Raw genomic sequence first — 112,954 nt, forward strand, 5'->3', positions numbered from 1 at the left:
GCGCCTGGCGCCCGCGCGCCCGGCCAGCCGCGCCCCGCGCAGGCCGGCGAGGGCCGCGCGCCGCGTCCGCCGCGCACGGAGTCCGACGGCGCCGAGCGTGGCGAACGTGGCGAACGTGGCGGCCGTGGCCAGCGCGCGCGCCTGACGCCGGAGGAGGCTGCCGCGCGCGAGGCGGAGGCGGCGTTCCGCAATCCCATCCCGCCGATCACCTTCCCCGAGGACCTGCCTGTCTCCGGCCGCCGCGCGGAAATCGCCGAGGCGCTGATGAAGCACCAGGTCATCATCGTGTCCGGCGAAACCGGTTCGGGCAAGACCACCCAGCTGCCGAAGATCTGCCTGGAGCTGGGGCGCGGGCGCAAGGGCCTGATCGGCCACACGCAGCCGCGCCGTATCGCCGCTTCGTCCACCGCCAAGCGCATTGCGCAGGAGCTGGGTACGCCGCTGGGCGAGAACGTCGGCTTCAAGGTGCGCTTTGCCGACACCCTGATGCGCGGCGCCTGCGTCAAGCTGATGACGGACGGTATCCTGCTGGCCGAAACCCAGACCGACCCGCTGCTCAAGGGCTACGACACCATCATCATCGATGAGGCCCACGAGCGCAGCCTGAACATCGACTTCCTGCTTGGCTACCTGAAGCAGCTGCTGCCGCGCCGTCCGGACCTTAAGATCATCATCACCTCGGCGACCATCGACGCGGACCGCTTCTCGCGCCACTTCGGCACGCCGGAGCAGCCCGCGCCGGTGATCGAAGTGTCCGGCCGCCTGTACGCGGTGGAAGTGCGCTACCGCCCGGTGGAGCGCGACCAGGTGCCTATGGGGGGCGCGAATGCCGCCAACCCTTCGCCGCAGCAGGGCAAGGCCGCCGCCGCGCGCGAAAAGCGCGACCTGATGGACGCCGTGGTCGATGGTGTGGACGAAGTGTGCCGCATCGGCTCCGGCGACGTGCTGGTGTTCCTGCCCGGCGAACGCGAAATCCGCGACGCCGCCGAGGCCCTGCGCAAGCACCATCCGCCGCACGTGGAGATCCTGCCGCTGTTCGCCCGCCTGTCGGTGGAGGAGCAGGAGCGCGTGTTCCGCACGTCGAACGCGCGCCGCATCGTGCTGGCCACCAACGTGGCCGAGACCTCGCTGACCGTGCCCGGCATCCGCTACGTGGTGGACGCCGGCCTGGCGCGCGTGAAGCGCTACAGCTACCGCAACAAGGTGGAGCAGCTGCAGGTCGAGCCGATTGCGCAGTCGGCCGCCAACCAGCGCGCCGGCCGCTGCGGCCGCGTGGCCGACGGCGTCTGCGTGCGCCTGTACGACGAGCAGGACTACCTGCAGCGCCCCAAGTTCACCGAACCCGAGATCCTGCGTTCCTCGCTGGCCGCCGTCATCCTGCGCATGAAGTCCCTGCACCTGGCGGACGTGGAAACCTTCCCCTTCATCGAGCCGCCGCTGGCGCGCGCGATCGCGGACGGCTACCAGCTGCTGCAGGAGCTGGGCGCGGTGGACGAGTACAATCAACTGACGCCGCTGGGCCGCAAGCTGGCCAAGCTGCCGCTGGACCCGCGCGTGGGCCGCATGATTTTGGCGGCGCACGACAACGCTTCGCTGACCGAGGTGTTGATCGTGGCGTCCGCGCTGTCGGTGCAGGACCCGCGCGACCGCCCGGTGGAGCACCAGCAGGCGGCCGACGAGGCGCACAAGAAGTTCGCCGACGAGAAGTCCGAATTCCTCAGCTACATCAAGATCTGGCGCTGGTTCGAGGGCGCCATCGAGCACAAGAAGACCAACCGCCAGCTGCAGGAAAACTGCCGCAGCAACTTCCTGTCGCAAGTGCGCCTGCGCGAATGGCGCGACGTGCACTCGCAGCTGCTCACCATCGTGAAAGAGCAGGGCTGGCGCATGAACGAGGCGCCCGCCACCTACGAGAACCTGCACCTGGCGCTGTTGACCGGCTTGCTGGGCAACGTGGGCTTCAAGGGAGAGGACGAGCCGGGCGCCGGCTTCCTGGGCGCGCGCGGCATCAAGTTCCATATCTGGCCGGGCTCCAATCTGCTGAAGAAGCCGGGCAAGTGGATCATGGCGGCGGAGCTGGTGGAAACCACGCGCCTGTACGCGCGCTGCGTGGCCAAGATCGAGCCGGAATGGCTGGAGAAGGTGGGCGGCCACCTGCTGAAGAAATCGTGGGGCGAGCCGCGCTGGGAAAAGCGCAGCGCGCAAGTGACCGCGTCCGAGCGCGCCACCTTGTACGGCCTGGTGGTGTACAGCCAGCGCCGCATCAACTACGGCGCTTTCAATCCGCAGGAAGCGCGCGAGATCTTCATCCGCGACGCGCTGGTTGGGGGCGACTATGACACGCGCGCACCGTTCTTCGCCCACAACCACAAGCTGGTGAAGGAGATCGAGAACCTCGAGCACAAGTCGCGCCGCCTGGACGTGCTGGTGGACGATGAACTGATCGCCGCCTTCTACGACAAGCTGGTCCCGGCCGATGTGGTGAACGGCGCCGGGTTCGAGAAGTGGCACAAGGAGGCCACCGCCGCCGAACCCAAGCTGCTGTTCCTGAACCGCGATGAGCTGATGCGCCACGAGGCGGCCGGCGTGACCACCGACCTGTTCCCGAAAACGATGATGGCGGCGGGCCTGGAAATGGCGCTGACCTATCACTTCGAGCCGGGCAGCGTGCGCGACGGCGTGACCCTGGCGGTGCCGCTGTATGCGCTGAACCAGCTCTCGCGCGAGCGCTGCGAATGGCTGGTGCCGGGCATGCTGAAGGAGAAGGTGCATCTGCTGCTGAAGTCCCTGCCGCAGAAGCTGCGCCGCCATTGCGTGCCGCTGCCGGACTACGCGGCCAAGTTCTGCGAGCGCGTGCACGCGGCGCTGGCTTTCGGGCGGGGCGACCTGATCGACGCCATCATTGCCGACATCCGCAAGGAAATCACCATCGGCGTGCTGACCACGGACTTCAAGCCGGAAACGCTGCCCGCGCACCACTTCATGAATTTCAAGGTGATCGACGAGCACGGCCGCCAGCTGGACATGGGCCGCAACCTGGCCACCTTGCAGGCTGAATACGGCACGCAGGCGCGCCAGAGCTTCCAGAAGATGGCCGAAGCGACGGCGCCGTCGGGCACGCAAGTGCGCGCGGGCACGCCGGCATCCGCGTCCGCCGCAGCGCCCAAAGCGGGGCACGGCGGCATCGCGGCCGAACGCGTTACCGCCAAGGGCAAGGCGCCAGCCGCTTCCACCGCTCCCGCCGCCCCGGCCGCGCCATCGGCCACCACCGGCATCACCGGCTGGACCTTCGGCGAGCTGCCGGAGATCCTGGAGATCGTGCAGGGCAAGCTGAATCTGATCGGCTTCCCCGCACTTGTGGACAAGGGCACGCACTGCGACCTGGAGGTGTTCGACGACCCCACCGTGGCGGCGCGCACCCACCGCGTCGGCCTGCGCCGCCTGTTCGCGCTGCAGATGAAGGACCAGATCAAGTTCGTGGAAAAGAGCATCCCCAACCTGCAGCAGATGGGCATGCAGTTCATGTCCATGGGCACGCAGGAGGAGCTGCGCGACCAGATCATCAACAAGGCGCTGGACATCGCCTGCCTGCAGGACCCGCTGCCGGCCGACGCCGCCAGCTTCGCCAAGCGCAAGGATGAAGGCAAGTCGCGCCTGGTGCTGCTGGTGAACGAGGTGGCGCGCCTGCTGTCGCAGGTGCTGACCGAATTCCACGGCCTGCCCAAGCGCCTGCAAGGCATCAACGCGCAGGTGGCGGCGGACATGCAGGCGCAGCTGCAAGGCCTGGTGCACAAGCGCTTCCTGCTGGAGAGCGACTACGCGCAGCTGGCGCATTTCCCGCGCTACCTGAAGGCGATGAATGTGCGGCTGGAGAAGCTGCGCGCCGATCCGGCGCGCGACGCCAAGCTGATGGCTGAGTGGCAGAGCGCCGCCGCGCCGTATCAGCGCCTGATGCGCGACAAGGCCGCCGGCCGCAACACCGACCCCAAGCTGGTGGAATTCCGCTGGATGCTGGAGGAGCTGCGCGTGTCGCTGTTCGCGCAGGAGCTGCGCACGCCGATGCCGGTGTCGGCCAAGCGCTTGCAGAAGGTGTGGGAATCCATGCAGCGCTAAGGCGCCGGCATGGTGTAGGGTGCGCGGCAGGGCGGCCAACGCAGTCCCACCTGCCGGCCACCCTGTTTTCCCCGCGCATGGCGGTTACTGCTGCATTCGGTACGAAAGTTTAATCGGCGATCCCGTGCGCTGGCGCACCGATGGGACCTTGCTGCCCCGGTATATTGCACTGCAACATACTGAACAGGAGTGTCGCATGACCAAGCCCATCTTTGGCGCACGATTGCTGCGCAGCATTACCCGTGCAGGCAAGTCGCAGCAGAAGTTGATGACACAGTTGTTCGGTGTGCCCGCCGTGAAGGCCAAGCCGAAAGCCAAGCCGAAAGCGAAGGCGGTAAAGGCCGTCAAGCCCGTCAAGGCCGCAGCCAAGCCATCCATCCGGCCCGTCGCCAAGCCCGTCCGCGCGGTGGCGCGCCCCATCTCCGCGCCGGACGGCATGCCGATCCGCCAGCACGCGCGGCCGGATGTGTCGGTGCTGCCGGGCCGCTGGCTGGCATCGCACTACGCCGCCATGCCGCAGCCCGGCCAGGCGCCTGGCCAGGCCATGAGCTACTGGCTCTACCTCCCCCAGCACGTGCCCGACGCCGCCGTGCGCCACGGCCTGCCGCTGATCGTCATGCTGCACGGCTGCCATCAGAGCGCAACCCAGTTCGCGCAAGGCACGCGCATGAACCGCCTGGCCGAGCAGAAGGGCTACGCCGTGCTGTATCCGCAGCAGGCGGCCAGCACGCAGGCGCACCGTTGCTGGCGCTGGTATGACAAGAGTACGCAGGAGGGCGGCGGCGACACGGCGCTGATCGCCGCGGTGATCGGCAAGGTGTGCAGCGACTACGCCATCGACCGCAAGCGCATTTATGTCTGCGGCATTTCCGCCGGCGCCGGCATGGCCAATATCCTGGCGCTGAACCATCCGGAGCTGGTGGCTGCTGTCGGCCTGCATTCGGGACCGGCTTACGGCGGCGGACACAGCACCGTCGGCGCGCTGACCGTGATGCAGCACGGCGCCGGCCTGCAAGCGTCCGCCGCCATCCGGCAGGTGCTGCTGCGGCGTCCCGGTTTCCCGGCCATGCCCACTATCCTGATCCACGGCGAGGGCGACAAGGTGGTGCGGCCCGTCAACCAGGCGCAGCTGGTGCAGCAAAGCCTGCTGTTGAACCGCCTGCCTGCGGGGACCGAAGTGACGGTGGTGGAGCGCGCGCGGCGCGGGCTGACGCGCAACGCGCACGAGATACGCGACTACAGCGCCAGGGGCAAGGTGCTGCTGCGCGTGGCGCGCATCGCGGACCTGGAGCACGCCTGGAGCGGAGGCGACCCGGCGCTGTCCTTCAACGCCAAGGCCGGCCCGGACGCCAGCAAGATGATGCTGGACTTCTTCGCCAAGCACCGGCGCCTGGTGGCGTGACCGCGCCGGCGCGGCTTACTCCGGCGCGGCCTCCGGGCTGTCGCCGGCCTGGCTGTCCGTGCCGCCGCTTTCGCCCTTGAGCTTCACGCCGCGCCGCGCCAGCCCCTCGCGCAGCAGGAACTCGATTTCCGCGTTCACGCTGCGCAGGTCGCGCGCAGCCAGGCGCTGGATTTCTTCCCACAGCGCGGGGTCTATCCTGAGCGGATAGGCTTTTTTACCTGGGCTTGCCATGCTGTTCCGCCGCTAGTTATACAGCGTGCCCGTGTTGATAATCGGCTGGGTCTCTTTGTCCGAGCACAGCACCACGAGCAGATTGCTGACCATGGCCGCCTTGCGTTCGGTATCCAGTTCCACGATGTCGCGCTCCGCCAGGCCTTTCAGCGCCGCCTCCACCATGGTCACCGCGCCGTGCACGATCTTGGAACGGGCGCTGATGATGGCGTCGGCTTGCTGGCGGCGCAGCATCACTTGCGCGATTTCGGCGGCGTAGGCCAGGTGGGTCAGCTTGGCGTCCAGCGTTTCCACGCCGGCCGCGTCGAAGCGCGCCTGCAGTTCCACCTTGAGCGCATTGGCCACCACGTCCATGCCGGCGCGCAGCGTGGTTTCGCCTTCGGCCAGGTCTTCGCCTTCATCGTAGGCGTATTGCGAGGCCAGGTGGCGCAGCGCCGCTTCCGCCTGCACCGATACATAGCGCTCGAAGTCGTCCACTTCAAACACGGCCTGGGCGGTGTCGCGCACGCGCCAGACGATGGCGGCGCTGATCTCCACCGGGTTGCCGCGCTTGTCGTTGACCTTCAGGGTGGGGCAGTTGAAATTGCGCGCGCGGACCGACAGCTTGCGCTTGCCGTAAAACGGCAGCGCCCAGCGCAGGCCCTCGTTGCGGTCGGTGCCCAGGTATTTGCCGAACAGCGTGATGATGGCGCTCTCGTTCGGCTGCAGCATGTACAGCCCGGCGAAGGCGGCGATGCCCAGCACGGCGGCCAGGATGCAAAGCAGCGGATGCATGCCGCCGCGTATGCCCAGCCCCGCCAAAGCGAGCAGCGCAATGGCGCCGACCGCCGCCGTATAGCCGCTGACCGATGAATACGCCGCTTCGCGGCGAATATGTGCTGCATTCATGCTGGACTCCCTCTTGGTTGTGACATCAAAGTGATATCACTTTAGGATCACTTTGAGTTGGAGTCAAGAAATTTATCAAAAAAATATCAAGGCGGGAAGCGGCCGCCCGCTCGCGCTTGCTGCGTTCCGTCTAGGGAACGCATGGTGTTACAGGAAAAAGGCTGCCGCGGCCACGGCGGTGGGCGGCAGCGCGCCCAGCAGCAGGCTGATGGCGCCGATGGATTCGTCCTGGAAGCCGCGCCGCAGCAGCGACACGCCGGCCGGGTTGGGGGCGTTGGCGATCACCGTCAGGCCGCCGCCGGCCACCGCGCCGGCCACCAGCATGTACTGCGCTTGCGGCGCCATGCCTTCGATCAGCGAACCGAGGTAGGTGAGGGCGGCGTTGTCGGTGATGGCGGTCAGGCCCAGCGCGCCGAAGAACAGCGCCACCGGCGCCAGGCTGGAGACGATGGGCTGCAGCCACCATTGCTGCATGCCGCCCAGCACCACCAGCCCGGCCAGGAAGAAGCCCACCAGCAGGCCTTCCTTCAGGATCAGCGGCTGCTGGTAGCGCTGGTAGGCTTGCGTAAAGCCGAGGAACAGCAGGAACAGGCCGAGGAACATCACCGGATGGTGCGCCAGCATCACCACGGCCGCCAGGAATGCCAGGTGTATCAGCGACACCAGCAGCGGCACCTGCGCGGGGCCGCCTGCGGCCGGTGCGTGGTCCGCAGGCTGCAAATGGCGCTTGAGCACGAAGCAGATGGCGGTGGCGTTGAGCAGCACCGCCAGCGTGGCTTTCCAGCCGAACTGGCTGGCCATGAAGGCGCTGTCCCAGCCCCAGGTGGCGGCCACCATCAGCACCGGCGGCGCGGCGTAGGAGGTGAGCGTGCCGCCGATGGAGACATTGACGAACAGCACGCCCAGCGCCGCGTACTTCAAGCGTTCGGGCATCCCTTCGCGGAACACCAGCGGCGCCAGCGTGAGCGCGGCCAGCGTCATGGCGGCCGGTTCGGTGATCAGCGAGCCGGCCAGCGGCACCAGCGCCATGCCCAGCCAGGCCAGCGCCAGTTCCTTGCGCATCGGCGCCAGCTGCGCCAGCGCCTGCAAGGCGCGCTGCACCGCGTTCAGTACCGGCCACGAGGCGGCCACCACCATCACCACGAACACGAACAGCGGCTCGGTGTACTGGCGCGACTCGGCGTAGGCGATGGCGTTCTGGCCGCCCGCCGCGAGGGCGATGGCCACGATCAGGATGGCGGCCCAGAAGCCGAACACCACTTCCACTTCGCCCAGCAAATGCAGCAGCCCCGCGTGGCGCGGGTGGCGGTGGGCCAGTTTTTCGAAGGATTTGGCGGCGAAAGTGTGCACCAGCGCCAGTCCGAACAGGATGGCGCCGATGAGTTCAATGGTGGTCATAAATATCCATGAAGAATGGTGGCAATGGCCATCTTACAGCATGTGCAAGCTTTCCCAGGGGCACAGACCGCAAGTAGTCCTTGCTAAAACCGGGAGTAAATAGTACTGTGTATATGTACAGTATTTTGCATTGAGCGCCATGTCCAACTCCACCGCAGCCGCCGTTATCGCCGCGCCCGAAAGCCTGCATCCGTCCCTGTGGCTGGCTTCGCAGCTGGCGCATGCGGCCACGCGCTGCATGGACACAGGCTACGCGGCGCTGTCGGCGCAATTGCCGGGCGGCGGCTGGCCGCAGGGCACGCTGACCGAACTGATGCTGCAGCAAGCGGGCATAGGCGAAATCCGCCTGCTGCGGCCGGCACTGGCGGCGGCCGCGCAACGGCCGGTGGTGCTGCTGGCGCCGCCGCAAATTCCGCAGGGGCTGGCGCTGGCCGCGCTGGGCCTGCCCCCAGAACAGATGGTGTGGATACGCGGCACCGGCAAAAGCGGGGACGCGCTGTGGGCGGCCGAACAGGTGCTGCGCAGCGGCTGCTGCGGTGCGCTGCTGCTGTGGCAGCAGCAAATGCGCAGCGAAAGCCTGCGCCGGCTGCATCTGGCGGCGCAAAGCGGCGACACGCTGTTTTTCCTGATGCGCCCGCTGGCGGCGGCGCAGGACGCCTCGCCCGCGCCGCTGCGGCTGGCGCTGCGCCCGGCGCCGGGCGGCATCAGCATCGATTTTGTAAAACGCCGGGGACCGCAGCGCGACGCGCCGCTGTTCCTGCCCTTGCCCCCTTCTTTGTTGCAACGTCATGCGTTTATGGATAGGCCTCTACCTGCCACGGTTACCGCTCGAAGTCTTCTGCCCCAGCTGGTCGGAGGATAAGGGCAGCGTGGTGCTGGAGCAGGACGGCGTGCTGGCGGTGTCGCCGCAGGCCCATGCGGCCGGCGTGCGGGTGGGCATGCGGCGCGGCGGCGCGCTGCTGATGGCGCCGGAGGCGCAGTTGCACGAGCGCGCGCCGCTGCGCGAGCGGGAGGCGGCGCACGCGGTGGCCATGGCGCTGCTGCGCTACACGCCGCAGGTGGCGGAGGCCGAGGAGGCCGTGCTGCTGATGGATGTGGGCGCCAGCCTGCGCCTGTTCGGCGGCGTGCGCAAGCTGTGCGCGCTGGTGCGCGCCAGCATGCGGGCGCTGGGTTTCACCGCCGTGCTGGGCTGCGCGCCCACCGCGCGCGGCGCCTGGCTGCTGGCGCGCAGCGGGGGCGGACGTTCTTTGACAATCGAGAGCATGACGCGGCGGCTGGCGCCGCTGCCCAGCAGCCTGCCGCCGCCGGCGCGGCCCTTCCTGAACTGGTTCGAGGGCATGGGCTGCCTCACGCTGGCGGACCTGCGGCGCCTGCCCCGTCCCGGCTTGCAGCGCCGCTGCGGGCGCGCCTTGCTGGACCTGCTGGACGAGGCGCACGGCGAGGCGCCCGAGCTGCATGTGTGGATAGAGGCGCCACCCACCTTCAGCGCGAAGCTGGAGCTGTTCGACCGCGTCGAGCACGCGGACGCGCTGCTGCACGGGGCGCAGCGCCTGCTGCAGCAAATGGTGGGCTGGCTGTGCGCGCGCCAGTTCGCGGTCGAGCGCGTGAGGCTGCTGCTCGAGCATGAGCGGGGCAAGGTGGCGCGCGCGCCGACGGCCATCGACATCGCGCTGGGCGAGCCGGTGTGGCGCGACGACCATTTGCTGCGCCTGCTCAAGGAGCGCCTGGCCAAGACCGAGCTGGCGGCGCCGGTCATCGGCCTGTGCCTGGAAGCGGCGCAGGTGCGCCCCATGCTGCCGCCGACCGATACGCTGTTCCCGGAGCCGGGCGGCAGCAAGGAGGACCGCGAGCGCCTGTTCGAGCTGCTGGTGGCGCGGCTGGGGGCGGACAATGTGCTGAAGGCGTCGCCGCAGGCGGACTACCGGCCGGAACTGGCCAACGCCTGGGTGCCGGTGCGCGACAAGCTGCGCGCGGCCGAGGCGGCCGGGCGCCTGCCGCCGCAAAGCCTGCCGCGCCCGGCCTGGCTGCTGCCCAAGCCGATCGCGCTGCTGATGCGCGACCACCGGCCGTTCTATATGTCGCCGCTGCGCATGGTGTCGAATGCGGAGCGCATCGAGGCGGGCTGGTGGAGCGAAGGGCAGACGCGCGACTACTTCATCGCCGAGGGCGCCGACCATGCGCATTACTGGGTGTTCCGCGAACGGCTGGGGGCCAGGGAGGGCGAGGCTGAAGCGCGCTGGTATCTGCATGGCTTGTTCGGCTAGACTGCGGGTATTGCCATCTTCGCGGAATCCATCATGCGTGCGGAACGACACGAATTCACCAGCGCCAGCGGCCACCGCCTGGCGGCGCGCCTGGACGCCCCGGACGGCGCGGTCCAGGCTTATGCGCTGTTTGCGCATTGCTTTACCTGCGGCAAGGACGTGATCGCGGCCAGCCGCATCGCGCAGGCGCTCACCGCGCACGGCATCGCCGTGCTGCGTTTCGACTTCACCGGCCTGGGCGCCAGCGAGGGCGAATTCGAAAACACCAATTTCTCGTCCAATGTGGCGGACCTGGTGGCGGCGGCCGATTTCCTGCGCGCCCAGTTCGCCGCGCCCCGCCTGCTGATCGGCCACAGCCTGGGCGGCGCGGCGGTGCTGGCGGCGGCCGTCAGCGTGCCCGAAGCCAAGGCGGTGGTGACCATCGCCGCCCCGGGCGAGCCGGCCTACGTGACCAATATGTTCAGCGCCCACCTGGAGCAGATCGCCGCCGAGGGCGAGGCGCAGGTGCAGCTGGCGGGGCGGCCGTTCCGCATCAAGCAGCAGTTCGTGGAGGACGTGGGCGGACACAGCCTGCGCGAGCATATCGCGGGACTGCGCAAGGCTTTGCTGGTGATGCACGCGCCGGGGGACGATACGGTGGCGGTGCGCAATGCGATGGATATTTTCATGGCGGCGCGCCATCCGAAAAGCTTTGTTTCGCTGGACGACGCCGACCATCTGCTGACGCGGCGCGAGGACGCCGCCTATGTGGCCAATCTGATCGCGGCCTGGGCCAGCCGCTATCTATAACGAACTACTCGTCGAACTCGGACGTCAGGTCTTTAAAGCCCTTGCGCACGGCGAAGGGCAGGAATTCGTCCGGCGTGTCGAGCACGATCAGTTTCTTTTCCTGGATCACCGGATCGCCCGGTGTCATGTCCGGACCGGCGTAGCCCAGGCTGCGCAGGCGGGCGCTGATCTCGGCGATCAGTTTCTTGTCCTTGTGCAAGCCGTCGGACGCCGGCGCGGCCAGGTCCACATACAGGTCGATGACGCCATAGCCCTCGTCGAAAATGCGGATGGCTTTGATGTCGATAGCGCGGCCGGCGCCGTCGGTGGCCTTGAACGGGCCGCTGAGCTGGATATCGGTGTCTTGGTTCATGCCCGCAGCATACACCAAATCAGGTCGCGATGCGGTCGCGGCCCAGGTGTTTGGCGCGGTACAGGGCCTGGTCGGCCAGCGAGTAGAGCTGGTCCAGCCCCAGTTCGGCGCCGGCCGCCAGGAAGGCCGCGCCCATCGACAGCGTGACCGCCAGGCCGGGCGGATTGTCGCGGTGCGGGATGGCGTGCGCCGCCATTTCGGCACGGATCTCGGCGGCCAGCGCCAGGCTTTCGGCGGTGCCGCTGCTGGTGTACAGGCAGGCGAACTCGTCGCCGCCGATGCGGAAGCACAGGTCGCCCGCGCGGTGCAGCGCCGCGCGCATGCTGTGCGCCACGGCCTGCAGCACCGCGTCGCCGGCCGGGTGGCCGTAGTGGTCGTTGTATTGCTTGAAGCGGTCCACGTCCAGCAGCAGCAGGGTCAGCAGGCGGCCGTCGCGGCGCGCGCGCTTTTGCTCCTCGCTGAAGCGCATATTGAAGTAGCGCCGGTTCTTCAGCCCGGTCAGCTCGTCGGTCACGCTGCTGTCTTCGGCGGCGCGCGCCTGCGTGATGTCGGTCGAGACGGCGCAGGTGGCGTTGACCTGGCCGTGCTCGTCGTACAGCGGGAATTTCACCGTCATATAGGTGTGCAGTGTCTTGTCGCGGTGGTGCACCGCTTCCTCTTCCAGCACGGCGCGCTGCTCGAGCGCGGCGCGGCGGTCGTTGCGCCACAGCTGCTCGGCAATCTCGGGCGGGAACAGCTCGAACACGCTGCGGCCGACGAAATTGGCCGCGTCATAGCCGTCGAGCACGTCGAAATGCCGGTTGGCCATCGTGATGCGGCCCTCCAGATCCTTGGTGGAAATGAGCAGCGGCGCGTTGTCGAGCAGGGAGTTGAAGACGCGGTTGTGGCCGTGCAATACGGCCAGCTCCCGGCGCAGGCGGGCGATTTCTTCCAGCAGGGCAGGGACGTTGGCGGCTTCGTCCATGAAAGCTTTCCAGGCTATCGAGAGATGGCCAGTATAACCGCAGTCCGGGACCGCGCGTGCTGTCCCGGACAAACTTCCGGCGCGCTTATTTCAGCGGCGAGAGGATGGTCTGCAGGCGGTCCGGGGTGCCGGGGATGCGCTCCAGGCGCGGGTACTTCAGGCCGTCATGGTAGTCGAGCAGGATGGTGCGGTATTTCGCGCCCTTCTTGACCAGCAGTTCGATCGGCTTGGCGTCCGCCTTGCCGCCGGTCTTGGCGGCGGTGACGGCGGCGCGCAGCACGTCGGCCTTGTAGGCGGTGCCGTTGACGGCCAGCACCGTGGTGCCGCCGCCGATGCCGGCCTTGAAGCCCAGGCCTTCCCATTGCAGCGCTTCCACCTTGCCTTCGCTGTTCAGCGAGAAGCCCAGCGAATACTGGAAGTCGGCCGACTTGCTGCGCTCCTCCACCGCCTTCAGGTAGGGCGTGGGGGTGTCGGTGTAGACCAGCTTCCAGCCGGCGCGCGCGTAGCCGTCCAGCGGCGCGGCGCCGGTGCCGTCCAGGCGGGTGCGCAGGAAGGCGGCCCAGTCGTGCGGCTGGATGGCGTTGAGCGCCTTGACCACGTCCTCGAAGGTGTAGTGGTTGGCCACGTAGGCGCCGTTGTCGATGCCGAAGAAGTTGCGCGCGAAGTTGTCCAGCGACTTGGTGTCGTTCGACATTTCGCGGATCTTGGTGTCCACATCCAGCCAGATCAGTGCGCCTTCGTTGTAGTAGTCCTCGCTGCGCTGCCAGTTGGTCCACCCCAGCGGGCGGCGGCCGTTGATGATGGGGTCGTTGGTGGTGTCCTGCACCGGGCGCCAGCTGCGGCCCTGCATGTGGTCGTAGCGGGCCGCGTTGGCGGCCATGATGTCGCGCACGCTTTCCATCTTCTGGATGCCCGAGCGCGCCGACAGCACCTGGCCCCAGTACTGGGTCTGGCCCTCGTACACCCACAGCAGGCTGTTCTGCAGCGGGGTGTTGAAGTTGGGCACGTTCTGGTCGGCCGGACGGCGGAACTTGCCGTTCCACGAGTGCGTGAATTCATGCGGCAGCAGGCCGCGCACGGACTCGGCCTTGTTCCATTCGGTGAAGTAGTCGAGCTTCACGCCGTTCTCGCTGGACTGGTGGTGCTCGCGTCCCACGCCGCCGAATTCCTCGCTCAGGGCCAGCAGGAAATCGTAGTGCTGGTAGTGCTGCGAGTTGAACAGCTTGTAGGCCTGCTGCACCATGGCGCGGTGCAGTTCGATCTGCTCCGGCTTGGCTTCCACCGCCTCGGCGGTGTCGGCCACCACGTTCAGGTGCACCGGGAGTTTCGCGCCAGGGTCGAGGTCGTAGCGCTTGAAGTAGCGGCCCGCGAACAGCGGCGAGTCAACCATGGTTTCCAGGTCCAGCGCCTTGAACTGCACGGTGTCGCCCTGGCGCTCGGCGGTTTCGAGCGCGCTGCCGTACTGCCAGCCTTCCGGCAGCGTCAGGCTGGGCTGCACGGTGATGCGGCGCGTGGTGTGGCCGGCCGGGTACAGCACCATGGAGTGCCACTGGATGCCCAGGATTTCGCTGGTGATGGTGGTGCGGCCCTGGTTGGCTTCGGTGGGCGACAAATACTGGTATTCCACCTCCACCGCCTTGGCGTCGCGCGGCACTTCCAGGTGGAAGGCGTGCACGTTGACGGTGTCGCGCTTCCAGGCCAGCGGCTTGCCGTTGGCGCTGAACTTCAGGCCGGCCAGCTGGTTGAGCGGGCCGCTGGGGCCGTGGTTGGCGGGCACCCATTGCGGATACAGCAGGGTCAGCTTGCCGGGCTTGGCCGGGATGGTTTCGCTGATGCGGAAAATCTGCTGGGCGGTATTGGACGCGTCCACCTTCAGCACGATGGTGCCGGGGTAGGGCTGGTCGACCGGGGCAGGGATGGTGTCGGCCTGGGCGGCCAGGGCGGTGCTGAGCAGCAGGGCCAGCAGGGTTTTGCGCAGTGCGGTCATGGAGCGGAAAGGAGAGGACTAAAGGAGCCGAGTGTAGCACGCAGGAAACACCGCTTTATTTCAAACTGTTTCCCGCCGTTTTCACGCAATGCGTGCAAAAATTTTTCAAACCAGGCCCTTGAAAGCGCTGGCAAGCAGCCGTATATCGGATGCACCGGTTGCCCAGAAGGGGACCGGAAGACCATATCGCTTAACTTGAAAAGGATATCATCATGCGTACTTTTGACCTGGCACCACTGTATCGTTCCGCTATCGGTTTTGACCGCCTGGCCCAGCTGCTGAACGACGCCCAGCGCGGCGACGCCCAGCCCAGCTACCCGCCGTACAACATCGAACTGGTCTCCGAAGACCAGTACCGGATTGTGATGGCGCTGGCCGGCTTCAACCGCAGCGAGATCGACATCACCAGCGAGCGCGACAGCCTGCACATCGTGGGCCGCAAGCAGCGCGACGGCGTCGAGCGCACCTATCTGCACCGCGGCATTGCGGCGCGTGATTTCGAGCAGCGCTTCCAGCTGGCCAACCACGTGAAAGTGACCGGCGCCGCCTTTGACAACGGCATGCTCACCATCGAACTGGTGCGCGAAGTGCCGGAAGCGCTGAAGCCGCGCAAAATCGTCATCGACGGCACGGAAAACGTGACCGCGCTGGAGCAGCGCCAAGCCGCTTAAGCTGCATGCGCTAAAGCAGTAACGAGGTAGTACACACTGGCCGGGCAATCCGGCCAGTTGCACGTCCGGCGTGCAGCTGTAACCGGAAGTAACGGTTTGGAATATTAAGCGGCGCCTAAGTCTCATCCCCCATATTGGCTACATCGGTAAGCCCCGCGATCAACCATTTATCAGGAGTGCAGACATGCAAAACCAACCTGTTTCCGTCACCATGAAACGTGGCGTAGCTGCCCTGGCCGTACTTGGCGCGCTCGGTGCCGGCGGTGCCGTGGTGGTGCAGCAAAATAGCGCCGGCGCCGCTGCCACGCAGCCCGCCGCGCCCGCGCCCGCTCAGGCCGCCGCGCCGGTGGCCGCGCCCATGATCTCCATGCCGGACTTCAGCGTCATCGCTGAACGCAACGGCCCGGCCGTGGTCAATATCAGCGTCACCGGCAGCACCAAGACCGCCTTCGACGGCGCCCAGGGCCGTGGCCGCGATCCTTTCGGCGACGACCCCTTCTTCGAATTCTTCCGCCGCTTCCAGCAGCAGCCCGGCCAGCAGCGCGGTGAACGTTCCGTGCCCACCCACGGCGTCGGCTCCGGCTTCATCATCAGCCCCGACGGCCTGATCCTGACCAATGCCCACGTGGTGCGCGACGCCAGCGAGGTGACGGTGAAAATGACCGACCGCCGCGAATACCGCGCCAAGGTGCTGGGCTCGGACCCGAAAACCGACGTGGCGGTGCTGAAAATTGAAGGCAAGAACCTGCCGGTGGTGCCGCTGGGCCGCACCAAGGACCTGAAAGTGGGCGAGTGGGTGCTGGCCATCGGCTCGCCATACGGCCTGGAAAGCACGGTCACGGCCGGCGTGGTCAGCGCCAAGGGCCGCTCGCTCGGTCCCGAGGACAGCTATGTGCCCTTCATCCAGACCGACGTGGCGGTCAATCCCGGCAACTCGGGCGGCCCGCTGTTCAACACGCGCGGCGAGGTGATCGGCATTAACTCGCAGATCTACAGCCAGACCGGCGGCTACCAGGGCCTGTCGTTCGCGATTCCGATCGACGTGGCCACCAAGATCAAGGACCAGATCGTATCGACCGGCAAGGTGGCGCACGCCAAGCTGGGCGTGACGGTGCAGGAGGTGGACCAGGCCTTCGCCGATTCCTTCAAGCTCGATACGCCGGAAGGCGCGCTGGTGGCCAATGTGGAACCGGGCGGCCCCGCCGACAAGGCCGGCCTGAAGTCCGGCGACGTGATCCGCAAGATCAACGGCCAGAAGATTATCGCCTCGGGCGACCTGCCGGCCGTGGTGGGCGTGGCCCTGCCGGGTGATAAAGTGGTGCTGGAAGTGTGGCGCCAGGGCAAGGCCATCGAGCTGAGCGGCAAGCTGGGCAATGCGGCCGACAAGGTGGCCGACGTGGCCCGCGCCGACGACGGCGCCAGCAGCAAGGTCAAGCTGGGCTTGCAGCTGCGTCCGCTGGACCCGGTCGAGAAGCGCCAGTCCGGCATCAACTCCGGCCTGCTGATCGAGGGCGCGGGCGGCGCGGCGGCCTACGCCGGCGTGCAGCCGGGCGACGTGCTGCTGTCGGTGAACGGGCGCGCGGTCAACACCATCGAGCAGGTGCGCGACGTGATGGCCAAGTCCGAGAAGTCGGTGGCCTTGCTGATCCAGCGCGGGGATGAGAAGATCTTCATTCCGGTGCGGATCGGTTAACAATCAATAAAAGGAATAGCCATGCGCCTGCTGCTGGTGGAAGACGATACGATGATAGGCGAGGTGGTGCTGGACTTGCTGCGCGCCGAGCACTACGCGGTGGACTGGGTCAAGGACGGCGACATGGCCGATACCGCCCTGCAGACCCAGACCTACGACCTGGTGCTGCTGGACCTGGGCCTGCCGCGCAAGGACGGCCTGGAAGTGCTGCGCTCCATGCGCGCGCGCAAGGAAATCACGCCGGTGCTGGTGGCCACGGCGCGCGACGCGGTGGACCAGCGCATCGCCGGCCTGGACGCGGGCGCGGACGACTACGTGCTCAAGCCCTACGACCTGGACGAGCTGCTGGCGCGCATCCGCGCGCTGCTGCGCCGTTCGGCCGGGCGCGCCGATCCGGTGTTCGAGCACAAGGACGTGATGATCAACCCGCAAACGCGGGAGGTGATCGCCAACGGCCAGAACGTCAGCCTGTCGGCGCGCGAATGGGCGGTGCTGGAGGCGCTGATCGCGCGCCCCGGCATCGTGCTGTCGCGCGCCCAGCTGGAGGAAAAGCTGTACAGCTGGAAGGATGAAGTCAACAGCAACGCGGTGGAAGTGTATATCCACGGCCTGCGCAAGAAGCTGGGCAGCGAGCTGATCCAGAACGTGCGCGGCCTGGGCTACATGGTGCCCAAGGCATGAAGGTCTCCGTCGCGTCGATGTCGCAGTCGGTCAGCAAGTCCGTGTCGCGTTCGGTCTCGCACTCGCTGCGCGCCCGCCTGCTGTGGTTCCTGCTGGCCGCCATCGTGCTGGCCGCCATGGCCCAGGCCCTGATCGCCTACCGCAGCGCGCGCAGCGACGCCGACGAGATCTTCGACTACCACATGCAGCAAATGGCGCTGTCGCTGCGCTCCGGCGCGCCGCTGGCCAACCACGCCAACGACCCGGCGGCCGACCCCGGCAACGACGACATGGTGGTGCAGGTGTGGACCCCGGACGGCGTGCAGGTGTTCCGTTCGCTGTCCCGCGCCGAGCTGCCGCAGCGCGCCGTGCTGGGCTTTTCCAATGTGCGCGTGCGCGGCGCCACCTACCGCATCTTCTCGGTGCAGACCAGCAACCAGACCGTGCAGATCGCGCAGGACATGGCGGTGCGCCAGCGCATGGCCGGCGCGCTGGCGCTGCGCACGGTGGCGCCCATCGCCCTGATGGCGCCGCTGCTGATGCTGGTGGTGTGGTGGGTGGTCAGCGGTTCGCTGGCGCCGGTGGCGCGCGTGCGCAAGCAGGTGGCGGCGCGCCAGGCGGACGATTTGTCGCCGGTGTCCGAGAACGATTTGCCGGACGAGGTGCGGCCGCTGGTGCACGAACTGAACCTGCTGTTCGGCCGCGTGCGCACCGCCTTCGACGCGCAGCAGCATTTCGTGGCCGACGCCGCGCACGAGCTGCGCTCGCCGCTGGCCGCGCTCAAGCTGCAGGTGCTGAGCCTGGACCGCGCCGAGGACGCGTCCGCGCGCGCGGTGGCGGTGGGCCGCCTGACGGCCGGCATCGAGCGCGCCACGCGGCTGGTGGAGCAATTGCTGGTGCTGGCGCGCCAGGAGTCCGGCGGCGCCGAGCAGAAATTCGACCAGGTCAATCTGGCCGACCTGGCCAAGCGCACCCTGGGCGACATGGCCGGCGCCGCGCAGGCGCGCGAGATCGACCTGGGCCTGCCGCGCGCCGACGAGCTGAGCGTGGCGGGCCAGGGCGACGCGCTGCTGATACTGCTGCGCAACCTGATCGACAACGCCATCAAGTACACGCCGGCCGGCGGCACGGTGGACGTGGAAGTGCTTCAGGGCGAACGCGGGCCGGTGCTGTGCGTCGAGGACAGCGGTCCCGGCATTTCGCCGGAAGAGCGCGAGCGCGTGTTCAGCCGCTTCTACCGCGTGCCCGGCAGCGCGGCCGGCGGCAGCGGGCTGGGGCTGGCCATCATCAAGGCCATCGCCGAGCGCCACGGGGCCGCGCTGGTGCTGGGGCATTCCGAGCGCCTGGGCGGCTTGCAGGTAAGAGTCGAGTTTCCTAAAAGTTGAGTTTCCTGGAATTTAAGTTTCCTGTAACCGGAAAGGCCGCGCCCGGCTAGAATGTCGTTTTACCTCGGCAGTGGAGCGGCGCATGAAGAAAATCGGCTTTTCGGGCACCCTGGACCCCATCACCAACGGCCATATGTGGGTGATAGGCGAGGCGCGTTCCATTGCGGACGAGGTGGTGGTGTTCCTGTCCGAGAACTCCACCAAGCAGCCCAAGTTCTCGGCCGAGCAGCGCAAGGCCATCATCGCCGAGAGCTGCGCCGAGCGCGGCTGGGACAATGTGCAGGTGCAGATCGTCAAGAGCGACTACACGGCGCGCGTGGCCAAGAAGCACGGCATCGACTACCTGGTGCGCGGCATCCGCACCACCGCCGACTTCGACTATGAAAACCTGATCCAGCAAACCAATGTGGACGTGATCGGCGGCGCCAAGACGCTGTTCGTGATGCCGCCGCGCGACCTCGGCTCGGTCAGCTCCAGCTTCGTCAAGGCGCTGGAAGGGCCGGTGGGCTGGAACTGGACCATGAAGAATTTCGTGCCGGCGCCGGCCTACAAGGCCTGGATCATCGGCTGGCTGCGCAAGGAATGGGACGCGCTGTGGCAGGGCGCGGCGGCCGACCCGGCGGCGGCGGCCAACGCCGACGCCTGGTTCGAGCGCCTGACCGGCCCCGGCGCCTACGGCGGCCCCGGGCGCCACTACCACAACCTGGACCACCTGGTGCACGGCCTGGCCGAGATCCGCACCTGGAGCGCCAACGTCGGCCCGGCGCGGCGCGACGCCGACATCGTGCGGGCCGCGTTCTGGTTCCACGACGCGGTGTACGACCATGGCGCAGGCAGCGGTCTGTCGAACGAGGAAGCCAGCGCGCGGCAATGGCTGGCCAGCGGCCTGGGGCCGGACATCGCGGACGACGTGGCCGCGCTGATACGGGCCACCGACCACTTCCAGAGCGCCGGCGTGGCGCACCCGCTGAAGGAAACCATGCTCAGCGTGGACCTGGCCATCCTGGGGCAGGCGGAGGATGTGTACCGCCACTACACGCAAGGCATCCGCGCCGAATACCGCCACATCTCCGACGACCGCTACGCCCTGCAGCGCGGCCAGGTGCTGACCTATCTGCGCCACAAGGCCGAAGCCGGCACCCTGTTCGGCGACCCCTTCTTCGCCGAACAATACAACGCCCAGGCCATCCTCAACATGAGCGACGAGATTTCAGCGCTGTAAGTGCATGAGAGAGGGCGCCAAGGAGATGAATTAGCGCGCTGCCTGTCGCCGGCTGCGGATTGCGCTGACGAACACGGTGTCTTTTGGTTGATCGTATTGATACTCTACAGCGTAGATATTGCGGCGCTTGCCGATCAATAGTTCGCGCCGGTTTTTTGCCAGTGGCTTGCCGAGCAAAGGCGCTTGTGCAAGTATGCGCAGATGGGCAGTAATTTCTGCAATTCTGCCTGCGGAATTTATGACGGAAGAGTGAGCGAAGTATTCAAATATCTGGTCAAGATCAGCTTTTGCCTGCGGCATAAGCACAATTCTGGTCATTGCAAAACGACACTGGTCAGCCTGCCTGTTTTTCTTGGGCACAAAGCCCGGCTATCCGCTTTTCGAATTCTTCTTTGACCTCTTCCAACGAGTAGGCAAGGCCAGTGCGAACATACTCCGCGTAACGGTGTTCGGCTTCCTGCCGGTTTTTCTCGCGGTCGATTTCCTCGCCTATCGCGGTCAGCAGGAAGTCGCGCAGCGGAATATCGCGTTCCCGCGCTGCGTCGAGCAGTTCTGCGTGCATATCGTCTGGAATCTCGAAGGTAAGGGTAGCCATAGAGCCTCCTGCGTGAGCTTTGATTTTAGCACTGGGGCAGGGGGCGATGCTGCGCTGGATCAAAGCGCGGCGGCTTGAAAAAACGCCCGGCGCATGGCTGCGGCGGGCGTTTCGGGCTAGGCGGGGAGGCTTAGAACTTGACCCACAGGCGGCCGAAGTAGGAGGTGCCGTTCAGGCCGAACTGCACGCTTTCGTACTTGAAGCCGTTGTCGGTTTCGTTCGGGTCCTGCACGCTAGGATGGACGTTGAAGATGTTGCTCGCGCCGAAGGTCAGCTTGGTGTTCTTGCTGAAGCTGTAGGTGAAGCCCAGGTCGGCCGAGGTCTTGGGCGCGTAATGCTGGTTGGCCACGCCGGACGCGGTGCCGCTCCAGGTGCCCAAGGTCTGCGGGCCGAAGTGGATGATCTTGAAGTCGGTCTCCAGCGCGCCGGTGGTCAGGTCGAAGCCCAGCGTGGCCTTGCGGCGCGGGCCGCCTTGCTCCAGGAACAGGCGCTCGCGCTCGGACAGCAGCACGTCCTCGTAGCCTTTCAGCGCGGCCGGGGCGTGGATGGCGTCCACTTCGGTCTTGCCGAAGTTCATCGCCAGGAAGGTGGTCAGCTTGTTGCCGGCGATGGCGCCGCGGTGCGAGGCGGTCAGGTCCAGGCCGCGCGTCTTGGTGTCGACCGAGTTGACGAAGAACTGCGCGCCGCCCACGCCCAGCGTGGCCAGCTTGGCCGCCAGGGTAGGGTAGTTGCTGTCGTCAAACAGGCCGGACAGCACGATGCGGTCCTTGATCTTGATCTGGTACAGGTCGGCCGTGACCGACAGCGCGCCGCTCGGGGTCCAGGTTGCGCCCAAGGTGAAGCTGCGCGACTTTTCTTCCTTCAGCGGCGGCAGGCCGGCCAGCTGGCCCACCGCGCCCACGGCCGGGGTGATCGAGATGTCGGTCGGCTTGCCGCCCACGAAGTCGGTGTAGGTCGACGAGAAGTGCGCCTGCTGCAGCGACGGCGCGCGGAAGCCGGTGCTGGCCGAGCCGCGCAGCAGCACGGCGTCGTTCACGCTGTAGGAGCCGGCCAGCTTGCCGGTCACGGTGGAGCCGAAGTCGCTGAATTTCTCGTAGCGCAGCGCGCCCTGCAGCTTGGTTTTCTTGTTCAGGTCCGCTTCCAGGTCCAGGTACAGCGCGGTGCTGTGGCGGCTGGCATTGGTCACGTCGCCCGGCTGGAAGCCGGGGAAGCCCTGGCTGCCGGCATTGCCGCCGCCGGGGCCGTCCGCGTCGATATAGGAGCCCGGCTCGCCGGCGAAAATCTTGTAGGTCTCGCGGCGGTACTCGGCGCCGAAGGCCACGTTCATGCCGTCGCCCACCAGGCCCTCGAAGTAGCGGCTGGCGTCGGCGTTGGTGGTGGTCTGCTGGAAGGAGAAGCCGCCCGCGTTGAAGCTGCTCGGGCTGATGCCCTTGTTGGCCGGCAGGTGGGCGATGGAGGCGTTCAGCGTGTTGCTGATGTTGTACTTCAGGCGGTTGTAGCCGTAGGTCTGCGAGAGGTCGGTGTTCCACTCGCCGAGCTTGCTGCGGTAGCCGATGATGCCGTAGCGGTCGTCCAGCTCGCCGTTGATGAAGGGCACGAAGCCGTTCGGGTACATGGCGGCGGAATTGCGGGTCGGCACGTCGTCGACGCCGTCGCGCGCCCAGGCGCCGCTGGAGGCGTCGCGCTGCTGCAGGCCGGCCGTGAAGTAGAACTTGCCGCCCGCGCCGGCCGGGATTTCGCCGTTCACGTAGACGGTCTGGTTCTCGGACTTGGAGTCGCCTATGGTGCGCGGGTTGCCCGGCTCGGCGCGGTTGGAGCGGCCGCGGTCCAGGTATTCGCCGGTCACGCCCACCGTGCCGCCGGCCATGGCGAAGCCGCAGTAGGCCGAGGCCATGTAGTTCTTGCCGTCGCCGGCCGAGTACTGGCTGTAGCCCACCGACGACTCGCAGCCGATGTTTTTCTTCAGGCCGATGTCCATCACGCCGGCGATGGCGTCCGAACCGTACTGGGCGGCGGCGCCGTCGCGCAGGATCTGCACGTCCTTGATGGCCATGGTCGGAATGGTGTTCATGTCGGTGCCGGTGCTGCCGCGGTTGCGCGCGCCGAAGATGTTCACCAGCGCGGCGGTGTGGCGGCGCTTGCCGTTGATCAGCACCAGGGTCTGGTCCGAGCTCAGGCCGCGCAGCGCGGCCGAGTCCACCAGGTCGGCGCCGTCGGCGCCGGTCTGGCGGGTGGAGTTAAAGGACGGCGAAATATAGGTCAGCGTCTGCGACAGGTCGAACTGGGCGCCTTGCTCGGCCGCCTTGTTCATCGGAATCACGTCGACCGGCACCACGGTGTCGGTGGCGGAGCTGGTGGCGCGGCGCGAGCCCACCACGTTGACGGACTGCATGGGGCTGGCGCTGGCGTCGGCGCTCTGGGCCTGGGCGGACGGGGCCATGGTCGCCAGGGCGGCGCTGCCGTATAAACTGAGCAGAACGGCGCGGCGAAGGGCGGAAATTGTAGGCACGTGTTTCTCCAGATGAAAGATTTCGCTGATTTTATAGCCCAGCGGACTCAACTGAAAGTTACGCACCGTATCTTGCTGCATCTTTGTTTCAATTTCAGCACACATACACTATTTTCATTGTGCTTCAGAAAAAATGGTGTATGCGGCGGGCTTGCCGCTCACAAGGCCGGCAGGAATGCGGCCGCGCCGCCGATTAATATGTGTTCCCCGTCCGCGTGGCTCCTGTCCAATTCGGTGCGCAGCACGCAGGGCTGGCCCAGGTTCGCGCCCTGGTGCAGGGTGATGGCGCGGCCCAGGTGCACGGTCAGCGCGCCGGCCGCCACGCCGGTGGCGCTGTCCTCCAGCGCCGGGTCCAGATGGTTGAAGTTGCGTCCTTCAAAGCTGCCGTCGCCGCGCCGCGCGTAGGCGTAGCAACCACTCACTCCGTGCTCCTTGCCCCAGGCGGTGATGCGCGCCAGATCCGGTTGCAAGGCCAGCAAGGCCGCCACGCTGTCCAGTTCCAGCAGCAGCTTGGGGCTGCCGACCGAAGCGATGGCCGGCGCGGACGCCAGCTTCAGCGCTCCCGCCCCAGCTTCCGCAGCGGGCTGGCCGAGCAGGGCGCCCGGCAAGCCGGGCGGGATGGCCATGTCCGGCGCAGGCTGGCGCTGCAGGCGCACAAACACGTCCGTGCCGCGCTCGGACAGCTGCAGCAGCTGGCCGCGCAGGGCGGTGCGCACCGCCAGCGGCGCGCCAAGCTGGCGCAGCAGCACGCGCGCCGCCGCCAGCGTGGCGTGCAGGCATAGCGGGCTGCGCATGTGCGGATAGTAGTAGTCCAGCACAAACAGCGCCTCCTGGGCAGCATTGTCCCCGTCCGCAGGGGCTACTGCATCCACAAACACGCAGGCGCTGCGGTTCTGCTCGCGCGCGAACGCCTGCCGCTGGGCCTCGCTGGATGCGTCCCCCAGCACCACCAGCGCTGCATTGCCCTCGCCGGGGCGGCTGCCGAAGCATTTCAGTTCATGGACGGTGCGTTGCATGGTTGTACCTTAAATTGCCGGGCCGAATAGCATAGCGCAGACTGTCCAGGGCCGCACGATGCGCGTACAATGCTGTATCTATATACAGTATTTTTGAGCCATGCCGTCCCCCTCGCCGTCGCCAGCCAGCAGCCTGCCAGCCTATGCGGAACTGTTTTGCCTGACGAACTTTTCATTTTTGCAAGGCGCTTCCCATGCCGAGGAGTTGGCTGAGCGCGCCGTGCAGCTGGACTACGCGGCGCTGGCCATCACCGACGAGTGCTCGCTGGCGGGCGTGGTGCGGGCGCATGGGGCGGCCAAGCGTGCCACGCCGGAGGGGGCGCCGCCATTTCCGCTGCTGATAGGCTGCCATTTTCATTTGAGCAAGCCGGATGGCTCGCCGGGGCTGTCGCTGCTGGCCCTGGCGGAAAACCGCGAAGGCTATGGCAACCTGTCCGAGCTCATCACGCTGGCGCGCATGCGCGAAGGCGTGGTCAAGGGCAGTTACAAGCTTTATCTCGACGACATCGCCGCGCCGCAGCCGGCCCAGGCCCACCTGAAGGGCTTGCCGGACTGCCTGCTGATACTGCTGCCGCGCTACCCGTCCGACCAGCCGGAACACGTGGACACGCTGCACCTGCAGGCGGCCTGGATGGCGGCGCACTTCCCCGGCCGCGCCTGGATAGGCCTGAACCTGCTGCAGCACGCCTTCGACGAGGCGCACCGCATGAGTGTGGACGAGGTGGCGTGGCAGCACGGCTTGCCGGTGACGGCGGTGGGCAATGTGCGCATGCATGTGCGCTCGCGCAAGCCGCTGCTGGACACCTTGACGGCCGTGCGCGTGGGCCGCCCGGTGTCCGAGTGCGGCTACGAACTGGCGCAGAACGCCGAGCAGCACCTGCGTTCGCGGCTGCGGCTGGCCAATCTCTATCCGCGCGCCGCGCTGGACGAAACCGTGCGCATCGCCGCGCTGTGCAAGTTCTCGCTGGACGAACTGAAGTACGAATACCCGCACGAGCTGGTGCCGCAGGGCCACACGCCGGCCAGCTATCTGCGCCAGGAGACGTACCGCTGCGCCGAGCAGCGGCGCTATCCGCAAGGCATTCCGGACAAGGTGCGCGCCCAGGTGGAGCAGGAGCTGGCCTTGATCGCGGAGCTGAAATACGAGTTTTATTTCCTGACGGTGTACGACATCGTGCGCTACGCCCGCTCGCAGAATATCCTGTGCCAGGGACGCGGCTCGGCGGCCAATTCGGCGGTGTGCTACTGCCTGGGTGTGACGGAGGTGGATCCCGCGCGCAGCAATTTGCTGGTAGGGCGCTTTATTTCGCGCGAGCGCGCCGAGCCGCCGGACATCGACGTGGACTTCGAGCACCAGCGGCGGGAGGAGGTGATTCAGTACATCTACGGGAAGTACGGCCGCCACCGCGCCGCGCTGGCCGCCACGGTCATCTGCTACCGGCCCAAAAGCGCGCTGCGCGATGCCGGCAAGGCGCTGGGCGTGGACCTGGCCATCGTGGAAAAGGTGGCCAAGTCGCACCGCTGGTTCGACAGCAAGCAGGACTTGCTGGGGCGCTTGGGTGAAAGCGGGCTCGATCCGGAATCCAGGCTGGCGCACCAGTGGGCCACGCTGGCCTTCCAGTTCCTCGGCATGCCGCGCCACCTGTCACAGCACGTGGGTGGCTTCGTCATCGCGCAGGACAAGCTGTCGCGCCTGGTGCCCATCGAGAACGCCAGCATGGAGGACCGCAGCGTGATCCAGTGGGACAAGGACGATCTGGAGGAGCTGGGCCTGCTGAAGGTGGACGTGCTGGCGCTGGGCATGCTGTCGGCCTTGCGCCGCGCGCTGGAACTGATAGGCCAGCGGCGCGGCCGACCGTTCGACTTGCAGGATATCCCGCCCAAAGATGAGCAGACCTACGACATGATGTGCGAGGCCGACACCATAGGCGTATTCCAGATCGAGTCGCGCGCGCAGATGAGCATGCTGCCGCGCCTGCGGCCGAGGGAATTCTACGATCTGGTGGTCGAGGTGGCGTTGGTGCGGCCCGGCCCTATCCAGGGCGGCATGGTCCATCCTTACCTGCAGCGCCGCATGAATCCCAAACTGATCGATTCCCCGCCGGGCTTGGACGAAGCGCTCAAGCGGACATTGGGCGTGCCCATTTTCCAGGAGCAGGTGATGCAAGTGGCCATGATTGCAGCAGGTTTTTCGGAAGGAAAGGCGGACCAGCTGCGGCGCGACATGGCGGCGTGGAAGCGCAAGGGCGGTGTGGACAAATACCGGGATGACATTATCAGTGGTATGACCGAGCGCGGCTATGAGCTTGAATTCGCGGAGGCCATTTGCAAGCAAATCCAGGGCTTCGGCGAATACGGCTTCCCGGAATCGCACGCGGCCAGCTTCGCGCTGCTGACCTACGCCAGCTCCTGGGTCAAATGCCACGAGCCGGCCGCCTTCCTGTGCGCCTTGCTCAACAGCCAGCCGCTGGGCTTCTACGGCCCCTCGCAGCTGGTGCAGGACGCCAGGCGCCACGGCGTGATCGTGCGGCCGGTGGACGTGGCCATCAGCGGCTGGGACTCGGCGCTGGAGGAAGAGGCCGGCGCGCGCCGCCAGCCCGCGGTGCGGCTGGGCTTTTCCGTGCTGCGCGGCATGCGTGCGGACAGCGCCGGGCGCATCGAACAGGCGCGCGCCGTGCGCGCCTACGCCAGCGTGGCCGACCTGGCCCGGCGCGCCGACCTGGACCGGCATGACCTGCAAGTGCTGGCCGCCGCCAACGCGCTGGAAGGCCTGTCCGGCAACCGCCGCCAGGCCTTGTGGGAAGCGGCCGGCGCCGTGCCGGACAAGGACTTGCTGCGGCCCACCGAGCCGGACGAGGAAACGCCGCAACTGCGCCCGCCCGGCGAGGGCGACGACATCGTCAGCGACTACCGCGCGCAGGGGCTGACCTTGCGCCGCCACCCGCTGGCGCTGCTGCGCGCCACGCTGCTGGACCACCGCTTCATGCCCGCGTCCACGCTGAACAGCTACCGCAACGGCCAGCTCGCGCGCGGCTGCGGCATCGTCACCGTGCGGCAGCGGCCGGGCACGGCCAAGGGCGTACTGTTCATCACGATAGAGGACGAGACCGGGAACGTGAACGTGATCATCTGGCCGGCGCTGGTGGAGCAGCAGCGCAAGGAAGTGCTGGGCGCCCAGTTGTTGGGCGTGTACGGCGTGTGGCAGCAGGAAGGCATCGTGCGCCACCTGGTGGCCAAGCGGCTGGTGGACATGAGCCACCTGCTCGGCAGCCTGCCCACCGCCAGCCGCGATTTTTGCTAGCCGCGAACGGTTAGCGCGAAGGCTGATATCAAATAGAATGGCGGCATGGAAAAAATGTTAATGCGGAAGGCGGAGCGTGGGGATGCGGGGGCGATCAGCGCGCTGATCCATGACTTGATGCCGTTTATGACGCTGGCGCCGGACGGCGCCGGTGCGGAGCAATTCATGCTGAGCATGGCGGCCGGGGCGATTGAACGCTATGTGACGGGCGAAGAGTATCAATACTGGACCGGCTGGCTCGATGGCGGCCTGGCCGGCGTCGTCGCGCTGCGCCACGGCACGCATCTGTTCCACCTGTACGTGGCGCGCCGCCATCATGGCCAGGGCCATGCGCGCCAGCTGTGGGACACCGCGCGCGCGGCGGTGCCGGCGGGGCAGGCGATCACGGTCAATGCTTCCGTCTACGCGGTGCCGATGTACCGGCACTTCGGCTTTGCCGCCACCGGCCCGCGCGTTGAACAGCACGGCATTGCCTACGTGCCGATGCGGCTGGAACAATAGAAAACGCGCCCGGAGAGGGCGCGTACAGGCAGGCTTACTTGATGCAGCGGCCAGGAGCTAGCGCGCGCTGGTGCCGTAGTAGTTGTGGATCTCGGCAGCCCAGGCCTGGTTGGCCATATTAGGCCAGTGCTCGGTGTCGAAGCCGGGCGCGTTGTCGATGCGGTCCTTGTCGATGTTCAGCGTGAAGCGTTTGTTCACCGTGTCCAGCGTCAGCGCCTCCCAAGGCACCGCGAACAGCCGCTCGCCCAGCGTGAACACGCCGCCGCTGGCCATGACCGCGTAGGCGATTTTGCCCGAGCGCATGTCCAGCATGATCTCCTTGATCTCGCCCAGGTGCTCGTTTTGCAGATTGTGCACGTGGTCGCCGATCAGCGTGTCGGCGCCCATCAGTTCAGGACCTGGGCCCTTGTGGCCCCGGTCTACATACATGCCGTAGGCATCGCGTTCTTCGTAGCTCATGTCGTCCTCCGTTGTGGAAATGTCATTGAAAACCCATTCTGCGGCAAGCGCGCAGGCGGCTCTGTACGCTGTCCAACACAGCATGCAATCTTGCCGTTTTTATCAGCCGAGCCGGGGGAATAGCGCTGGCGTTCGGGCTATTTGCAGCCGTACTGATGAAGAATCGCGCAATTTGCGCTATAATTTCAATTTCCCGCACGTGCCGTTCGGCACCGACCCGCAATGACCAAATATGTCTTCGTCACCGGTGGCGTTGTGTCTTCCCTTGGTAAAGGGATAGCCGCCGCCTCCCTCGCCGCGATCCTCGAATCGCGCGGCCTCAAAGTCACCATGCTCAAGCTCGATCCGTACATCAACGTCGATCCAGGCACCATGAGCCCCATGCAGCACGGTGAAGTCTTCGTTACCGACGACGGGGCGGAAACCGACCTCGACCTCGGCCACTACGAGCGTTTCATCTCCACCCGCATGAAAAAGGTGAACAACTTCACCACCGGCCAGATCTACGAATCCGTGATCCGCAAGGAACGCCGCGGCGAGTACCTGGGCAAGACCGTGCAGGTGATTCCGCACATCACCAATGAAATCCAGGACTACATCCGCCGCGGCGCGGAAGGCTACGACGTGGCCCTGTGCGAAATCGGCGGCACCGTGGGCGACATCGAGTCGCTGCCCTTCCTGGAAGCGGCGCGCCAGCTGAGCCTGCGCGCAGGCCGCAAGAACACCGCCTTCGTCCACCTGACCCTGGTGCCGTTCATCGCCTCGGCCGGCGAACTGAAGACCAAGCCGACCCAGCACTCGGTGCAGAAGCTGCGCGAAATCGGCATTTCGCCGAACGCGCTGCTGTGCCGCGCCGACCGCGCCATTCCGGAAGACGAACGCGCCAAGATCTCGCTGTTCTCCAACATCGAAGAGCAGGCCGTGATCTCGGTGTGGGACGTGGACACCATCTACAAAGTGCCGCAGATGCTGCACGACCAGGGCCTGGACGCCATCATCTGCGAAGCGCTGGACCTGAACCCGGCCCCGGCCGACCTGTCCGTGTGGAGCAAGCTGATCTACACGCTGGAGCACCCGAAAGCGGAAGTGTCGATCGGCATGGTCGGCAAATACGTGGAGCTGACCGAGTCGTACAAGTCGCTGACCGAAGCGCTGCGTCACGCCGGCATCCACAACGAGTCCAAGGTCAACATCGAGTACATCGACTCGGAAGAGATCGAGACCACCGGCTGCGCCGAGCTGGCCAAGTACGACGCCATCCTGGTGCCGGGCGGCTTCGGCAAGCGCGGCGTGGAAGGCAAGATCATGGCGGCCCAGTTCGCCCGTGAAAACAAGATCCCTTACCTGGGCATCTGCCTGGGCATGCAGGTAGCACTGATTGAATACGCGCGCCACAAGGCCGGCCTGACGAACGCCAATTCCACCGAGTTCGAGCCGCAGACCGACCAGCCTGTGGTGGCCCTGATCGACGAATGGCAAGGCCTGGACGGCAAGGTTGAAAAGCGCGACGAGAAGTCGGACCTGGGCGGCACCATGCGCCTGGGCGCGCAAGCCTGCGCCGTCAAGCCGGGCACGCTGGCATCGGAAATCTACGGCAGCGTGGTGACCGAGCGCCACCGCCACCGCTACGAGGCCAACAACCACTACCTGGGCCGCGTGGAAGCCGCCGGCCTGGTGGTTGCCGCGCGCACCCCGACCGAAGACCTGTGCGAAATCATGGAACTGCCGCGCACCGGCGAGAACGCGCACCCATGGTATATGGGCGTGCAGTACCACCCTGAATTCAAATCGACCCCGCGCGACGGCCACCCGCTGTTCACGTCCTACATCAAGGCAGCGCTGGCGCAAAAAGCGTCCAAGGGTCTGCATGCGGTTGAAAACCAGCTCCAAGGAGATGCAGCATGAAACTGTGCGGATTTGACGTAGGCCTCGACCAGCCCTTCTTCCTGATCGCCGGCACTTGCGTGATCGAGTCGCGCCAGATGGCGTTCGACGTGGCCGGCGCGCTGAAGGAAATGACCACCGAGCTGGGCATTCCCTTCATCTACAAGTCGTCCTTCGACAAGGCGAACCGTTCGTCGGGCACGTCCTACCGTGGTCCGGGCATGGAAAAAGGCCTGGAGATCCTGGGCGACGTCAAGCGCGAACTGGGCGTGCCGGTGCTGACCGACGTGCACACCATCGAGGAAATCGAAGTGGTGTCGTCCGTGGTGGACGTGCTGCAAACCCCGGCCTTCCTGTGCCGCCAGACCGACTTCATCAACGCGTGCGCCGAGTCGGGCAAGCCGGTGAACATCAAGAAGGGCCAGTTCCTGGCCCCGGGCGACATGAAGCACGTGATCGCCAAGGCGCGCGCCGCGGCGGCCGCCAAGAACCTGCCTGAAGACAACTTCATGGCCTGCGAACGCGGCGCCTCCTTCGGCTACAACAACCTGGTGTCCGATATGCGCTCGCTGTCCATCATGCGCGAAACCGGCGCCCCGGTGGTGTTCGATGCCACCCACTCGGTGCAGCTGCCGGGCGGCAATGGTTCCTCCTCGGGCGGCATGCGCGAGATGGTGCCGGTGCTGTCGCGCGCGGCCGTGGCCGTGGGCGTGGCCGGCCTGTTCATGGAAACCCACCCGACCCCGGCCACCGCGCTGTCGGACGGCCCGAACGCGGTGCCGCTGGGCCGCATGAAGGAGCTGCTGTCGGTGCTGATCGAGCTGGACCGTGTGACCAAGAAGGCGGGCTTCCTGGAAACCAGTTTTAACTAAGTTACCACTGCGCAGACAGAATCATGAGTTACCGGGCGGGTCCGGCGTATAGAACACATACGCCGGACCCGCTTCCACATCCGGCTGCCGTCTGTTACCCTTGCTGCACCTTGCGCGGGGTCAAGCCAGACTGGCCCCGCGAGCAACAGTTTTGCTTAAACTTTTGGAGTATGACATGAGTGCTATCGTAGACATTATCGGCCGTGAAGTAATCGATTCGCGCGGCAATCCTACCGTCGAATGCGACGTGCTGCTGGAGTCGGGCGTGATGGGCCGCGCGGCTGTGCCGTCAGGCGCATCGACCGGTTCGCGCGAAGCCATCGAGCTGCGCGACGGCGATCCGAAGCGCTACTTCGGCAAGGGCGTGCTGCAAGCCTGCGAAAACATCAACACCGAAATCTCGGAAGCCATCATGGGCCTGGACGCCAATGAACAGGCCTTCCTGGACCGCACCCTGATCGACCTGGACGGCACCGAGAACAAGTCGCGCCTGGGCGCCAACGCCATGCTGGCCGTGTCGATGGCCGTGGCCAAGGCCGCCGCCGAAGAAGCCGGCCTGCCGCTGTACCGCTACTTCGGCGGTTCGGGCGCCATGCAGATGCCGGTGCCGATGATGAACGTCATCAACGGCGGCGCGCACGCCGACAACAACCTGGACATCCAGGAATTCATGATCATCCCGGTGGGCGCGCCTTCCTTCAAGGAAGCCATCCGCTACGGCGCGGAAGTGTTCCACACGCTGAAAAAGATCCTGCACAAGAAGGGCCTGAGCACCGCCGTGGGCGACGAAGGCGGCTTCGCCCCATCGCTGGCCAACCATGAAGAAGCGATCAAGCTCATCATCCAGGCCATCGAGGAAGCCGGCTACGAGCCGGGCACCCAGATCGCGCTGGGCCTGGACTGCGCCGCCTCCGAGTTCTACAAGGACGGCAAATACCAGCTGGACGGCGAAGGCATGAGCCTGACCGCCGTCGAGTTCACCAACCTGCTGGCCACCTGGTGCGACAAGTACCCGATCATCTCGATCGAGGACGCCATGCACGAAGGCGACTGGGAAGGCTGGGCGACGCTGACCGCCGCGCTGGGCAAGCGCGTGCAGCTGGTGGGCGACGACCTGTTCGTCACCAACACCAAGATCCTGAAAGAAGGCATCCAGAAGGGCATCGCCAACTCCATCCTGATCAAGATCAACCAGATCGGCACCCTGACCGAGACCTTCGCCGCCATCGAAATGGCCAAGCGCGCCGGCTACACCGCCGTGATCTCGCACCGCTCGGGCGAAACCGAAGACTCGACCATCGCCGACATCGCCGTGGGCACCAACGCGCTGCAGATCAAGACCGGTTCCATGTCCCGTTCGGACCGCATGGCCAAGTACAACCAGCTGCTGCGCATTGAAGAAGACCTGGGCGACATCGCTTCCTACCCTGGCCGCGACGCGTTCTACAACCTGAAGTAAGCACCACGCCGGCCGGGCGCTTGCCTGGCCGGCTTTTCCCTATGCGTTTGATTACCCTCGCACTGGCAGCGCTGCTGCTGCTGATACAGTACCCGCTCTGGCTGGGGAAAGGCGGCTGGCTGCGCGTCGCCGACCTGGAAAGCCAGGTGGCGGTGGCCCAGAAGAAGAACGACGAGCTAAAAAGCCGCAACGCCAAGCTCGATTCCGAAGTGCGCGACCTCAAGGACGGCACCGGCGCCGTCGAAGAACGGGCCCGCTTCGAGCTGAGCATGATCAAGCAGAACGAAATCTACATCCAGATCGTCGGCAAGGGCCAGGACCAGCCGCAACCGCAAGCCGCCGCAGCCGCTGCGCCCCACCCCTGAACACCATGCGCACTTGTAAATAAGAATCATTCTTGTTAATATGCGCCGTTGCCAGCGATATCCACAAGGAGAGCCAGCCTTAAACCTCTCCCCATCTGGAATTCTATGGCTGCCAACCCCCCGCGCCGGCGGCGCCTTGCCGCGCTGCTGCTGACCGCATTCGCCGTGCCCGCCGCACCGGCTATCGCCCAAACCACCCAACTGAACGAAATCCTGGTCACCGCCCAGCGCGAGGACGCGCCCTCCAGGGCCGGCACCACCACCGTCATAGGCAGCGCCGAACTCGCCAGGCGCAACGCCACCGACATGGCCAATATGGCGCGCTACGAGCCGCTCATCAGCGTGCCGGCGGCCGGCATCGGCTCCGGCAATATCTGGGACGGCGCGGGCAACACCGGCTTCAACATCCGTGGCGTGGAAGGCAACCGCGTGAGCCTGGACCTGGACGGCATCTCGCTGCCGGACGCCGCGCCCAAGCCGGACGGCAACACCCTGAACAGCTTCGGCGTGGGCCGCGACTACTTTGACCCGGAAACCTTCCGCGAAGTGCGCATCGGCTCCGGCACCTCGGCGGCGGGGGCGGGCACGCCCGGCCTGGGCGGCAGCGTGTCCTTCGTCACCAAGTCGCCGGAAGACTATCTGGGCGCCACCCGCGACAGCTACGCTGAATACAAATTCGGCTACACCTCGGGCGACAAGGCCAGGATGCACGCGCTGACCGGCGCCGCAGGCCTGGGCGCGCTGAAAGCCCTGGCCGTACTGGTGCACCGCGACGGCCAGCAGTTGGGCAGCAAGGGCAATGCCGTGCTCAATCCGGACGACTGGTCGTCGGACGCCTTGCTGGGCAAATTCAGCTGGGCGCCGCTGGCCGGCCACAAGCTGGGCTTCACCGTGGACGCCTTCAAGTCCGAACACGACCGCGAGATCAAGAACAAGCAGCTCTCGCTCTATCCCGAAGGCTCGCAGCAGGCGTCCGCCACGCGCCGCACGCGCGTCAGCCTGGACCACGGCTACGCCGCCGCCGGCGGCCTGCTGTTCGACAGCATCGACACCCGCCTCTACGTGCAGGACGCGAAAGTGGAAGACAACACCCACGCGCCCTACATCACCGGCGGCCGTCCCTACACGCGCGACATTTCCACCGGCCTGTACAACAAGAGCGTGGGCATCGCCAGCGACGCGGGCAAGCAGCTCAACGCGGCCACGCTGCTGAACTACGGCTTCACCCTGGAAGACCTGGAAACCCGCCGTCCGTGGAAGGAGGACAGGCTGGTGGTGGGCACTACCACTCACCAGCTCACGCAAAAGAACCGCATGGCGGACATGGACACGCTCAAGTTCGCGGCCTATGCGCGCGGCGACGTCGCCTTCGCGCTGGCCGGCCACAGCGCCACGCTGACGCCGGGCCTGCGCTTCGAGCACCGCAAGCTGAGCCCCAAAAACCTGGAGAACTACCTCGTCGCCGTGCCGTCCGCCGCCAAGGAGCTCAAGGACGACAGCGACAGCTACCTGGCGCCCAGCCTGGGCCTGTCGGTCGAACTGGCGCCCAGCTTCAACGCCTACGCCAGCTTCAAGCGCGGTGCGCGCATGCCGAGCGGCGCCGACCGCACCAGCACCTACGACTCCTTCAGCTACACCGGCGCAGGGCAGGGCTATGGCGTGTTGGGCAACGCCAGGCTGGAGAAGGAAACCAGCAACGCGGTCGAACTGGGCGTGAAAGGCGAGCCGCGCAAGGGCGTCCAGTTCAGCGCATCGGCCTTCCACACCGCCTACCGCAACTTTATCGAATACGTGGCCCAGCCGGCCGACCCGGTCAACTACCCGACCCTGAGCCAGGGCCTGTTCCGTCCCGAGAACGTGGCGCGTGCAGGCATCTGGGGCGTGGAAATGAGCAGCCGCATCGACCTGGGACTGTGGTCCGCACCCATGCAAGGCGCCAGCGTGGCATTGGCGGCGGGCGGTTCGCGCGGCACCACCACCAACGACAAGACCGGCAAGAAGGGCGACCTCGCCACCGTGCTGCCCTACAAAGGCAGCGCCACCCTGGCCTGGGACGATCCCGGCCAGCGCGGCGGCGTGTCCCTGACCACCGTGCATGTGCGCGCCAAGCAGGCCAAGCCGGATGTGGTGAGCGGCGCCACCACGGTGCTGTTCGCCGTGCCCGCGTCCACCGTGGTGGACCTGGCCGCCTACTTCAACGTCGGCAAGAACGCCGTGATTACCGCCGGCGCCTACAACCTGGGCGACAAGAAGTATTGGGACTACGCCTCCGCGCGCACGCTGGCGGCGGGCGCCACCGCCACCGCATTGGCCGACATCGAACGCCAGGTGAAAACCGGACGCAATTACGCCGTTACCTTTAAACTGATGTACTGATACTGGAGACCATATGAAGCATCATCACCGTTATGCCCTGGCGCTTGCGAGCGCCCTCGTGTTCGGCGCCATGCCCGCCATGGCGGCGGACGCCGCCCTGGCCCAGCGCTGGGAGAAGCTGCGCACCGAACAGCCCAAGCTGCAGATACGCGACGCCGCGCGCGCCCTCAACGTGTCCGAGGCAGAACTGCTGGCCACCAGCATCGGCAAGACCGCCACGCTGCTCAAGAACGACGGCAACGCCCCGCGCGAAATCATGCGCCGCGCGCTCGACCTGGGCAAAGTGCTGGCCCTGACGCGCAATGAAAACGGCGTGCTGGAACGCACCGGCATCGCCACCCGCATCGAGCAGGACGCGGCGGCGGCGCAGACTGCGGCCGGTGCGCCCGGCGATCCCGAACGCGAAGCGCGCATGCGCAACATCGCCGGCGGCTACCTGGGCGGCGAGATCGACCTGCGCTTCAACTTCGCCAACTGGAAGCACGCTTTCGCCGTGGAGCAGCCGGGCCGCGATGGCCAGACCTCGCGTAGCCTGCAGTTCTTCGACGAGAACGGCAACGCGGTGCACAAGCTGTACCTGAAGAACGAAGCGGCGGTCGGCATCTTCGACAAGCTGGTGGCGGACTTCCGCGCAGCGGACCAGAACGCCGCGCTGAAGGTGCTGGCGGCGGCGCCGAAGCCGGTGGAGAAAGCCGACAGCGCGGTGGACGTGAAAGAGTTCCAGCTGGCCTGGAAGGAGATGACGGACGTGCACCAGTTTAACCGCCTGCTGGGCGAGTTCGGCATCTCGCGCGAACAGGCCATGCGCCTGGCGCCCGAAGGCGCCGTGCAGCGCGTGTCGCCGAAAGCGGTGCGCAATCTGCTGGACGAATCGGCCAGGCAGAAGCTGCCCATCATGGCTTTCCTGGGCAATGGTTCGGTTACGCAGATTTTCAGCGGCGTGATTGAGAAGACCGCAGCCAGCGGCGACTGGTACAACGTGCTGGACCCGGACTTCAACCTGCACCTGCGCGAAACCGCCTTCAACAGCGGCTACGTGGTGCAGCGCGCGGGCGTGACGTCGGTGGAGTTCTTCGACAAGAACGGCGAACTGGTGGTGACCTTCTTCGGCGTGCGCGAGCGCGCCAAGCCGCAGCCGCAGACCTGGGTGGATTTGACGCGCAATCTGCCGCAGGCCTAAGCCTGCGGCGTTGCTCAGCCGTCGACAGCGGCTCGGCCCAGTGCAGGATCGTCGGTGAAGAACCCATCCAGCTCCAGCTTCAGATAGCGCTTGATCTCGGCCACCGAACCGGCCGGATTGCGCGCATGCTCGCCTGCGCTGCTGCGGAAATCCGCAGCCAGGAAGCGGTTCTCCGGCCGGAAGGTCCACGTCTCCACGCGCAAGCCCGCTGCGCGGCCATCGGCCGCCAGCGAAGTTGGCTCGGCCAGGAAGCCGTCCTGCTTCAGCGGTATCAGCATGCGCGTCGGCGGCGCCACCACGTCCGCGTAAGCGGCGATCGCCTTCAGCCCGGCGGGCGTGCACATCTGCCCGTAGGTAAGGGCGCCGTTGGCCGCCTCCACGTCCGCCGGACGCTGCGTGGGCGCGCCCACCAACTGCATCAAACGGATGTTGGCGCGGCGTCCCAGCTTGTCGCGCACATACTTCAGATTGGCCACTTCGAAAGACTGGATCTCCACCGGGTGGCGGCGCGTATAGTCGTGCGCGGCCAGCGTGGCGAAGAAGCGGTCTTCCAGCGGTAGTCCCGCGCCGGCAAAGTAGGCCGAGCTTTTCAGCTCTGGCACCAGGCCGATCACGCGGCCCGTTGCGGCCGATTGCGCCGCCACGAAGTCGATGATTTCCTCGAACGTCACCACCTGGAACATGCCGTCGAACTGCGCGCTGCCGGGGCGCGATTCAGGAATGCGCTCGACGGCGCGCAGCGTCTTGATTTCGGCCAGCGTGAAGTCGTCCACGAACCAGCCTTCATGCGTTTGGCCGTCTATGGTCTTGCGCGCGCGGCGGCTGGCGAATTCTGGACGCTTGGCCACGTCGGTGGTCTCGTTCAGGAAGGCGTCGTGGCGTGCCACCAGGATGCCGTCCCTGGTGCAGACCAGGTCCGGCTCCACGTAGTCCGCGCCGTCGGCAATGGCTTTGGCGTAGGACGCCAGCGTGTGCTCGGGCCGCAGCGCGCTGGCGCCGCGGTGGGCGAACACCAGCGGCTTCGTGCTGCTGCCCGCGCCGCCCGCGCCGCCAGCGCCAATTCCGGCGGCGGCAAAGGCGGCCGGCGCCAGCAGCGCGCCGCCGCCGGCGGCGGCCACGCTGCCGATGAAGCCGCGCCGCGACAGCAGGCGGCGCGCGGTGAGGATGGTGTCCATCAGAAGTCCGCCATCACGGTCACGAAGGCCTGGCGCGGGGCGATCGGGAAGGTGTTGTAGGTCTTGTCCGCCGCGCCCACCACCACGTTCAGGCTGCCCATGCGGTCCGCCAGGTTGCTCACGTTGACGCGGTAGCGCGCGTTCTTCACCAGGCCGCCGTTCAGGAATGGCAGCTGGCCGGACACGCCCAGGCCCAGCAGGAAGTAGCTCGGCACCGAAAGGTCATTGGTGTAGGTGGCGTAGCGCTTGCCCACGTACTCGCCGCTGAGCTGGAACTCGGTGTCGGCCATGGTCATGGTGGCGACGAATTTGTTCATCCATTGCGGATTGCCCGGCACGGTCTTGCCTGCGGTCGGCACCACGGTGGCGCCGTTGCTGTAGTTGTCCTCGTAGGTGGAGCGGTTATAGGACAGCGCGTTGTACAGCGAGAAGCCGCGTCCGAAGTGCAGCGTGCCCGACAAGTCGATGCCGTCGATCTTCACGCTGCCCACGTTGGCCAGTACCGGATTGCCGCCGATGATGGCCGAGATCACCGGAGTGGGGCTGATTTGCAGCAGGCGGTCCTTGAAGTCCACGTGGTAGACGTTGACCTGGCCGTCGAAGGCCTTGAGCATGCCCCAGTCCAACTGGTGGCTGCTGCGCAGGCCGGCCTCGTAGGTGACCGAGGTTTCAGGCTTGGCGGTGGACTTGAACAGGTCGAAAGCCTGCTGGCTGGCCAGCGACCATGGCGACGCGCCGCCGCCGCCGTAGGTGACGAACTGGCGCATGTTTTTCTGCACGTTGAAGAAGGCCTGGTCATGCGCGGTGAGGTCCCAGCGCCCGCCGATCTGCGGCAGGAACCATTTTTTGGTTTCGATCTGGCCCACCGGCAGCGCCTTGGAGCCGCCCGAGATGGCGCCCAGCTTGGGCTGCACCGGGAACTGGCCGTCCGCGTCCTGCAGGCTCGATTTGAAGCCGGCCTGCAGCACCACGTCGTCGCGCATGCGCCATTCGTCCTGCAGGTGCAGCTGGATGACTTTGTTGTCTATGGTGCTGCCGTACTGCGTGATCAGCGGATTCGAAGGGCGGTCGTATGGCGAGCTTGGGTTGTTCACGTCCAGCGCGTACCAGCGGCGGTAGGCCGAGGACTTGTTGTGCTCATACCAAAGGCCGCCCTGCACCGTGTGGCTGCCGAATTCGCTGCGCAGCGTGGACAGGAAACCGCTGCGGTTAATGTCGTATTCGGTGGTGCGGGTGGCGTAGCCGGAGCCGCCGAAGACCTGCTTCAGGTTCTGGTTCGGGTAGTACACCGCGAACAGCGCAGGCAGGCCCGCCACGCCGATGGGGCCGGCCACCACGCCCACGCCGTCGTCGTCGTGGTGGTAGACCTGGTTGCTCCAGGTGGTGGATTCGCCCAGGCGCCAGTCGAACTTGGCGTAGCCCAGGTAGTCCTTGCGCTGCGCGTCGCTGTAGTAGTTGCGGTAGTTGTTGCCCTCCGCCGCAGGCGTGGCGCCGGTGGGCGACAGGTAGCTCAGCGCGTAGGCGAAGTCTGGATAGGTGAAGGGACGGGTATAGGGGGCGCTGGTTTCGCCGGCCACGTGCACGGTGCTGTCCTCGTTCGGCTCGATCTTGTCCGAGTACGCGAAGTACAGGGTCAGCTTGCCGGCTTCGCTCTGGTTGACGAATTTGGCGTTGACCTGGTCGCCGCCTTGCTTGCCGTTGAAGTCCCAGGCGCGCTGCTTCTGGTGCGCGGCCGAGATGTAGGCGCTGTTGCCGTCGCCGAAGGTGCCGGTGTCGAAGCGCGCGTAGGTGCGCGAGGTGCGGTAGCTGCCCAGGGTCTGCTGCACGGTGGCGCCGCGCGCGGCCAGCGGGTCGCTGGAGAAGGTCTCGATGGTGCCGCCCAGGTTGCTGGTGGAGGCGGTGGCCAGGTCGCCCGCGCCGGACGACAGGATCACGCTGCGCACGTTCTCGCTGATGACGGCGCGCTGCGGCGACAGGCCGTTGTAGTTGCCGTACTGCTGGTCGCCCAGCGGCACGCCGTCCATGGTGTAGCCCAGTTGCTGGCCGCTGAAGCCGTGCACGAACAGCGACAGGTTCTGTTCGTTGTTGCCCCATGGGTCGGCGGTCTGGAAGCTCACGCCGGGCAGGGCCTGCAAGGCCTTCAGCGGATTAATACCGGGCAGGATTTTCTGGATGTCGTTCTTGGTCATCGCCACCGAGGAGCGGGTTTTGCGCGAGGCCACTTCCACCGTGGCGACAGGGCCGGCCACGGCTGCGGCCATTTCGCTGCCGCTGTCGGGCGCCGCCGGCGCCTCCGGTTCGGCTGCCATGGCGGGGAAGGAGAATGCCATGCAGATGGCGGAAGCGAGGAGAGTCTTGTTCATCATGAGCCTGTCGTTGGAAACATTGGGAGAAATGCAAACGACGCGCAGCGTAACCAGCCGGTATGACGGCGGCATGACGGGAGGATGACGATTTGATGAATCAGGCGGGGAGGGGGGAGGGGGGGCGGCCAAGCGCCCCGTAGGGCGGGCTAGCCGGCGCAAGCCGGCGTAACCCGCCAAGGCAGCTTAGTGCTTGGCTTCGCTGGCGTGCATCAGCACTTCGGCGGGGGCGCTGGTGACGAACAGTTGGGCGCAGTCGACCTTGTCGTACTCGTAGTGCTGGCCGCAGAAATCGCAGTTGATGGCGACGGTGCCTTGCTCATCGAGCACGCCTTCCACTTCCTCCTGGCCCAGCATCTTCAGCATATTGCCCACTTTTTCGCGGGTGCAGCTGCAATGGAAGGACGGATGCACCGGATCGAAGACGCGGATGGTCTCTTCCCAGAACAGGCGCTGCAGCAGCACGTCGATGGTGGTGCCGAGGATTTCCTCCTGCTTCAGCGTCGAGCCCAGGATGACCGCGCGGTTCCAGGTCTCCAGCGCTTCTTCCTGCGACAGCTGGGCCGCCTCGGCGTTGCCGCCGTGGTGGGGCAGCTTCTGCAGCAGCATGCCGCGCGACACCTGGTCGTCGGCCGCCAGCCACAGCTTGGTGTCCAGCTGTTCCGAGCGCTGCATATAGTTCTCGATGACGGTGGCCACGTCGTCGCCGTCCAGCGGCACGATGCCCTGGTAGGGCTGCTGGCCCGGCATCTTGTCGGCCGGGTCGAGCGTGATGATGAAGCGGCCCTTGCCGTGCGCGTTCAGCAGCTGCATCACGCCCGCGTCGGCGGGCACTTCCAGGTCCGGGTTCAGCTTGGCCGTGGCGCGCACGCGCAGGTCGGCGTCGCATTCCACCACCAGCAGGCGCACCGGGCCGTCGCCGTGGATCTGCATGATGATGGAGCCGTTGAACTTCAGGTTGGCCGACAGCAGCGCGGCGGCGGCCACCATCTCGCCCAGCACGCGCTTGACCGGCGCCGGGTACTCGTGGCGCGCCTGCACTTCGCGCCAGGTGGCGGAAATGTCGATCAGTTCGCCGCGCACGGAAGCGTTGTCGAAGATGAATTTCTGCAGCGTGTCCTGGCCAGCGGCCAGATCGGGGGTAATGCTCATTATTTATCCTATTTTCTTGAGTTGCGTCTTGTACTGCAGGCCGCGCTTCACATAGCCGTCGGCGGCGAGCAGCAGCTTGGCCACGTCTTCTTCCGTCAGCGTGCGCACGGCCTTGGCCGGAGCGCCGATGATGAGCTGGTTGTCCGGGAATTCCTTGCCCTCGGTCACCAGCGCGCCGGCGCCGACCAGGCAGCCCTTGCCGATCTTGGCGCCGTTCAGTATCACCGCGCCGATGCCGACCAGCGAGCCGTCGCCCACGGTGCAGCCGTGCAGCATGGCGGTGTGGCCCACGGTGACGTTCTTGCCCAAGGTGAGCGGGTAGCCCATGTCGGTGTGCATGACGGAGTTTTCCTGCACATTGCTGTTCTCGCCGATGGTGATGCGCTCGTTGTCGCCGCGTATGGTGGTGCCGTACCATACCGAGGCGTTGGCGTGCAGCGTGACCTTGCCGATCAGGGTTGCGGTGTCGGCGACGAAGGCGGATGCATCAATCTCGGGCGCGTGTTCGCCCAGCTGGTAGATGGTCATGGAAAGCCCAAAGTGTATATTTGTGGAAACGGTGGAATGGCGCTATTTTACGCCTGCCGGGGCCCGGCTCGCTGCCGGCTTTGCGAACGATCGTGCTATTATCAGGGCTTGCGCCCGTCCAAGGCACCCATATTGCGCTCGCCGCGTTACTTTCAAGGCTGCATTTACCATGAAACCTTCCCGATCCGAATTCATCAATGTGCGCGGCAACCGCACCCATATCCGCCACTGGGGCAGGGAAGGGGCGCCCAAGATCTTCATGGTGCATGGCTGGATGGACGTGTCCGCCTCGTTCCAGTTCGTGGTGGACGCGCTGCAGGGCGACTGGCACGTGATCGCGCCGGACTGGCGCGGCTTCGGCCTGACCGAGCGCCCGCGCGTGGATACCTACTGGTTCGTCGACTACCTGGGCGACCTGGACGCCATTCTGCGCCACTACCAGCCGGACAGCCCGGTCAACCTGCTGGGCCACAGCATGGGCGGCAATGTGGTGGGCCTGTACGCGGGCGCGCGCCCCGAGCGCATCCGCCGTTTGATTAACCTGGAGGGCTTCGGCATGAAGACCACCACGCCGGACCAGGCGCCGGGCCGCTACGCCAAGTGGATGGACGAGCTGCTGGAGCCGCAGGAAATGCGTGGCTACGCCGATCTGGCGGAAGTGGCCAAGCGGCTGCAGAAGACCAATCCGCGCCTGTCCGACGCACGCGCCGCCTTCCTGGCCGGCCATTGGGCTGGGCAGAACGACAAGGGCGAGTGGGAAATCCTGGGCGACCCGGCGCACAAGCGCATCAACCCGCTGCTGTACCACGTGGAGGAGGTGATGGCATGCTGGCGCGCCATTACCGCGCCGGTGCTGTGGGTGGAGGCCGAGCACACCAATATGTGGCTGTGGATGGGGCCGAAGGAGGAGGCACGCGTGGAAATCGACCGCCGCCTGGGCCACCTGGCCAACGTCACCACCCGCATGATGGACAACGCCGGCCACATGCTGCACCACGACCAGCCGGAACAGCTTGCAGCCATGCTGGAGGAGTTTCTCGCGTAGCGTACAATAAGGTTTCAAATATTGTGAAAATCCTGCCCGTATGAATGTAGATTTACATTGCCATTCCAATGTTTCCGACGGCGTGCTGCCGCCGGCCAAGGTCGCCAAGGTGGCGCGCGAGGCCGGGGTGGACGTGTGGGCGCTGACCGATCACGATGAAGTGGGCGGCATTCCGGCCGCCCGCGCCGCCGCCGCCGAGCAGGGCATGCGCTTTGTGACCGGCGTGGAGATCTCCATCACCTGGGCCAACGAGACGGTGCACATCGTCGGCCTGCAGATCGACGAGAACAACGCCGCTCTGGTGCAGGGCCTGGAGGCGACCCGCTCTGGCCGCGACAACCGCGGCCGTGAAATCGCCGCCCAGCTGGCCAAGGCCGGCATTCCGGACGCCTACGAAGGCGCGCTGAAATACGTGTCCAACCCGAACCTGATGTCGCGCACCCACTTTGCGCGCTACATCGTGGAAATCGGCGCCTGCCGCAATACCTCGGAAGTGTTCAAGAAATACCTGTGCGAAGGCAAGCCCGGCTACGTGGAGCACCGCTGGGCCAGCCTGGAGCAGTCGGTGCAGTGGATACGCGGCGCCGGCGGCATTGCCGTCATTGCCCACCCGGGCCGCTACAAGTTCAGCGACACCGCGCAGGGCGTGCTGTTCGACCAGTTCAAACAGCTGGGCGGCGCGGCCATCGAGGTGGTCACCGGCAGCCATACGCCGGACCAGTATCCGGAATACGCGCGCCTGGCCAATGGCTACGGCTTCCTGGCCTCGCGCGGCACCGATTTCCATGCGCCCGGCGAGGCACGGGTGGACTTCAAGCTGCTGCCGCCGCTGCCGGGCAATGTGACCCCGGTCTGGCACGACTGGTTCTGATGCCAGTTGTAAGCGGACTTGTAATTCCGGCTATCCGGCCATATCTTATGCTCGGATAACTCTGCGGAGCAAAGCAATATGAAACGTATCGTCCTCTTTATCGCCACCAATCTGGCCGTGATGCTGGTGTTGTCGCTGGTGCTGTCGCTGCTGGGCATAGGCCGTCCGACGGCGGGCGGCCAGCTGCAAATGGGCAGCCTGCTGGCGTTTTCGCTGGTGGTGGGCTTCACCGGCTCCATTATTTCGCTGCTGATCAGCAAGCCCATGGCCAAGTGGAGCACCGGCGCGCGCGTGATCGACGCGCCCGCCAACTCCACCGAGCAATGGCTGGTGGCCACCGTGCGCCAGCTGGCCGAGCGTGCCGGCATCGGCATGCCGGAAGTGGCCGTGTATGACGGCGAGCCGAACGCCTTCGCCACCGGCGCGTTCAAGAATTCGGCCTTGGTGGCGGTGTCCACCGGCCTGCTGCAGTCGATGAACCGCGACGAGGTGGAAGCCGTGCTGGGCCATGAAGTGGCCCACATTGCCAACGGCGACATGGTGACCATGACCCTGATCCAGGGCGTGGTGAATACTTTCGTGGTGTTCCTGGCGCGCATAGTCGGCTTCTTTGTCGACAATATGCTGCGCAGCAAGGACGACCAGCGCAGCAGCGGCAACGGCATCGGCTATATGGTCACCGTGTTCGTGTGCGAAATCGTGTTCGGCCTGCTGGCTTCCATCATCGTGGCCTGGTTCTCGCGCCAGCGCGAATTCCGCGCCGACGCCGGCTCGGCCAAGCTGCTGGGCAGCAGCGTGCCGATGCAGCACGCGCTGGCCCGCCTGGGCGGCCTGGAGCCGGGCGCGCTGCCGCAGAACATGGCGGCCTCCGGCATTACCGGCGGCGGCGGCTGGTCGGCGCTGTTTTCTACCCACCCGCCGATGGAACAGCGCATCGCGGCCCTGCAGCAGTTGCCGCGCTGAGCCTAGCCCATGAGCCAATATTTCCAGATCCATCCGGTCAACCCGCAGCTGCGCCTGATCAAGCAGGCCGCGCAGATCATCCACGGCGGCGGCATCGTCGCGCTGCCGACGGATTCCTGCTACGCCCTGGTGTGCCATCTGGACGATAAAAGCGCGGTCGAGCGCCTGCGCCGCATCCGCGGCATCGACGAGAAGCACCACCTGACCTTGCTGTGCCGCGACCTGAGCGAGATCGGCGTCTACGCCCGCGTGGACAACAAGCAGTTCCGCCTGCTCAAGGGAGCCACGCCGGGGCCGTTCACCTTTATCCTGGAGGCGACCCGCTGCGTGCCGCGCCGCCTCAGCCATCCCTCGCGCAAGACCATAGGCCTGCGCGTGCCGGAGAACTGCATCGTCGAGATGCTGCTGGCCGAGCTGCAGCAGCCGCTGCTGGGCACCACGCTGATACTGCCGGGCGACGACCAGCCGCTGACCGATCCGGACACCGTGCGCGAGCGCCTGGAAAAGCAGGTCGACCTGATTATCGACGGCGGCGCCTGCAGCTTCGAGCCGACCACGGTGATCGACCTGAGCGGCCCGGAACCGGAGCTGGTGCGCCAGGGCCGGGGCGACCCCGCCGTGCTGGGCCTGTAGGCGCGGCCATCCCCCAACCCCCTCACTCGCCAGGCCGGCCATCCCGCTCTGGTAGAATTTACCCATGACCGATTTCAACCAAACGATACAAACCATCGCCGTCTTCGCGATCCCTGTGCTTTTCGCCATCTCCCTGCATGAAGCCGCCCACGGCTACGTGGCCCGATATTTCGGCGACACCACCGCCGAGCAGCAGGGCAGGCTGACCGCTAATCCCATCGCCCATATCGACTGGTTCGGCACAGTGCTGCTGCCTGTGATGTTGGCGCTGAGCCCGCTCGGTATTGCTTTTGGCTACGCCAAACCTGTGCCGGTGGACTACAGCCGCTTGCGCAATCCGAAGAAGCAGATGGGTTTCGTTGCCGCTGCCGGTCCGGCCGCCAATTTCGCTATGGGGGTGGGCTGGGCCATTGCGCTGGTGCTGATGGCCCGCGTGGGCGTAACCGAGCCCTTTTTGATCGAAATGGGCAAGGCCGGCATGCTGACCAATGCCATGATGTGCGTGTTCAACCTGATCCCGGTGCCGCCGCTGGATGGCGGCCGCATCGTCACCGCTATCCTGCCAGCCCAATTGGCGTATAAATTTGCCAAGATCGAGCGCTACGGCCCATACGTGTTCATTGGCCTGCTGGTGCTGATGTACACCGGCATCCTGAGTCCGTTCCTTGCGGTAATGGTGCACGCGTGCCGTTCGCTGTTCATCTTGCTGGTGTTGCCACTTCAAGCGCTTCTTTACTAACTGCCATGTACCCCGACCGCGTCGTCTCCGGCATGCGCCCAACTGGCGCCATGCATCTGGGCCATTACCATGGCGCCCTCGCCAACTGGATCAAGATGCAGGCCCAGCAGCCTTGCCTGTTCTTCGTGGCCGACTGGCACGCGCTCACCACCCATTACGACGACCCGGAGCTGATCGAGCGCAGCACCTGGGACATGCTGGTGGACTGGCTGGCGGCCGGCGTGAATCCCTCGCAGGCCACGCTGTTCATCCAGTCGCGCGTGCCGGAACACGCCGAGCTGCATCTGCTGCTGTCCATGGCCACGCCGCTGGGCTGGCTGGAGCGGGTGCCCACGTATAAGGACCAGATCGAGAATCTGGCCAATAAAGACCTGGCAACTTACGGCTTCCTCGGCTATCCGCTGCTGCAGGCGGCCGACGTGCTGATCTACCGCGCGTCGGAAGTGCCGGTGGGCGAGGACCAGGTGCCCCACATTGAAATGATGCGCGAAATTGCGCGCCGTTTTAACCATTTGTACGGTAAAGAGAAGGGTTTCGAGCAGAAGGCGCAGGACGCGGTGAAAAAGCTGGGCAGCAAGCGCGCCAAGCTGTACAACGAGCTGCGCACGCAATTCCAGCAGGACGGCGACGACGAGGCGCTGGAGCAGGCCAAGGCCATGCTGGACGACGCCCACAGCCTGTCGATGATAGACCGCGAGCGCCTGTTCGGCTACCTGGAAGGCAGCCGCAAGCTGATCCTGGTGGAGCCGCAAGCCAGACTGACCGCCTCGTCCCGCCTGCCGGGACTGGACGGGCGCAAGATGTCCAAGAGCTACGGCAACACCATCGCACTGCGCGAGGACAAGGACGTAGTGACCAAGAAAGTGCGCACCATGCCGACCGATCCGGCCCGCGTGCGCCGCAGCGACGCGGGCGACCCGGCGCGCTGCCCGGTCTGGCAGTTCCACCAGGTCTATTCGGACAACGCCACCCAGGAATGGGTGGTGAAGGGCTGCCGCTCGGCCGGCATCGGCTGCATCGAGTGCAAGCAGCCGGTGATCGACGCCATCATCAAGGAACAGGAGCCGATGCACGAGCGCGCCCAGGCCTATCTGGACGACCCCACGCTGGTGCGCGCCATTGTGGCGGACGGCAACGACGTGGCCCGCAAGCTGGCTCAGGAAACGATGCGCGATGTGCGCGAAGCAATGGGACTGTCATATACATGAACGATGAAATTTCACCCTGGATCAAACGATTCGCCCCCCTGGTGCCGGGCGGCGAAGTGCTGGACCTGGCCTGCGGCACCGGCCGCCACGCGCGCCATATGGTGGCCCTGGGCCACTCGGTGGTGGCGGTGGACCAGAATGCCGATGCGCTGGCGGCCGTCAACGGCGACGGCATCGTCACCTCCCAGATCGACCTGGAAGCGGACGGCGCGGTGTGGCCTTTCGGCCCTGGCCGTTTTGCCGGCATCGTGGTCACAAACTACTTGCATCGGCCGCTAATTGCGGACATGCTGGCCAGCTTGGCGCCGAATGGCGTGCTGCTGTACGAGACTTTTTCTGAGGGCAATGCGCAGTTCGGCAAGCCGTCCAACCCGGATTTCCTGCTGGCGCCGGGGGAGTTGCTGGCGTGGGCGGCCAAGCACGAATTGCGCGTGATCGCCTTTGAAGATGGCTTGGTGGAAACACCAAAACCGGCGCTGGTGCAGCGCATCTGCGCGGTGAAAGCGGAATTCCCGCGCGTTGCGGCCCTCTTGCCGCCGTTTTAATCGTATTTTTAATATGCGATACTGCGCCGGGAAGCACCACAGACCCGGCCTATCGTCTACAATCGTTGTTTTAATATCTTACTGTTTTGGTTAACTATGATTAAGGGCAGCATAGTAGCAATTGTCACCCCGATGCACGCAGACGGCAGTCTGGACTATCCGGGTTTGAACAAGCTGATCGATTGGCACATTGCCGAAGGTACGGATGGCATAGTCATCGTGGGCACCACTGGCGAATCGGCCACCGTCAACGTTGATGAGCACTGCGCCCTGGTCAAGGCCACCGTGGAGCACGCCAAGGGCCGTATTCCCATCATCGCCGGCGCCGGCGGCAACTCGACCGCCGAGGCGATCGAACTGACCCGCTACGCCAAGGAAGCGGGCGCGGACGCCGTGCTGCAAGTCGTGCCGTACTACAACCGTCCTACCCAGGAAGGCATGTACCAGCACTTCAAGGCCATCGCCGAAGCAGTGGATATCCCTGTGATCCTGTACAACGTACCGGGCCGCACCGTGGCCGACATGTCGAACGAGACCATCGTGCGCCTGGCCGCCATCAAGAACATCATTGGCGTCAAAGATGCGACCGGCAATATCGGCCGCGGCCTGGACCTGCTGCGCCTGGCGCCCAAGGACTTCGCCGTTTTCTCCGGCGACGATCCCACCGCCGTGGCCCTGATGCTGGCCGGCGGCAAGGGCAATATCTCGGTGACCGCCAACGTGGCCCCGCGCGCCATGCATGAAATGTGCAAGGCCGCCATGGCCGGCGACATCGCCAAGGCCATCGAAATCAATAACAAGGTCTTCCCGCTGCACCAGAAACTGTTCGTCGAGCCCAATCCGGTGCCTGTGAAGTGGGCGCTGGCCGAGATGGGCATGATGCCTGCCGGCATACGCCTGCCGCTGGTGCCGCTGGCACCCGAGTACCATGAGACCGTGCGCGGCGCGCTGCGCGAAGCCGGCCTGATCAACTAAGCACCGCTCCCGGCGGGACTTTCCTTTCCAGTAAAACATGACTATTCGCAAGACAGCATCCCTTACCGCCATCGCCGCCGTGGCCGTCAGCCTGACCGGCTGCGGCATGATCAGTTCGGTTATCGGCAATGACAAGGTTGATTACAAGTCCGCCAAGAAAGCCAGCACGCTGGACGTGCCGCCTGATTTGACGCAGTTGCAGACCGATAACCGCTATTCTTTGCCAGATAGCAACCGCGGCGTGGCCACGGCGTCCGGCTACCAGGCCCAGCGCGCCGCCGGCGGCACGGGCGTGGCCGCTCCGGCGGGCGGCAGCAACCAGGTGGCCTCGACCGGCACCGACAGCGTGAAAGTCATGCGTGCGGGCAACCAGCGCTGGCTGGTGGTCAAGCAGACCCCTGAGCAGCTGTGGCCGCAGCTGAAGAATTTCTGGGAAGAGTCGGGCTTCACGCTGTCGCTGAACGAGCCTAAGGCCGGCATCCTGGAAACGGAATGGAATGAAAACCGCGCCAAGATCCCGCAGGACTTCGTGCGCAACACCATCGGCAAGGTATTCGATTCGCTGTATTCGAGCGGCGAGCGCGATAAATACCGCACCCGCCTGGAACGCCTGCCGGACGGCAGCACCGAGATCTACATCAGCCATCGCGGCGCGGAAGAAGTCATTACCGGCGCCCAGAAGGAAAGCACGATGTGGACCGCGCGTCCTAACGATCCCAACCTGGAAGCCCTGTTCGTTGCCAAGCTGATGACCAAGCTGGGCGGCGGCAAGGACGAAGCCGAGGCGCGCACCGCCGTGGACAACGCCATTGTCCAGCCGCAGCACGCCACGCTCAAAGGCGCAGGCGAAACCCGCCTGGTGGAAGTGGACGAGGGCTTCGACCGCGCCTGGCGCCGCGTGGGCCTGGCGCTGGACCGCGCCGGCTTCACCGTGGAAGACCGCGACCGCGTGAACGGCATCTACTTCGTCCGCTATGTGGACCAGGATGCCGGCGCAACCAAGGGCTTCTTCTCCAGGCTGTTCAGCTGGGGCTCGTCCGAGAAGGACAAGGAAGCGCAGCGCTACCGCGTGACCGTCAAGGCCGGCGCAGGCACCACCAGCGACGTGGCCGTGCTGACCAACGACGGCAAGCCGGAAACCACCGCCACCGGCGAGAAGATCCTGGTACTGCTGCACGAACAGCTGAAGTAAGCTGGGCAGCCATGAAAAAACCGGCCTCGGCCGGTTTTTTTACGTCCCGGCATTTGCGGCCGGGCGGCGCCGGCAAAAACGCAGGCGAAAAAAAACCGGCCGAGGCCGGTTTTTCTTTTCCAACTGACTGATTACTTCGCTGGAGCAGCAGCAGCGGAAGCAGCCGAAGCAGCAGCCGAAGCGGCAACAGCAGCAGCGGAAGCGGCCGAAGCGGCAGCAGCAGCGGCTTCAGCAGCAGGAGCAACAGCAGCTGGAGCAGCAGCGTCAGCGGCTGGAGCAGCTGGAGCAGCAGCAGGAGCTGCTACTTCTGGGGTTGCTACTGGAGCAGCAGGAGCTTCTTCTTTTTTCGAGCAAGCAGCCAGAGCAACGGCCAGCAGGGAGGCGATCAGCAGGGATTTTTTCATGGGTTTTCCTTAATTAATTCAAAAAATAAACAACAATGTTGCGATGAATAATTACCGGTAATTATCGCTCATTAGGGCGTCTTCGTAGGCCTTTCGTACCAAATGGTGCCTGCCAGACAACGGAAACTTCCTAACCGAATATTATAGCGATTTTTGGTGCGTCGCAATAGCATAGAAGGCCGAAATCGCAACTATTTTGCGATAACGCAATAAATTGCTTCCTCAGCCATTTGCCTGCATCGCCTGCCATTACCGGCATACCTGTCGAACAGCAGCATTCTACATTGAACGGGGCTAGAGTCCAGTAGTGTCCGCACTCAAACCGGGCAAGGACTCGGCCCACATTTCCGCGTAACGTTCGCCGCAGACCTGGGTGTCGGTTGCTGAATCATACACGGCTTCGCCGCGGAAGTGGTCTGAATGATAACGGCGCACCACGTGCAGCTGGTCGGCGATGCAGAAGGAGTCGGTCAGCAGGCGCAGCGCCGGGCTGGAGCGGCGGCACTCAATGGCGTGGCTGTAGTCGCGCAGCAGGCGCTGGAAGCGCGGCGCGTTGCGCTCCAGTTCCGCATTGCTGTGCGCCAGCAGCGTCAGCCTGCCGTGTTTGGACAGGAAATGGCGCAGCAAGGCGTCCATTTCGCTGCTGCCGAGCTGCCAGGCGGCGAAATCCGGGTCGAACAGCTGCAGCGTCAGGTGGGCGCGGGAAATGCAGACCCGCAATTGCTCCTGGAAGCCCGCGCGGGTATCGAAGGGCTGGATCTGCTTTTCCATGCGCGCTCTCCTGTTTAAGCCAATTCGAGCCAGCCGTCCGTGTACCAGGCGTACAGCGCGTCCGTTACGTCGTCCGACGCGTCGGCCAGGGCTGCGGCGTCCAGCGCGCGGTTGTTGGCCAGGGCCACCAGCGCGGCCTTGTCGGCGCGGCCGGCGGCGAAGGACTCGCCGTTGATGAAGACATGGCTGCCACGGTACAGCATTTGCGACTTGGCCGACAGCACCACGCCGCCTTTCTTGGCGGCGGCCTGCAGGAAGCGCTCGAACGTGAGCGGCTTGGCGGGGCCGGTGAAGAACACATTGTGCTTGGGCTCGGACAGGTACTCGCCCAGGAAGATGGTGATGTCGTCCTCGGTGAAGCGCACCTTGTTCAGTTCCTCGATCACCGTATCGAGCATGTGGCGCGGGATTTCGGCCGGCTTGCCGGTCGCTTCCAGGTCCGGATCGGCGTAGCGGCCGGGCAGGTCGATGGAGTCCGCCATCCATTGCAGGAAGTTCTCGCCCAGCTCCTGGAAGGCCGGCGAACGGAAACCGATGGAATAGGTCTGGCAGTCGCCGATGGCGGTGCCGTCGTGCGCGTAGTGCGGCGGCAGGTAGAGCATGTCGCCCGGCTCCAGCACGAATTCCTCTTCCGACTGGAAGTTGGACAGGATTTTCAGCGGTATGCCTTCGATCAGGCTCAGGTCCTTCTGCGCGCTGATGCGCCAGCGGCGCTGGCCCTGCGCTTGCAGCAGGAACACGTCGTAGGAATCGAAGTGCGGGCCTACGCCGCCGCCGTCGGTGGCAAAGCTCACCATCAGGTCGTCCAGGCGGGCGTCGGGGATAAAGCGGAACTGGCGCAGCAGCGCGTCGGCGCGGGCGTCGAACAGGTTCACGCCTTGCACCAGCATGGTCCATTCCTTCTCGTCGCGCGGGGGTATCGCTTCGATCGGACCGTGCTGCATGTCCCATTCGCCGTCACGCTTGGTGATCAGACGGGATTCGACGAAATTCTTGGTGGCCAGTTCGGCCAGCGCGTCCACCGTCAGCAGCGGCTTGAAGCCGGGCACCGCTTGGCGGATCAGCAATGGTTTTTTGTGCCAGTAGTCGCGCAGGAATTGCGCGGGCGTGATGTCGCCCAGGAGAGGTAATTTTTTCATACGCCATTATAACAAGCACACGGATGGGGGAATTCGCGGCAAGGTATAATTCGGGCAGCTTAAATATGAAAGGAAGCCATAATGAAGATCGCCAAGAACTCCGTCGTGACCGTGAACTACAAACTGTCCGACGCACAGAATAACCTGATCGAAGACGGTCGCCAGCCTATGGTCTACCTGCACGGCGGTTACGAGAACACGCTGCCGAAAATCGAAGAAGAGCTGGACGGCAAAGAGACCGGCTACGCCACCACCCTGCAGATCGAACCGGAAGATGCGTTCGGCGACTACGACGCCAGCCTGGTGAAAGTGGAGCCGCGCAACCGCCTGCCTGAGCCGCTGGAAGTGGGCATGCAGTTCGAAGGCATGCCGGATGGCGAAGACGGCGACGAAGAAGCGCTGATCTTCACCGTGACCGAAATCGCAGACGACAAAGTGGTCCTGGACGGCAACCATCCGCTGGCCGGCATGGCGCTGCGCTTTGAACTGGAAGTGGTGGATGTCCGCGCTGCGACCGACGAAGAAATCGCGCACGAACACGTGCACGGCGCCCATGGCCACCATCACGGCGACGAAGATGACGGCGATGAAGGCGACGAGTTCCGCTCGCACCCGATTCACTAAGCAGTTTGGCGGGTTAGCGCAGCGCGCGTAACCCGCCAGTATTACGGCGCCGTTTCCTCGCCCAGCGAGAACAGGTTGGCGCTGCCAGGCTGTACCCGCACCGTTTCCCATTCCACGCCCAGTCCCAGATGTCCCAGGTTGCCGCGCCACGTCATGGCCGGAGGGGTTTTCGCATCGCCCTGGTTATCGACCAGCAGCACCTTGCCTTTGAATTTTTCCGCCAGCGCGCGCAGCTGCTTGCGCACTTGCGTGTAGCCGTCCTGTTTTTCCGAGAAGCCGCCCAGCAGCGAGAAGCCTTCCTCCACGTGCGCGCCCGGATCGCCGTCCGAGAACAGCACAATGCCTTCCACGCCGCGCCGCTGTGCCAGCGCGAACAGGCGGTGCAGCCAGGCGCGGTTGGCCACCAGCCGGTCTTCGAACTCGCTGTTGCGGCCCGCTTCCAGCAGGAAGTGGTTGTTCTGCGCGGGCAGGTTCAGCGTGGCGAACAGCACCGGGCCATGTTCCCAATAGGCGTTCTCGGCGTAGCTGCGGAACTTGGCCGTGGCCGAGAGGCGCGTCAGCAGCAGCGGCTGCAAGCCCAGCGACTCATTGCCCGGATAGAAAACTTCGCGGATGCGGTTCAGGCGTTCGATGGCGTTCGAGCGTCCCGCCGAATTGCGGCACGCGGTCCAGTCGGTGCCGGCGGGGGAAACGATGATGGGGCGCGGCGATTCGTCCAGCACCTCCTTGCGCTGCGCGTACAGCTTGTCGCTGCAAGGCTCGCTGGCCGCCTTGATGCCGGTGGCGACGATGAACACCGGCTTGTCCTGGCTGGCTTCCGTGATGGCGCGCTTGAGCAGCGCCTCGTCCGCGCCGGCTTTGAATGCATGGCCGATGGCGCTGAACACAAAGGCGCGCGGGGCTTTCGCTGCCGCGCTCTTGCCCGCTGCGGCGCCGCCCGTCTTTGCCGCCGCGCCGAAGGCGGGCGACGCGGCCAGGCAGGCCGTCAGCAGCAGGGCGGCGCGGCGCTTCATGCCAGCGCGGGCTCCGCCAGGCGCTTGAGCTGGTACAGGCGTTCCAGCGCTTCGCGCGGGGTCAGCGCGTCCGGGTCCAGGCCGTCCAGCGCGTCGAGCAGCTCGCGCATGGCGGGCGACTCGGCCGGCTGCGCCGCCTGCATCGCTGCCGCATGCGGCTGCGGCGCTTCCTCGTCGTTGGCGTCCGCCGTTGGCGCGGCGAACAGGTCCAGTTGCGGCGTGGCGTCCAGCGCTTGCGCTTCCAGGCGCGCCAGGTGCTTGCGCGCGGCCTTGATCACGGGCTGCGGCACGCCGGCCAGCTGCGCCACCTGCAAGCCGTAGCTCTGCGAGGCCGGGCCGCTCTGCACCGCGTGCAGGAACACGATGGTGTCCTTGTGCTCCACGGCGGACAGGTGCACATTGGCGGCGGTGGGATGGCTCTCCGGCAGCTGCGTCAGTTCGAAGTAGTGGGTGGCGAACAGCGTGAAGCTGCGGCTGGTGTCGATCAGGTGGCGCGCGATCGCCCAGGCCAGCGCCAGGCCGTCGAAGGTGGACGTGCCACGGCCGATTTCATCCATCAGCACCAGCGAATTGTCGGTGGCGCCGTTCAGGATGGCCGCCGCTTCCGTCATCTCCACCATGAAGGTGGAACGGCCGCCGGCCAGGTCGTCGGTGGCGCCGATGCGGGTGAACACGCGGTCGATCGGGCCGATCACGGCGCTGGTGGCGGGCACGTAGCTGCCTACGTAGGCCAGCAGCGTAATCAGCGCCACCTGGCGCATGAAGGTCGATTTACCGCCCATGTTGGGGCCGGTGATCAGCAGCAGGCGGCGGTCGTTGACGAAGCGGCAGTCGTTGGCGATGAAGCGCTCGATCTGGCCTTCCACCACGGGGTGGCGGCCTTCCACGATATTGATGCAGGGTTCGGCCACCAGCTCCGGCGCGCACCAATTATGGCGCAGCGCGTGGCTGGTGAGCGCGGTCAGCGTATCGGCCTGGGCCAGCGCCTGCGCGATGGTCTGCAGGGAGCCGATGAAGGGCGCCAGGTCGGCCAGCAGCTGGTCGTACAGGACCTTCTCGCGCGCCAGCGCGCGGTCCTGCGCCGACAGCGCCTTGTCCTCGAAGGCCTTCAGCTCAGGCGTGATGTAGCGCTCGCAGTTCTTCAGCGTCTGGCGGCGGCGGTAGTCGTCCGGCACCTTGTTGGCCTGGCCGTTGGTCACTTCGATGTAGAAGCCGTGCACCTTGTTGTATTCCACGCGCAGGTTGGCGATGCCGGTGCGCGCGCGTTCGCGCGTTTCCAGGTCCATCAGGTACTGGCCCGCGTTTTCGGACAGGCCGCGCAGCTCGTCCAGGTCCGCGTCGAAGCCGCGCGCGATCACGCCGCCGTCGCGCACCATGGTGGCCGGTTCTTCCATCACCGCGCGGGTCAGCAGGTCCAGGCAATCGTCCGGCGTGGCCAGCGCGTGGTGGATGGAGGCCAGCAAAGTGCCGCTGTCCTGGCCTATGCTGCGTTCCATCGCCTGGCGCAGCATGGGCAGCTGCTTCAAACCGTCGCGCAGGCTGGCCAGGTCGCGCGGGCGCGCCGACAGCAGCGCGATGCGCGTGGTGATGCGTTCTATGTCCGGCACCTGCGCCAGCGTTTGCGACAGCACGCCGGTGGTGTCGCTGTGCGCCAGCGCCGCGATGGCCTGGTGGCGCGAGCGCGCCACGCCCTGGTCGCGCTTGGCGTGGTGCAGCCAGTAGCGCAGCAGGCGCGAACCCATGGCGGTGCGGCAGTGGTCCAGCAGCGAGAACAGGGTGGGCGATTCCTGGCCGCGTATGGTTTCGGTCAGCTCCAGGTTGCGGCGCGTGGCCGCGTCCAGGCCGATGAATTCGGACTCGGTCTCGGTCGACAGGCTGCGCACGTGCTGCAGGCCGCGTCCCTGCGTCGACTGGGCGTAGCGCAGCAGCGCGCCGGCCGCGCCGAAGGCAGCGCCCAGGTTGTCCGCGCCGAAGCCGGTCAGCGTGGCCACGCTCAGCTGGTCCAGCAGCGCCTTGTGGCCGCTCACCACGTCGAAGTGCCATTCGGGCACGCGGTTCACATGGCAGGTGAAGGCTTCCTCGAACAGCTCGGCGTCGTCGCCGCGCAGGATCTCGGCCGGCGAGATGCGTTCCAGTTCCTGCTGCATGCGGATCGCCACGGTGCGGCTGTCGCCCGAGAACTCCATCAGCTTCAGCGCGCCGCTGGCCAGCGACAGCCAGGCCAGGCCGGCCGTCACCACCTTGCGCTGGCTGATCATGCACAGCGCCAGCAGCGGACGCTCGGCCTTCTCCGGCAGCAGGTCCGAATCGGTCAGCGTGCCGGGCGTCACCACCCGCATCACCTTGCGCTCGACCGGCCCCTTGCTGGTGGCCGGATCGCCGATCTGCTCGCAGATGGCGCACGATTCGCCGATCTTGACCAGCTTGGCCAGGTAGCCTTCCAGCGAATGGAAGGGCACGCCCGCCATCTTGATCGGCACGCCGTTGGACGAACCGCGCGCCGTCAGCGTAATGCCCAGCACGCGCGAGGCCTTCTCGGCATCCTCGTGGAACAGCTCGTAGAAGTCGCCCATGCGGTAGAACACCAGCATGGACGGGTATTCCGCCTTGATGCGCAGGTATTGCTGCATCATGGGCGTGACTTTTTCAGCAGGGCTGTTCTTGACGGCGGCGGCGTTGATTTCGCTAGGAATGGTGGTCATTGTTTCGTGGTTCGATGTGGCTGCGCGCACGGGCGCGCAATGGAGCAATAGGCCGACATTTTACCGCTTTCACAACAATGCGCTGAGTTTCCTGAGTCTTCAGGGCAGAAAATCCTCATCCAGCAGTTGTTCTATGGTGTACGGGGAGCGGGACGGGAATTGCGTGGCCGGCAGTCTTGTTTCGCGCGCAGCCTGGCGCAGCGCGTGGGGGTAGTGGGCTTCCAGTCTTTCCCGGAGCGTATTTCGTAAGCTGGGGCTGTCTTCAATGATCAGCCGGATCTGACTGCGTTGCTCATAAATGGTGTGTTCCCAGCTGTGGGACTTGTGGTCTGGCTGGAACTGGCATTTGAGTAGATGGACGATCAGTAACTCCATCCTGTGGTTCAGTTCGCGGCGGTCTCGATTGGCCATGGAGATAAGCTCGTCGATGAGGTTTTCGCTGTCCAGCAGCTCCAGGCGGCCAGCGCGCAGGAATGCGGCTTGCGATTCCAGCCAGCGGATGAAGTCGTCTCCGTAGGCGGGAACAGGGTCATCTTTGAAGTCCAGCATGGCGCACCTCCTTTACTTCACGGTAGCAAAGTCCCGCTGAAAGTCCAGGCTACGCCTTTTTGCGGAAGCGTCAGCGGGCCGCGTCGTATTTCTTGAGCAGGACGTGCAGGCGCTTGCTGCCGTTGTCGCCCAGCCAGGTCCACATATTCTCCACTGCTGCCTTGTGCGTGCCGTAGTAGCGCTTGTTGACCATCAGCCACAGGGCGCGGGTGCGGAAGGGGCGCTCCAGGCGGGCCAGCTGGCCGCCGAATTCCCGGGCCAGCAACTCGTCCATGTCGGCGGGCGTGTTCAGCGATACGGCCACCGCGTCTATCCGGTTCAGCCGCAGCTTGTCGAAGTTGCGGCGGGCGTTGGCGGCGCCGTCGTCGATTTCCATGCCGGCTTCCCGCAGCTCGGCGGCGAACGATACGCCGTGTGTGACGCCCACGCGGCGCCCGCGCAGGTAGGCCGCCGTATCCCGGCTGGCGGCGGCGCGGTCGGCGGCGCGCACGTAGATCATGGTGAACTGCGGCAGGCCGCGGCTGGCGTCGGGCTGGCCACGGCTGTCGAGGGGCAGGGCGATCTGCCGCAGGTCGGCCGGCGGCGTGGTCATGACGACGGCGTCGATCTGGCCTCCGTTCACGGCGCCCAGCAGGCGCGCGGTCGGCAGCCGCAGGGGCTCGACGGTGCAGCCGCTTCTGGCCGCCATCTCCTGCAGCAGCTCCACCATGGCGCCCGGCGCCTTGGGCACCGTGTCCGAGCCGATGTAGTAGGGCGGCGCATTCTGCGTGGTATAGCCGAGCCGCATGCTGCAGGCTTCGGCGCCTGCGGCCAGCATGAGCAGCAGCGGCAGGGCGGTGGTGCGCAGCAGGTCGGGGATTGATGAGGGCATCCCGCATGATAACTGTACCTGTCCGGTTCGCAAGCGACTGTACCTCCGCCGCCACAGCGCCCGCGCTTACCATGTGTGCATGTTTTGAGACCCAGGAGCTGGTGCCATGATAGTCCGTCCCCCCGTCAACTGGCTGCGCCTGCTGTTCGTGTGGCGCGGCTCGGTGCTGCCGGCCATTTTGCCGCAGCTGCTGCTGATGCTGTTCGTCAGCACGGTGGCGCTGGAGACGGACGGCCGCATCGCCGGCGCCAAGCTGCCGCTGGACACGGCGGCCTTCCCGCTGCTGGGCGTGAGCCTGGCCATCTTCCTGGCCTTCCGCAACAACGCCAGCTACCAGCGCTTCACCGAGGCGCGGCTGTGCTGGGGCCAGCTGCTGATCGCCGCGCGCGCGCTGGCTTCGCAGGCGATCAGCTGCTTCCCGGCGCAGCAGGCGGCGTTCAACCAGGCGCTGTTCCGGCGCCGGCTGATCGCGGTTATGTACGCGCTCAAGCACCAGCTGCGCGGCACCGATCCCATGCCGGAACTGGCCGGCCTGCTCGATGCGCAGGAGCTGGCGCTGCTGCGCGGACGCAGCTTCCTGCCGGTGGCGCTGCTGGACGCGCTGCGCCAGATGCTGGTGCAGGCCGCGCTGCGCCCGCCGGCCCGGGGCGAGGTGCTGATGGTGCTGGACCGGCAGGTCAACGCGCTGGGCGCGGCGGTGGGCGCTTGCGAACGCATCCGCTCCACGCCCATCCCTTACGGCTACGGCGTGCTGTTGCACCGCACCGTCTACCTGTACTGTTTTTTGCTGCCGTTCGGCCTGGTCGATGCGATAGGCGCGGCCACGCCGCTGATTACCGTGTTCGTGGCCTACACTTTCTTTGCGCTGGAGGCGATTGCCGAGCAGGTGGCGGAACCCTTCGGCACGGCGCCGAATTGCCTTGCGCTGAATGCGCTCACGCGACAGATCGAGCGCTCCGTGTGCGAGCAGTACGGCGCGCCCATGCCGGCGGCGCTGCAACCCGATGCGGGCTACCGCATCGACTGACAACAGGAGACGCACCATGCTGACAGAAATTTCCCCTGCTGCTGCGATGGCGGACAGCGGCTGCGAGGCGCGGCCTGTGCTGCGCCGGCGTGCCGCCAGCAGCGGCCACGGCACGGACAAGGTGGCGCAGGAGGCGCCGGTGGCGCTGGTGATCAACGGCATTTCATACGCCGTGATGATGGCCACGCCGGTGGGCCTGGAGGAATTCGCCGCCGGCTTTGTGCTGACCGAGGGCGTGGTCGCCGCGCGCGCGGACATCTACGAGATCGAGGTGCAGCGGCATGGCGCGGGCTACGAGGTGGCGCTGACGGTGGCGCAGCAGTGCTTTATGCAGATGAAGGAGAAGCGCCGCGCCATGGCGGGGCGCAGCGGCTGCGGCGTGTGCGGCATCGAGAGCCTGGCCATGCTGGACTTGGCGCCCGAGCGGGTGGCGGCGCCGTGGCGGGAACGCGATGTGGCGCCGGCCGTGGCGGTCGCCGCGCGCGAACTGGGGCGGCACCAGGCGCTGATGCGCGCCACCGGCGGCGTGCATGCCGCCGCCTGGTGCACGCCGGACGGCGGCATTGTGCACGTGTGCGAGGACGTGGGCCGGCACAACGCGCTGGACAAGCTGATCGGCCGGCTGGCCCTGCAGGGGACGGACATGCGCGAGGGCTTTGTGTTCATGTCCAGCCGCGCCAGCTACGAGCTGGCACGCAAGGCCGCGCGCATGGGCATTCCCATGCTGGCCACCATTTCCGCGCCCAGCTCGCTGGCCATCGACATCGCCGAGCAGGCCGGGCTCAAGCTGGTCAGTTTCTGCCGCCAGGATGGCTGTGTGGAGTACACGCTGCTGGATTAGGGTTCCATTCTGCTCTGATTGCTGGCTCAATGCCGTGGCATTGTATTTTTCGTCGCGCAAATCTCATCGGCGTGCGCATCGACGAACGCAAGCCGCTCTTCCTCGGAGAGACCGAATTCGTCTATCCAGTCGCGCACAGCGGCGTGCTCGTAATACGCGGTGCCGAGCACGAAGAGGCGCCGCACGAATCCGCGGATACCGGCCGGTGTGCGGAATCCGCGGGCGATGGCGGCTGCCATCCCTGCGACGACGACAGACCGAGCGGAGTCGCCGGCCAGCGTGGTCGGCGCCTCGCCAATCAACTCGTCGACGAAGGCATTGGCTCGTTTCGTCGCGAATGCCTCAAGCTGCTGTGAGCGGATGACGATCATATCTTGGGAATGTAGCACCCGTGAAGGTCAGTTAACCACTGCAGATATACGCCTTTCAGCAAGTCCTCCGTTTTACATGTACGATGAAAACTGAAACGCGCCCGCACGTCGTCAACCAACAAAACCATCTCTTTCTTGAGGATGATGTTATCTCGACAGCGAGGCTGCATGTTGAGCATCGTCGTCATGATCTTGGCCTCGCTCCAGCCAGGCTCCATGTCGGTTGCCTTCCCCGAGATGCATCGGCGCTTGCCGTAGAGGTTGGAGCGCTCGGACGATGCCAAGGGGAAGAGTCCGAGGGTTCCAGCGAGGTTGCATTCGTTGCTTGAGTCGACCTGATAGAAAGCCTCACCGACCGTATAGCGTCCCATTTCGATACCGAGCAAAAGCAGGATGGCGGTCAAATAAGTCGAATTGTCCTTGTTCGCCTCCACTCCGAATATCGTTACGAGAAGCGCAGCGAGTGCCTGGCGAAGCGCGGGATCCTGTGTGGGACAAACGCCAGTCCGCAGGAACGACAATACATCTTTCGCGAATTTCACGGGATTTTGAGCGCCAAACTCTTTGCCGATCCTGGGGTAACTCCAGTCATTTTTTTTCTTGCTCTGGTCAATGTCTTCGTCCTGCACGTCGACGTCATCATCGTCCTCGATGTCGACAAGGATCTGGACCTTCGCCTTGCTTCTTCCGGCAAAGAGTATGCGCGGATGCTTGCGGGCAGCAAGTTCATTTTTGATCGAACAGAGTTCCCGTTCGACCTGGATACCACTTTCACCAATTAGGATGTTGGAGTTGGACCTGAAGTACTCGGTGCCATGCGCTATCGCGAATGCACTGCTGCGCCGCTTTACGTAGAGCAGATGGCCGGCCATAGCCGTCCAGTGCTGGCCGCCGACAATCTGCAGTGTCTGCCTGCGGACCAATGCGAGGCCCGTATTGCGGTGTAGGGCGATGAATTTCTGGCAGACCTTTGCGGCAAGACGCACGAGTTGATAGCCGGTGAGACACCCGTCCGCGGTCTTCAACGACGTTCGCTCGTCGCAAGTGCCGCAACAATTCTTGAGATTCTGACAAGGACCAAGGCGGCGGCTCATATTGGGGCAACCCATGATGGGCGAAGAGTGCGGCAGGTCAAAGAGCGAGGGGAAGCGGAGCGGCACCGGCGTCACCGGCAAGCGCAGTGTCGGCTCGACGATTTCGATTTCGACGATGACGGGAAGGTGGTCGCTCAGCACGTTCGCGAGTGCGAGGTAGACGTTGATCGAGAACAGCCGCAATCTTTGCTGCTCGGGGACGTACTTGACCGCATTTCTCTTGGCTTGATTGTTCCAGAGGTTGGCCTTGTTAAAGAAATCCACAATTGGATCCGGCTCTGAGGCTGACGCAGCCGCCTCGCGACGAACGAGATCGATGTGCGGATGGCTGTTGTTCATTGCCACGAAGCGTTTGAAGGCGCTGACGAGCGCCGACGCGAACACCTCCGGTTCGGCGAGAAAGGCATTGAGGACCGTTGCCTTAATCGGCTCATAGTCGTGCTCCACAGGGTCATCATCGCCTTCGTCGATGACGCCGTCGAGGGGGGCATCGAGGACAATGCTGTTGGATTCGATACCGCTTGGGTCCTCGCCGAACGCGTCCGTTAGCTCCTTGTGTAGCGCGCTATTGCTTTCGGCAGCCTCGAGTAAATGGTCCCATAGTCCTGCAGTCATCGGTGGCATTGATGTACTGCCGATCACCAGCCTGTTTCTTACGTCATCAGGCATCACCGCGCCCAGGATATTGATGACTTTCGCCCTGAGGTCGCCCCAAGCGTAGCCGTCATCCGTCCGCACCAGAACCTGGTCGAAGTTCGAGCAGACGAAATGCTCAAACGTGAGTTCCTCATCATAGTGTTTAGCTCGAGGCTGCCTCGTACACGCGGCATGGACCGACATGCGCAGGGTGGTACGAAAGTCGTCTGAATAGCTGAGATTCGAGCACATGCCGGTGTCCGTGAGCGGCTCAAATGCCACTTCCGCCAAGTTGAGCACTTCCTCCTCGCTGGTGGGAAGATGGGGATCGGCACGCTCCTCAGCTAGTTCTAGCCTCTCATCAGCCTCCATCACAGCCCGCTCAAGCTCCTTGCGTTCATTCAGTATCTCCTGGGCCTTGTTTTTTAGTTCCAGGGTACTACTCTCCAACAACTGACTGATCTCCTGTTGTTGCAATTTCGCCTTCGCAAACCTTATGTCGCGCTTCTTACCCTTGCTGTTCGTCGCCGCCAATTCCTCCGCGGCCCAGAACTCCAGGTCCAGGACGTTTTGCGCGCATTGTGCAACCGGATCCTGCTCATCCAGTTTCTGCGCGAGCAGCTGCCGGTGCTCCGTCAAGGCATTCAGTGCGTCCATGTAATTTTGGTAAGCAAGGTTGTAGTTTTCGATGTGCTTAGCGGCTTGCTCCTTCGGTTTCACCACCATGTCGTCGTAAGCCTGCGCCTCGCGACGCTGCACGTGGTTGGCGGCCTCCTCGTCCAAGTTAAGGTCTGCGCAAAGTATCGTGTATGGAAATTTTTTGGGATTTGCGAAGACAGGCAGCTTCTTAAGCTCGCTGATCGCATGGCATGCGAGGAAGTAATCCTTAGGCGCGACCGACGGCGCGTGGAAGATGATCACGCGGAACTCCGGATAGCAGCTGAAGTGCCTGTTGGTGGGCAGGGGCCTGAACACGGCCTCCGCTGGCCGGCGAGTCACAACGTTGGAGAACCCAACAGGCCTGCGCTTACCCGACTCGTCTTTGGAATAGGGAATCTCCGCGCCAACGAGCTTGAAGCTCACCAGTTCGAATAGGTCCGGATTGTAGACGACGGCGTAGGTCTCGAGCCCGTTGCGTCCGCCGGTTCCGGTGTACGTGCCTGGGAATCGCACGCGCCAGCGTATCGTCGATATTTGGTTCATTTCCTCTACGATGCTGACGGCGTGTTTTAACCCGAAACCCTCCATTACTTCCATGAGACAAATGACGTCGGCGTTCATGCGCAGCATGACGGCCGCCAGGAGCTTGGTGACTGCAGGTTGATTGTGATGAAACTGTTTGCCGAGGGTTTTGATGTTCCACGATGCCACACGCAGCGGCGTGATGTCGTCATTCTCGTCCGCGCAGGCATCGCACGCGCAAACCGGGCACTTCAGCCGCCCGCATTTGCCACAAGGCCCCACGGCCAGGAATGGGTGTTTGTCGCAAGGCATCGAGATAACCTAGCGCATCGCCAGCGCGGATGGGTGCCCGTCTTCTGGATCGGTAAAGCGCTGCAGTGCGATGTCATTCATCTCAAGGCTCCTGTGCCGCTCTGTCCGGCAATGAGTTGACCAGCCACGGCGGCGCGATGTGCCGCAGCGCCTCCACCACGACAACGGCCCCCGCCCGCCATGCGGCCACAAGGACGCTTAGCCGGCCATCCCTGCTCACGTGTGTACCGCCGCAAGTTATTCAGACTTTAACATTCATGTCACTGTTAAATTCTAACCAATGTTCACAAAATGCCCAGTCAGCGCCATATATCCTGGTTTCCATCCGCCTTCCCACCAAGCCCTTTAAGCCGGTGATGTCGCTCAAACGGCCGCGTTAAAAATAATTTGCACGCTAATGAATTGTGCGCTATAGTTCGTTCCATGGCAGCGCCGGATACGGACCAGCAGCCATGACAAACATAGCGCACTAACTATTAACGCACAATATAACTTGGAGCTTCCTCATGAAAACCACGATCAAACCCGTCCTGCTGGCTTCCGCTGTTCTGTCCGCCGCCATCCTGTCCACCTTCGCCGCCACGCCGGCCCGCGCTGAAACCGCCGCCGACGACACTACGGTGGTACTGGTCCACGGCGCCTTCGCCGATGGTTCCAGCTGGGACAAAGTGATCCCGCTGCTGCAAGCCAAGGGCGTGAAAGTGGTGTCGGTGCAGAATCCGCTGTCCTCGCTGGCGGACGACGTGCAGGCCGCGCAGCGCGTGATCGACGCGCAGACCGGCAAAGTGGTGCTGGTGGGCCATTCGTGGGGCGGCGCCGTGATCACCCAGGCCGGCACCAGCGACAAGATCAAGGCGCTGGTGTATGTGGCCGCGTTTGCGCCGTCGGAAGGCGAGTCGCTGGGTTCGGTGGGCAAGAATTATCCGCTGCCGGCCGGCGTGCCGACGCTGCAGGAAGGCCCGGCCGGCTACCTGAGCCTGCCGGCCGCGTCCTTCGCCGCCAACTTCGCGCAAGACCTGCCTGCCGCCACCACCAAGGTGCTGGCCGCCACCCAGGGCCTGTTCCCGGCCAAGAACTTCGCCGAGCCGGTGACCGTCGCCGCCTGGAAGAACAAGGCCAACTACTACATCGTGGCCGGCAAGGACCGCATGATCGATCCGGGCCTGCAGCGCGATTTCGCCAAGAAGATCAACGCCGTCACCACCACCGTGCAGACCAGCCACGTGCCCATGGTGTCGCAGCCGAAGCAGGTTGCCGACGTGATCCTGGCCGCCGTCAAGCGCTAATGCTTGCTTAGTTGTACTTGGCCATTATGCGCTGCCACGCCGGATCATCCTTGAGCTTGCGGATGACCGGCGCCAGCTGGCGGTGTACGGCCGCTTTCGCGTGCGGCACCAGGAAGCGGCGCTCGGTTTGCCGGGCCGGCAGTTCGGTCAGCAGGAAGACCGCCTGGGCCGCGTGCGTCCGCATGTAGTAGCGCACCACCGACTCGGCCGCCGCCACGCAGTCCACGCGCCCCATGCGCAGTTTCTCCAGGTTGGCTTCCTCGCCGATGCCGTCGCTGCGCACCAGGCCCACGCGCTGTATCCAGTCATCCAGATCCGGGTAGACGTAACCCAGCACCAGACCCACCGAGCGGCCCGCCATGGCGCCGGACACCAGCGGCTTCAGGCCGGAGTCGGCCCGCGTCACCACCACAAAACGGTCCAGGGCGAACGGCGTGGTCCACAGGTATTTTTGCTGGGCCGTGTCGTCGAACCAGTGCGGCATCATGCCGATCACGATGCCGTCCAGGCGGTTTTCCTCCACCATCAGCTGCAGCCGCTTGCGCGGCAGATAACTCAGCTTGAAGTTCAGGCCGGGCAGCTTCTGCCGGTTCAGATAATCCACCATATCGTGGTAGACGCCGCTGTCCTCGCCCACCACCAGCGGCGCAAAATTGGCGCTGGTGTAGACCGTGACAGTTTCGGTACGGCAATATCCTGGCATGATGCTGGCGCCTAGCCATGCCAGGATGAGGAAGAGCTTTCTCATAGGATCAAAATATAGCACGCGCGCAATTGTGCGGAGCGGCGATGTGCAATCGGCGCCTGTATAATTTTATTCATGGAAAAACTGAGAGACTATGCGCAGATAGTTGCCGAGGCACGGCGCGGCCAGCTGGTGTTCCCCACCAGCGTGAACGCGGCTTTGCAATTGCAGCAGGCGCTGGCCGATCCGGATTGCCATGTGGAGGACGCGATCCGCAAAGTGCTGGCCGAGCCGGTGCTGGCGGCGCGCGCGGTGGCGCTGGCCAACTCGGCGGTATTTAGCCGCCTGGGCGGGCCGGTGGTGACCAGCGCGCGCGGCGCGGTGTTGCGGGTGGGCTACCGCAATCTGTATTCGCTGGCGGCGGCCATGGTTGTGCGCCAGTTCGGCGCGCGCATCCGCAACCCGCAGCTGCGCTACCAGGCCGACCAGCTGTGGCGGCATTGCGCCCATGTGGCCGCGTTGTCGCACGTGCTGGCGCGCAAGCTGACGCGGGTGGACCCGGACACGGCGCTGTTCGCCGGCATCATGCACGAAGTGGGCGGTTTCTATCTGCTGTCGCGCGCCGACGACATGCCGGGGCTGCTGGACGACCCGGACGCCCGCATGGGGGCGCTGCACGAGATCGTCACGCGCGAGCTGCTGGGCAAGCTCCTGGTGCCGGAGCCGGTGGCGGTGGCGATCGCCTCGCTGCGCGGCGGCGCCGTGTCGATTCCGCCCGGCGGCCTGCGCGACACGCTGCTGCTGGCCAAGCGCCTGGCGCCCTTGCGCTCGCCGCTGGCGCTGGCCGACGACGACGTGCTGGCGCGCCGCGCGGCGCTGGACGCCTACCTGGCCGGCAACGCGCTGATCGACGACATCCTGCTGGAATCCGCCGAGGAAGCGCGCTCGATGAGCGCGGCGCTGCTGGTGTAGGCCTTAGGCGGGCAGAGTGGCTTCGAGCAGGCGCACCAGCGACTGGATGCCTTCGGAGTCGACTTCGTCGAAGCGGTTCGGCAGCGGGCTGTCGAGGTCGAACACGCCGTGGATGGCGCCGCCGGCGAACACCGGCACCACCAGCTCGGAGCGCGAGTTGACGTCGCAGGCGATGTGGCCGGGGAAGGCGTGCACGTCCGGCACCAGGATGGGCTCGCCTTTTTCCACGGTGCTGCCGCAGACGCCGCGTCCTTTCTTGATGCGGATGCAGGCCGGCTTGCCCTGGAACGGTCCCAGCACCAGTTCATCGCCCTTGAGGAAATAAAAGCCGGCCCAGTTCAGGCCCGGCATGGTGTTGAACACCAGCGAACTGAAGTTGGCGGTATTGGCGATCACGTCGGTTTCGCCGGCCAGCAGGCCTTGCAGCTGGGAGCGCAGATCGGCGTACATGGCCTGTTTGGCTTCCGGGGTGTCGGTGCCGTAGGCGGCGTCGCTAATGGTAAAAGTCATAATGGCAGGTGAAAATAATGGCTGAGGGCAGTATCTTACGCCGGTCCGGCCAGGTTTGCCGGAGGATGTCCCTTGATCGCGCGCACGCGGCGCCGATATTGCGGTACAGTTTGATACGGGGCACATCCCGCCCATAGCCACCACAGGAACAGGAGCCGCAGTCCGAATGAATTCTCTCAGCCACAAGCTCCAGCCGCTGCCGCCGCAGCGCTATGCGCCGCAGGGCGGCGGCGACACGGGGCGCCTGGTGCGCGAGTTCGACTGGGCCGCCACCGCCCTGGGGCCGATGGACCAGTGGACGCCGGCGCTGCGCACCACCGTCGATATCCTGCTCAACACCCCCGTCGCCATGGTGCTGATGTGGGGGCCGGCGCACGTGATGATCTACAACGACGCCTACGCCGGCATTGCCGGCGCGCGCCATCCGCGTATCCTGGGCGCCACCGTGCAAGGCGGCTGGCCAGAACTGTGGGACTGGAACCGCGAAATCCTGGAAACCGGCTTCCGCGGCGAGTTCCTGCGCGTGCGCGAAGCGCCGATGACGGTGCTGCGCAATGGCATGCCCGAACAGGTCTGGTTCGACCTGGACTACACGCCGGTGCGCGACGGCGAGGCCGAGGTGGGCGGCGTGCTGTGCACCGTCAGCGCCGCCGCCTGGGGCCGGCCGCGCGAGCAGATGGAGCAGGCCTTGCGCGCCAGCCAGGACCGCCTGGCCGCCATCTTCGGCCAGGCCTCGGTGGGCCTGTCCGAGCTGGACCTGACCGGGCGCTTCCGCCGCGTCAACGGCGCGCTGTGCCAGATGCTGGGGCGCAGCGAGGAGGAGCTGCTGGGCCTGCACATGGACGACATCATCCACCCGCTGGACATGGACGAGAACCGTAAGCGGGTGGCGTGCCTGCTGGCCGACGGCGTGCCGTTCACGCTGGAAAAGCGCTACCTGAAGCCGGACGGCGACTGGGTCTGGATTTCCAGCAGCATGAGCCGTCTGGTCGACGAGGACGGCGAGCCGCAGGCGCTGATCGCGGTCAAGACCGACATCACCGAGCGGCGCCGCATCGAAGTGGCGCTGCGCGACCTGAACGACACGCTGGAGCAGCGCGTGGGCCGCGAGATCGCCGAGCGCGACAAGGCCGAGGACGCGCTGCGCCAGTCGCAGAAAATGGAGGCGGTGGGCCAGCTGACCGGCGGCGTGGCGCACGACTTCAACAATGTGCTGCAAATCATCTACGGCAATCTGCACCTGCTGCAGCAGGACGCGCCGGCCGCCGGCGCCGGCCGCCAGCGCCTGGCCATGGCCATCGCGGCGGTCGAGCGCGGCGCCAAGCTGTCCTCGCAGCTGCTGGCGTTCGCGCGCCGCCAGCCGCTGCAGCCGGTGGTGGCCAACCTGGGCCGCCTGGTCGGCAATATGGGCGAGCTGCTGCGCCGCACGCTGGGCGAGCCGGTGGAGGTGGCCACCATCGTCGGCGACGATTTGTGGAACACGCTGGTGGACCCGGGGCAGATTGAAAACGTGGTGCTGAACCTGGCCATCAACGCGCGCGACGCCATGCGCGGCGGCGGCAAGCTCACCATCGAGATCAGCAACGCCGTGCTGGACGAGTACTACGTGCACAACCTGCTCGACGTGCCGTCCGGCCAGTATGTGATGCTGTCGGTGAGCGACACCGGCTGCGGCATGCCGCCCGACGTGCTGCAGCGCGCCTTCGAGCCTTTCTTCACCACCAAGCCGGAAGGCCAGGGCACCGGCCTGGGCCTGTCGATGGCGTATGGCTTCGTCAAGCAGAGCCGGGGCCACATCAAGATCACCAGCGAGCCGGGCCAGGGCACCAGCGTCAAGATCTACCTGCCACGCTCCTGCGCCGAGGAAAGCCGGGAGCTGCCCGGCCTGGGCGGGCCGGCCAGCGGCGGCAGCGAGACCGTGCTGGTGGTGGAGGACGACCCCGGCGTGCGCGCCGTGGTGGTGGACATGCTGGGCGGCCTGGGCTACCGCGTGCTGCAGGCCGAAAACGGCGAGCAGGCGCTGGCGGTGATCGAGCGCGAGCCGGTCGACCTGCTGTTTACCGACGTGGTGATGCCGGGCGCCCTGAGCAGCCCGGACCTGGCCCGCGCCGCGCGCGCCATCCAGCCCGAGCTGGCGGTGCTGTTCACCTCCGGCTATCCGCGCAGCGCCATTGTGCACGGCGGCCGGGTGGACGCCGGCCTGGAACTGTTGAGCAAGCCCTACCGGCGCGACGAACTGGCGCGCAAGCTGCGCCACGTGTTCAACAACCGCAGCCAGGAAAAGCTGGCGCGCGGCCGCAGGCTGGAGCCGGGCGCAGCGACAGCCATCCCCGCCTTCGCGCCCGGCAGCGCGGCCCGCGCGCTGCGCATCCTGGTGGTGGAGGACAATCTCGATTCGCAGCAGATGGTGTGCGAGCTGATCGGCATGCTGGGCCACCACGTCAGCGGCGTGTGCGACGGCGAGCAGGCCTGGGCGCTGCTGGAGGCCGAGCGTTTCGACATCCTGTTTACCGACATCAGCCTGCCCGGCATGTCCGGCATCGACCTGGCGCGGCGCATGCTGGCGGCGGGCCAGCCCACCCGCATCATCTTCTCCACCGGCTACGGCAAGGAAGCGCTGTCCCAGCTGGAATTCCCGGCCGGCGTGCTGCGCAAGCCCTACGACCTGGCGGAACTGCAGGCCGCGCTCGACCATACCTAGCGGCCCTCCTACGGCTGCTGTAGGCGGCGTCCTATGGCGTGCGCCCCATCCTGCGCTTACAGTGGCTATACCACGAGAGCGAGGCGGAGACTATGGCAAGCAGCAAGAGCAAACGCAACAGCGGCGCGGCGGAACAGCGGCGCGCGGCGAAAGAGGCGACGGCGCGCACGCGCCTGATCGGCGATTTGCTGCGCCGCGTATTCGGCGTGGAAAGCCTTCGTCCCGGCCAGCGCCAGGTGATCGACAGCGTGCTGGCCGGGCGCCACACACTGGCCATCATGCCCACCGGCAGCGGCAAATCGCTGTGCTACCAGATTCCGGCCTCCATACTGCCGGGCGCCACGGTGGTGGTGTCGCCGCTGATTTCTCTCATGCAGGACCAGCTGGAAAAGCTGGAGGAAATCGGCATCCGCGCCGCGCAGCTCAACAGCAGCCTGCCGCGCGCCGAGGAGCTGGAGGCGCTCGAGAGCATACGAGCGCGCAGCAGCGGCATCATCTTCTGCACGCCGGAGCGGCTGGCCATGCCGGAGTTCCTGGCGCTGCTGCAGGGCAGCGGGGTGGACCTGCTGGTGGTCGACGAGGCGCACTGCATTTCCCATTGGGGCCATGACTTCCGTCCGGCCTACCTGGGCATAGGCGCGGCGGTGGCGGCGCTGGGCCGTCCGCCGGTGCTGGCGCTGACCGCCACCGCCACCAGCGAGGTGGTGGACGACATCGCCCGCCAGCTGGGCGTGGCGGACCTGAACGTGATCAACACGGGCATCTACCGGCCCAATCTGCACTACCGCGTGGTGCAGAGCACCAACCCGGACGAGAAGCGCGCGCAGGCGCTGGAGCGGGTGCGCAGCGAGACCGGCGTGGGCATAGTGTACGCGGCCACGGTCAAGGCGGCCGAGGAGATGCATGCGCTGCTGGAAGCGGAGGGCGAAAGCGTGGCGCTGTACCACGGCAAGCTGCCCGCGCAGCAGCGCAGGGATAGCCAGGAGCAGTTCATGACCGGGGCGCGCCGCGTGATGGTGGCCACCAACGCCTTCGGCATGGGCATAGACAAGGCCGACGTGCGCTTCGTGCTGCATCTGCAAGTGCCGGCCAATCTGGAGGCGTATTACCAGGAGTCCGGCCGCGCGGGGCGTGACGGGCAGGCGGCCAACTGCACGCTGCTCTACCTGCAGGCCGACAAGCGCTTGCAGCAGTTTTTCCTCGTCAAGCACTACCCGGAGGCCAATGAATTGCGGGCGGTGTACGACGCCGCCTGCAAGCTGGCGGACGGCGGTCCCTTCTCCTTCGACGCGCTCAAGGCCGAACTGGGCGAGGCCGCCCCGGCCATGCTGCAGGTTTGCCTCAAGCTGCTCAAGGACGGCAAGCTGCTCAGGCAGAACCGCCGCCTGGCGTGGCAGCCGGCGGCGGGCGAGCCTTCCGCCGCGCAGTTCGAGCGCCTGGCCAGGGTCTACGCCGACAAGCAGGAGCGCGACCGCGAGGCGCTCGAGCAAATGGTGGGCTATGCGCAAAGCGGCTACTGCCGCTGGAAGCTGCTGCTCGACTATTTCGGCGACGAGACGCCCGGCTTCGAGCGCTGCTGCCAGTGCGACAACTGCCTGGCGCCGCCCCAGGCGGCCTTCGATCCCGGCGAGGCCTTCGCCGCGCCCGAGCCGCACCAGGAGGAGACGGTTCCGGCCCGTCCGCCGATAGAAGTGGGCAGCCGGGTCAAGGTGGCCAAGTTCGACATCGGCACCGTGCTGTCGGTGGCGGGCGGCCAGGTTACGATAGCGTTTCCGGAAAATACAACCAAGACTTTCATGGCCGAGTTTGTCGAGCCGCTTTAGCCTGGGAGGAAGGCCCATGTCCGACATGGTGGTAGTGCGCAAGGAGGGCCTGTACTGCGTGCCCGGCGACTTCTATATCGACCCGTGGCGGCCGGTGGCCAGGGCCGTCATCACGCACGCGCATTCCGACCACGCCCGCTACGGCCATGGCCACTACCTCACGGCCGCCCCAGGCGTGAACATCCTCAAGTCGCGCCTGGGGGACATCAATGTGCAGGGCCTGGAATACGGGGCGGAAGTGGTGCACAACGGTGTGCACATTTCGCTGCATCCGGCCGGCCACGTGCTAGGCTCGGCGCAGGTGCGCATGGCGTACCGCGGCGAAGTGTGGGTCGCCTCCGGCGACTACAAGGTGGAGGCCGACGCCACCTGCGCACCGTTCGAGCCGGTGCGCTGCGACACCTTCATCACCGAGTCCACCTTCGGCCTGCCCATTTACCGCTGGCAGCCGCAGGAGCAGGTCTACGCCGACATCAACGCCTGGTGGGCGCGCAACGCGGAGCAGGGCCGCGCCAGCGTGCTGCTGGGCTATTCCTTCGGCAAGGCGCAGCGTATGCTGAGCGGGCTCGATCCGTCGATTGGCGCCATCGTCTGCCACGGCGCGGTGGAGCCGCTCAACCGCGTGTACCGCGCCGCCGGCGTGGCGCTGCCGGAGACGCGCATGGTGACGGAGGTGGACAAGGCCGATCTGCGCCGCGCCATCGTGCTGGCGCCGCCGTCGGCGGCCGGCTCGCCGTGGATCAAGCGTTTCGGCGACTACAGCGACGCCTTCGCCAGCGGCTGGATGCTGCTGCGCGGCGCGCGCCGGCGGCGCGGCGTGGACCGGGGCTTTGTGCTGTCGGACCACGCCGACTGGCCGGGCCTGATGTCCGCTATCAAGGCCACCGGCGCGCAGCGCGTCATCGTCACGCACGGCTCGATACCGGTGATGGTGCGCTGGCTGTGCCAGAACGGCCTCGACGCCAGCGGCTTCGACACCGAGTACGGCGACGACGAGGCGGAGGAGGCCGAGGTGACGCATGCGTGAATTCGCCCGCCTGTACGCCGAACTGGACGAGACCACGTCCACCAGCCGCAAGCTCGACGCGCTGCAGGCCTATTTCGCCAGCGCGGCGCCGGAGAACGCGGCGTGGGCGGTGTATTTCCTGGCCGGCGGCAAGCCGCGCCAGGCGGTACCGGTCAAGCTGCTGCGCCAGTACGCCACCGAATTCGCCGGCCTGGACGAGTGGCTGTTCGACGAGTGCTACCACGCCGTGGGCGACCTGGCCGAGACCATCGCGCACATCCTTCCCGCGCCGCGCCGGCACAGCGACGCGGGCCTGGCGCAATGGGTGGAACAGCGCATTGCGCCCCTGCGCGGCGCGGCGCCGGAGACCATACGCGAGGCCTTGTTCCGCTACTGGGACGAACTGGAAACGCGCGAGCGCTTCCTGCTGGTCAAGCTGATAGGCGGCGGCTTCCGCGTCGGCGTGTCGCGCCTGCTGGTCACGCGCGCGCTGAGCGCCATCGCGGCGGTGGACGCGAAAGTGATCGCGCAGCGGCTGATGGGCTGGACCGACGGCCGCGTCAGTCCCACGGCGCAGGGCTTTCTGCAACTGGTGGGCGCGCAGTCGGCGGACGAGCACGCGCAGCGTGGCGGCCAGCCCTATCCCTTCTTCCTGGCGCACCAGCTGCAGGCCGCGCCCGAGTCGCTGGGGGCGCTGGAGGACTGGCAGGCCGAGTGGAAATACGACGGCATGCGCGCGCAGTTGGTGTGCCGGGAAGGGAAGAACTGGCTGTGGTCGCGCGGCGAGGAATTGATCACGGACCGCTTCCCCGAGCTGGCCGCGCTGCCGCTGCCGGAAGGGACGGTGATCGACGGCGAAATCCTGGTCTGGCGCGGCGCCGATGCCCCGGCGCCGGCCCCTTTCGCCGAGCTGCAAAAGCGCATCGCGCGCAAGACCCTGTCGGCCCGCATGCTGGGCGAGCTGCCCGCCGTGCTGGTGGCCTACGACCTGCTGGAGCAGGACGGCGCCGACCTGCGCGCGCTGCCGCAGCGCGAGCGGCGCGCCTTGCTGGAAGCGCTGGTGGCGGCGCTGGCGCTGCCCGCCTTGCGCCTGTCGCCGCTGGTGCGGGCGCAGAGCTGGGAGCAGCTGGCCGGCATCCGCGCCGAGTCCCGCGCGCGCGGCGTGGAGGGGCTGATGCTGAAGGCGGCGTCCGCGCAGTACGGCGTGGGGCGCACCAAGGACGTGGGCACGTGGTGGAAGTGGAAAATCGATCCCTACTCGGTGGACGCGGTGCTGATTTATGCGCAGGCGGGCCACGGGCGGCGCGCTTCGCTGTACACGGACTACACCTTTGCGGTGTGGGACGGCGAGGAAGACGGCCGCCAGCTGGTGCCGTTCGCGAAGGCGTATTCGGGACTGACCGATGCGGAGATCGCGCAGGTCGACAATGCCATACGGCGCACCACGATAGAAAAATTCGGGCCGGTGCGCAGCGTGAAGCCCAGCATGGTGTTCGAGATCGGCTTCGAAGGCATTGCGCTGTCGCCGCGCCACAAGTCGGGCATTGCGGTGCGCTTCCCGCGCATCCTGCGCCGCCGCAACGACAAGACCGTGGACGACGCCGATACGCTGGAAACGCTCAAGGGCCTGCTGGCCGGCGCCGCATGAATGGCCCGGACGCGGCGCAGGTGGACGCGTGGTTCGCCGCCCGTGGCTGGGCCGTGTTCCCTTTCCAGCGCGAGGTGTGGCGCGCCGCGCTGGCCGGCGCATCCGGGCTGCTGCATGCGACCACAGGCTCGGGCAAGACCTACGCGGTCTGGTTCGCGGCCTTGCTGCGCGCGGGCGCACAGGCGCCGCGCCGCAAGACCGGCCTGCGCGTGCTGTGGATCACCCCCATGCGCGCCCTGGCTGCGGACACGTTGCGCACGCTGGAGTCGTCCGCAGCCGAGCTGGCCCCCGGCTGGACCGTCGCCGCCCGCACAGGCGACACCGCCTCCGCCGAGCGCGCCCGCCAGGCCAGGCGCCTGCCGGACGCGCTGGTGACCACGCCCGAATCGCTGACCCTCATGCTCAGCAAGCCGGACGCCGCGCAGCAATTCGTCTTGCTGGACATGGTGGTGGTCGATGAATGGCACGAACTGATGGGCAACAAGCGCGGCGTGCAGACCCAGCTCGCGCTGGCGCGGCTGCGCCGGTGGAATCCGGAGCTGCCGGTGTGGGGACTGTCCGCCACGCTGGGCCAGCTTGAGCGCGCCAGGGACGTGCTGCTCGGCGAGGGGCAGGGCGTGCTGGTGGAAGGCCATGTGCGCAAAGACCTGCTGATCGACACCCTGATTCCGGACCATCCCTCGCGCTTTCCCTGGGCCGGCCACCTGGGCATGCAGATGCTGCAGCCGGTGATCGCCGAGATCGAGCGGCACGCCACCACGCTGGTGTTCACCAACACGCGTTCGCAGTCCGAGCTGTGGTACCAGAACCTGCTGGACGCCCGCCCCGACTGGGCCGGTTTGATCGCGCTGCACCACGGCTCGCTGGACCGGGAGGTGCGCGCCTGGGTGGAGCAGGGCCTGAAGAGCGGCGCGCTGAAAGCCGTGGTGTGCACTTCCAGCCTGGATCTCGGGGTGGACTTCCTGCCGGTCGAACGCGTGCTGCAGATCGGCAGCGCCAAGGGCGTGGCGCGGCTGCTGCAGCGGGCCGGACGCTCCGGCCACGCGCCCGGCCGCAGCTCGCGCATCACCCTGGTGCCCACGCACAGCCTGGAGCTGCTGGAAGCGGCCGGCGCGCGCCAGGCCGTGGCGCAGCGCCGCATCGAGTCGCGCGCCGCGCCGGACAAGCCGCTGGACGTGCTGGTGCAGCACCTGGTCACCATCGCGGCGGGCGGCGGCTTCCGTTCGGACCAGCTGCTGGCGGAGGTGCGCGGCGCCTGGTCCTACCGCGGCCTGACGGAGCAGGAATGGCAATGGGCGCTGGACTTCGTGGCGCGCGGCGGGCAAAGCCTGGTGGTATATCCCGAATACCGCCGCGTGCTGCCGGACAGTGAGGGCGTGTACCGCGTTCCGGACGCCGCCATCGCGCGCCGCCACCGCATGGGCATAGGCACCATCGTTTCCGAGGCCAGCATCCAGGTCAAGTTCATGAACGGCGGGCGTATCGGCACGGTGGAGGAGTCCTTTATTTCGCGGCTGCGCAAGGGCGACCATTTCCTGTTCGGCGGGCGCATACTGGAATTCGTGCGGGTCCACGAGATGACGGCCTACGTGCGGCGCGCCACCGGCGGCAAGGGCGCCGTGCCGCGCTGGCAGGGCGGCAAGATGCCGCTGTCGTCCGAGCTGGCGCACGCGGTGCTCGAGCAACTGCGGGACGCCGCGCAAGGCCGCTATGCGGAACCGGAGATGGCCGCCGTGCGCCCGCTGCTCGAAGTGCAGCAGCGCTGGTCCGCCCTGCCTGCGCCGGACGCCACGCTGGCCGAGTCCATGCAAAGCCGCGAGGGGCGGCACTTGTTCCTGTATCCCTTTGCTGGCCGCGCGGTGCACCTGGGACTGGCCTCGCTGCTGGCCTGGCGGGTAGCGCGCACGCAGCCGGCCACCTTCTCCATTGCGGTCAATGACTATGGCCTTGAACTGCTGGCGGCGGACGGGGAGGGCGCGCCGGACTGGCGCGCGCTGCTCAATGCGGGCCAGGGCAGCTGCTCGCCGCTGTTTAGCACCAGCCATTTGCTGGAAGACGTGCTGGCCAGCCTGAACGCCGGCGAGCTGTCGCAGCGGCGCTTCCGGGAGATTGCGCGCATCGCGGGGCTGGTGTTCCAGGGTTATCCGGGCCAGCCGAAAAGCGCGCGCCAATTGCAGGCCTCGTCCTCGCTGTTCTTCGAGGTCTTCCGCAAGCACGACGCGGACAATCTGCTGCTGACGCAGGCGCAGCGCGAAGTGCTGGAGCAGGAGCTGGAACTGGAGCGCCTGCGCGCGGCTTTGCTGGAGCTGCAGCGGCGCAGCCTGTCCTTGCACGAGGTGAAGCGCGCCACGCCGTTCGGCTTTGGGCTGATGGTGGAGCGCTTCCGCGAAAAACTGAGCACCGAGAAGCTGTCGGACCGCGTGGCGCGCATGCTGCGCGAGCTGGAAAAGGCGGCCGGGCCATGAGCGGCGGCGCTTGCGCCATCGAGCTGGCCGGCGAGACGGTGCTGCTGCTGGCGGAGAAGGCCTTGTACTGGCCGCGCCTGCGGCTGCTGGCGGTGGCCGATATTCATTTCGGCAAGGCGGCGTCGTTCCGCGCGCTGGGCGTGCCTGTGCCCGGCGGGACCACGGCGGACAACCTGGCGCGGCTCGATCTGCTGCTGGCCGCGCACGGCGTGGCGCATCTGGTTTTTCTCGGCGACTTCCTGCACGCCAAAGCGGCGCGCGCGCCGGCTACGCTGGCGGAGCTGGCGCGCTGGCGCGCGCGGCACCCGGCGCTGCGCCTGACGCTGGTACGCGGCAACCACGACCGGCACGCCGGCGATCCGCCGCCGGCGCTGGGCATGGAGCTGGCCGACGAACCGTTTGCGCTGGCGCCGTTTTCGTTTTGCCACCATCCGGAACTGGACGCGACTGGCTATGTGCTGGCGGGCCATGTGCATCCGGTGTTCCATCTGGCGGCGGGGCGCGATGCGCTGCGCCTGCCTTGCTTCGTGGCCGGCGGGCGGCGCGCCATCCTGCCCTCGTTCGGCGCCTTTACCGGCGGCCATGCGCTGCGGATGGCCGCGGACGACAAGGTGTACCTAGTGGCGGGCGACAAGGTGCTGCCGCACCTAATGTTGAACGCCGGAAGGTAAGCAAAACTCGGTCACGAAATGCGGGACAGTTCCTACGCCTTGTCTTGCAAGTGTCCTATGTGCGCTGCGAAATCGATGCACTACCATGAGTTTCTCTATCCACGACAGGAGACTCACCATGGCTAGCAATCAAGGCAAAGGGCAGGACAACAAAGGTAGCAGTGCAAGCAGCGGCAGCAGCAGTGGCAGCAAGCAGGGCGCTTCGCAGTCCAGCAAGCAGAGCGGCGACACCAGCAACCGCGGCTTCGCTTCCATGGACCCGCAGCGCCAGCGCGAAATCGCCGCCGAGGGCGGCCGCGCAGCCCACGAGAAAGGCACGGCCCACGAGTTCACTTCCGAGGAAGCACGCCGCGCCGGCAGCATGAGCCACAAGAACGACCAGAGCAGCCAGAGCAGCTCGGCCGGCTCCGGCTCGCGCAGCGGTGGCCAGGGCGGCAACGAAGGCAGCAGCCGGGGCGGCAACCAGGGCGGTAGCCAAGGTAGCAGCCAAGGCGGCAGCAAGAGCGGCCGTTAAGCCTGCACTGCAGTAACACAAACCATCTTTACAGAAATACCTGGCGCCAGCCGACTGGCGCCAGGTATTTTTTTGCATTGACGTTTTGTATGTAAGCTGCAAAGAAAGATATCGTAATGTAACAATTGCCATCGCTGATTGACTTCGCAAATGATAATCATTATCATTCTCAACTCAATGACCTACCCTATCAAGAAAGTATTTTCGTGAGCGCTTCCCCGAATGCCGGCCGAGCCTTGTGGCTGAAGACGCTGCACCAGTGGCATTGGATCAGTTCCGCGCTGTGCCTGCTGGGCATGTTTTTGTTCAGCATCACCGGCATTACGCTGAACCACGCGTCGCAAATCGAAGCCAAGCCCAGCGTGGTGCGCAAGCAGGCCGAAGCGCCCGCTGCGCTGGCCGCCGAACTGAAGAAGTTCGCCGCCGCGCACGACGGCGACAAGGCGCCGCTGCCCGACAGCGCCGAGCGCTGGCTGCGCGAGACCTGGTCGGTCAAGGCGGGCGGGCGCAGCGCCGAATGGTCGGCCGACGAGGTCTACCTGCCGCTGCCCAAAGCCGGCGGCGACGCCTGGGTGCGCATCGGCCTGGAGGACGGCGCCGCCGAATTCGAGCATACCGACCGTGGCTGGGTGTCCTGGCTGAACGACGTCCACAAGGGGCGCAACACCGGCGCCGCCTGGAACTGGTTCATCGACATCTTTGCCGCAGCCTGCCTGGTGTTCTGCATCACCGGCCTGCTGATACTGAAATTCCACGCAGCCAACCGGCCGTTCACCTGGCCCATGGTCGGGCTGGGCATCCTGATTCCCTTTGTCATTGCATTGCTGTTCATCCATTAAAAAGGCAACCCATGAAATTACGCTACTCCATCGCTGCCGCCATCCCCCTGCTCAGCGCCCAGGCCATGGCGGCCGACTTGGCCCTCAAGCTGGAAATCCCGCAACTGAACGTGGCGGAGTACCATCGCCCGTATATCGCGGCCTGGCTGGAGAATGCGGACCAGAAAGTGGTGGCCAACCTGGCGGTGCTGTATGACACCAAGAAGAAGGACAACGCCGGCAGCAAGTGGCTCAAGGACATGCGCCAATGGTGGCGCAAGAGCGGCCGCGACCTGGCCATGCCGATGGACGGCGTGAGCGGCGCCACCAAGGCGCCGGGCGAGCACACGCTGAGTTTCCCGCTGTCCAAGGACGGCCTGGACAAGCTGCCGGCCGGCCAGTACAACCTGCTGGTGGAAGTGGCGCGCGAAGCGGGCGGGCGGGAAGTGGTGAAAGTGCCGCTGACCTGGCCGCTGAAAGCCGCCCAGGTGGCTAGCGCCAAAGGCAAGGAAGAAGTCGGCGCCGTCGCCGTTCAACTCAAATAAAGGCAGCCCCACTATGAAAACCACAAAATTGCTGCTGGCCGCCGCGCTGGCCGGCCTGGCCCTGAACGCTTATGCCCACAAGCCGTGGCTGCTGCCCTCGTCCTCGCTGGTGGACGCCAAGGACGCCTGGGTGACGGTGGACGCCGCCATCTCCGAAGGCCTGTTCGACATCGACCACCAGCCGCTGAAGCTGGACGCCATCGTGGTGACCGGCCCGGACGGCGCCAAGGTGGAGCTGCAGAACGCCAGCACCGGCCGCCTGCGCAGCACCTTCGACGTCAAAATGAGCAAGCCGGGCACGTACAGGATCGCGCTGGTGCAGCAGAGCGTGATGGGCAGCTACAAGCTGAACGGCGAGATGAAGCGTTTCCGCGGCACCGAGGAAAGCCTGGCCAAGGACGTGCCTGCCGACGCGCAGGATGTCAAGCTGACGCGCACCGCCAGCCGCCTGGAAACCTTCGTCTCCGCCAATGAGACGGATACGGCGGTATTCAAGCCGACCGGCGTGGGGCTGGAGCTGGTGCCGGTAACGCACCCGAACGATCTGCGCGCGGGCGAGAAGGCCACCTGGCGCTTCCTGCTGGACGGCAAGCCTGCCGCCAACCAGGCCTTCAGCCTGATACCGGGCGGCGTGAAATACCGTGGCACGCTGGGCGAGGTACGCCACACCACCGACGCCAAGGGCGAAATCACCTTCACGCTGCCGGCAGCGAATATGTACCTGGTGAGCGCCAGCTGGCCGGCCGCCGCCGCCGCCCCCGCGCCGGGCCAGCCGCCGCAAATGCCGCCCCGCCGCGCCACTTACGGCGCCACGGTGGAAGTGCTGCCGCAATAAGGCCGCATCGCCTTCATCCGCGCGCGCGCCGGCTTGGCCGGCGCGCCGCTACCGCAGGCGGGCCGCCGGCCCGCCGTTTTCCTATGCGCCTGACACTGATACCCCACCAGATTTCCGAGCTTGCCCCGCCCAGTGGCGCCGCCATCCACAGCTTTGGCGGCCTGAGCATGGGCACCAGCTGGTCGGTGCTGGTGGCGGACAAGGGCGTGCCGCCCACCCTCCAGCAGCAGCTTCAGCAGCAGCTAGACAGTGTGGTGGCTGAAATGAGCCACTGGGAAGCCGGTTCCGACCTGGGCCGCTTCAACCGCGCCGCGCCGGGCAGCTGGCAGGCGCTGCCGCCGGCCTTTTTCGATGTGCTGTCCTTTGCCATGCAGGTGGCGCGCGAGTCCGGCGGCGCCTACGATCCCTGCGCCGGCGCCATCGTCAACGCCTGGGGCTTCGGTCCCTTCGGCCGGCACGACCAGCCGGGTTTCACGGCTCCGGACGCGGCACGCATCGCCGCGCTGCGCGCCGAACGGGCCGCGCAAGTGCTGCGGTTGGAGCCGGGGCCGGCGCCGCATGGCGGCGGGCGGGCGCTGCAGCCGGGCGGACTGCAGCTGGACCTGTCGGCCGTGGCCAAGGGCTACAGCGTGGACCGGCTGGCCCATTGCCTGATGGCCCAGGGCTGGCGCCACTTCCTGGTGGAGGTGGGCGGCGAGCTGCGCGGCGCGGGCATGAAGCCGGACGGCCAGCCGTGGTGGGTGGCGCTGGAACAGCCACCCGCCGCACCGCAGCCCGCACCGCAAGTCCAGCAGCTGCCCCAGATCGCGCTGGCGCTGCATGGCTTGTCGGTGGCCACCTCGGGCGACTACCGGCGCTATTTCCTGCAGGACGGCACGCGCTTTGCGCACACCATAGACCCGCGCAGCGCCATCCCCATCGCCAACCAGCTGGCCTGCGTCACGGTGGTGCATCCGCACTGCATGGCGGCGGACGCCTGGTCCACCGCGCTCACCGTGCTGGGCCTGGAGCAGGGCATGGTCCTGGCGGACCGGCTGGGCCTGGCGGCGCGCTTTGTGCTGCGCCGGGATGGCGGCGAAAGCAGTTATACGGAATACCTCAGCGGCCCGATGCGCGGCATGCTGGATGAAGAACAAGACTGACGCAGTGACTGACCAATGATACTGACCAACGATCCCTTGCGCCTGGCCCTGACGGCGGGCTGTTTCATGGCCTACGGCCTGGTGTGCCTGGCGCCCTGGCTGCGCCTGCGCCGCAAGCGCCGGGCCGGCGCGGCCGGTCAGGCGGCGGCCGCGCTGGCGCCGGGCTGGATCGTGGCTTACGCCAGCCAGACCGGCAGCGCCGAGCTGCTGGCCGGCCAGACCCTGGAAACGCTGCGCCTGGCCGGCATTCCGGCGCGGCTGTGCGAATTGTCCGAACTGAAACAGCGCGATCTGGCCGAGGCTGAGCGCATCTTGTTCCTTGTCAGCACCTACGGCGAGGGCGATGCGCCCGATGCGGCGGCGGCCTTCGCCAGCCGCATCATGACGCTGAGCCTGCCGCTGCCGCGCCTGCACTACGCGGTGCTGGCGCTGGGCGACATGTCCTACATCAATTATTGCGGCTTCGGCCGCGCGCTGGACCAGTGGCTGCGGGAGCAGGGCGCCAGCAGCCTGTTCGAGCGCATCGAGGTCAACTGCAACGCCGAACCGGCGCTCGCGGCGTGGCGCCAGCAGCTGAGCCACCTGGCCGGCACCAGCGACGCGCCGGACTGGAGCGCGCCGGCCTTCGGCGGCTGGCGCCTGGCCGAGCGCCGCCAGCTCAACCAGGGCAGCGCCGGGGCGCCCATTTTCCATATCGAGCTGGAACCCCTGGACGGCGCGCTGCCGGAGTGGCAGGCGGGCGACCTGGTGCAGGTGGCGCCGCCGTCCGACCCGTCGCGCGCGCGCGAGTATTCGATCGCCTCGGTGCCGTCCGACGGCCGGGTGCATTTGCTGGTGCGCCTGCATGTGCACGGGGACGGCAGCCACGGCCACGCCTCGGGCTGGCTGTGCAGGCAGGCCCAGCCGGGTGACACGGTGCAACTGCGGCTGCGCTCCCACCGCCGCTTCCGCCTGGAAGGCAACGCCGGCAGGCCGCTGATATTGATCGGCAACGGCAGCGGCATCGCCGGCTTGCGCGGGCATTTGCGCGCCCGCGCCCGCGCCGGCCAGGCGCGCAACTGGCTGCTGTTCGGCGAACGCCAGCAGGCCCACGACTACCATTACCGCGAGGAAATCGCCGCCTGGCGGCAGGCCGGCCAGCTGCCAGGGCTGGACCTGGCCTGGTCGCGCGACGGCGCGGCGCAGCGCTATGTGCAGGATTTGTTGCCGGCCCGCGCCGCGCAATTGCGGGACTGGGTGGCGGACGGCGCGGCGATTTATGTGTGCGGCAGCCTGGACGGCATGGCGGCGGGCGTGGACCAGGCGCTGGCAACGCTGCTGGGCCGGCCCGCGCTGGATGAACTGGCGGCGCAAGGCCGTTACCGGCGCGATGTGTACTGATCGTAGCGATGGGCTATGTTGCGGAAATCATACAAATTGGCGCGGTTTCCGTCGAATTGGCGGAACTTAATTTGTTCCCGGCGGGCTCAGCCAGAATAATCTCCAATTATCACACATTGTGTGACATTTTGACAACCTGGATAGCGATTTGCTCATAGTAAATGTGTCCGTTGCGTGACATCATCGAGCCTTCCAAGGGCAAGGATGTTAACTTTTTGTGAAGAAAAGATACGAGCACATTGCGTGCTTCCCTTGCATTTGATCCACGATGACAGGAGTTGTGCATGGTTTTTAAAGAGAAGATTGGCGCGCGTTCGGTGCGCTTGGCATTTGCAGTCCTGGCCGGTACGGCCGCGCTGACTGGCAACTCCGTTGCTCAGGAACAAATCCAAAAGGTTGAGATCACTGGTTCGGCCATTCGCCGCATCGCCGTTGAAGGCGCACTGCCAGTGCAGCGCCTGAGCCAAGAGCAGATCGCCAAGTCGGGCGCCACCACCGTGGCCGACCTGATCCAGGCCCTGCCTTCGATGCAAGGTTTCACCATTGATGCAATCGCAGCCGGCACCAACTCCGGCGGCCGCGTTTCGGCATCGATCCACGATATCGGCGAAAGCTACACCCTGGTGCTGCTGAACGGCCGCCGCATCGCGCCACAAGGCTCGGGCAGCGCCATCAACCTGAACGCCATCCCTATGGGCGCGGTTGAGCGCGTTGAGATCCTGACCGACGGCGCTTCGGCCCTGTACGGTTCGGACGCCATCGCTGGCGTTATCAACTTCATCCTGAAGAAAAACCTGCAAGGCGGCTCGATCGAAGCCGGCTACAGCCAGCCAGGCGACAGCAGCCCAGGTTCGCAGTCCAACATCAACGCCACCTACGGCTTCGGCGACCTGAACAAGGACCGCTTCAACGTGATGGCTTCGTTCCGCCACGACGAGCGCAAGCAGATCAAAGCAATCGACCGCGACTTCGCGTCGACCGCTTATGTTCCGTTCAGCAACAACGGCACCAACTACATCTACGACCGCACCAGCCCGGCAGCCATCCCTGCCAACGTGTCGGCCACTTTCAACAAGGTGGGCAGCGATCCTATCGGCTTCAACCCGTACCAGAAGAAAAACGGTACTTGCGCACCGATGAACCAGCTGGCGCTGAGCAACACCGCACTGGTGCAGAACTGCGGCTTCGACTTCGTGCAGACCATCGAGATCGTGCCTGAGAACAAGCGCGACAGCTTCTTCGGTAAAGCCACCTTCAAGGCCACCGAAGACATCACCGTGTTCGCCGAAGCCGCTTACTCGCGCCTGGACCTGACCGCGCGTATCGCACCGAACACCGCGTCGGTATCGATCGCCAAGGGCACGCCGCTGTACAACACCTATGTCAAGCCTTACCTGACCGCAGCGCAGGACGCCGACATCAAGGCCGTGACCGCCAGCTATCGTACCTACGACTGGGGCACCCGCGACAGCCAGACCATCACCGATTCCAAGAACTTCGTGCTGGGCGCGGACGCTGAATTCGGCGCCTGGACCTTCGGCACCGGCCTGACCTGGTCGCAGAACGCGATCGACGAACGCTATGTTGGCGGCTACGTGAAGAACACGGAATTCCGCGACATGCTGTCGAAGAACCTGTTCGACCCGTTCCTGGGCATCGGCGCGCAAACCGACGCCACCAAGCAGCTGATCGCCAACTCGGTGTACAAGGGTTCGATCCGCGACGCTTCGACCACCCTGAAAGGCATCGACGGCCGCGCTTCGCGTGAACTGTTCGCACTGCCGGGCGGTCCTGCAGCCATCGCGCTGGGCGGCGACTACCGCAACTACCACTACGTGCAGACCCCGCATGCCACCAGCTCGGACATCTTCGGCTTCAGCGCTTCGCCAGCCTACGATCTGGAACGCGCCAACTACGGCGTATTTGCCGAGGTGAGCGCACCGGTGCACAAGACCGTCGAGCTGAGCGCAGCTGCCCGCTACGACACCTTCGACGCGGTCAAGAACGCTGTTGCCAACCGCGACATGGGCTCCAAAGAGTCGTCCAGCACCTACAAGGTGTCGGCACGTTGGCAGCCTAGCCAGTCCTTCCTGGCCCGCGGTTCCTACGGCACCGGCTTCAAGGCACCTTCCATGCTGGACATCGGCCAGCCGCTGGTGGCTGCAGGCTTCACCGCTTCGTCGTGGGATTGCCCTGCCAACCTGAAAGCTGAAAAAGCTGACTACTGCCAGGTTGGCAAGCGCCAGTACAATGTCATTTCGGGCGGCAACGAAAACCTGAAACCGGAAAAATCCAAGCAGTTCACCGTTGGCTTCCGTTTCGAGCCAACCGCGACCTTCTCGGTGCAGGCTGACCTGTGGGACGTGAAAATCCGCGACGCAGTGTCGAGCGTGAGCGAAGCCCAGATCTTCGGCGATCCGGTCAAGTTCCGCGACCTGTTCACCACCTTCGTGGACCCAGGCAACAACCAGACCTACTGGGCTAAGAAGACCCTGTCGATCAACATCGGCCAGACCCACAACCAAGGTATTGACTGGGAAACCACCTACCGTCACCGCTTTGCTTTCGGCAACCTGACCAGCACGCTGAACGGCACCTACCTGATCAAGTCGGACTACACCCGTCCAGGTACGGATAACGACTGGGTGAACAGCATGAACTACTTCGGTATCAACGATGCCGTGTCGTTCCGCCACATCATCCGTCTGGCCACCACGCTGGACACCGGCGCGTTCTCGAACACGCTGACCGCCAACTACCGCAACGGCTACACCGATGCGGAAGCGGAAAGCCGCAACCTGAGCACCGGCAAGCTGGAGAAGTTCCGCATGGAAGTTCCATCGCACCTGACCTTCGACTGGCAGGGTAAATGGACCATCAACAAGCAAATCGGCCTGCGCGCTGGTGTGAAAAACATCGCCGACCGCAACCCGCCGTTCTCGCTGCGCGCTTCGTCCGGCCACCAGGTTGGTTTCGACCCACGCTATGCTGACCCTATGGGCCGCACCTTCTACATGACCGGTACCTATACCTTCTAATGTAGACTGAACTGGCCGCCCTGCGGCCAGGGCAAAACAAAAACCCGCGGGTTCCGAAAGGAACCGGTGGGTTTTTTTATGCGCGGAAGAATCAGGCCAGGTCGGCTTCCTCCAGGCCGCGCGCCAGGCTGGAGATGCTGGGGTTGTCGATGAACACGCAGCGCTTGCCGGTGCGCTTGCAGAAGTCCTTCACGCGCCAGTAGGCGCTGTGGCTGATGCAGCCGGTCTGGCAGATCACCAGGTCGGCGGCGGCCAGGCTGGCCTCCAGGCGGTTGGCGTTGTCCTCCAGGCCGCCGTCGTGGTGGGCGAACTGGGCGCCCACGCGCTCGATCAGCGCGCGGTAGGTCGCCACATTGCCGGTGCGTCCGCCCACGCACAGGATGCTGCGGTCGGCCAGCCGTTCCGGCATGCGGATCACGTGTTCGGCGGGCGGCTGCGCGGCGCCGCGCTCGGCCTGGGGCTGGGCCTGGACGGCGGCGCCTGCCGGGGCCGGGGCCTGCATGGCGGCCTGCGCCGCCTGCGCTTGCGCCAGTTCCTGCTTCAGGTCCGCCACCTGGTTGCGCAGCGCGCGCTCGCGCTCGTCCACCTGGCTCAGGCGCTGGGCCAGGCGGTCGCGCGTGTCCAGGCCGGGAATCGAGGCGCGCAGCTGTTCCAGTTCGTGGCGCAGCGAGTCGGCCAGGCTGTCGCGTCCCACCAGATGGGCGCGCAGCTGCATCAGCTGGCTGGCGTGCTGGTCCAGCTCGGCGTTGCGCTCCAGCTGCATGGCGGCATTGCGCTGCTGCAGGCGCGCCAGTTCGCGCGTCATGCGCGAATTTTCCTCCAGCACCGCATGGAAGCGGCTGATGTCGGCGCGCGCGCAGGCGCCGGCCTGGTGCTGCACCATGTGCAGGTCGCGGCACATCTGTTCCTCCAGCTCCGGCGTGCAGCGCGCATGCGTGAGGCCGGCCCAGAAGGCGCCAGCCACGTCGCCGTTGGCCACGGCGGCGCGCCACAGCGCGGCCACCGTAGCGCTGTCCTTGGCGCTCTTGAAGCGCAGCAGCACGCCGGCGTAGCGCCGCTCCAGTTCCTTCTGCAAGGCCTCGGACAGGCGGTTGCGGGCGCCGCATTCGGTCACTACGCCCACGTGGACTTCGTAGTCGTCCGCCACCACGGCGCCGCCGGTGATTTTGCCCACCAGCTTGCGCAGCGCCGCCAGCGGCATGCCGACGCCGACCAGCGGGCAATGGCAGGCGTGGCCCAGTTCCCACAAGCGCCGGCGGCGCGAGGTCTGCGCGCCGCCGGCGCCGGTTTGGGATTGATGTTTATCGCACATGGCGCCGCCTCACGCCGCCTGCTCGCCGCGCGAGCGGGCCATCAGCCGTTCCAGGAAGTTGTGCTTTTCCTGCACCGGCATGGCGCGCTCGACCACGCCGGCCCATTGCTCGGATAGCTGCTGGCAGGTGGCGCTGAGCACCGGCGCCAGTTCCGGCAGGCTGGCCAGTGCTTTCAAGTGGCGCTCGATGACCGAGGCCAGCTTCAGGCAGGCCCCGCTTTCGCCGGCGCTGGCCGTGTAGTGCGACATCAGGTGCAGCACGGCGGACAGCATCAGTTCGGGGCGCTGGCCGCCCTGGTTATTGGTCAGGAAGATAGGATCGGTACGGTCGATGATAGCCATCAGGCACTCCTCGCAAGGTCGGGAAGGCTGGCTACCGCAATGCGGATGGCTGGCTGGGGTGGGAATCTTCGGATGCTCAGGCGGTCAGGATCAGCTTGCCGAGCTGGGTGATGCGCAGGCGGTAGACTTTGTTGCCGTGTTCAATTTCCACTTCCCGCTGGTCCTGCATCAGTCCGGCGCTGGTCAGGCGGCGGACGGAGGAAGCGGCCGGAGCGGTACTGCGCGCAGCGGCGGGGAGGGCGGCGCTTGCGGGCGCCAGGATGGATTTCTCTGCATGCATGTTTTACACTCCATTAAATGAGAACGATTCGCATTTGCATTATTGTTCAAGCCTGCTTTATTTGCAAGAACAATTTGCGTGGAGCGCGGCCATAAAAAAAGGCCCGCGGTGCGCGGGCCAAACTGGGGTGTACCCTGAAGAAAACTAGACGGTGGCGTACAGCGGCTGGGCGCCTGGCGCCGACGCCGATGCGGCCGCCGCTGCCGCCTTGGCGCGGGCGGCGGGCTGGCGTCCGCGCGCGCGCGACGGCGGCAGGCGGCGCAGGTTTTTCAGCGCTTCCGGATCCTTGATGCCTATGGTGCGCTGGTCGACGCTGATCAGGCCCACCTCGTTGAAGGCGGACAGCGTGCGGCTGACCGTTTCCAGCGTCAGGCCCAGGTAGCTGCCGATTTCGTGGCGCGTCATGCGCAGGTTGAACAGCTTGCTGGAATAACCCATTTGCGCAAAGCGGTCCGACAGCGCCACCAGAAAGCGCGCCACGCGCGCCTCGGCGCTGAGCGCGCCCAGCATGCCTATCATGGCTTGCTCGCGCACCAGTTCGCGGCTCATCACGCCGTACATCATGTTTTCCAGTTCAATGTGCACGCGGCCCAGCGCGGCCAGCTTGCGGAAGGGCAGCAGGATCAGGTCGCAGTCCGACAGCGCCACCGCTTCCGACGAGTAGTGGCGGGTGTGGATGCCGTCCACGCCCATCATGTCGCCTTTCATCGGGAAGCTGAGCACCTGCTCGTTGCCGAATTCGTCGATGAGCACGGTTTTCAGGAAGCCGGAGTTGACGATGTACAGCATGTCGAAGGGCTGGCCTATGGTGTGGATGCGCTGGCCCGTTTTGAACTGCACGTGCTGGAACAGCAGCTCCTCCGAGTGGGCGATGTTGACGGGAGGGATATGCAGCAGTTCGCAGACTTCCGTCAGGTTGGACCACAGCCGGCCCTGGCGCTGGCGCCCGGCCTCCAGGCCGGACAGTGGCGCCACCGGCGTGCCGGGGCGGAATTCGTTGATGTGCGTAGACTGCATGCTTTTCTCCTTGTAGCAGTTATGACCTTCTGGCAACTTCCATCGTGTGATTTCAGTATGCCAACATGGTCTTGCCATAGATATCAGCCGAGGCTGATTGTGGGCGTAGGAGTAAGCGCCCGTTTGTAGGAGTTGTCCTACGTTTTGAAGGGGGACAGCAGGCGGTGCGCCACGGCGTACTGCACCATTTCAGAGAGCGAGTTCATGCCCATCTTCTGCATGATGCGGGTCTTGTGGGTGCTGACCGTCTTTACACTAAGATGCAAGCCATTGGCGATTTCGGTGATGGATTTGCCGGCCACCAGCAGCGAAAACACCTCGAACTCGCGGTCCGACAGCTGTTTGTGCAGCAGGCTCTCGTTGGGCAGCATGATGTTGAGCGCCAGCTGCTCGGCCACTTCGGTGCTGATATAGGGCCGGCCGGCGGCCACGCGCCGGATTGCGCCCAGCAGCTGGGTGCCGGCGCTTTCCTTGGTCAGATAGCCTTGCGCGCCGGCGCGGATGGCGCGCACCGCGTACTGCTCTTCCTCGTGCATGGTGAGTATCAGGATGGCCAGCTTGGGCGCTTCGCTGCGGATCTGCCGTATCAGCTCGATGCCGCTGCGCCCCGGCATGGACAGGTCCAACAGCAGCAAGTCGAAACCGCCCTGGCGGATGTGGTTCAGTACTTCAAAACCGTCGATGGCTTCGCCGACGATATCGATGTCGGGCGCGCCGTCGAGGATGCGCTTGAGGCCCTCGCGCATTATGGTGTGGTCGTCGGCAATGACTATTTTGATCATGGATTGCGAAGTAGTGTTACAGGGAAGGGACGGCGGGCGGCGCTCAGTCCGGCAAGGGTTCTTTCAGCAGGCGGTGCACCAGCACCGGCAGCTTCGAGTGGGACAGCACCTTGTTGGTGACGCTGCCCAGCAGCAGCTGTCCCCAGCCGCTGCGGCCGTGCGAGCCCATGAAGATCAGGTCGCAGCCCTGCTGCGCCGCCACATCGACGATCTTCAGCGCCGTGCTTTCGGCGAACGCGGTCAGGCCCTGGCATTCCAGGCCTTTCTTGCGGCAGGAGTCCAGGATGGGCTGTACATGCTCGGCGCCGGCGCGCTGCATGGCGGCGCGGTATTCCTCCTCGCTCGGATAGCTGGGCGGAATGATTTCAACGTAGATGGGGTATTGGTATTCCGGCGCCACGAACAGGGCCAGCACTTCGGCGCCCATTTGCTGGGCAAACGCCACGCCGGCGCAGGCGGTCATCTTGGAGACGGCCGAGCCATCGGTGGTGATCAGGATTTTGCGGTACATATGCAGCTCCTTGTCTATGAAAATCCGCTACGCTATCGGGGGCCATACTTTATTGTAGCCGCGATTACGCCCATTATTAGGATGGAAAGACTTGATATTTATCAAGAAACACAGGAAACACCACGTCAAATACGCACCATGTCCTGGACGATTTTTTTGCCGCATCGCGGTATTTGTTCCTCTGAGGCACCCCGAGGCGCCCCTGGCGATGTTAGTATCTCCAAATACAACAGAAAACTCCGTTTACGCCATGCCACAGGGTGGGGCAAGCGCCTTTCCAGCGCCGGTGATTGAACAACCGGCCAGCGCCCTGCTACACTCGCGTAAGCGGTTTGAATATTGCCGGGCGTCATCACGCGAAGCGCCGGGGCGAGCAGCATAGCATTTTGACAAATTAGGAGAAGCAGGGATATGACCAACGCCGCTGATGATTTCGACGCACTATTTGATGAAGTGTCCGCGCAACGCGCTACAGAACCGGCACCCGCACCTGCTCCCGTAGCTGCTGCGCCTGCCCCATCCGCCGAGGATGATCTGGAGAGCCTGTTCGACGAAGTCTCTGCCTCCCGTCCGGCCGCAGCGGCTCCAGCCGCCCCGGCCGCTGCAGCCCCAGCCGCCCCGGCCGCCGACGCTGGCGCCGGCGAGCACCATGGCGACGGCAACCCGATGTTCGAACGCCTGGGCGGCATTGTGCGCCTGCTGCACGATTCGCTGCGTGAACTGGGCTACGACAAGGCGCTGACGGAAGCGTCGGCCCAGATCGGCGACGCCCAGGACCGCCTGGAATACGTGGCCAGCCTGACCGAGCAGGCCGCCAACAAGGTGCTCAACACCCTGGACGACGGCATGCCGGCCCAGGACGTGCTGTCCAAGCAGTCCAAGGCCATGGAAGACCGCTGGGCCGCCCTGTTCGCGGGCAAGCTCAGCCTGGACGAATTCAAGACCCTGGCCGGCGACTCGCGCGACTTCGCGCAGGCGGTGTCGGCCGCGACCGAGGCGGAAAAAGCCCGCCTGCTGGAAATCATGATGGCCCAGGACTTCCAGGACATCACCGGCCAGCTGATCAAGAAAGTGGTCGGCATCACCAAGACGGTGGAATCGGAACTGGCGCAGCTGTTGAAAGACAACGCGCCGACCGAGGTGCGCGAGAAGATCGCGCAGAAAGAGGTGTCGCTGATGTCCGGCCCATCCGCACCGACGGTGGCGCTGAACCAGGACAGTGTCGATGACCTGCTTGCCGATCTGGGATTCTAATGGACGATATGCTCAAGGAGTTCGTCGTCGAGGCGATGGACCTGGCTGTAAATGTTGAAGAAAACCTGTTGCGCCTCGAACGCGACCCGGAAAACAAGGAAACGCTGAACGCGGTGTTCCGCGCCTTCCACACCATCAAGGGCGGCGCCGGCTTCATGAGCCTGGGCGCCCTGGTGTCGGCCTGCCACCTGACGGAAAACCTGTTCGACGCGCTGCGCACCGGCGCCGCGCCGGTCACGCCTATCGCCATCGAGGCGGCGCTGATGGCGTCCGGCTTCGTGGCCGACCAGCTGACCGAACTGAACAACGGCGGCGCCGCGGAAGACCTGCCGGCCATGCCGGGCGAGCTGGAAGCCATCCTGAAGGACGCCATCGAAGGCAAGGGCAACGCGCCGGCCAAGGCCGCGCCTGCCGCTGCCGCTGTGCCCGCCGCACCGGTTGCGGCCGCCGCGCCCGCCGCCGCCGCTGCTCCGGCCGCCGCCTCGGCTGACGGCCTGGACTGGGAGGGCATGTATATCTCCGTGGTGCCGGAAGGCACGTACACGCGCAGCGCCGCCGCGCCCGCCGCCGCAGCCGCCCCGGCCGTGTCCGAGGGCGTGGCTGCCGCCATCGCCGCCGCCGCCGACGTCGCACCCGCCGCCCCGGCTGCGGCCCGCGCCCGTCCGGAGCGCGACGACGCCAAGGCGCACGCCGCGCCGGCCAAGGAAGAAAGCATCCGTATCGACGCCGTCAAGCTCGACGCGCTGCTGGAAGTGGCCGGCGAATCGGTGCAGGCCGCCAACCAGGCCGCCGTGCTGCTGGAGCGTCTGCAGCAATTCAAATTCGAAGGCCAGGCCGCCAGCCTGATGTCGGCGCTGACCGAAACGCTGGAGCGCGCTTCGCGCTACTCGACCGAACTGCAGCGCGCCACGCTGGCCACCCGCATGCAGCCGGTGGGCCGTTTGTTTCAGAAATTCCCGCGCCTGGTGCGCGAGCTGGCGAAGGACCTGGGCAAGGAAGTCGAGCTGACCATCGAAGGCGCGGAGACCGAAGTCGACCGCGTGGTGGTGGACAGCCTGTACGATCCGCTGGTGCACATGCTGCGCAACGCGCTCGACCACGGCGTGGAATCGCCGGACGTGCGCGTGGCCGCCGGCAAGCCGGCCAAGGCCTACATCTCGCTGAAAGCATGGCAGGAAGCCAACAGCGTCATGATCGTGCTGCAGGACGACGGCAAGGGCATGGACCCGATCGCGCTGCGCAAGAAAGCGGCGGAAAAGGGCCTGATCTCGCCATCTGCTAACATGACGGACGACGAATCGTACCAGCTGGTGTTCCTGCCGGGCTTTTCGACCAAGGAAGTCGCTTCCAGCGTGTCCGGCCGCGGCGTGGGCATGGACGTGGTGAAGACCGCCGTGGAGAAGAACCGCGGCGCCATCCACATCGAATCGGCGCTGGGCAAGGGCACCAAGTTCGCCATCCGCCTGCCGATCGAGCTGTCGATCGTGCCGACCATGCTGGTCTCGACCTCGGGCGCGCTGCTGGCGCTGCCGATGGCCGTGGTGCAGCGCGTGGTCGAACTGCCGGAAGAGTTCATGGAAGTGGGCGGCGCGCCGGTGCTGAAGGACCAGGGCCGTCCGCTGCCGGTGCGCACGCTGGCCGGCGCGCTGGGCTACGCGCCCGCGTCGGAACGCGTGGGCATCGTGGTCAACGCGCCGCAGCCATACATCCTGGCCGTGGAAGCGGTCGACGGCACGGCCGACCTGGTGATCAAACCGATGACGGCGATCGCCGTCGAGGGCATTACCGGCACCGCGCGTTCGGCCGAGGGCGCGCTAGTGCTAGTGGTGGGCCTATCGTTCCTGATGGACGGATGCAGGGGTAGTGTGCGCATGGCGGCTTAAAACCCGCCGGCAGCAAGAAAACACAAAAGCCTGCGAGATCCGCAGGCTTTTTTTTCAAAGGGCGTCATACAAGGTGGATCGGAACCTGAAGCCGCATCGGCTCACGAGGCGGACAGACGGGCTTGGTTTTGCATTGCACAAATATGGCATAATCAAAGTGAAATTCTCACACGGGCAGTAGCAGCAATCATGAAGACGCTTTACGACAAACTCTGGGAATCCCATGTGGTGCGCACCGAAGAAGACGGTACGTCCATCCTTTATATCGACCGCCACCTGGTGCACGAAGTAACCAGCCCGCAGGCATTCGACGGCCTGCGCGCCGCCAACCGCCAGCCGTGGCGCATTTCCGCCAACCTGGCGGTGGCCGACCACAACGTGCCGACCACCGACCGTTCGCACGGCATCGCCGACCCCACCTCGCGCCTGCAGGTGGAAACGCTGGACGCCAACACCAAGTCGGTCGGCATGACCTACTTCAACATGAACGACAAGCGCCAGGGCATCGTGCACGTGATCGGGCCGGAGCAGGGCGCCACGCTGCCGGGCATGACGGTGGTCTGCGGCGACTCGCACACCTCCACCCACGGCGCCTTCGGCGCGCTGGCGCACGGCATCGGCACCTCCGAAGTGGAGCACGTGCTGGCCACCCAGACGCTGCTGCAGAAAAAATCCAAGGCCATGCTGGTGCAGGTCGACGGCGCGCTGCCGGCCGGCGTGACCTCCAAGGACATCGTGCTGGCCATTATCGGCAAGATCGGCACCGCCGGCGGCAACGGCTACGCGATTGAATTCGGCGGCTCCACCATCCGCGCCCTGTCCATGGAAGGCCGCATGACGGTGTGCAATATGGCGATCGAAGCGGGCGCGCGCGCCGGCATGGTCGCCGTGGACGACACCACCATCAACTACGTCAAGGGCCGTCCTTTCTCGCCCGTGGGTCCGCACTGGGACCGCGCGGTGGAGTACTGGCGCACCCTGCATTCGGACGCCGGCGCGAAATTCGACCTGGTGGTCACGCTGGACGCGGCGCAGATCAAGCCGCAGGTGACCTGGGGCACCTCGCCCGAGCAGGTGGTTGCCATCGACGGCCGCGTGCCGGACCCGGACCTGGAAAAAGACGCCGTCAAGCGCGACGCCATGGAAAAAGCCCTGGTGTATATGAACCTCAAGCCCAACACCGCCATCGAGGACATCCGCATCGACAAGGTCTTCATCGGCTCCTGCACCAATTCCCGCATCGAGGACTTGCGCGCGGCCGCCGCCGTGGTGCGCGGCAAGCAGCGCGCCTCCAACGTCAAGCTGGCGCTGGTGGTGCCGGGCTCCGGCCTGGTGAAAGAGCAGGCCGAGCGCGAAGGCCTGGACACCATCTTCCGCGACGCCGGCTTCGAATGGCGCGAGCCGGGCTGCTCCATGTGCCTGGCCATGAACGCCGACCGCCTGGAACCGGGCGAGCGCTGCGCCTCCACCTCGAACCGCAACTTCGAAGGCCGCCAGGGCCAGGGCGGACGCACCCACCTGGTGTCGCCCGCCATGGCGGCGGCAGCCGGCATCGCCGGCCACTTCGTCGACGTGCGCAAGGTGCACTGAACTTTCTTTACTTTTTAGACTACGAGAATCCCACCATGAAAACGCTAACCACCTTGATCCTTGCCACCCTCGTGCTGACCGGCTGCAACACCATTTCCGGCATCGGCAGGGACGTACAAAAGGCCGGCCAGGTCGTGACCAGCGCCGGCGGGAAATAACAGCAGCATGCCGGCGCCGCGAGCACGCGCGCCGGTCTGCACTATGCAGAAAACATCATGGAAAAATTTACGATCTACGAAGGACTGGTGGCCCCGCTTGACCGCGCCAATGTCGACACCGACGCCATCATCCCGAAGCAATTCCTGAAGTCCATCCACCGCACCGGCTTCGGCCCCAACCTGTTCGACGAGTGGCGCTACCTGGACCACGGCGAACCCGGCATGGACAACAGCAAGCGTCCGCTGAACCCGGACTTCGTGCTGAACCAGCCGCGCTACCAGGGCGCCTCCATCCTGCTGGCGCGCAAGAACTTCGGCTGCGGCTCCTCGCGCGAGCACGCGCCGTGGGCGCTGGACCAGTACGGCTTCCGCGCCATCATCGCGCCCAGCTTCGCCGACATCTTTTTCAACAATAGCTACAAAAGCGGCTTGCTGCCCATCGTATTGAGCGAGCAACAGATCGATCATCTGTTCAATGAAGTCAAGGCCTTCCCCGGTTATCGCCTGGTGGTGGATCTTGAACAGCAGCGTATTTCCACCAGCAACGGCAGCGTCTCCTACCCCTTCGAGATCGACGCCTTCCGCAAATACTGCCTGATGAACGGACTTGACGATATCGGCCTGACGCTGCGCCACGCAGACAGCATCCGCAGCTTCGAAGAGCGTCATCTGGCGAACCAGCCCTGGCTGGCCAACGTCATCTAAGAACTCATATGAAAATTGCTATCCTCCCGGGCGACGGCATCGGCCCGGAAATCGTGGCGCAGGCAGTCAAGGTACTGAATGTGCTGGACGAGAAATTCGAACTGGAAACCGCCCCGGTCGGCGGCGCCGGCTATGCCGCGCACGGCCACCCGCTGCCGGAAGGCACGCTGGCGCTGGCCAAGGCGGCCGACGCGGTGCTATTCGGCGCCGTCGGCGACTACCAGTACGACGGCCTGGAACGCGCGCTGCGCCCGGAGCAGGCCATCCTCGGCCTGCGCAAGAACCTGGGCCTGTTCGCCAACCTGCGCCCGGCCATCCTGTATCCTGAACTGGCCGGCGCTTCCACGCTGAAGCCGGAAGTGGTGTCCGGCCTGGACATCCTGATCATCCGCGAACTGACCGGCGACATCTACTTCGGCCAGCCGCGCGGCGTGCGCGAGTGCCCGGACGGCCCCTTCAAGGGCCAGCGCGAGGGTTTCGACACCATGCGCTACGCCGAAGGCGAAATCCGCCGCATCGCCCACGTGGCCTTCCAGGCCGCGCAAAAGCGCGGCAAGCGCCTGACCAGTGTGGACAAGGCCAATGTGCTGGAGACCTTCCAGTTCTGGAAAGACGTCGTGATCGACGTCCACAAGGAATACCCGGACGTGGCGCTGGAGCATATGTACGTCGACAACGCCGCCATGCAGCTGGTGCGCGCGCCGAAGAAGTTCGACGTCATCGTCACCGGCAATATGTTCGGCGACATCTTGTCGGACGCGGCCGCCATGCTGACCGGTTCGATCGGCATGCTGCCGTCGGCCTCGCTGGACGCCAACAACAAGGGCCTGTATGAGCCGTCGCATGGTTCCGCGCCGGACATCGCAGGCAAGGGCATCGCCAATCCGCTGGCGACCATTCTGTCCGCAGCCATGATGCTGCGCTTCTCGCTGAACCGCCCCGAACAGGCCGAGCGCATCGAGAACGCCGTCAAGAAGGTGCTGTCGCAAGGCTTGCGCACCGTGGACATCTATGAAGCCGGCACCACGAAGGTCGGCACGGAACAAATGGGCGATGCAGTCGTTGCAGCGCTGGCAAACTAAAAGGCTGGGGCCGGACCCATGGGTCCGAGCCCCCGGTTCAAATATTCAAGGGATAGCAAAATGAAACTCGTAGGTCTGGTAGGTTGGCGCGGCATGGTCGGTTCGGTCCTGATGCAGCGCATGCAGGAAGAGGGCGATTTCGCCCACATCGAGCCGGTGTTCTTCACCACTTCGAACACCGGCGGCAAAGCGCCGGCCATGGCGAAGAATGAAACCGTGCTGAAGGACGCCACCAATATCGACGAACTGAAGCGCTGCGAGATCATCATCTCCTGCCAGGGCGGCGACTACACCTCGGAAGTGTTCCCGAAACTGCGCGCGGCAGGCTGGAACGGCTACTGGATCGACGCGGCCTCCACGCTGCGCATGGAAAAAGACGCCGTCATCGTGCTGGACCCGGTCAACCTGAACGTCATCAAGGACGCGATGGCCAAGGGCGTGAAGAACTTCGTCGGCGGCAATTGCACCGTGTCCTGCATGCTGATGGGCCTGGGCGGCCTGTTCAAGCACGACCTGGTGGAATGGATGACCTCCATGACCTACCAGGCGGCATCGGGCGGCGGCGCGCAGCACATGCGCGAACTGCTGACCCAGTTCGGCACCATCAACGCCGCCGTGCGTCCGCTGCTGGACAACCCGGCCTCGGCCATCCTGGAAATCGACCGCCAGGTGCTGGCCACCCAGCACGGCTACTCGCCGGACGAGATCAAGCAGTTCGGCGCCCCGCTGGCCGGCAACCTGATCCCGTGGATCGACAAGGACCTGGGCAACGGCCAGTCCAAGGAAGAGTGGAAGGGCGGCGCCGAGACCAACAAGATCCTGGGCCGCGGCCTGGACTTCGGCACGGCGGCGATTCCTGTGGACGGCCTGTGCGTGCGCATCGGCGCCATGCGCTGCCACTCGCAGGCGCTGACCATCAAGCTGAAGAAGGATGTGCCGCTGGATGAAGTGAACGACATCATCGCCAGCGACAACCAGTGGGTCAAGTTCGTGCCGAACACGCGCGAAGCGTCGGTGCGCGACCTGTCGCCGGCCGCCGTCACCGGCAGCCTGACCATCCCGGTCGGCCGCGTGCGCAAGATGAGCATGGGCGGCGAATACCTGTCCGCCTTCACCGTGGGCGACCAGTTGCTGTGGGGCGCGGCCGAACCGCTGCGCCGCATGCTGCGCATCGTACTCGACAAATAAGCCCAGGCGCTTGCGTCAAAAGGCCGATTTCATAGGGAAATCGGCCTTTTTTTTAAGCATCAAACTTTGAATTCAGCATAGAGGGGACAGAAGGCGCGGCAAAGCTTGCATGCTCCTTTGCATGGTGATATGTTGATATATCTCGGAAAGCAACTTTTCCGCTCAATCACACACGCCATCGACACTATGCATGTAAATCGCCCCCCAAAGACCGTTACGTTCGCGTTGAAAACACTCGCCAGTGCTGTCGCCTGTGCGGTGCTGCTGTCCCCGGCAGCCAACGCAGCCGGCTTGGGCAAGCTCACTGTGCTGTCGTCGCTGGGCCAGCCGCTGCGCGCGGAGATCGAGCTGACCGCCGTCAGCGCCGACGAAGCGTCCGGCCTGTCGGCCAAGCTGGCGCCGGCGGACGCCTTCCGCCTGGCCAATATCGATTTCAACCCGGCCCTGCTGTCGCTGCGCTTTGACGTGGACCAGCGCAATGGCCGCCAGTTCATCCGCGTCAGCTCCACCCAGCCGGTGAACGAGCCCTTCGTGGACATGCTGCTGGAACTGAGCTGGACCGGCGGCCGCCTGGTGCGTGAATACACCTTCCTGCTCGATCCGGCCGAACTGCGCAGCACCCAGTCGGCGCAGGTCGCCGCGCCGGTGGACGTGCCGTCGCGCGCCGCCGCGCCGGCTGCTGCTCCGGCCGCCGCCGCGCCATCGCCCGCCGCCCTGGCCGCCGCCGCGCGCGCGCAGGCCCAGCCGCAAGCGCCGGCCGCGCCCCGCGCCGCGCCAGCCCCTGCGCCACGTGCCGCCGGCGACGACGCCAAGGAATACCAGGTCAAGCCGGGCGACACGCTGGGCCGCATCGCCTCGCGCCTGAAACCGGCCGACGTCTCGCTGGACATGATGCTGGTGGCGCTGTACCGCGCCAATCCGGAAGCCTTCGTGGGCAACAATATGAACCGCCTGAAATCGGGCCAGATCCTGGCGGTGCCCGATTCGGACGCCATCAAGGGCGGCGCCGCCGAGGGCGAAGCGCACGGCGTGGTGATTGCCCATGCGGCCGATTTCAACGCCTACCGCAGCAAGCTGGCGGGGCAGGTATCGTCCAGCACGCCGGCCAAGGCGCCGGAAAGCAGCCAGAGCGCGGCCGGCAAGATCACCGCCAAGGTCGAGGAGCGCCCGACCGCCGTCACGGAATCGAAAGACCAGCTCAAGCTGTCCAAGGCCGCTGGCGCAGCGGCGGCGGGCAAGACCGCGGTGGCTGGCGAGGAAGACAAGATCGCCCGCGAAAAGCAGGTGGGTGAAGCCAATGCCCGCGTGAAGGAACTGGAAAAGAACGTCGCCGACCTGGAAAAGCTGATGGCGGTGAAGAACAAGACCATGGCCGAGAAGCAGCAGGCGGCCAGCGCGCCGCCGGCAGCGGCTTCGGTGGCTTCGGCTCCTGTTCCGGCCCCGGCCCCCAAGCCGAAAGCGAAACCGCCGGTGGTGGCGCCGGTCGCCCAGCCTGGCGTGATGGACATCATCATGGACAACATCCAGGCCATCGGCATTGCGCTGGCGGCCCTGCTGGGCGGCGCCGGCTTCCTGCTGGCGCGCCGCCGCAAGCAGGAGCAGGCCGGCTCCATCCTGCCGAAGCAGGAAATCAGCGTACTGGGCGATCCCGGTGCGCAAGCCCAGCCGCTGATCGCCGAGACCGGCGGCCAGAGCGTGGACACCAGCAACAGCGTCTTCAATTCCAATTTCGCGCCATCGGCCAGCCAGCTCGACACCAATGAAGTCGACCCGGTTGCCGAAGCGGACGTGTACATCGCCTACGGCCGCGACGCGCAAGCCGAAGAGATCCTGAAGGAGGCGCTGCGCACCCATCCGGAACGCCACGCGGTGCGCCTGAAGCTGATGGAAATCTTCGCCAACCGCAAGGACGCGCGCTCCTTCGAGATGCAGGCGAGCGAACTGTACGCGCTGACCAAGGGCGAAGGCGAAGACTGGGCCCAGGCGGCACTGCTGGGCCAGACGATAGATCCGCAAAATCCGCTGTACGCGAATGCCGGCTCGGGCGCCGGAGCCGGATTCGGCGCCGTTGCGGCCGCCGGTGCGGGCGCGGCAGCCGGGTATGCCGCAGCCGACAACGCAGCCATGGATGACTTTGCCAGCATGTTTGCCGAACCGCCTGCCGCCGAAGCCGCGCCAGCGCCGTCGGCCGCCGATTTCAGCGGCCTGGACCTCGATCTGAGCCAGGACCTGGCTCCGGCGGCGCCCGCCGCATTCGCCGCCGCGCCGCAAGCCGACACCAATCTGATGGACTTCGACCTGGACCGCGACGCCACCGCGCTGCCGTCCTTCGACGAGCCTGCTGCCACCACGCCGCCGCTGCCCACCCCGGCCTCGGTGGCCGCGGCAGCCGACGCCGACCACTTCCTGGACTTCGACCTCGGCGGCCTGAGCTTCGAGCCGGTGGCCGCAGCCGCCGCGCCGGCGATAGAAATGCCTGCGCCTGCGGACGACGAGCCGGCGATTGTGGCCGAGGCCAGCGCGCCGGCGGCCGATGCCGCCGCCGAACCGTTCGACTTCGCCTTCGACCTGGACCCGCCGGCCAAGGCCGAAGCCGCTCCGGCGCCGGCGCAGGAAGCCGCTTCGGACGCCAAGGCGGACGACTTCAGCATGGACTTCGGCCTGGACCTGCCGGCCTCGGCAAATGAGCCCACCGCCGCGCCCGCTGCGCAGCCCGACCCGCTGGCCGAGCTGGACATGATGGACTTCAAGCTGCCGGACGAGCCTGCAGCCCCGGCCCCGGCGCCAGCCAGCGCCGAGCTGTCGATGGATGACTTCGACATCCCCGGCATGGCCGGCGCTGCCCCGGTCCCGGCCGCCACGCCGGCCCCGGCCCCGGCGGCGCCCGAGTTCGACCTGTCCGGCATCGACCTGGACCTGCTGGGCAGCGCCGCCGCCAAGGCGCCCGCGCTGGGCGACGACGAAATGTCGGCCCTGCACATGGAAATGGACACCAAGCTGGACCTGGCGATCGCCTACCAGGAAATCGGCGACAAGGAGGGCGCGCGCGAGCTGCTCGACGAGGTGATCCGTGGCGGCAGCGACGACCAGGTGTCCCGCGCCAGCTCCATGCGCGCCTTGCTCGGCTAAGGCCGCCGGGCCAGCCGCCCCTGGCCTCGGCGGGTATAATGCGCCGAGGCACACTACAGACAGAGCAGCAATTGAAACGCATCGCATTAGGAGTCCAGTACGACGGCACCGCCTGGCAAGGCTACCAGACCCAACCCTGCGGCAACACCGTGCAGGACCAGCTGGAGAAGGCGATGCAGCGTTTTGCCACCGTGCCGCTGGCCACCACCTGCGCCGGCCGCACCGACGCCGGCGTGCACGCGCTGGGCCAGGTGGTCCATTTCGACACCGAACTGAACCGCGAGATGCACGCTTGGGTGCGCGGCATCAACGCCTTCCTGCCGGAGTCCATCGGCGTGCGCTGGGCCAAGGAACTGCACGAGGTGGTGCCCTACGACCCCACGGCGGAGCAGGGCAGTGCGCCGCTGCACACCGCGCAGGATTTCCATGCCCGCTTCAGCGCCCGTTCCCGCACCTACCACTACCTGCTGCACAACCACCAGGTGCGCTCGCCGCTGCTGGCCGGCCGCGCCGGCTTCACGCACCGCCCGCTGGACGTGGCGCGCATGCGCGCCGCCGTGCCCGCGCTGATCGGCGAGCACGACTTCACCACCTTCCGCGCCGCGCACTGCCAGGCCAAGACCCCGGTCAAGCAGATGCACGAGATCCGCATCGAGCGCCACGGCGACCTGGTCGTGTTCACGCTGCGCGCCAGCGCCTTCCTGCACCACATGGTGCGCAACCTGGTGGGCTCGCTGGTCTACATCGGCGCCGGGCGCGAGGAGCCGGAATGGCTGGGGCAACTGCTGGCCATGAAGGACCGCTCGAAGGCCGCGCCCACCTTCATGCCCGACGGCCTGTATCTGGCCGACATCGAATACGACGACAAGTGGGGCCTGCCGCAGGAAAGCGCGCGCCCGCTGCCGTGGTTTTAAAAGGATAAGCGCATGCACCGCACCCGCATCAAGATCTGCGGCCTGACCCGCGAAGAAGACCTGGCCGCCGTGGTGGCCGCCGGTGCGGACGCGGCCGGTTTCGTGTTCTACGACAAAAGCCCGCGCTACGTCACGCCGCAGCGCGCCGCCGAACTGATGGCGGGCCTGCCGCCCTTCGTCACCGCCACCGGCCTGTTCGTCAACGCCACGCCGGAGCAGGTGGCCGAGACCGTGCGCATCGCCCCGGTTGGCCTGCTGCAATTCCACGGCGACGAGACGGCCGAGCAGTGCGCGGCCGCCGCCGCCCTGGCAAACCGTCCCTATTTGCGGGTATTTCGCGTCAAACCCGACACTACGCCGGACGATTTGCTAGAATACGAAACACAATGCCGTGCATCCAGCAGGCTGTTCTCGGGCCTTTTGCTCGATACCTGGGTGGATGCCTACGGCGGCGCAGGAAAGGTTTTCGATTGGTCACTCGTTCCAAAAGATCTCGCGCATCGGGCCGTTTTGAGTGGTGGCTTGAGCGTACTCAACGCGACTGGCGCGGTGGCTCAGCTACGCCCCTACGCGGTTGACATCAGCAGTGGTGTCGAAGCGTCCAAGGGCATAAAAGACGCCCACAAGATCGCCGCCTTCGTGCGCGCGGTCCGTGATGCCGACGCCATCATTGAGAGAGATCCGCCCCATGAAAGACCAAGTTCCTAACGCGCTGTTCCACGCCCACGACTACCATCTGCCGGACGCCAAGGGCCATTTCGGCGCCTACGGCGGTGCCTTCGCCGCCGAAACCTTGACCTTTGCGCTGGCCGAGCTGAACGCCGCCTACGAGCACTACAGCAAAGACCCCATCTTCCTGGATGAATTCCGCTACGAGCTGAAGCACTTCGTCGGCCGTCCGTCGCCCATCTACCACGCCAAGCGCTGGTCGGAGCAAGCCGGCGGCGCGCAGATCTACTTCAAGCGCGAAGACCTGAACCACACCGGCGCGCACAAGATCAACAACGTCATCGGCCAGGCGCTGCTGGCGCGCCGCATGGGCAAAAAGCGCATCATCGCCGAAACCGGCGCAGGGCAGCACGGCGTGGCCACGGCCACCATTTGCGCCCGCTTCGGCCTGGAGTGCGTGGTCTACATGGGCAGCGAGGACGTCAAACGCCAGGCGCAGAACGTCTACCGCATGAAGCTGCTGGGCGCCACCGTGGTGCCGGTGGAGTCCGGCTCCAAGACCTTGAAGGACGCGCTCAACGAAGCCATGCGCGACTGGGTCACCAATATTGAAAACACCTTCTACATCATCGGCACCGTGGCCGGCCCGCACCCGTATCCCATGCTGGTGCGCGACTTCCAGTCGGTGATCGGCGAGGAGTGCCTGGTGCAGATGCCGGAAATGACCGGCCGCCAGCCGGACTACGTGGTGGCTTGCATAGGCGGCGGCTCCAACGCCATGGGCATTTTCTATCCCTATATCGACCAGAAGCAGGTGCAGCTGATCGGCGTGGAGGCGGCGGGCGAGGGCCTGGACAGCGGCAAGCACGCGGCCTCGCTGACCAAGGGCTATCCGGGCGTATTGCACGGCAACCGCACCTATCTGCTGCAGGACGATAACGGCCAGATCATCGAGACGCATTCGGTCTCGGCCGGCCTGGACTATCCGGGCGTGGGGCCGGAGCATGCCTACCTGAAGGACAGCGGACGCGCACAGTACGTGTCCATCACGGACGAGGAGGCGCTGCAGGCCTTCCACGACTGCTGCCATATCGAGGGCATCATTCCGGCGCTGGAGTCGTCGCACGCGCTGGCCTACGCGGCCAAGCTGGCGGCCACGCTGCCCAAGGACAAGATTGTGCTGGCCAACCTGTCGGGCCGTGGTGACAAGGACATGCATACGGTAGCGGAGCGCATGGGCTTGAAATTCGGGTAATCCCGGTTTCGCCCCATCCACGCCCACTACTTATAAGGAAATGAATATGTCCCGTATTGCACCAACTTTCGCCGCCCTGAAAGAACAGAAAAAAACCGCCCTGGTCACCTTCATCACCGCAGGCGATCCCGGTCCCGATGAAACCGTTCCGCTGATGCACGCCATGGTGGCGGGCGGCGCCGACATCCTGGAGCTCGGCGTGCCGTTTTCCGACCCCATGGCCGAGGGCCCGGTGATCCAGCGCGCCTGCGAACGCGCGCTGGTGTTCGGCGTCGGCATCCGCGACTGCTTCGAGTATGTGCGCGAGTTCCGCAAGACCAACCAGATCACGCCGGTGGTGCTGATGGGCTACGCCAACCCGATCGAGCGCATCGGCCAGCAAGCCTTTATCGCCAAGTCGCTGGAGGCGGGCGCGGACGGCGCCATCGTGGTGGACTACCCGCCCGAGGAGTGCGAGGACTTCGCCGCCCGGATGCGCGCGGCCGGCCTGGACCTGATCTTCCTGCTGGCGCCCACCTCGACCGAGGAACGCATTGCCCAGGTGGCCAAGGTGGGCGGCGGTTTCAGCTATTACGTCTCGCTCAAGGGCGTGACCGGCGCCGGCAATATCGACACCGTGGAAGTGGCCGAGCGCCTGAAGGCCATCCGCAAGCACGTGCAGCTGCCTATCGGCGTGGGCTTCGGCATCCGCGACGGCGCCACCGCCCGGGCGGTGGCCGAAGTGGCGGACGCGGTGGTGATCGGCAGCCGCATTATCCAGGAGATCGAAAACGCGCCAAAAGGCGGTGCGCCGGCCGCCGTGCAGGCCTTTGTTGCGGGCATCCGCAGCGCGCTGGACGGCTGAAAATCTCACGATCGTGCGGAAAGTTGTCCTGGTGTAAAGTTCGACAGTGGCGGCTAAAACGGCTACACTGCCGCCACTGAATTGTGCATTAGGAGAAATTTATGAGCTGGTTGGAAAAATTGCTGCCACCGCGCATCCAGCGTTCCGAAGCTGCCGCACGCAAGACCATGCCTGAGGGCCTGTGGGTCAAATGCCCGTCGTGCGAGGCGGTGCTGTACCGTACCGATCTGGAATCGAACCTGCACGTTTGCCCCAAGTGCGACCACCACATGCGCATCCGCGCGCGCGAGCGCCTGGACGGCCTGCTGGACGCCGGCGGACGCTATGAAATCGGCCAGGAAACCCTGCCGGTCGACACGCTGAAGTTCAAGGACAGCAAGAAATACCCGGACCGCCTGAAGCAGGCGATGGAAGCCACCGGCGAGACCGACGCCATGGTCGTCATGGGCGGCGCCATCATGAGCCTGCCGGTTGTGGTGGCCTGCTTCGAGTTCGAATTCATGGGCGGCTCCATGGGCTCCGTGGTGGGCGAGCGCTTTGCGCGCGGCGCCCAAGTGGCCCTGGAACAGAAAGTGCCGTTCATTTGCGTCACCGCCACCGGCGGCGCGCGCATGCAGGAAGGCCTGCTGTCGCTGATGCAGATGGCGAAGACCACCTCCATGCTGACCAAGCTGTCCGAGAAGAAGCTGCCGTTCATCTCGGTGCTGACCGATCCGACCATGGGCGGCGTGTCCGCCTCCTTCGCCTTCATGGGCGACGTGGTGATTGCTGAACCGAAAGCGCTGATCGGCTTCGCCGGCCCGCGCGTGATCGAGAACACCGTGCGCGAAAAGCTGCCTGAAGGCTTCCAGCGCGCCGAGTTCCTGGTGCAGAAAGGCGCCGTCGACATGATCGTCGACCGCCGCAAGATGCGCGAAGAAATCGCCCGCCTGCTGGCGCTGCTGCAAAGCCAGGCCGTCGAAGTGCTGGCCTAAGAAACACCCGGGGCAGGGTCTAGCGGACCCGGCCCCGCCTCCCGCCTGGAATACCTCCCCGATGTCTACTCTCCCGACTACTTTGCCCGCCTGGCTGGCGCTGATTGAATCGCGCCACGCTGTCACTGAAATCAATATGGGCCTGGACCGCGTGCGCGCGGTCAAGGAACGCATGGCGCTGGCTTTCAGCTGCCCGGTCGTCATGGTGGCCGGCACCAACGGCAAGGGCTCGACCTGCGCCATGCTGGAGTCCATCCTGCTGCGCGCGGGCTACAAGGTGGGCTTGTACATCAAGCCGCACTTCCTCGATTTCAACGAGCGCGCCCGCGTCAACGGCGATCTGGCCAGCGACGAGGCCCTGGTGGCCAGCTTCAACGTGGTGGAGGCCGCGCGCGGCGATACCATGCTGACCTATTTCGAGTTCACCACGCTGGCCATCATGCATTTGATGGCCAACTCGGGGCTGGACGTGGCGATACTGGAAGTGGGCCTGGGCGGCCGCCTGGACGCGGTCAATGTGATCGATGCGGACGTGTCCATTGTCACCAGCGTGGACATCGACCATACCGACTACCTGGGCGACAACCGCGAACAGATCGGCTACGAGAAGGCCGGTATTTTCCGCTCCGGCAAGCCTGCCATCTGCAGCGACCCGGTGCCGCCGAAATCGCTGATCGACTACGCCGAGGGCGTAGGCGCGGACCTGTGGCTGATGGGCCGCGACTTCAACTACTCGGGCGACAAGCAGCAGTGGAACTACGGCGGCCGCAGCCAGCGCCGCAATTCGCTGGCCTACCCCAGCCTGCGCGGCGCCAACCAGTTGCTGAACGCGTCGGCGGTGCTGGCCGCGCTGGAGGCGCTCAAGCTCGAGCTGCCGGTGGGCGCGCAGGAAGTGCGCACCGGCCTGGTGACGGTGGAGCTGCCGGGCCGCTTCCAGGTGCTGCCGGGCCGCCCGACGGTGATCCTGGACGTGGCGCACAATCCGCACGCCGCCTCCGCGCTGAACCAGAACCTGGGCAATATGGGCTACCACCCGTACACCTTCGCCGTGTTCGGCTCCATGCACGACAAGGACATCGACGGCGTCATCAAGGCCATGTCCGAGCATGTAGACCACTGGTGCCTGGCCACGCTGCCGTCGCCGCGCTCGGCGTCCGGCTCGGAACTGGCCGCCAAGGTGCAGCTGATCCAGGAAGACCGGCCCGAGCGCACCGTGAATATATTCGACGATCCGGCACAAGCTTTTGCAAATGCGATGAGCCGTGCCAGCGAGAATGATAGAATTGTGGTCTTCGGATCGTTCCTGACCGTTGCCGGCGTCATGGCAGCGCGAAAATCCGCACTTCACTGACATCACCGACTGAAAACCACGCATGGGCTTGTTCTCGAAACTCAGCAAAAACAAGCAGGAAGCCGCTGGCCAGGATAGCGGCTATTACACCAGCGCAGCCGACAGCTCCGCGCTGGAACTGGCCAAATCCAAGCGTGCCAGCGCAGCCGACCGCGACGGCGGCGCGCGCCGCACCCGCGCGCGCGACGCCGCGCCCGATCCGGTCTTGCCTGAAAAGAAACGCGCGCGCCGCCGCCTGGTTGGCGCGATTGCGCTGGCGCTGGCCGTCGCGGTCGGCCTGCCCATGCTGCTGGACTCCGAACCCAAGCCGCTGGCGTCCGATATCGCCATCCAGATCCCATCCAAGGACAAGCCGGCCGACGCCGCGCAAGCCGCCGCCGTGCCCGCATCGCGCGTGGACGCGGCAGATGCGCTCGACAAGAGCGAGGAAATTGTCAAGGATGCACCGCTTGCCCATGCACCCGCCGCCAAGCCGGCCGCCGTGGCCACGCCGGCCGCGCCGGTGACTAGTCCCGTTGTTGCTCCCGTCCTGGCCGCTGCGCCGCAAGCCGCCGAGCCCAAGCCGCATGCCGACGCGGCCAAGCCGGCCAAGGACAGCGTCAAGGAAAGCCTGAAGGAAAGCAGCCGCGCCGCCGAGGCCAAGCTGGAAGCCGACGCGAAGGCCAAGGCGGAAGCCAAAGCCAAGGCCAAGGCCGAGGAAATCCGCCACGCCAAGGCGGAGGCCGATGCCAAGGCGGAAGCCGAAGCCAGGCTGGAGGCCAAGGCCAAACTGGACGCCAAGCGCGCCGCCGACGCCAAACTGGCCGAGAGCAAGCACGCCAAGCCCGACGCCGAAGCCAAGCCCAAGTCCGAGGACGCCGCGCGCGCCATGGCCATCCTGGAAGACAAGCCTTCGGACACCAAGTACCTGGTGCAGGTGGCCGCCGTGGCCACACAGGAAAAAGTGGACGAGCTGCAGGGCAAGCTGAAGGAAGCCGGCATCAAGTCCTTTACGCAGAAGGTGACCACGGCCAGCGGCGCCTTGACCCGCATCCGCGTGGGCCCGTTCCCGAACAAGGAAGAAGCCGAAAAAGTGCGCGCCAAGCTGAGCAAGATCGGCCTGAGCAGCAGCCTGGCCACTTCCTGACCGACATGACCGCAGGGCTGCGCTGACGTGACGCTATTCGATTACCTGGTGATATTCGTGCTGATCGCCTCCGTTGTCATCAGCACCATGCGCGGCCTGGTCAAGGAAATGATTTCATTGGCCAGCTGGATCGTGGCTTTCGTGGTAGCCAACGCCTACGGCGCGCAGTTGGCGCAGATGCTGCCCGCGATGGTGCCGGGCGAGGTGGTGCGCCTGATCCTGGCTTTTATCGTGTTGTTCATCGGCGTGCGCATCCTGATGGGGCTGCTGGGCATGGCGGTCGATGCGCTGATCAAAGCGGGCGGCCTGAGCCTGGCGGACCGGGGCCTGGGCGGCCTGTTCGGCCTGGGGCGGGGCCTTGTAATCGTGCTGGCCGCAGTCATATTGTGCGGGATGACCACGATACCGCAGCAGGATTTCTGGAAGAACGCGCTATTGAGTCCGCTCGCGGAGACCGGTGCGCGCACCGTGAAACCATTCCTGCCCGCTGCCTTCGCGCAGCATGTGCAATTTTAGAATTCTTTAAATCCGTAGTACCAGTCCAGGAGCACTACCATGTGTGGCATCGTCGGCGTCGTATCCCATCAACCCGTCAATCAAATGCTGTATGACGCCTTGCTGCTGCTGCAGCATCGCGGTCAGGACGCGGCGGGCATTGCGACCAATCACAGCAGCATGTTTTCCATGCACAAGGCCAACGGCCTGGTGCGCGACGTCTTCCGCACGCGCAATATGCGTTCGCTGCAAGGCACCACCGGCATCGGTCACTGCCGCTATCCTACCGCCGGCTCGTCCAGCGAAGAGGAAGCGCAGCCGTTCTACGTCAACGCGCCGTTCGGCATCACGCTGGCGCACAACGGCAACCTCACCAACTGGGAACAGTTGAAAGAGGAAATGTTCAAGAATGACCGCCGCCACATCAACACCGACTCCGACTCGGAAGTGCTGCTGAACGTGCTGGCGCACGAAATCCAGACCGCCACAACCGGCCTGAACCTGGACCCGGACGCGATTTTCAAGGCCGTCACCGTGCTGCACCGCCGCGTCAAGGGCGGTTACGCCGCCGTGGCGCAAATCGCCGGCGTGGGCCTGCTGGCCTTCCGCGATCCGAACGGCATCCGTCCGCTGTGCCTGGGCATCAATGAAACCGAACTGGGCACCGAGTACCTGATCGCGTCCGAATCGGTGGCGCTGGAAGGCATGGGCTTCCGCTTCGTGCGCGACGTGGAGCCGGGCGAAGCCATCTTCATCGACGCCGACAAGAAGCTGCACGCGCGCCAGTGCGCCGACAATCCGCAGCTCAATCCCTGCGTATTCGAATTCGTCTACCTGGCCCGTCCGGACTCCGTCATCGACGGCGCCTCGGTGTACGCCACCCGTTTGAAAATGGGCGAGTACCTGGCCGACAAGATCAAGCGCGAAATCCCGGACGGCGAGATCGACGTGGTCATGCCGATTCCCGACTCCTCGCGTCCGGCCGCCATCCAGCTGGCGCTGCGCCTGGGCGTGGAGTACCGCGAAGGCTTCATCAAGAACCGCTACATCGGCCGCACCTTCATCATGCCGGGCCAGGCAGCGCGCAAGAAATCGGTGCGCCAGAAGCTGAACGCGATTCCGCACGAGTTCAAGGGCAAGAACGTGCTGCTGGTGGACGACTCCATCGTGCGCGGCACCACCTCGCGCGAAATCGTGCAGATGGCGCGCGACTCCGGCGCCAAGAAGGTGATCTTCGCCTCCGCCGCGCCGCCGGTGATCTACCCTAACGTGTACGGCATCGACATGCCGACGCGCGACGAGCTGATCGCCTACGGCCGCACGACGGAAGAAGTGTGCAAGGAGATCACGGCCGATTACCTGGTGTACCAGGACATCGACGCGCTGAAGCAGTCCATCACCGACGTCAATCCCAAGCTGACCAAGTTCGAGGCGTCGTGCTTCGACGGCATCTACGTGACCGGCGACGTGTCGCCCGACTACCTGGACAAGCTGGAGTACAACCGCCACAACCCGAAAAAACCGGCGGCCGCGGAGGATGCGGGCCGGACCCAGCTGAACTTGAACGCGGCCACCACCGAAGGGTGATGTCCCGGCCCGGCCGCCAAGCGCGCCGGGCTTTTTTTTGACTTGAGATCATGACAGAAAAGAAAAATTACGGTTTCACTACCACCATCCTGCACAACGACCGCCAGAAGGGCATCGAGCACGGCTCGCTGCACAAGCCGGTGCATACCTCGGTGGCCTTCGGCTACGGCGACGCGCGCCAGCTGGCCTCGGTATTCCAGGGCAAGGAACCGGGCTTCCGCTACGGCCGCCAGGGCAATCCCACCGTATCCGCGCTGGAAGACAAAGTGAACAAGATGGAGCAGGGCGTGGCCACCTTGTGCTTCGCCACCGGCATGGGCGCCATCGGCGCCGTGTTCCAGGCGCTGCTGCGCGCAGGCGACCATGTGGTGTCGTCGTCCTTCCTGTTCGGTAACACCAACTCGCTGTGGCAGACGGTGGCGGGGCAGGGCGTGGCGGTCGATTTCGTCGACGCGACCGAGGTGGCCAACGTGGCGGCGGCGATCCAGCCCAACACCCGCATCGTCTTCGTCGAGACCATCGCCAATCCGCGCACCCAGGTGGCGGATCTGAAGCGCATCGGCGAGCTGTGCAAGGAGCGCGGCATTCTCTACATCGTGGACAACACCATGACCACGCCGTATCTGTTCCAGCCGAAAGCAGTGGGGGCGGGCCTGGTGATCAATGCGCTGACCAAGTCGATCGGCGGCCACGGCAACGCGCTGGGCGGCAGCCTGACCGACACCGGCGCCTACGACTGGACGCAGTTCCCGAATATTTTCGAAAACTACAAGAAGGCGGCGCCGGCGCAGTGGGGCATCACGCAGATCCGCGCCAAGGGCCTGCGCGATTTCGGCGCCTCGCTGGGGCCGGAAGCGGCGCACCACATCGCCGTGGGCGCCGAGACGCTGGCGCTGCGCATGGAGCGCACCTGCGCCAATGCCAAGGCGTTGGCCGAGCTGCTGGAGGCGGACGAGCGCGTGGCGGCGGTGTATTACCCGGGTTTGCAGTCGCACCCGCAGTACGCCATTGCCACGGAGCTGTTCCGCGCGCACGGTTCGCTGCTGAGTTTTGAGCTGAAGGACGGTATCGACTGTTTCGACTTCCTGAACCGCCTGAAGCTGGCGATTCCGGCCTCCAACCTGGGCGATACGCGCACGCTGATCATTCCGGTGGCGCACACCATCTTCTACGAGATGGGGGCGGAACGCCGCGCCTCGATGGGGATTGCGGAGTCGCTGATACGCGTGTCCGTCGGCATCGAGGACACGGCTGATTTGCTGGAAGATTTCAGCTGCGCGCTGGAAGCCTGCTAAGCGGCTTGCCCCTCCAGCATTACCAGGGCTGCGCGCCTTCCATCCGGTAGGGATGGCGCCAGCCCGGCAGGGCCGCGATGCGGTCCAGCCAAGCCTGCACACGTGGCGGGTAGCTCACATTGGCCTGTTCGGGCCAGTACAAATAGCCGCAGATGGAAAAGTCCGCCATGCTGACGCTGTCGTCGAGCAGGAAGGCGCGGCCGTCGGCCAGTTCATCGTCCAGGCGTTCAATGTCCGCGTCGAAACGCTTGCGGAACCAGGGCAGCACGCTGCCTGCGTAAGCTTCGGGATCGAACTTCTGGCCGTAGCGCAGGTGTGCCATGGAAAAGCCGATGCGGTTCGCTTCCCAGAACAGCCACTCGCGCACGCGCTCCAGGCGCTGCTGTGTTTCGCCGCCGTAGGCTTGCAAATGCTCCGCCAGATGCAGCAGGATGGCGTTCGACTGCACATACGCCCTGTCTTCATGCACCAGTAGCGGCACTTCGCCATATTTGGCCAGGCTGCGGAAGGGCTCCGGGCGCGCGGCGCGCTCCAGGCGCAGATCGATTTCCTCGTACTCGTGCGGCACACCGGCCACTTCCATGGCCAGTTTGACCTTGTAGCTGTGGCCGGACTCGCAATTGCCGTAAAGTTTGAAGCTAGCCATGCTGCCTTCCGCCGATTAATGCCAGCTGCGCAGCAGGCCGACGGCCAGGCCTTCCAGCGCAAACTCTTCCGCTTCCGGATGGACGGTGATCACCTTGAAATCCGGGTTTTCCGGGAACAGTTCGATGGTCGAGCCGGTTTTCTTGTAGCGCTTGACCGTGACTTCGTTGCCGATGCGGGCCACCACGATCTGGCCGTTCTTGGCGCTGTCCACCTTTTTGACGGCCAGCAGGTCGCCGTCCATGATGCCGATGTCGCGCATCGATTCACCGCGCACTTTCAGCAGGTAGTCGGGCTTGGCGGAGAACAGGGAAGGGTCCACGCTGTAGCTGGTTTCCAAGTTTTCCTGGGCCAGGATGGGCGAACCGGCGGCCACGCGGCCGATCAGCGGCAGCGACATCATATTGGACGCGGCGGCGGCTGCCGCGTGCGCCAGCTTGGTGGCGGCCGATTCGGCGTGCGCGCCCAGCAGGCGAATGCCGCGCGAGGTGCCGGCGGCGATCTCGATGGCGCCCTTGCGCGCCAGCGCCTGCAGATGCTCCTCGGCGGCGTTGGCCGACTTGAAGCCCAGCTCGTTGGCGATTTCGGCGCGGGTGGGAGGGAAGCCGGTATTGTCGATGGCATCCTTGATCAGATTGAGAATTTGTTCCTGACGTGCGGTGAGCTTGATCATGGTGCGTTAGCTCTGAGAGCTGTGGATATAGACAGACTGTATTTTTGTACAGTGCGCGTGCTAATGCAAGGGATTTTGTTGATATGTGCGAAATATTTTCATGCAATGGGCCCGATAAGCTCCTCCAGTGAGCGCGCCTGCAGGATTTTGTCTTCCCAGGCGCTCAATTCTTCCGGTTTCGCGTGGGAGATGCGTAGTTCGGCACTGGGTGAAAGTGGCCCGAAACGCAGTTGCAGCAGCTTGCGCACCACGGCCCGGCGGCCTTCCTCCCGGCCTTCCTCCCGGCCTTCCTCCCGGCCTTCCGCTCTGCCTACCTGTAAGCCCACCTCTCTGCCTTCCTGCAAGCCCACCTCTCTGCCTTCCTGCAAGCCCACCTCCCTACCTTCCTGCAGG

Annotated in this window: 98 protein-coding genes (1 of these 98 cut by a window edge); 63 read left to right on the forward strand and 35 right to left on the reverse strand. The window is 65.7% G+C overall.

Translation table 11 applies throughout. The annotated features are described in order from the left end of the window. The first annotated feature begins 141 nt into the window (after positions 1 to 141). Positions 142 to 4,113, forward strand: coding sequence for an ATP-dependent RNA helicase HrpA (gene hrpA / locus AC07S4_RS27395; protein ID WP_494989781.1), 3,972 nt, complete (start codon positions 142 to 144; stop codon positions 4,111 to 4,113). Between the two features lie 196 nt (positions 4,114 to 4,309). Then, positions 4,310 to 5,515, forward strand: coding sequence for an extracellular catalytic domain type 1 short-chain-length polyhydroxyalkanoate depolymerase (locus AC07S4_RS27400; protein ID WP_494989614.1), 1,206 nt, complete (start codon positions 4,310 to 4,312; stop codon positions 5,513 to 5,515). Between the two features lie 15 nt (positions 5,516 to 5,530). Here the strand turns inward: AC07S4_RS27400 and AC07S4_RS27405 are convergent, their stop codons facing one another. The 3 genes from AC07S4_RS27405 to AC07S4_RS27415 all read right to left on the reverse strand — a co-directional run bounded on the left by AC07S4_RS27405 (position 5,531) and on the right by AC07S4_RS27415 (position 8,032). Further along, positions 5,531 to 5,746 carry a type II toxin-antitoxin system antitoxin gene (locus AC07S4_RS27405; protein WP_494989615.1) on the reverse strand — a complete coding sequence of 72 codons (216 nt, stop codon included), beginning with the start codon at positions 5,744 to 5,746 and terminating at the stop codon, positions 5,531 to 5,533. Positions 5,747 to 5,758: 12 nt separating this feature from the next. Next, positions 5,759 to 6,634: an SPFH domain-containing protein gene (locus AC07S4_RS27410; protein ID WP_494989616.1), complete on the reverse strand. Its 876-nt coding sequence runs from the start codon at positions 6,632 to 6,634 to the stop codon at positions 5,759 to 5,761. 147 nt (positions 6,635 to 6,781) lie between these two features. Beyond that, positions 6,782 to 8,032 carry a putative Na+/H+ antiporter gene (locus tag AC07S4_RS27415; RefSeq protein WP_494989617.1) on the reverse strand — a complete coding sequence of 417 codons (1,251 nt, stop codon included), beginning with the start codon at positions 8,030 to 8,032 and terminating at the stop codon, positions 6,782 to 6,784. 139 nt (positions 8,033 to 8,171) lie between these two features. Here AC07S4_RS27415 and imuA point away from each other — a divergent pair, with 139 nt between their 5' ends. The 3 genes from imuA to AC07S4_RS27430 are packed head-to-tail and all read left to right on the forward strand — an operon-like array spanning position 8,172 to position 11,085. Further along, positions 8,172 to 8,894 carry a translesion DNA synthesis-associated protein ImuA gene (gene imuA / locus AC07S4_RS27420; RefSeq protein ID WP_494989618.1) on the forward strand — a complete coding sequence of 241 codons (723 nt, stop codon included), beginning with the start codon at positions 8,172 to 8,174 and terminating at the stop codon, positions 8,892 to 8,894. Continuing rightward, positions 8,821 to 10,296: a Y-family DNA polymerase gene (locus AC07S4_RS27425; protein ID WP_494989619.1), complete on the forward strand. Its 1,476-nt coding sequence runs from the start codon at positions 8,821 to 8,823 to the stop codon at positions 10,294 to 10,296. Before imuA ends, AC07S4_RS27425 begins: the two co-directional genes overlap by 74 nt. A gap of 33 nt (positions 10,297 to 10,329) precedes the next feature. Continuing rightward, positions 10,330 to 11,085, forward strand: a complete 756-nt coding sequence (locus AC07S4_RS27430; protein ID WP_161072734.1) for an alpha/beta hydrolase family protein — start codon at positions 10,330 to 10,332, stop codon at positions 11,083 to 11,085. 4 nt (positions 11,086 to 11,089) lie between these two features. Here AC07S4_RS27430 and AC07S4_RS27435 read toward each other — a convergent pair whose 3' ends face one another. From AC07S4_RS27435 to AC07S4_RS27445, 3 genes are all read right to left on the reverse strand, one after another. Continuing rightward, positions 11,090 to 11,437: a hypothetical protein gene (locus AC07S4_RS27435; RefSeq protein ID WP_494989620.1), complete on the reverse strand. Its 348-nt coding sequence runs from the start codon at positions 11,435 to 11,437 to the stop codon at positions 11,090 to 11,092. Positions 11,438 to 11,456: 19 nt separating this feature from the next. Continuing rightward, a complete protein-coding gene (locus AC07S4_RS27440; RefSeq protein ID WP_494989621.1) occupies positions 11,457 to 12,401 on the reverse strand; it encodes a sensor domain-containing diguanylate cyclase in 945 nt (314 codons plus the stop codon). Between the two features lie 85 nt (positions 12,402 to 12,486). Beyond that, positions 12,487 to 14,388 (reverse strand): M61 family metallopeptidase, encoded by a 1,902-nt coding sequence (locus tag AC07S4_RS27445; protein WP_494989622.1) that lies wholly within the window; start codon positions 14,386 to 14,388, stop codon positions 12,487 to 12,489. 212 nt (positions 14,389 to 14,600) lie between these two features. Here AC07S4_RS27445 and AC07S4_RS27450 point away from each other — a divergent pair, with 212 nt between their 5' ends. From AC07S4_RS27450 to coaD, 5 genes are all read left to right on the forward strand, one after another. After that, on the forward strand, positions 14,601 to 15,059 hold the full coding sequence (locus AC07S4_RS27450; protein ID WP_161072730.1) for an Hsp20 family protein: 459 nt from the start codon (positions 14,601 to 14,603) through the stop codon (positions 15,057 to 15,059). 184 nt (positions 15,060 to 15,243) lie between these two features. Beyond that, positions 15,244 to 16,752, forward strand: a complete 1,509-nt coding sequence (locus AC07S4_RS27455; protein WP_494989623.1) for a Do family serine endopeptidase — start codon at positions 15,244 to 15,246, stop codon at positions 16,750 to 16,752. Between the two features lie 21 nt (positions 16,753 to 16,773). Then, positions 16,774 to 17,433 (forward strand): response regulator, encoded by a 660-nt coding sequence (locus AC07S4_RS27460; RefSeq protein WP_057157625.1) that lies wholly within the window; start codon positions 16,774 to 16,776, stop codon positions 17,431 to 17,433. Then, the gene (locus AC07S4_RS27465; protein ID WP_494989624.1) at positions 17,430 to 18,797 is read left to right on the forward strand and encodes an ATP-binding protein; all 1,368 of its coding nucleotides are present in this window, start codon (positions 17,430 to 17,432) and stop codon (positions 18,795 to 18,797) included. Before AC07S4_RS27460 ends, AC07S4_RS27465 begins: the two co-directional genes overlap by 4 nt. A gap of 82 nt (positions 18,798 to 18,879) precedes the next feature. Further along, positions 18,880 to 20,019: a pantetheine-phosphate adenylyltransferase gene (gene coaD, locus AC07S4_RS27470; protein ID WP_494989625.1), complete on the forward strand. Its 1,140-nt coding sequence runs from the start codon at positions 18,880 to 18,882 to the stop codon at positions 20,017 to 20,019. A 30-nt stretch (positions 20,020 to 20,049) separates the two neighbouring features. Here the strand turns inward: coaD and AC07S4_RS27475 are convergent, their stop codons facing one another. The 4 genes from AC07S4_RS27475 to AC07S4_RS27490 all read right to left on the reverse strand — a co-directional run bounded on the left by AC07S4_RS27475 (position 20,050) and on the right by AC07S4_RS27490 (position 24,139). Next, positions 20,050 to 20,379, reverse strand: a complete 330-nt coding sequence (locus tag AC07S4_RS27475) for a type II toxin-antitoxin system RelE/ParE family toxin (protein ID WP_494989626.1) — start codon at positions 20,377 to 20,379, stop codon at positions 20,050 to 20,052. Beyond that, positions 20,354 to 20,614 (reverse strand): hypothetical protein, encoded by a 261-nt coding sequence (locus AC07S4_RS27480; RefSeq protein WP_494989627.1) that lies wholly within the window; start codon positions 20,612 to 20,614, stop codon positions 20,354 to 20,356. Before AC07S4_RS27480 ends, AC07S4_RS27475 begins: the two co-directional genes overlap by 26 nt. A 130-nt stretch (positions 20,615 to 20,744) precedes the next feature. Beyond that, positions 20,745 to 23,123: a TonB-dependent receptor plug domain-containing protein gene (locus tag AC07S4_RS27485; RefSeq protein WP_494989628.1), complete on the reverse strand. Its 2,379-nt coding sequence runs from the start codon at positions 23,121 to 23,123 to the stop codon at positions 20,745 to 20,747. Positions 23,124 to 23,281: 158 nt separating this feature from the next. Further along, positions 23,282 to 24,139 (reverse strand): PhzF family phenazine biosynthesis protein, encoded by an 858-nt coding sequence (locus tag AC07S4_RS27490; RefSeq protein WP_494989629.1) that lies wholly within the window; start codon positions 24,137 to 24,139, stop codon positions 23,282 to 23,284. 100 nt (positions 24,140 to 24,239) lie between these two features. Between AC07S4_RS27490 and AC07S4_RS27495 the strand changes: the two genes are divergently transcribed. Next, positions 24,240 to 27,440: an error-prone DNA polymerase gene (locus tag AC07S4_RS27495; RefSeq protein ID WP_494989630.1), complete on the forward strand. Its 3,201-nt coding sequence runs from the start codon at positions 24,240 to 24,242 to the stop codon at positions 27,438 to 27,440. Between the two features lie 45 nt (positions 27,441 to 27,485). Continuing rightward, complete coding sequence (locus tag AC07S4_RS27500) at positions 27,486 to 27,941, forward strand: GNAT family N-acetyltransferase (protein ID WP_494989631.1); 456 nt, start codon at positions 27,486 to 27,488, stop codon at positions 27,939 to 27,941. A 57-nt stretch (positions 27,942 to 27,998) separates the two neighbouring features. Here the strand turns inward: AC07S4_RS27500 and AC07S4_RS27505 are convergent, their stop codons facing one another. After that, the gene (locus AC07S4_RS27505) at positions 27,999 to 28,400 is read right to left on the reverse strand and encodes a PRC-barrel domain-containing protein (RefSeq protein ID WP_161072724.1); all 402 of its coding nucleotides are present in this window, start codon (positions 28,398 to 28,400) and stop codon (positions 27,999 to 28,001) included. Positions 28,401 to 28,622: 222 nt separating this feature from the next. Here AC07S4_RS27505 and pyrG point away from each other — a divergent pair, with 222 nt between their 5' ends. The 6 genes from pyrG (at position 28,623) to AC07S4_RS27535 (ending at position 36,536) form a co-directional block, all read left to right on the forward strand. Then, positions 28,623 to 30,305 carry a CTP synthase gene (gene pyrG, locus AC07S4_RS27510; RefSeq protein ID WP_494989632.1) on the forward strand — a complete coding sequence of 561 codons (1,683 nt, stop codon included), beginning with the start codon at positions 28,623 to 28,625 and terminating at the stop codon, positions 30,303 to 30,305. Then, positions 30,302 to 31,156, forward strand: coding sequence for a 3-deoxy-8-phosphooctulonate synthase (gene kdsA, locus AC07S4_RS27515; RefSeq protein WP_161072722.1), 855 nt, complete (start codon positions 30,302 to 30,304; stop codon positions 31,154 to 31,156). The genes pyrG and kdsA overlap by 4 nt, the downstream gene beginning before the upstream one ends. A gap of 175 nt (positions 31,157 to 31,331) precedes the next feature. Beyond that, positions 31,332 to 32,615: a phosphopyruvate hydratase gene (gene eno, locus AC07S4_RS27520; RefSeq protein ID WP_494989633.1), complete on the forward strand. Its 1,284-nt coding sequence runs from the start codon at positions 31,332 to 31,334 to the stop codon at positions 32,613 to 32,615. A gap of 41 nt (positions 32,616 to 32,656) precedes the next feature. Continuing rightward, positions 32,657 to 32,980, forward strand: coding sequence for a cell division protein FtsB (ftsB, locus tag AC07S4_RS27525; protein WP_494989634.1), 324 nt, complete (start codon positions 32,657 to 32,659; stop codon positions 32,978 to 32,980). A gap of 105 nt (positions 32,981 to 33,085) precedes the next feature. Beyond that, the gene (locus AC07S4_RS27530; RefSeq protein ID WP_494989635.1) at positions 33,086 to 35,356 is read left to right on the forward strand and encodes a TonB-dependent receptor domain-containing protein; all 2,271 of its coding nucleotides are present in this window, start codon (positions 33,086 to 33,088) and stop codon (positions 35,354 to 35,356) included. A gap of 13 nt (positions 35,357 to 35,369) precedes the next feature. After that, a complete protein-coding gene (locus AC07S4_RS27535; protein ID WP_494989636.1) occupies positions 35,370 to 36,536 on the forward strand; it encodes a hemin-degrading factor in 1,167 nt (388 codons plus the stop codon). Positions 36,537 to 36,550: 14 nt separating this feature from the next. Here AC07S4_RS27535 and AC07S4_RS27540 read toward each other — a convergent pair whose 3' ends face one another. The 4 genes from AC07S4_RS27540 to AC07S4_RS27555 form a co-directional block, all read right to left on the reverse strand. Continuing rightward, on the reverse strand, positions 36,551 to 37,711 hold the full coding sequence (locus AC07S4_RS27540) for a glycerophosphodiester phosphodiesterase family protein (RefSeq protein WP_494989637.1): 1,161 nt from the start codon (positions 37,709 to 37,711) through the stop codon (positions 36,551 to 36,553). Further along, complete coding sequence (locus AC07S4_RS27545) at positions 37,711 to 40,077, reverse strand: TonB-dependent receptor (protein WP_494989638.1); 2,367 nt, start codon at positions 40,075 to 40,077, stop codon at positions 37,711 to 37,713. Before AC07S4_RS27545 ends, AC07S4_RS27540 begins: the two co-directional genes overlap by 1 nt. A 183-nt stretch (positions 40,078 to 40,260) precedes the next feature. Then, a complete protein-coding gene (gene hslO, locus AC07S4_RS27550) occupies positions 40,261 to 41,226 on the reverse strand; it encodes an Hsp33 family molecular chaperone HslO (protein WP_494989639.1) in 966 nt (321 codons plus the stop codon). 3 nt (positions 41,227 to 41,229) lie between these two features. Continuing rightward, positions 41,230 to 41,754 carry a gamma carbonic anhydrase family protein gene (locus AC07S4_RS27555; protein ID WP_494989640.1) on the reverse strand — a complete coding sequence of 175 codons (525 nt, stop codon included), beginning with the start codon at positions 41,752 to 41,754 and terminating at the stop codon, positions 41,230 to 41,232. Positions 41,755 to 41,923: 169 nt separating this feature from the next. Between AC07S4_RS27555 and AC07S4_RS27560 the strand changes: the two genes are divergently transcribed. The 9 genes from AC07S4_RS27560 to bamC all read left to right on the forward strand — a co-directional run bounded on the left by AC07S4_RS27560 (position 41,924) and on the right by bamC (position 49,925). Next, positions 41,924 to 42,799, forward strand: a complete 876-nt coding sequence (locus AC07S4_RS27560; RefSeq protein WP_494989641.1) for an alpha/beta fold hydrolase — start codon at positions 41,924 to 41,926, stop codon at positions 42,797 to 42,799. A 40-nt stretch (positions 42,800 to 42,839) separates the two neighbouring features. Next, the gene (locus tag AC07S4_RS27565; protein ID WP_494989642.1) at positions 42,840 to 43,670 is read left to right on the forward strand and encodes a 3',5'-nucleoside bisphosphate phosphatase; all 831 of its coding nucleotides are present in this window, start codon (positions 42,840 to 42,842) and stop codon (positions 43,668 to 43,670) included. A gap of 78 nt (positions 43,671 to 43,748) precedes the next feature. After that, positions 43,749 to 44,633, forward strand: coding sequence for a protease HtpX (gene htpX, locus AC07S4_RS27570; RefSeq protein WP_494989643.1), 885 nt, complete (start codon positions 43,749 to 43,751; stop codon positions 44,631 to 44,633). A gap of 9 nt (positions 44,634 to 44,642) precedes the next feature. Next, complete coding sequence (locus tag AC07S4_RS27575) at positions 44,643 to 45,266, forward strand: L-threonylcarbamoyladenylate synthase (protein ID WP_161072711.1); 624 nt, start codon at positions 44,643 to 44,645, stop codon at positions 45,264 to 45,266. Positions 45,267 to 45,330: 64 nt separating this feature from the next. Beyond that, positions 45,331 to 46,005 (forward strand): site-2 protease family protein, encoded by a 675-nt coding sequence (locus AC07S4_RS27580; RefSeq protein ID WP_494989644.1) that lies wholly within the window; start codon positions 45,331 to 45,333, stop codon positions 46,003 to 46,005. Between the two features lie 5 nt (positions 46,006 to 46,010). Further along, positions 46,011 to 47,213, forward strand: coding sequence for a tryptophan--tRNA ligase (locus AC07S4_RS27585; protein ID WP_494989645.1), 1,203 nt, complete (start codon positions 46,011 to 46,013; stop codon positions 47,211 to 47,213). Beyond that, complete coding sequence (locus AC07S4_RS27590) at positions 47,210 to 47,758, forward strand: class I SAM-dependent methyltransferase (RefSeq protein WP_494989646.1); 549 nt, start codon at positions 47,210 to 47,212, stop codon at positions 47,756 to 47,758. Before AC07S4_RS27585 ends, AC07S4_RS27590 begins: the two co-directional genes overlap by 4 nt. Positions 47,759 to 47,854: 96 nt before the next feature. Then, complete coding sequence (dapA, locus tag AC07S4_RS27595) at positions 47,855 to 48,733, forward strand: 4-hydroxy-tetrahydrodipicolinate synthase (RefSeq protein ID WP_494989647.1); 879 nt, start codon at positions 47,855 to 47,857, stop codon at positions 48,731 to 48,733. Positions 48,734 to 48,770: 37 nt separating this feature from the next. Next, positions 48,771 to 49,925: an NlpB/DapX family lipoprotein gene (gene bamC / locus AC07S4_RS27600; protein ID WP_494989648.1), complete on the forward strand. Its 1,155-nt coding sequence runs from the start codon at positions 48,771 to 48,773 to the stop codon at positions 49,923 to 49,925. Between the two features lie 131 nt (positions 49,926 to 50,056). Here the strand turns inward: bamC and AC07S4_RS27605 are convergent, their stop codons facing one another. From AC07S4_RS27605 to AC07S4_RS27615, 3 genes are all read right to left on the reverse strand, one after another. Next, on the reverse strand, positions 50,057 to 50,329 hold the full coding sequence (locus AC07S4_RS27605) for a hypothetical protein (RefSeq protein WP_494989649.1): 273 nt from the start codon (positions 50,327 to 50,329) through the stop codon (positions 50,057 to 50,059). Between the two features lie 294 nt (positions 50,330 to 50,623). After that, positions 50,624 to 51,100, reverse strand: coding sequence for a DUF7931 domain-containing protein (locus AC07S4_RS27610; protein WP_494989650.1), 477 nt, complete (start codon positions 51,098 to 51,100; stop codon positions 50,624 to 50,626). A 14-nt stretch (positions 51,101 to 51,114) separates the two neighbouring features. Continuing rightward, the gene (locus AC07S4_RS27615; protein WP_494989651.1) at positions 51,115 to 52,239 is read right to left on the reverse strand and encodes a JmjC domain-containing protein; all 1,125 of its coding nucleotides are present in this window, start codon (positions 52,237 to 52,239) and stop codon (positions 51,115 to 51,117) included. A gap of 81 nt (positions 52,240 to 52,320) precedes the next feature. On the opposite strand from AC07S4_RS27615, the gene AC07S4_RS27620 reads away from it, so the two are divergent. Beyond that, on the forward strand, positions 52,321 to 52,863 hold the full coding sequence (locus tag AC07S4_RS27620; protein WP_494989652.1) for an FKBP-type peptidyl-prolyl cis-trans isomerase: 543 nt from the start codon (positions 52,321 to 52,323) through the stop codon (positions 52,861 to 52,863). A 41-nt stretch (positions 52,864 to 52,904) separates the two neighbouring features. On the opposite strand, the gene AC07S4_RS27625 is transcribed toward AC07S4_RS27620, so the two are convergent. From AC07S4_RS27625 to AC07S4_RS27640, 4 genes are all read right to left on the reverse strand, one after another. Then, complete coding sequence (locus AC07S4_RS27625) at positions 52,905 to 53,876, reverse strand: hypothetical protein (protein ID WP_494989653.1); 972 nt, start codon at positions 53,874 to 53,876, stop codon at positions 52,905 to 52,907. Next, the gene (mutS, locus tag AC07S4_RS27630; protein WP_494989654.1) at positions 53,873 to 56,578 is read right to left on the reverse strand and encodes a DNA mismatch repair protein MutS; all 2,706 of its coding nucleotides are present in this window, start codon (positions 56,576 to 56,578) and stop codon (positions 53,873 to 53,875) included. The genes AC07S4_RS27625 and mutS overlap by 4 nt, the downstream gene beginning before the upstream one ends. Before the next feature lie 99 nt (positions 56,579 to 56,677). After that, complete coding sequence (locus AC07S4_RS27635) at positions 56,678 to 57,127, reverse strand: DUF29 domain-containing protein (RefSeq protein WP_494989655.1); 450 nt, start codon at positions 57,125 to 57,127, stop codon at positions 56,678 to 56,680. Between the two features lie 70 nt (positions 57,128 to 57,197). Continuing rightward, positions 57,198 to 57,998 (reverse strand): substrate-binding periplasmic protein, encoded by an 801-nt coding sequence (locus AC07S4_RS27640; protein ID WP_494989656.1) that lies wholly within the window; start codon positions 57,996 to 57,998, stop codon positions 57,198 to 57,200. 106 nt (positions 57,999 to 58,104) lie between these two features. Here AC07S4_RS27640 and AC07S4_RS27645 point away from each other — a divergent pair, with 106 nt between their 5' ends. Continuing rightward, positions 58,105 to 59,025: a bestrophin family protein gene (locus tag AC07S4_RS27645; RefSeq protein ID WP_494989657.1), complete on the forward strand. Its 921-nt coding sequence runs from the start codon at positions 58,105 to 58,107 to the stop codon at positions 59,023 to 59,025. Positions 59,026 to 59,041: 16 nt separating this feature from the next. Next, positions 59,042 to 59,866: a formate dehydrogenase accessory sulfurtransferase FdhD gene (gene fdhD, locus AC07S4_RS27650; RefSeq protein WP_494989658.1), complete on the forward strand. Its 825-nt coding sequence runs from the start codon at positions 59,042 to 59,044 to the stop codon at positions 59,864 to 59,866. A 26-nt stretch (positions 59,867 to 59,892) separates the two neighbouring features. Here fdhD and AC07S4_RS27655 read toward each other — a convergent pair whose 3' ends face one another. Then, positions 59,893 to 60,237, reverse strand: coding sequence for a hypothetical protein (locus AC07S4_RS27655; protein WP_494989659.1), 345 nt, complete (start codon positions 60,235 to 60,237; stop codon positions 59,893 to 59,895). Next, on the reverse strand, positions 60,234 to 63,461 hold the full coding sequence (locus tag AC07S4_RS27660; RefSeq protein ID WP_494989660.1) for an exonuclease/endonuclease/phosphatase family protein: 3,228 nt from the start codon (positions 63,459 to 63,461) through the stop codon (positions 60,234 to 60,236). Before AC07S4_RS27660 ends, AC07S4_RS27655 begins: the two co-directional genes overlap by 4 nt. Before the next feature lie 506 nt (positions 63,462 to 63,967). Here AC07S4_RS27660 and AC07S4_RS27665 point away from each other — a divergent pair. Then, on the forward strand, positions 63,968 to 64,747 hold the full coding sequence (locus AC07S4_RS27665; protein WP_494989661.1) for an alpha/beta fold hydrolase: 780 nt from the start codon (positions 63,968 to 63,970) through the stop codon (positions 64,745 to 64,747). A 7-nt stretch (positions 64,748 to 64,754) separates the two neighbouring features. Here AC07S4_RS27665 and AC07S4_RS27670 read toward each other — a convergent pair whose 3' ends face one another. Next, on the reverse strand, positions 64,755 to 65,495 hold the full coding sequence (locus AC07S4_RS27670) for a substrate-binding periplasmic protein (protein ID WP_494989662.1): 741 nt from the start codon (positions 65,493 to 65,495) through the stop codon (positions 64,755 to 64,757). A 72-nt stretch (positions 65,496 to 65,567) separates the two neighbouring features. On the opposite strand from AC07S4_RS27670, the gene AC07S4_RS27675 reads away from it, so the two are divergent. Next, complete coding sequence (locus AC07S4_RS27675; RefSeq protein ID WP_494989663.1) at positions 65,568 to 66,404, forward strand: HDOD domain-containing protein; 837 nt, start codon at positions 65,568 to 65,570, stop codon at positions 66,402 to 66,404. 3 nt (positions 66,405 to 66,407) lie between these two features. Here the strand turns inward: AC07S4_RS27675 and AC07S4_RS27680 are convergent, their stop codons facing one another. Then, entirely contained in the window at positions 66,408 to 66,914 is a 507-nt protein-coding gene (locus tag AC07S4_RS27680; protein ID WP_494989664.1) for a GAF domain-containing protein, read from the reverse strand. Between the two features lie 166 nt (positions 66,915 to 67,080). Between AC07S4_RS27680 and AC07S4_RS27685 the strand changes: the two genes are divergently transcribed. The 13 genes from AC07S4_RS27685 (at position 67,081) to AC07S4_RS27745 (ending at position 85,500) form a co-directional block, all read left to right on the forward strand. Further along, positions 67,081 to 69,615 carry a response regulator gene (locus AC07S4_RS27685; RefSeq protein WP_494989665.1) on the forward strand — a complete coding sequence of 845 codons (2,535 nt, stop codon included), beginning with the start codon at positions 67,081 to 67,083 and terminating at the stop codon, positions 69,613 to 69,615. Between the two features lie 92 nt (positions 69,616 to 69,707). After that, the gene (locus AC07S4_RS27690; protein WP_494989666.1) at positions 69,708 to 71,438 is read left to right on the forward strand and encodes a RecQ family ATP-dependent DNA helicase; all 1,731 of its coding nucleotides are present in this window, start codon (positions 69,708 to 69,710) and stop codon (positions 71,436 to 71,438) included. 16 nt (positions 71,439 to 71,454) lie between these two features. Further along, positions 71,455 to 72,465 carry a ligase-associated DNA damage response exonuclease gene (locus AC07S4_RS27695; RefSeq protein ID WP_494989667.1) on the forward strand — a complete coding sequence of 337 codons (1,011 nt, stop codon included), beginning with the start codon at positions 71,455 to 71,457 and terminating at the stop codon, positions 72,463 to 72,465. After that, positions 72,458 to 74,092 (forward strand): ATP-dependent DNA ligase, encoded by a 1,635-nt coding sequence (locus tag AC07S4_RS27700; RefSeq protein WP_494989668.1) that lies wholly within the window; start codon positions 72,458 to 72,460, stop codon positions 74,090 to 74,092. Before AC07S4_RS27695 ends, AC07S4_RS27700 begins: the two co-directional genes overlap by 8 nt. Next, a complete protein-coding gene (locus AC07S4_RS27705) occupies positions 74,089 to 76,557 on the forward strand; it encodes a ligase-associated DNA damage response DEXH box helicase (RefSeq protein WP_494989669.1) in 2,469 nt (822 codons plus the stop codon). Before AC07S4_RS27700 ends, AC07S4_RS27705 begins: the two co-directional genes overlap by 4 nt. Next, entirely contained in the window at positions 76,554 to 77,228 is a 675-nt protein-coding gene (pdeM, locus tag AC07S4_RS27710; RefSeq protein WP_494989670.1) for a ligase-associated DNA damage response endonuclease PdeM, read from the forward strand. The genes AC07S4_RS27705 and pdeM overlap by 4 nt, the downstream gene beginning before the upstream one ends. A gap of 118 nt (positions 77,229 to 77,346) precedes the next feature. Next, positions 77,347 to 77,742, forward strand: a complete 396-nt coding sequence (locus AC07S4_RS27715) for a KGG domain-containing protein (protein WP_494989671.1) — start codon at positions 77,347 to 77,349, stop codon at positions 77,740 to 77,742. Positions 77,743 to 77,948: 206 nt separating this feature from the next. Beyond that, positions 77,949 to 78,581, forward strand: coding sequence for a PepSY-associated TM helix domain-containing protein (locus tag AC07S4_RS27720; protein WP_494989672.1), 633 nt, complete (start codon positions 77,949 to 77,951; stop codon positions 78,579 to 78,581). A gap of 11 nt (positions 78,582 to 78,592) precedes the next feature. Further along, complete coding sequence (locus AC07S4_RS27725) at positions 78,593 to 79,105, forward strand: DUF2271 domain-containing protein (protein WP_494989673.1); 513 nt, start codon at positions 78,593 to 78,595, stop codon at positions 79,103 to 79,105. Positions 79,106 to 79,118: 13 nt separating this feature from the next. After that, positions 79,119 to 79,940: a DUF4198 domain-containing protein gene (locus AC07S4_RS27730; protein ID WP_494989674.1), complete on the forward strand. Its 822-nt coding sequence runs from the start codon at positions 79,119 to 79,121 to the stop codon at positions 79,938 to 79,940. An 83-nt stretch (positions 79,941 to 80,023) separates the two neighbouring features. Then, complete coding sequence (locus AC07S4_RS27735; RefSeq protein WP_494989675.1) at positions 80,024 to 81,082, forward strand: FAD:protein FMN transferase; 1,059 nt, start codon at positions 80,024 to 80,026, stop codon at positions 81,080 to 81,082. A gap of 15 nt (positions 81,083 to 81,097) precedes the next feature. Beyond that, positions 81,098 to 82,462: a sulfite reductase subunit alpha gene (locus AC07S4_RS27740; protein WP_494989676.1), complete on the forward strand. Its 1,365-nt coding sequence runs from the start codon at positions 81,098 to 81,100 to the stop codon at positions 82,460 to 82,462. 449 nt (positions 82,463 to 82,911) lie between these two features. Beyond that, the gene (locus AC07S4_RS27745) at positions 82,912 to 85,500 is read left to right on the forward strand and encodes a TonB-dependent receptor (RefSeq protein ID WP_494989677.1); all 2,589 of its coding nucleotides are present in this window, start codon (positions 82,912 to 82,914) and stop codon (positions 85,498 to 85,500) included. Positions 85,501 to 85,591: 91 nt separating this feature from the next. Here AC07S4_RS27745 and AC07S4_RS27750 read toward each other — a convergent pair whose 3' ends face one another. From AC07S4_RS27750 to AC07S4_RS27775, 6 genes are all read right to left on the reverse strand, one after another. Then, entirely contained in the window at positions 85,592 to 86,812 is a 1,221-nt protein-coding gene (locus AC07S4_RS27750) for a DUF2325 domain-containing protein (RefSeq protein ID WP_494989678.1), read from the reverse strand. Positions 86,813 to 86,821: 9 nt separating this feature from the next. Further along, on the reverse strand, positions 86,822 to 87,154 hold the full coding sequence (locus tag AC07S4_RS27755; protein ID WP_494989679.1) for a hypothetical protein: 333 nt from the start codon (positions 87,152 to 87,154) through the stop codon (positions 86,822 to 86,824). A 76-nt stretch (positions 87,155 to 87,230) separates the two neighbouring features. Continuing rightward, positions 87,231 to 87,434: a hemin uptake protein HemP gene (hemP, locus tag AC07S4_RS27760; protein ID WP_494989680.1), complete on the reverse strand. Its 204-nt coding sequence runs from the start codon at positions 87,432 to 87,434 to the stop codon at positions 87,231 to 87,233. A gap of 144 nt (positions 87,435 to 87,578) precedes the next feature. Continuing rightward, positions 87,579 to 88,451, reverse strand: coding sequence for a Crp/Fnr family transcriptional regulator (locus tag AC07S4_RS27765; RefSeq protein ID WP_494989681.1), 873 nt, complete (start codon positions 88,449 to 88,451; stop codon positions 87,579 to 87,581). A gap of 137 nt (positions 88,452 to 88,588) precedes the next feature. Next, positions 88,589 to 89,233, reverse strand: coding sequence for a response regulator (locus AC07S4_RS27770; RefSeq protein WP_161072676.1), 645 nt, complete (start codon positions 89,231 to 89,233; stop codon positions 88,589 to 88,591). Positions 89,234 to 89,276: 43 nt separating this feature from the next. Beyond that, positions 89,277 to 89,744: a universal stress protein gene (locus tag AC07S4_RS27775; protein WP_494989682.1), complete on the reverse strand. Its 468-nt coding sequence runs from the start codon at positions 89,742 to 89,744 to the stop codon at positions 89,277 to 89,279. 411 nt (positions 89,745 to 90,155) lie between these two features. Here AC07S4_RS27775 and AC07S4_RS27780 point away from each other — a divergent pair, with 411 nt between their 5' ends. From AC07S4_RS27780 to AC07S4_RS27865, 18 genes are all read left to right on the forward strand, one after another. Beyond that, the gene (locus AC07S4_RS27780) at positions 90,156 to 90,998 is read left to right on the forward strand and encodes a protein phosphatase CheZ (protein WP_494989683.1); all 843 of its coding nucleotides are present in this window, start codon (positions 90,156 to 90,158) and stop codon (positions 90,996 to 90,998) included. Then, positions 90,998 to 92,881, forward strand: a complete 1,884-nt coding sequence (locus AC07S4_RS27785) for a chemotaxis protein CheA (RefSeq protein ID WP_494989684.1) — start codon at positions 90,998 to 91,000, stop codon at positions 92,879 to 92,881. The genes AC07S4_RS27780 and AC07S4_RS27785 overlap by 1 nt, the downstream gene beginning before the upstream one ends. Positions 92,882 to 93,067: 186 nt before the next feature. Next, positions 93,068 to 94,471, forward strand: a complete 1,404-nt coding sequence (leuC, locus tag AC07S4_RS27790; protein ID WP_494989782.1) for a 3-isopropylmalate dehydratase large subunit — start codon at positions 93,068 to 93,070, stop codon at positions 94,469 to 94,471. Between the two features lie 35 nt (positions 94,472 to 94,506). Then, entirely contained in the window at positions 94,507 to 94,629 is a 123-nt protein-coding gene (locus AC07S4_RS27795; protein WP_132138349.1) for an entericidin A/B family lipoprotein, read from the forward strand. A 57-nt stretch (positions 94,630 to 94,686) separates the two neighbouring features. After that, complete coding sequence (leuD, locus tag AC07S4_RS27800) at positions 94,687 to 95,334, forward strand: 3-isopropylmalate dehydratase small subunit (RefSeq protein WP_494989685.1); 648 nt, start codon at positions 94,687 to 94,689, stop codon at positions 95,332 to 95,334. Positions 95,335 to 95,342: 8 nt separating this feature from the next. Beyond that, a complete protein-coding gene (gene leuB, locus AC07S4_RS27805) occupies positions 95,343 to 96,416 on the forward strand; it encodes a 3-isopropylmalate dehydrogenase (RefSeq protein ID WP_494989686.1) in 1,074 nt (357 codons plus the stop codon). Between the two features lie 60 nt (positions 96,417 to 96,476). Next, positions 96,477 to 97,604, forward strand: coding sequence for an aspartate-semialdehyde dehydrogenase (asd, locus tag AC07S4_RS27810; protein ID WP_161072670.1), 1,128 nt, complete (start codon positions 96,477 to 96,479; stop codon positions 97,602 to 97,604). 291 nt (positions 97,605 to 97,895) lie between these two features. Next, the gene (locus tag AC07S4_RS27815; RefSeq protein WP_494989687.1) at positions 97,896 to 100,733 is read left to right on the forward strand and encodes a motility hub landmark protein FimV; all 2,838 of its coding nucleotides are present in this window, start codon (positions 97,896 to 97,898) and stop codon (positions 100,731 to 100,733) included. 71 nt (positions 100,734 to 100,804) lie between these two features. Next, positions 100,805 to 101,647 carry a tRNA pseudouridine synthase A gene (locus AC07S4_RS27820; protein WP_494989688.1) on the forward strand — a complete coding sequence of 281 codons (843 nt, stop codon included), beginning with the start codon at positions 100,805 to 100,807 and terminating at the stop codon, positions 101,645 to 101,647. 12 nt (positions 101,648 to 101,659) lie between these two features. After that, a complete protein-coding gene (locus AC07S4_RS27825; RefSeq protein ID WP_494989689.1) occupies positions 101,660 to 102,355 on the forward strand; it encodes a phosphoribosylanthranilate isomerase in 696 nt (231 codons plus the stop codon). Beyond that, positions 102,336 to 103,571: a tryptophan synthase subunit beta gene (gene trpB, locus AC07S4_RS27830; RefSeq protein WP_494989690.1), complete on the forward strand. Its 1,236-nt coding sequence runs from the start codon at positions 102,336 to 102,338 to the stop codon at positions 103,569 to 103,571. The genes AC07S4_RS27825 and trpB overlap by 20 nt, the downstream gene beginning before the upstream one ends. Before the next feature lie 46 nt (positions 103,572 to 103,617). Further along, a complete protein-coding gene (gene trpA / locus AC07S4_RS27835; protein ID WP_494989691.1) occupies positions 103,618 to 104,415 on the forward strand; it encodes a tryptophan synthase subunit alpha in 798 nt (265 codons plus the stop codon). A gap of 101 nt (positions 104,416 to 104,516) precedes the next feature. Further along, the gene (accD, locus tag AC07S4_RS27840) at positions 104,517 to 105,389 is read left to right on the forward strand and encodes an acetyl-CoA carboxylase, carboxyltransferase subunit beta (protein WP_494989692.1); all 873 of its coding nucleotides are present in this window, start codon (positions 104,517 to 104,519) and stop codon (positions 105,387 to 105,389) included. Between the two features lie 61 nt (positions 105,390 to 105,450). Then, on the forward strand, positions 105,451 to 106,740 hold the full coding sequence (gene folC, locus AC07S4_RS27845; RefSeq protein WP_494989693.1) for a bifunctional tetrahydrofolate synthase/dihydrofolate synthase: 1,290 nt from the start codon (positions 105,451 to 105,453) through the stop codon (positions 106,738 to 106,740). Positions 106,741 to 106,762: 22 nt separating this feature from the next. Then, entirely contained in the window at positions 106,763 to 107,866 is a 1,104-nt protein-coding gene (locus AC07S4_RS27850; RefSeq protein WP_494989694.1) for an SPOR domain-containing protein, read from the forward strand. A 27-nt stretch (positions 107,867 to 107,893) separates the two neighbouring features. Then, positions 107,894 to 108,382 carry a CvpA family protein gene (locus AC07S4_RS27855; protein ID WP_228893506.1) on the forward strand — a complete coding sequence of 163 codons (489 nt, stop codon included), beginning with the start codon at positions 107,894 to 107,896 and terminating at the stop codon, positions 108,380 to 108,382. A 39-nt stretch (positions 108,383 to 108,421) separates the two neighbouring features. Next, positions 108,422 to 109,948, forward strand: a complete 1,527-nt coding sequence (gene purF, locus AC07S4_RS27860) for an amidophosphoribosyltransferase (RefSeq protein WP_494989695.1) — start codon at positions 108,422 to 108,424, stop codon at positions 109,946 to 109,948. 50 nt (positions 109,949 to 109,998) lie between these two features. Then, a complete protein-coding gene (locus tag AC07S4_RS27865; RefSeq protein ID WP_494989696.1) occupies positions 109,999 to 111,243 on the forward strand; it encodes a cystathionine gamma-synthase family protein in 1,245 nt (414 codons plus the stop codon). Between the two features lie 19 nt (positions 111,244 to 111,262). Here AC07S4_RS27865 and AC07S4_RS27870 read toward each other — a convergent pair whose 3' ends face one another. The 3 genes from AC07S4_RS27870 to AC07S4_RS27880 all read right to left on the reverse strand — a co-directional run. Then, positions 111,263 to 111,889 (reverse strand): glutathione S-transferase family protein, encoded by a 627-nt coding sequence (locus tag AC07S4_RS27870; RefSeq protein WP_494989697.1) that lies wholly within the window; start codon positions 111,887 to 111,889, stop codon positions 111,263 to 111,265. A 15-nt stretch (positions 111,890 to 111,904) separates the two neighbouring features. Continuing rightward, positions 111,905 to 112,561, reverse strand: a complete 657-nt coding sequence (lexA, locus tag AC07S4_RS27875) for a transcriptional repressor LexA (RefSeq protein WP_494989698.1) — start codon at positions 112,559 to 112,561, stop codon at positions 111,905 to 111,907. Between the two features lie 98 nt (positions 112,562 to 112,659). Further along, on the reverse strand, positions 112,660 to 112,954 hold the final stretch of the coding sequence (locus AC07S4_RS27880; RefSeq protein ID WP_494989699.1) for an RpnC/YadD family protein. The gene runs 794 nt beyond the window's last position; 295 of the gene's 1,089 nt are visible here — the last part of the coding sequence; its start codon lies beyond the right edge, outside the window — the gene reads right to left on this strand; the stop codon is at positions 112,660 to 112,662.

The sequence above is a fragment of the Pseudoduganella sp. GW821-FHT05F09 genome, assembly GCF_059419605.1.

What these genes read in the sequence shown, in the direction of transcription:
- AC07S4_RS27640 (WP_494989656.1), bottom strand. Translation starts at nt 57,998, where the DNA reads ATGCCCTCATCAATCCCCGACCTGCTGCGCACCACCGCCCTGCCGCTG.
- AC07S4_RS27480 (WP_494989627.1), bottom strand. Translation starts at nt 20,614, where the DNA reads ATGGCTACCCTTACCTTCGAGATTCCAGACGATATGCACGCAGAACTG.
- kdsA (WP_161072722.1), top strand. Translation starts at nt 30,302, where the DNA reads ATGAAACTGTGCGGATTTGACGTAGGCCTCGACCAGCCCTTCTTCCTG.
- AC07S4_RS27665 (WP_494989661.1), top strand. Translation starts at nt 63,968, where the DNA reads ATGAAAACCACGATCAAACCCGTCCTGCTGGCTTCCGCTGTTCTGTCC.
- AC07S4_RS27715 (WP_494989671.1), top strand. Translation starts at nt 77,347, where the DNA reads ATGGCTAGCAATCAAGGCAAAGGGCAGGACAACAAAGGTAGCAGTGCA.
- AC07S4_RS27670 (WP_494989662.1), bottom strand. Translation starts at nt 65,495, where the DNA reads ATGAGAAAGCTCTTCCTCATCCTGGCATGGCTAGGCGCCAGCATCATG.
- AC07S4_RS27405 (WP_494989615.1), bottom strand. Translation starts at nt 5,746, where the DNA reads ATGGCAAGCCCAGGTAAAAAAGCCTATCCGCTCAGGATAGACCCCGCG.
- AC07S4_RS27705 (WP_494989669.1), top strand. Translation starts at nt 74,089, where the DNA reads ATGAATGGCCCGGACGCGGCGCAGGTGGACGCGTGGTTCGCCGCCCGT.
- hemP (WP_494989680.1), bottom strand. Translation starts at nt 87,434, where the DNA reads ATGCATGCAGAGAAATCCATCCTGGCGCCCGCAAGCGCCGCCCTCCCC.
- AC07S4_RS27455 (WP_494989623.1), top strand. Translation starts at nt 15,244, where the DNA reads ATGCAAAACCAACCTGTTTCCGTCACCATGAAACGTGGCGTAGCTGCC.
- AC07S4_RS27445 (WP_494989622.1), bottom strand. Translation starts at nt 14,388, where the DNA reads ATGACCGCACTGCGCAAAACCCTGCTGGCCCTGCTGCTCAGCACCGCC.
- AC07S4_RS27425 (WP_494989619.1), top strand. Translation starts at nt 8,821, where the DNA reads ATGCGTTTATGGATAGGCCTCTACCTGCCACGGTTACCGCTCGAAGTC.
- ftsB (WP_494989634.1), top strand. Translation starts at nt 32,657, where the DNA reads ATGCGTTTGATTACCCTCGCACTGGCAGCGCTGCTGCTGCTGATACAG.
- AC07S4_RS27535 (WP_494989636.1), top strand. Translation starts at nt 35,370, where the DNA reads ATGAAGCATCATCACCGTTATGCCCTGGCGCTTGCGAGCGCCCTCGTG.
- AC07S4_RS27555 (WP_494989640.1), bottom strand. Translation starts at nt 41,754, where the DNA reads ATGACCATCTACCAGCTGGGCGAACACGCGCCCGAGATTGATGCATCC.
- AC07S4_RS27870 (WP_494989697.1), bottom strand. Translation starts at nt 111,889, where the DNA reads ATGGCTAGCTTCAAACTTTACGGCAATTGCGAGTCCGGCCACAGCTAC.
- AC07S4_RS27625 (WP_494989653.1), bottom strand. Translation starts at nt 53,876, where the DNA reads ATGAAGCGCCGCGCCGCCCTGCTGCTGACGGCCTGCCTGGCCGCGTCG.
- AC07S4_RS27645 (WP_494989657.1), top strand. Translation starts at nt 58,105, where the DNA reads ATGATAGTCCGTCCCCCCGTCAACTGGCTGCGCCTGCTGTTCGTGTGG.
- trpA (WP_494989691.1), top strand. Translation starts at nt 103,618, where the DNA reads ATGTCCCGTATTGCACCAACTTTCGCCGCCCTGAAAGAACAGAAAAAA.
- AC07S4_RS27755 (WP_494989679.1), bottom strand. Translation starts at nt 87,154, where the DNA reads ATGGCTATCATCGACCGTACCGATCCTATCTTCCTGACCAATAACCAG.
- eno (WP_494989633.1), top strand. Translation starts at nt 31,332, where the DNA reads ATGAGTGCTATCGTAGACATTATCGGCCGTGAAGTAATCGATTCGCGC.
- coaD (WP_494989625.1), top strand. Translation starts at nt 18,880, where the DNA reads ATGAAGAAAATCGGCTTTTCGGGCACCCTGGACCCCATCACCAACGGC.
- lexA (WP_494989698.1), bottom strand. Translation starts at nt 112,561, where the DNA reads ATGATCAAGCTCACCGCACGTCAGGAACAAATTCTCAATCTGATCAAG.
- accD (WP_494989692.1), top strand. Translation starts at nt 104,517, where the DNA reads ATGAGCTGGTTGGAAAAATTGCTGCCACCGCGCATCCAGCGTTCCGAA.
- AC07S4_RS27580 (WP_494989644.1), top strand. Translation starts at nt 45,331, where the DNA reads ATGACCGATTTCAACCAAACGATACAAACCATCGCCGTCTTCGCGATC.
- AC07S4_RS27495 (WP_494989630.1), top strand. Translation starts at nt 24,240, where the DNA reads ATGCCGTCCCCCTCGCCGTCGCCAGCCAGCAGCCTGCCAGCCTATGCG.
- AC07S4_RS27540 (WP_494989637.1), bottom strand. Translation starts at nt 37,711, where the DNA reads ATGGACACCATCCTCACCGCGCGCCGCCTGCTGTCGCGGCGCGGCTTC.
- AC07S4_RS27400 (WP_494989614.1), top strand. Translation starts at nt 4,310, where the DNA reads ATGACCAAGCCCATCTTTGGCGCACGATTGCTGCGCAGCATTACCCGT.
- bamC (WP_494989648.1), top strand. Translation starts at nt 48,771, where the DNA reads ATGACTATTCGCAAGACAGCATCCCTTACCGCCATCGCCGCCGTGGCC.
- AC07S4_RS27450 (WP_161072730.1), top strand. Translation starts at nt 14,601, where the DNA reads ATGCGTACTTTTGACCTGGCACCACTGTATCGTTCCGCTATCGGTTTT.
- asd (WP_161072670.1), top strand. Translation starts at nt 96,477, where the DNA reads ATGAAACTCGTAGGTCTGGTAGGTTGGCGCGGCATGGTCGGTTCGGTC.
- AC07S4_RS27610 (WP_494989650.1), bottom strand. Translation starts at nt 51,100, where the DNA reads ATGGAAAAGCAGATCCAGCCCTTCGATACCCGCGCGGGCTTCCAGGAG.
- AC07S4_RS27440 (WP_494989621.1), bottom strand. Translation starts at nt 12,401, where the DNA reads ATGGACGAAGCCGCCAACGTCCCTGCCCTGCTGGAAGAAATCGCCCGC.
- AC07S4_RS27770 (WP_161072676.1), bottom strand. Translation starts at nt 89,233, where the DNA reads ATGATCAAAATAGTCATTGCCGACGACCACACCATAATGCGCGAGGGC.
- AC07S4_RS27655 (WP_494989659.1), bottom strand. Translation starts at nt 60,237, where the DNA reads ATGATCGTCATCCGCTCACAGCAGCTTGAGGCATTCGCGACGAAACGA.
- AC07S4_RS27825 (WP_494989689.1), top strand. Translation starts at nt 101,660, where the DNA reads ATGCACCGCACCCGCATCAAGATCTGCGGCCTGACCCGCGAAGAAGAC.
- AC07S4_RS27725 (WP_494989673.1), top strand. Translation starts at nt 78,593, where the DNA reads ATGAAATTACGCTACTCCATCGCTGCCGCCATCCCCCTGCTCAGCGCC.
- AC07S4_RS27620 (WP_494989652.1), top strand. Translation starts at nt 52,321, where the DNA reads ATGAAGATCGCCAAGAACTCCGTCGTGACCGTGAACTACAAACTGTCC.
- AC07S4_RS27505 (WP_161072724.1), bottom strand. Translation starts at nt 28,400, where the DNA reads ATGAGCTACGAAGAACGCGATGCCTACGGCATGTATGTAGACCGGGGC.
- AC07S4_RS27590 (WP_494989646.1), top strand. Translation starts at nt 47,210, where the DNA reads ATGAACGATGAAATTTCACCCTGGATCAAACGATTCGCCCCCCTGGTG.
- AC07S4_RS27615 (WP_494989651.1), bottom strand. Translation starts at nt 52,239, where the DNA reads ATGAAAAAATTACCTCTCCTGGGCGACATCACGCCCGCGCAATTCCTG.
- pdeM (WP_494989670.1), top strand. Translation starts at nt 76,554, where the DNA reads ATGAGCGGCGGCGCTTGCGCCATCGAGCTGGCCGGCGAGACGGTGCTG.
- leuB (WP_494989686.1), top strand. Translation starts at nt 95,343, where the DNA reads ATGAAAATTGCTATCCTCCCGGGCGACGGCATCGGCCCGGAAATCGTG.
- folC (WP_494989693.1), top strand. Translation starts at nt 105,451, where the DNA reads ATGTCTACTCTCCCGACTACTTTGCCCGCCTGGCTGGCGCTGATTGAA.
- AC07S4_RS27850 (WP_494989694.1), top strand. Translation starts at nt 106,763, where the DNA reads ATGGGCTTGTTCTCGAAACTCAGCAAAAACAAGCAGGAAGCCGCTGGC.
- dapA (WP_494989647.1), top strand. Translation starts at nt 47,855, where the DNA reads ATGATTAAGGGCAGCATAGTAGCAATTGTCACCCCGATGCACGCAGAC.
- AC07S4_RS27785 (WP_494989684.1), top strand. Translation starts at nt 90,998, where the DNA reads ATGGACGATATGCTCAAGGAGTTCGTCGTCGAGGCGATGGACCTGGCT.
- AC07S4_RS27700 (WP_494989668.1), top strand. Translation starts at nt 72,458, where the DNA reads ATGCGTGAATTCGCCCGCCTGTACGCCGAACTGGACGAGACCACGTCC.
- AC07S4_RS27690 (WP_494989666.1), top strand. Translation starts at nt 69,708, where the DNA reads ATGGCAAGCAGCAAGAGCAAACGCAACAGCGGCGCGGCGGAACAGCGG.
- AC07S4_RS27795 (WP_132138349.1), top strand. Translation starts at nt 94,507, where the DNA reads ATGAAAACGCTAACCACCTTGATCCTTGCCACCCTCGTGCTGACCGGC.
- AC07S4_RS27750 (WP_494989678.1), bottom strand. Translation starts at nt 86,812, where the DNA reads ATGTGCGATAAACATCAATCCCAAACCGGCGCCGGCGGCGCGCAGACC.
- AC07S4_RS27430 (WP_161072734.1), top strand. Translation starts at nt 10,330, where the DNA reads ATGCGTGCGGAACGACACGAATTCACCAGCGCCAGCGGCCACCGCCTG.
- AC07S4_RS27500 (WP_494989631.1), top strand. Translation starts at nt 27,486, where the DNA reads ATGGAAAAAATGTTAATGCGGAAGGCGGAGCGTGGGGATGCGGGGGCG.
- fdhD (WP_494989658.1), top strand. Translation starts at nt 59,042, where the DNA reads ATGCTGACAGAAATTTCCCCTGCTGCTGCGATGGCGGACAGCGGCTGC.
- leuD (WP_494989685.1), top strand. Translation starts at nt 94,687, where the DNA reads ATGGAAAAATTTACGATCTACGAAGGACTGGTGGCCCCGCTTGACCGC.
- AC07S4_RS27565 (WP_494989642.1), top strand. Translation starts at nt 42,840, where the DNA reads ATGAATGTAGATTTACATTGCCATTCCAATGTTTCCGACGGCGTGCTG.
- AC07S4_RS27675 (WP_494989663.1), top strand. Translation starts at nt 65,568, where the DNA reads ATGGAAAAACTGAGAGACTATGCGCAGATAGTTGCCGAGGCACGGCGC.
- AC07S4_RS27685 (WP_494989665.1), top strand. Translation starts at nt 67,081, where the DNA reads ATGAATTCTCTCAGCCACAAGCTCCAGCCGCTGCCGCCGCAGCGCTAT.
- AC07S4_RS27490 (WP_494989629.1), bottom strand. Translation starts at nt 24,139, where the DNA reads ATGCAACGCACCGTCCATGAACTGAAATGCTTCGGCAGCCGCCCCGGC.
- AC07S4_RS27465 (WP_494989624.1), top strand. Translation starts at nt 17,430, where the DNA reads ATGAAGGTCTCCGTCGCGTCGATGTCGCAGTCGGTCAGCAAGTCCGTG.
- AC07S4_RS27765 (WP_494989681.1), bottom strand. Translation starts at nt 88,451, where the DNA reads ATGCAGTCTACGCACATCAACGAATTCCGCCCCGGCACGCCGGTGGCG.
- pyrG (WP_494989632.1), top strand. Translation starts at nt 28,623, where the DNA reads ATGACCAAATATGTCTTCGTCACCGGTGGCGTTGTGTCTTCCCTTGGT.
- AC07S4_RS27780 (WP_494989683.1), top strand. Translation starts at nt 90,156, where the DNA reads ATGACCAACGCCGCTGATGATTTCGACGCACTATTTGATGAAGTGTCC.
- AC07S4_RS27730 (WP_494989674.1), top strand. Translation starts at nt 79,119, where the DNA reads ATGAAAACCACAAAATTGCTGCTGGCCGCCGCGCTGGCCGGCCTGGCC.
- AC07S4_RS27605 (WP_494989649.1), bottom strand. Translation starts at nt 50,329, where the DNA reads ATGAAAAAATCCCTGCTGATCGCCTCCCTGCTGGCCGTTGCTCTGGCT.
- AC07S4_RS27410 (WP_494989616.1), bottom strand. Translation starts at nt 6,634, where the DNA reads ATGAATGCAGCACATATTCGCCGCGAAGCGGCGTATTCATCGGTCAGC.
- AC07S4_RS27775 (WP_494989682.1), bottom strand. Translation starts at nt 89,744, where the DNA reads ATGTACCGCAAAATCCTGATCACCACCGATGGCTCGGCCGTCTCCAAG.
- AC07S4_RS27635 (WP_494989655.1), bottom strand. Translation starts at nt 57,127, where the DNA reads ATGCTGGACTTCAAAGATGACCCTGTTCCCGCCTACGGAGACGACTTC.
- AC07S4_RS27415 (WP_494989617.1), bottom strand. Translation starts at nt 8,032, where the DNA reads ATGACCACCATTGAACTCATCGGCGCCATCCTGTTCGGACTGGCGCTG.
- AC07S4_RS27680 (WP_494989664.1), bottom strand. Translation starts at nt 66,914, where the DNA reads ATGACTTTTACCATTAGCGACGCCGCCTACGGCACCGACACCCCGGAA.
- imuA (WP_494989618.1), top strand. Translation starts at nt 8,172, where the DNA reads ATGTCCAACTCCACCGCAGCCGCCGTTATCGCCGCGCCCGAAAGCCTG.
- AC07S4_RS27695 (WP_494989667.1), top strand. Translation starts at nt 71,455, where the DNA reads ATGTCCGACATGGTGGTAGTGCGCAAGGAGGGCCTGTACTGCGTGCCC.
- AC07S4_RS27575 (WP_161072711.1), top strand. Translation starts at nt 44,643, where the DNA reads ATGAGCCAATATTTCCAGATCCATCCGGTCAACCCGCAGCTGCGCCTG.
- AC07S4_RS27435 (WP_494989620.1), bottom strand. Translation starts at nt 11,437, where the DNA reads ATGAACCAAGACACCGATATCCAGCTCAGCGGCCCGTTCAAGGCCACC.
- AC07S4_RS27545 (WP_494989638.1), bottom strand. Translation starts at nt 40,077, where the DNA reads ATGATGAACAAGACTCTCCTCGCTTCCGCCATCTGCATGGCATTCTCC.
- AC07S4_RS27560 (WP_494989641.1), top strand. Translation starts at nt 41,924, where the DNA reads ATGAAACCTTCCCGATCCGAATTCATCAATGTGCGCGGCAACCGCACC.
- trpB (WP_494989690.1), top strand. Translation starts at nt 102,336, where the DNA reads ATGAAAGACCAAGTTCCTAACGCGCTGTTCCACGCCCACGACTACCAT.
- purF (WP_494989695.1), top strand. Translation starts at nt 108,422, where the DNA reads ATGTGTGGCATCGTCGGCGTCGTATCCCATCAACCCGTCAATCAAATG.
- mutS (WP_494989654.1), bottom strand. Translation starts at nt 56,578, where the DNA reads ATGACCACCATTCCTAGCGAAATCAACGCCGCCGCCGTCAAGAACAGC.
- hslO (WP_494989639.1), bottom strand. Translation starts at nt 41,226, where the DNA reads ATGAGCATTACCCCCGATCTGGCCGCTGGCCAGGACACGCTGCAGAAA.
- AC07S4_RS27740 (WP_494989676.1), top strand. Translation starts at nt 81,098, where the DNA reads ATGATACTGACCAACGATCCCTTGCGCCTGGCCCTGACGGCGGGCTGT.
- AC07S4_RS27585 (WP_494989645.1), top strand. Translation starts at nt 46,011, where the DNA reads ATGTACCCCGACCGCGTCGTCTCCGGCATGCGCCCAACTGGCGCCATG.
- AC07S4_RS27865 (WP_494989696.1), top strand. Translation starts at nt 109,999, where the DNA reads ATGACAGAAAAGAAAAATTACGGTTTCACTACCACCATCCTGCACAAC.
- AC07S4_RS27460 (WP_057157625.1), top strand. Translation starts at nt 16,774, where the DNA reads ATGCGCCTGCTGCTGGTGGAAGACGATACGATGATAGGCGAGGTGGTG.
- AC07S4_RS27735 (WP_494989675.1), top strand. Translation starts at nt 80,024, where the DNA reads ATGCGCCTGACACTGATACCCCACCAGATTTCCGAGCTTGCCCCGCCC.
- AC07S4_RS27530 (WP_494989635.1), top strand. Translation starts at nt 33,086, where the DNA reads ATGGCTGCCAACCCCCCGCGCCGGCGGCGCCTTGCCGCGCTGCTGCTG.
- AC07S4_RS27660 (WP_494989660.1), bottom strand. Translation starts at nt 63,461, where the DNA reads ATGCCTTGCGACAAACACCCATTCCTGGCCGTGGGGCCTTGTGGCAAA.
- htpX (WP_494989643.1), top strand. Translation starts at nt 43,749, where the DNA reads ATGAAACGTATCGTCCTCTTTATCGCCACCAATCTGGCCGTGATGCTG.